This window comes from Nostoc sp. TCL26-01 (genome assembly GCF_013393945.1).
Lineage (GTDB): Bacteria > Cyanobacteriota > Cyanobacteriia > Cyanobacteriales > Nostocaceae > Trichormus.
This window is the reverse complement of sequence record NZ_CP040297.1, coordinates 5,110,147-5,225,489: the sequence shown is the minus strand read 5'-3', so window position 1 is coordinate 5,225,489 and position 115,343 is coordinate 5,110,147. Positions and strand designations below refer to the sequence as shown.

The window sequence follows — 115,343 nt, the reverse complement described above, 5'->3', positions numbered from 1 at the left end:
TCCCTTAGAAATTGACAGAATTTTAGGAGATGAGCGCAACTACGCCGGCGGTAGTTTTGTCAACACCAGTGACTTTGGCAACCTAGCCTATGGTTCACCATTAATGAACATCACCTTTGACCCCACCGTTCCTGGAGAATATGCTAGTTACAGTTTTGATGATACAGGAGCCGTTGCCACAAAAGAATACTTAATCAAAGAAGGCATATTGCAACGAGGTTTAGGCTCTTTAGAAAGTCAAGCCAGAGCAAACGTTCCTGGTGTAGCCTGCGCCCGTGCATCCTCCTGGAATCGCCCCCCAATTGACCGCATGGCTAACTTGAACCTAGAACCTGGAAACGCTACCTTTGATGAGATAATTAGTACCATAGAGCATGGCGTTTATATGGAATCCAATCGTTCTTGGTCAATAGACGATCGCCGCTATAAATTTCAGTTTGGTTGTGAGTATGCCAAATTAATCGAAAACGGCAAACTGACTAAAACCCTCCGCAATCCCAACTATCGCGCCACCACACCCGAATTTTGGCACAGCCTCATCCAAGTCGGTGATAACTCCAACTGGCAAATGTACGGCACACCTTACTGCGGTAAAGGCGAACCAAATCAATCAATTTGGGTAGGACATGGTTCACCAGTTTGTGTATTTGCTAACGTAGAAGTCTTTGGGGGAGGGAGTTAATAGTCAATGGTCAATGGTCAATGGTCAATGGTCAATGGTCAATAGTCAATGGTCAATAGTCATTAGTCATTAGTCAATAGTCAACAGATTTTCTTCTTGTCCCTCACTCCCTCACTCCCTCACTCAGCACTCAGCACTCAGCACTCACCACTCAGCACTCAGCACTCACCACTCAGCACTCAGCACTCACCACTCAGCACTCACCACTTACCACTCACCACTACCTTCTTCAGTGCATTATCTCCATGAAAGAAGAATTATCAGCGTTAGAAATTAGTTTTAATCAACTATTAGAAACTCTGCTCCTCAAAAAGGCAGATGATGAACACTTTACTGTTAAACTCAGCAGTGAAAAGAGCCAATTTACTCGGTTCAATCAAGCCAAAGTTAGACAAACGGGTTTTGTAGCTGATGGTGCGATTGAACTAACACTTATGGCAAATCAGCGTAGCAGTTTTCGTCATCTTCCTTTCACAGGTAATTGGGAGCGAGATTGGCAACTTACATATCAAGCCTTGCAAGAACTACGTGATGAACTACTTGTGTTACCGACTGATCCTTACCTAGTTTTGCCATCAGGAACTAATACTAGTAGAGAAGTAAATACAGGCAAATTATTAGCAGCAGCAGACGTAGTACCAAATATATTAGATCCCGTTAACACATTAGATTTTACAGGTATATACGCTGGGGGTTTAGTCATTAGAGCTTATGGTGATTCTAGTGGACAAAAACACTGGTTTGCTACTGATTCTTTCACCTTAGATTATTCTTTATTTACTAACTCCGGACAAGCTGTTAAAGGTACATTTGCTGGGAGTGATTGGAATACAGCAGCATACACAGGCAAAATTAGCCAAGCTAAACAGCAATTACATATGCTTGCTCATCCACCCAAAAAATTACCCAAGGGAGAATATAAAACTTATTTTGCCCCGGCGGCTGTTGCTGATTTATTGGGGATGCTATCATGGGGTGCTTTGAGTGAAGCAGATTTACAACAAGGTAATAGCGCCCTAGCTACCCTCTCACGACAAGAGAAACAACTTTCTAGCACCTTCAGTTTAAAAGAAAACTTTCAACGGGGTTTAGTACCACGATTTAATGAACTGGGAGAAATTGCTGTACCAGAATTACCAATAATAGAAAAAGGAATTCTAGTTAATACCCTTATTAATTCACGGACTGCCAAAGAATATCAAAAAACTGCAAACGCTGCTAATAGTTCCGAAACTTTACGTGCGCCAGAAATCAACCCAGGAAATTTAGCTGATGAGCAGATTTTATCAAGTTTAGATACAGGCTTATATGTAGCAAATTTACATTACTTAAATTGGAGCGATCGCCCCACGGGTAGAATTACAGGTATGACCCGTTACGCTTGCTTTTGGGTGGAAAATGGCGAAATTATCGCCCCTATCGAAAACCTCCGTTTTGACGAAAGCCTCTACCGCTTCTGGGGAGAAAATCTGATAGATTTGACCACCTTTCAAGAATTTATTCCAGAGGTGGGAACCTACGAAAATCGTCAATTGGGAGGTAGCCTAGTTCCAGGAATGTTAGTCAATAATTTTACCTATACTTTGTAAGCTACAAGAAATTTGCGTCAATAGGTAGGTGTTGTAAAAACAAACCACAATAAAATCGGTGTGTTCCTTGCAGCACAAAGATTTCAGCGCAAAATTAGCAAAAACACATTGACGCAAAACCTGAAAGTCTATCTATGTAAGCATTTCTGCCAAAATCTTATCTTCCCTCTTGACGATACCTAGTTATAGAATGCTAATATGTGTCCACATCGACGCAACCGAACCTTGAAAACTAAATACCGTAAGCCTTTTGCTGCTGGGCGGTTGAAAAACAATAAAATCCCTATCAGGGATTGAAACCAGAAGGTAGTAACCCTAGTTAGTCGGATTGCTAGTTGAAAAACAATAAAATCCCTATCAGGGATTGAAACATCAAAGACTTACTACTCTGCTACTGCAACGCGGTACGTTGAAAAACAATAAAATCCCTATCAGGGATTGAAACGGTTTTCGCTTATATCTTGCTGACTCAGGTAAATGTTGAAAAACAATAAAATCCCTATCAGGGATTGAAACACTCAAGTATTGGCGCGGTGGTTTTGGTGGAGCTAATAAGGTTGAAAAACAATAAAATCCCTATCAGGGATTGAAACAGGGAGAGGGCGAATAAGTAAGTGTAGCCCTTACCGTTGAAAAACAATAAAATCCCTATCAGGGATTGAAACATGACTTTGAAGAATGTAGTCACCAACTAAATGAGCGTTGAAAAACAATAAAATCCCTATCAGGGATTGAAACCAAATCTTTGCCCCGTGCAATCAGGTTTTGCCGCGTTGAAAAACAATAAAATCCCTATCAGGGATTGAAACAAAGCTTTGGCGATCATGAGCTTTATTCCAGGAGGGTTGAAAAACAATAAAATCCCTATCAGGGATTGAAACATCTAAATTAATACCATCCCAACCGCATTGTCCGTGTTGAAAAACAATAAAATCCCTATCAGGGATTGAAACCTTTGTAGTTTCTAGATATCCAAGAATCTGGCAAGTTGAAAAACAATAAAATCCCTATCAGGGATTGAAACAGTACGATAGGTTTGTTGCGGGTGTTGCAGCCACATCGTTGAAAAACAATAAAATCCCTATCAGGGATTGAAACATGCAGTTGATCATGCCGGATTAAGTGCTAAGGGTTGAAAAACAATAAAATCCCTATCAGGGATTGAAACGCCGCAGTTCGCGCTGCGGCATTGCCTTGAGAGTGAGTTGAAAAACAATAAAATCCCTATCAGGGATTGAAACACTAACAAAGCTTTCCAGTAAACTGAGTAAGAAAATCAAATGTTGAAAAACAATAAAATCCCTATCAGGGATTGAAACAACGTAAATAGCAACGCTTAAGGTATTAAAGATTGTCAAAGTTGAAAAACAATAAAATCCCTATCAGGGATTGAAACGGCGAGATTGACGAATACTGCTGTGATATCCTTGCGTTGAAAAACAATAAAATCCCTATCAGGGATTGAAACAAGTGCAGCTAACCTACAAGCAGTATCAAATAAAAGTTGAAAAACAATAAAATCCCTATCAGGGATTGAAACCACTGGTACATTTTTTGGCGAACGCCATTACGCACTGGAGGTTGAAAAACAATAAAATCCCTATCAGGGATTGAAACTACGGGATTACCTGCTCAAACAACAACGCGAATAGTTGAAAAACAATAAAATTCCTTCCTATTTTTTATCAACTCAATTTTACATATTCACCTAAATCATGATCCCGCAAAACTTGTCCCATTTTCTGATACTCCCGACGCATGGCGCGGATCATGTGTGTCATCTCAATCACTCCTCCATCGTCGGCGGCAAAAAAAGCTGCACTCAGGGCAATATTGCGAATATTCGCGCCGGTCAGAGCGAAATTTTGTGCTAGAAAGTCTAAATCTAGTTCAGGATGACAGGGTGTATGCTTAGGAAAGATTTTCTGCCAAATTAGCTGACGATGCTTTTTATCAGGTAAGGGAAACTCAATCATAAATCGCAATCGGCGCTCAAAGGCTTTATCCATATTATCACGTAGATTAGTTGTTAAAATAGCTACTCCATCATATTCTTCCATTTTTTGTAAAAGATAACCTACTTCAATATTGGCATAGCGATCGCGTGCATCCTGTACTTCGGAACGCTTGCCAAATAAAGCATCAGCCTCATCAAATAACAGGATGGCGTGAGAATTGGTAGCGGCGGTAAAAATCAGATTGAGGTTTTTCTCTGTCTCACCGATGTATTTACTGACGATTTGCGACAAATCAATTTTGTAAAGGTCTAGTTGTAATTGCTGGGCAATTACCTCTGCGGCCATGGTTTTACCTGTACCAGCAGAACCAGAAAACAGCACATTTAGCCCTTTTCCTAAAGATAGTTTCTCAGCAAAACCCCATTTTTGATGGACTAAATCTCGATATGCGACTTCTTTGCAAATATCTTGTAGTTGAGTTAGCTGATTGGGAGGAAGTACAATGTCTTCCCAAGTATATTTGGGGGTAATTTTTTGGGCGAGGTTGGCTAAATCGTGTCCAGTTTGAGCGCGGGCTGCACTACATAAGTGAGAAAATGAGGGCAGGGATTGTTGCCAACGGGCGGTATGATAGACAGTGGCGACAGCATCGGCAATTTGGTCTGGAGTTAAAACAAAGCGATCGCTCAACAGATTTAACTCTTGATCTGCTAAGTTGATCTGGGCTTTTGTCAGGTGAGTTTGCCAAATTTTTTGGCGATCGCTAGACTCAGGGATAGTGAAAGGAACTGTAATTAATCCGGTGGTAACTGCGGTTGTGGGTATCCAGTTTTGCACTCCGGAGAGGATGGTAATTCCCCGATTTTGCTCTAGTTCTTGCAGGCAGGCTTGATAGAGAAGTTGATGTTCTGTCAGGTACAGGATATCGAAGTGATCTAAATATAGTAATCTCTGAAAAAACCACGCTTCTCGCCACAATAGTTGGAGTTGTTTGGTAAACTTGGCTTGATCCTCCACCATTAGGGTTAAATCGGCAATTAATAGAGGAACTGCTAAAGTTTTGGCGAGAGTTTGAGCAGTGCGGCGTTTACTTTTGTGATCTGTTCCTTGAAAATAGAGCAGTAGGGGTTGTTGTTGTTGCCAGTCTGCTATTATCAGGGTTTCTAAGGCTGTTTGGACATTTGCCTGGAGGTATAAATTATTGTGAGATATTGGTTCTAGTAGCTGACAACAAGTTGTCAGTCGGGAATCTAACCCTGGTTGATGCAGTAGTAATCTCACGACTTGAGGGTCGAGGATAAGATGATGTGACAGGAGTGTGGACTGTTGGGAAGGTGAGTCAAGGTGGAGTAGATGGTGATAAATTAAGGGGGCGTTGGTCGTGAAATGTTTACGTCGTGATAGCTTTTCGGGAACGTTGGCACAGAGTAAATTTAAGACCAAATCTACTGTCGGTCGTTGATTGCTGATATCATCTTGGAGATAAGCATACAGTTTTTCATACTGACGATCTAATTCTGGGGCTAGGGCGATCGCTAGAATATCTAAGTCAAAGTCAGATAGTCCAAAAGTCTTTTGCAACCATGCTAAGGCGGAATCTGCGCGAATGCTGATGGGTGATGTTATGTTAGTTTTTTGCCACCAGGAAATCCCTAGTTCCTCTTGGCCTGTTTGCAAAGTACCACTAGCCTGTTGCAGTAACGAATCTAATCGCTGTAGCAGAGGTTGCAAACCATTTAAATCGGCACTAATTTCTACTGCTTGGGAAATCAACAAAATCAATCTCCTCTATGGATGCTTTTATTTGTTGTAAATGTGCTAGCATTCGAGCCTCCCCTATCCATTCATCAAAATCAAAACTATGGGATAACTCATCATTATTAAAGCGAGTCATAAATTCTGTTGTCGATAATTGATATTTGATTTCAAATTGCTGAAGATGTTCTTCTGTTTTTTTGATTCCTGCTGTCACACTCTGTAATCTTTCTGACAAAGCACTTTGAATAATTCGTCTGAGGGAATCTGGATCTTTTGCTCTGAGTTTGAGTTCACCCATGATTTTTTCCTTTCTTACTTCGTATTTGCAAATGGGGTAGAGTATGTGCCTGTAGACTTCAGACTGTACCAATATTTTTTAACTTCCTGGAACAAGGCGATCGCCTACACTATCACACCGTTGCCTAAGTTCCTGAAGATCAACATTGTCTGGATCATCAGCTAGAAGTTCTTTGATGATGAGAGAAGCATTGGAAAAGTCGCCCAGTAGATAATAGCATATGGCAATTTTATAGAGAATGTGGGCAGTTTTGCCATAAATCATTACTGACTTCTCAAAGTATAAAATTGCTTCTTGATAAAAAGCTAGGGCAAAGAGCAAGTCACCCAAATCCTCAGCTAAATCATCTGATTCTCCTAATGGATAGTAGGTGTCCCAAATGCGGGGGATGGAGAGGAAAAGATTCCAGCGTTGATTATCGTAGATGGTAGGGAGAATTTCTAACAGCCGGGGTAACATTTGCCGAAAGATGCGCCCATCATAACCACTGAGTCTGATGACTGCCATGATATCACGGTAGGTTAAGGTAGCAAAATGCTGCTCAATCAGTTTCTTCAGACTGAAATAATCATCAGGGCTATAATCTCCGACAAAGCGATCGTAAGCGTTGATGGTTTCACTATAAGTATTTGCATCGGTGAGGAAAAGCAGACACACCAGGTCTAAATTCGCTTGTTGATGGCGGGGAGATAAGGCCAGTCCTGCTTGATGGGTGCAATAGTGGCAGAAGGCATGGTAATTAACTGTGAGTGAAAAACTGCCGTGGGTAGCTAATTGTGGGGCTGGACAGTTTTCTAAATCCCAGAGGCTATGCTCACCTTTATCAGCCGATAATAAAATTAATCCCTGTTGAGAGAGGAGGCGTAATCGTTCTAGACAAAGAATACCGATATGGGGGAAGACAAGATGAGTGTGTTTAAGTTGTTGGCGATAGGTTTCTAAGAGGTTGTTTAAAATGGGCTGGTTGGGATAGATGGGTGGCTCTGCTGCTTGATAATCATATTGGAGTGCTAAATTTTTGATGATCTCGGCAGTATCTGATTCTATGGGATTGGCAACAGTGGCCAGACTGAGCAAACAGTGAGAGATTGTCTGATTTTCCACCCAAAAGAGTTCTTGGGGAATGGTATCAAAAAAGTAGTTGGCAATGACAATTAACGGCTGAGATAGAGATTGTTGGTGTATGGTGATGTTGGCGTTTTGCAGAAACAGTTCACTGCTGTTTTCCACATCAAAGAGCGCAAAATCGAGCCAGCCCTTTCCTAGATAGGGTTGTAGGCGGGGATGGTTTTGCCAAAATGCTAGATTCGTTTCAGTGAAATCACTGATAACATAGCAAAAGGGAGGTAAGGCGATCGCACTATGTTCGTAATATTTTTCCCAATGCTTGAAAAAATGGTAGCAGAGTCGGCCGTGTCCTGCACCAAGTTCTAATAGGTAAACCGTCTCGTGTTGTTGTCCTTTCAAGGATAAATCACGTAAAAAAGCCAGTACCAATTCTGCATAAGTCTTACCCATCACCGGATTACTAGTGATGTAGTGGGGGACTTCACCACTACGCCAAGCATCGATGCCAACTTCTTGAAAATAGTTGCGTTGGAGTTGCCAAATCAGGCTTTGAGAGAAGCGTTTTGGTTGTTCGAGTTGGTGCATGATTGTTGGCGATCGCATCTTCTAGTTTTTCATACCAGTTACTAACTTTGTCCTCATGTTACAAACGCGATTGTGAGATTAATGTTAGTTTATTTTTGCACAAACTCCTTGATCCAATCGCCACACAAGCTATGACCCTCAACTTATATTTACTGCGACATGGAGAAACTACTTTTAGTCAAAGTGGTAATTTCTGTGGTGAAACTGATGCAGAATTGACATCTGAAGGGATGCAGATGGCAGAGAGTTTTGCCAATGTTTATCAAAAATTGCCGTGGGAAGCTGTTTATGTTAGCCCCATGAAACGCACAATTGCTACTGCCAAGCCATTTTGTCATGCTACCAATATGGATATGCAGTTGCGTGACGGACTCAGAGAAGGTAGTTACGGCGCATGGGAAACTCAGAGTAAATCCTTTGTCCAAGAGAATTATGCCCAAAACTATGTAAAATGGTTGACAGAACCCGCTTGGAACGCTCCAATAGGCGGAGAAACTGCGGTAGATATCGCTAACCGTTCTATGCCTGTAATTGCGGAAATTCAAGAAAAACATCCCCAAGGTAATGTTTTAGTAGTTTCCCATAAAGCCACGATTCGGATTATGCTTTGCAGTTTACTGGGAATTGATTTGGGGCGCTATCGCTATCGGGTGAATATTTTGGTGGCATCGGTAAGTATGGTTAAATTTGACGTGAATGGCCCTTTGTTAGAAATATTAGGCGATCGCCATCATATCCCCGATCATCTCCGTTCTCGTCCAGGCACATAATATTTTGCATTTGTGGATACTTTTAAGCGATCGCCTGATAATTATTACGAGCGATCGCTTTATCAGAAAAATTTTCTTAAGTTCTTGACAATAAATAATAATTTCTCACCAGTGGTTACGTCCTTCTTCTTCAGTGCGATCATTTCTTTAATATATTGGATGATCGTTGGCAGATGCCTTTGTTTTATGTATATGATGAGTCCTGGAGTAACTTTTGTTAATTCGTCGTATACTGCACTCTTGTATTTATTAAACAATATTTGCTCGGCTGGGGACATTCCTGTCATGTCCATGCCCATAGCCTCTGTCTCTGTCATAGTATTGAGTGCCATTGGACTTATACTTAAACCTTCTCTAACTCCTCTGAGGGATGCCAAGTAGGTTGTGTGTTCGGGTGCGAGGGATCGATCTAACTTGAACGGTTGTCTCTCTTTTGGTTTCTTACTTTCCGCTTCTGTTTCCTTCCTTTGTTTAGACAATTCTCGTGCCATCTCCACTGTATTTTTATCACCTAGCGATTCACCTAATAGTTCAGTCACGATTTTGACGATGGCTGCTCCCATTGGACGCAATTGGATAATACCTTCTCTACCTGTATCCTGTTCTCCTTGCAATAACAAATCGTTGACTTGCTCTGCTACTTGTAAAAAATCAAGTCCGAATAATACTCCGCCTCCACTCTGTCCCGATTCGTTGACATGGAGATCGCAATAATTGTTGTCTGATGTATAGTCTCCATGAATCAGTCCTTGCTCAATCTTAATGACGCGACTTTCCTTGTTGTGTGGTGGAATCTTCGTCCAATCGGTGTTCTTTAAAGGAATGTCTGACTTTTCGCTATCTTTTTTCTTGGAGGGAACCTCTGACTTTTGGCTCTTGATTCTTGTTTGTGAGGGCAAGTCATATTTTGCTTCATCGGGACTTTCTAGGAATGATTTTTTCAATTCCCTGTCATATTTACCATGTTCGATTTTCTCTACTAACTCTTTATAGTCTGATACTATGATCGTATCGCTAATAGAGTGCAACCTATTAACTGCATCTCTGATATTCTCATCAGTTTCGCTGCGTACCATAGCGGCAATTTCAGTTGCCCAGATATTTGAATCATCTTCGCCAATAATGTAACGCTGGACTGGATTATTTGAGGAATTTTGTTGAACAGGAGATGATATTTCTGTTCTTTGATCTGATATTTCATTTTGTTGTAACTGTTGAGTTTTTGTCCCCATCAAATCTGCTTCTTTCTCTAGTCCCAGATCATCATTAACATTAACAGCATCTGTTAATTGCCTTGTCGATTGCACTCTCCCTTGCTTTTGCTGCACCACGTGCCATGCTTCATGGGGGAGATGTTGTTCTTGTCCAGAGGCGACATGAATTTCTGTTCCTTGGGTGTAGGCATGAGCTTGTAATTGTGTGGGTTTGTGTGAGTTATAATGCACCCTCACATCATCCATTGAGTAGCCAGAAAGGTATTCTATACCTGTTTTTAGGCGATCGGGTAAGCCTGTGTGGTTGGGTTGGGGTGATGAAGGCGATCGCTCTTTTGCTGTATTCTGCAACTTCGTCTGGATGGGGGCAACCTGCCCAGAATTACCCCAAATTTGCTGAGATATCCCCCCAAATTTCGGAATCCAGGAGGTTTGCTTCCCTGCTAAAACCTCTTGCATTGACCTTGTACCGATCGCCCTCTGTAGTTGCTGTTTAGCGTCCTCACTCACATTATTAGGGTCTTGCTGGACTCTCTGGACAACGGCAGACAATGATCCATAACTAGGACTAGGGGATATGTCTTGAGTGATTGGTGTTGACTGTACAGAGGGTGAAACTATGGGCAATTTTTGTTTACGGTACATAAGTCATCTCCGACATTAATTTACTTCTACTTCGTCTTGAGCATTTTCTACTTCTTGATTGGCTTTACTGATTTCTTCTTCTAATATTTGAATCGCGCCGCTAATTCGTAATAAGGTATCTCGCAAATTTGCTTGTTTGGTTTCTAACTCTGCCATGACTTTTTGCCCAGATGCAAATTCAGTTTTGAGTTCAGCCAGACGCTTTGCTAATTGTTCTTTCATGTGCCTTTAACTTTGCTATTCATCGAAATAAATGTACCAGTCCCAGAATATTGGGGGGTAGCATCGGCAATGGGACTGGGTATAGCTGGTTGCTGTGCGGGAACCATCACTTGAAACTTAGCTTTAAATGATGCGCCTTTAAGCAGTACTGGTTTACCACTAGATTTGGTCTTTTTGGCTATTTGATTACTAGCTAAGGATTCAATCGAGAGTATGCCTACACCAGGGATACTATATTGGGGTGTCATGTAGGGACAACCAGGGACGATCACTTTTTTTTCGTCACCATCAAGACAGACTAGTTTCTGGTTAATTTTATCCTTACCTGTACCCATTAAATCCCCTGGACGCACAGTAACAATTGCTTGTCCAAAGGTAGGATTAAACATCGCTTTATCGCCGGTGATAAGAATGAAGTCAGACATATAGAGGAAGTGGGGAGTGGTGAGTGGGGCGTGGGGCGTTTAGCCCGTGCTGAGTGGGGCGTGGGGCGTGGGAAGGGGACAAGGGGACAATAACTAATGACTAATGACTATTGACTATTGACTCTTGACTCTTGACCATAAGTCCTATGGTGAACCAATACATCTTGCTTTGACAGCTACATCAGCACCGCCACCTCCCTGCTTACCGCCGAGATACCAAAAACCATCACTGCCTATATAAGTAAAAACTTGTTCACCACCACCAGCAAATTTACCTTGCACATGGGTAATGAAAGCTACGCATTTGTTACTATGTCCCATTTTGACATCAGCTTTTCCGTTAGTCCATGTATATTCGTCGGAATACCAGATTTTTCCTTGGATTTCTCCACCAGCCGTAATGGTAACTGCCTCTACAAGATTTCTTTCTTTAGTACCTTTTGTTTGAGTTCTAATTCTCAAACCAATGTCTCGATTTGACGAGTCATCCCTAGCTTGCAGATAAGCAAGATTATTTTGTCCATATTCCTTCAGTTGGACATGACCTGATAGGTCTATATTGGTGGTACTGCCAACAGATACACCTACCGATAAAGAGCCTGTTACAGTTAAATTACCAGCAATATATTGGTTTCCTTGCACATTTAATTTATAGTCGTTGAGATTATTTGTACCAATACAAACATTACCATTAGCTTTAATGCGGAAAACTTCATTGCCATCAAGATTACCTCCCGATTGGACATTAATAAATCTTAGGTCATCTTGTGGATCATCTCCCCAAGCAATGATGGCATCTTTTCTATTTTTTCCCTCATCTTTTAAACCAATAAATAAACTATCTGTATCCCAAGAAATCTTCATTCCTTTGGTCATCCACTCCCGATTTCCACCCAAATTTCCTGTCATTGGTGTATCACCAATTGCTAAAATATTTGTGACAGCACTATTACTACATTGTAGATTTCCACTAATAGTTAAATCTCCGGTAATTGTGCCAGTGCTAATCTTACTAGCTGGTAGGTTAGGAATGCGTTCAATGGCTAACTCTCCAGAGGTAATTGTACTAGCTGGTAAGTTAGGAATGCGGGCAACATCTAATTGTCCTGTGGCAATATTTGCTGCATCTATTTTGCCGGAAATTGTGCCATTTACGGTTAAATTACCAGCAAAAGTAGAACTTCCTGTACCTTTAACTGTTAACCCACCATCTGCACCTGTGGTTAACAACATTCTTTCGTTATTGAGTTTATCTCGCCAGGAATGATTGCCATCTGCGGTATAAAATAGGGTGAGGTTATTAATTCCAAGTCCGTATCCAGTCCACAATTGCAATTTCAGATTGTTGGTTACGTCTATATCTGTAAAAGCAATTTGTTGATTGCCATTGAGATTAACTTTACCTTCTTGGATAGTTAAACTACCTTTAAGTAACTGATTACCTTGGACATTTAATTTATATTCACCAGGATTATTTGTGCCAATACCCACGTTACCATTGGCTTTAATTCTCACAAGTTCATTGCCATCAACAGATCCACCAGACTGCACATTAATAAATCGTAAGTCATCTTGTGGATCATCTCCCCAAGCAACTACGGCATCTTTTCTGTTGTTTCCTTCATCTTTTAAGCCCAGAAAAAGATTATCGGAATTCCAGCAAAGCTTGATACCTCGTTTCATCCATTCACGATTGCCACTACTATTTCCTTCAGGTAAAATATCTCCAATTCCCAAGATGCTGGTGTTTTCACCTTTGATGAAAATACTACTGTTGACTTCTAAATTAGCTTCAATTTTTAAACTTCCTGTTAAAATTGCCAGATTGGGATTGGCGTTACCAGCAGAACGCAGGGTCAAGGCTTTACTATTAGAATTAGGTAAGGATAAGCCTGAGTATTCTCGAATGTTGACATCGAGGTTAATAGTATCTCGAATTGCCAGTTTTGCTAGCTTAATGCTATTGACAGGAGTTGTAGCTGCAAATCCGATGATGGGTTTTTCTTGCCAGCGAGTATAGCTATCAGCTATATCTTTTTGTTGTTGGAGTTGTTTGTCTTGGGAATATTGGATATATAGTTCGCCATCAGTCAGATTTTTGAAGTCAGAAAATGTGATGTTAGCTTTTAAGATAATCACATCACCACTACTATTGATGGCTGAACCAGATTTTACTAGAACAGATTTTGTGTTAGTGACAACTTCAACTTCCAAGCCTTCAATGATGCCAGAAATATGCAGACTTTGATGATGATAGCGTTGGCGATCGCTCAAATATTTATGCTGAATTTCAAAGTCATCTTCTAGGAGATATTGTCCAGGAAAATAGTTGGGACGTTCGTTAGCGAAGTTAGTGAAATCGTTAGTTTTTGCCATTTTATATCCTGTATTTTAGTTTAAGGATTGAGTAGTTGTTCCTAAAATTGTGGGAATCGTTTGCCCAAAAATAATTTCTCCTCTTTCATTTTTCTGACAGATTTGTAAAATATTGTAAGCAGGAACGGCTGTGAGATTGAAGGATTGTTCTAATAACTTATGAGTGGATAAACGCTGATTGATGTTTAAAGTGGCTTGCAAGGTGACTTTTCCCGCAATATCTGTATCATGCAAACTTTTAATTGTTAATGCTAACATATCTATATTTTGTAGAAATTGTTGGTAATAGAATGTCCGCTTAATTGTAATTTGATTATTGGCTATGATAGTTTCTGGAATTAGTAAATCATAGTCTGAGAAGTTATCTTGTAGACGAACTGTAATTTTATTTAGCACATCTGATGTGATGGGATTTGGTTGCGTTATTTCCACGATCGCTTCTAGGTCTATTTTTTCTATAAGGGCGATCAACTGAGGCGTTAGTTCTTGAATTTGAGGTGGTGTAAACAATTTAAAATTATCGGGTTTAGTCCACATAGATTCTGTTATCTTCATGCCTCGTGGTGGGGATTTTTGAAAAATCGTATTGCCAGCAATTATCTCTTTTTTCTGATTTTCTCGGCAGATAGTCAGGACTGGGGCTAAATTTATAGGTTGTTCTAATAGAGTATTTATATATAATTTATCATTTATGTAAAAATGAAAATCTATCGCTAAATTTCCCTGAAACTGTTTATCTGTACGATTGGATAAGGTGACATTAAAACCTGCTAAGTTGTCTTGGAGATGCTGATAAGTTAAATTTTGTTTGACGGAGAAAGATTGGTTATTACTCGTGATTTCTGGTGGAGATGATCCAAGAGATTTTGAGTTGCCTTGGATTTGCACAAGTAACTGTTTAGCTAATTGCGTAATTTGAGTACTATTGAAATTGTTGGGGGTAATAGTGACAGCGATCGCAAATTTTTGTTCTTGGGGTGGGGCAAATAATTTGTAAGTATAAATGATGTGCGATCGCTTAGTTAGCTGCATGGTAGGCACAAGAATTTTCAGCGCATAGAATGTTTGTGCTGGTTTTTCTTGATCGATAATTGCCTTAGCTATTTTCGCCTGTCGCCAATACTTATCAGGATCACGATCTTTGAGAGTTAGTTGCACTTGAAAATAATGAGGGAAGTCATCAAATTGATCGAAGACTTCCACTTTTTCACCAAAGCCAGAATTTTGTAAATAAATACTCAAAATCTCGATTAATCCTGCTTTTGTTCCGCGCAAATTGTATAATCGGACAATTTGTTGAATAAAGGCTTTTTTCACCTCTACTTGCCAATCATCCCTTAAACTCAAGGATACCCACCTTGCTAACCAAGGTAAGAATTCCTCTGGAGTGGCTTGGGGATTGAAGTAAAGATGAACATTATTGATAACTTCTTCTAAGCCAGTTATGTTTTGGGTATTAGCTGTAATGATTTTCTCTTGACTAGGCGTTTCACTTAAGCCACTGAGAATTTGTTCAAAAGCCAATAAAAACTGCCCAAAAAATTCATCTTTTTGGAGAATGGCTGGCAAATATTGTTGATAGGTGCTAACTGAGTCAGATGGTTTTGCGTTCATTGCCAACCTCTACTAATATTGTAAACTTGCTATCTTGGAGATTGATTTTCACTAATTGATGTTCTGCTAAATCAATTACCGATTGAGAATGATTATACTGATCGATAATTTGCAGATTTTCCACATAATCTACACCAGGAATATCATCTAGTAATTTATATAATTCAGAAATATAAACACTCCGACCAAAAAGCCACAATAAGGGTGCAAAAAATATCTCAACTTCTGTTTTTACTTGTTTTTTGACTGCCTCTGGTTGTGCGCCATCCTGAAGCACTAATTCTGCTAGTATAGTGATAGCAACATAATCAGGTTCTACAATATGCAGACGAGTAGTTAAAAGTTTGCGAGCATCCAGAAAGTTCAACAATGCTGCATATTTATCTACCGTATTTACTTGATTATCTTCAGGAATCACCACTAAACTTATATGTCCTGGGGCAAAACTTTCCGCAGTAGATTCTAAGTTACGTTGTCCCAAACATTTAACCCTAGCAATTTTTACATCACCCACATCTGCTGATTGATTCCAATCAATTAGTACCAATTTTTCAAAATCTTCTGGAGTAACAGCACGATAAATTTTACGTAACTCTATTAAAGTTTTTTGAATCTCTAATTGTAAAGCTTTCTGTCGTTCCTGGGGAGAAACATTAGTTGGTAAACTCCAATCTTTTCCTTGCAGTAAACTCAGAAAACTGGCATAATTCTCATCAGGAATTTGATTAACTTGATAGAGAACCATCTCTGTTAACCATGCGAACAATTCAATGAGAATAATTCCTGTATCTGTAGGATTATGGTCAGTCCACTCTGGATATTCTAGAGGAATTTGAGAAATGGCTGCTTCTACTAAATTAGCGTAAGTGCGATCGTCGAGGTTAGGTAGGGGTAGAGTCATGATTGGGGAATGGGGAACGGGGATTGGGGAATGGAGAATAGGCAATAGGCAATAGGCAATAGGTGATGGGTGATAGTTTTTATTTATTTAAATTTTTTAAAAGAGAAATAATCATTTTAGTTTCTTCTTGAAGGTGTTGCAGAATGATTTCTATATCTTTTATAGTACATATTCCTACTCTGGAGGATAGAAGAAGATGAGTTTGTAATTCATTGATTGAGCCTTGACTGATATTTAAAAATCTGGCATAGTCACCAGATGATCTTCTACCATAGCCTTCGGCAATATTGGCGGGAATAGATGCTGATGATCTTCTGATTTGTTCAGTCATTCCAAAAACTTCATCTCTAGGAAAATGTTTAGTTAAGAGATAACACTTTTCTGCAATTTCCATACCTTTTTGCCAAATTATTAAATCTTTAAAATCCCGAATCTCAGCCATTTATAACTCCTTTTTCATATTCACCAAAATATTACCCATTACCCATTACCTATTACCTTCTTCCCTATTGCCTATTGCCTATTACCTATTGCCTATTGCCTATTGCCTTCTTTCCTATTGCCTATTGCCTATTGCCTATTGCCTTCTTCCCTGTTACCTTCCTCCCCGCCAATTTAACAACATGATTACCAGAGAAAATTAATGAATCAGCACTCAATAATGAGTTAGTTTGTGTTCCTGGTAACTGCACTTCTAAGGAATTGACATGATCTACTCCAGGGATGGATTGGATAATGGCGTAAAAATCGGATTTTTGGGGATAGCGTCCAAATTGCCATCCTTCTCCTTTGCCGCCGGTTAAGGGATGAAGAAAGGCTTCTAAGGTTTGTGTGACGGTGTGACGCACCATGTCTGCATCTTCTAGAGATATGGGAGTGATAGTTGCGTTAACGGTGACTTCTTGCCATGTGGGAGTTGTCACCACTAAATCCAGTGTGGCTGTACAACGGACGAGGATATAGGTTTCGACTTGCGCTAATAAGGCTAAACTGGGGGTAGGTTGGCGATCGCTACTATCAGGTAAGATAATCAGTTTAATTTGCCCAGCACGGCGGTTAATTTCCCGCATCATTTTTTCAAAGTTGGCAGCTTCGGTAGCATTGATTGTCTGAAGTTTTTCGCGTAGGTTATCTGCAAATGACACATTGGCTTTGCTGGGATCAATCCACAGTTTTTCATTCAAAGGGCTAAAATCAGCCGTCAGCAAGTCTGGTGTGACTACTTTGACTCTTGCCACATCTGTAGAAGCGGCGTAAGCTAAATCTGCAATGTCTTCATGGGTGACAGCGCGATTGCGGTGACGGAGTTGTTTGGGGACTCGTTGTTTGAGACGATCTAAAGTCTCCTGTGGTGTACCCCCGGCTGCGGCTTCTAGGTTGATAACTCGATCAATGTAGGGAATGGTGGTTTTCAGTTGGCTAATGGTTTGTGCGGTGACGTTGCCGGCTTTACCACCGCCAGTCTGATAGAAAGCGAGGCGAATATTATTCCGTCCTCTGGGGGGGATCATTCCCGCTTGGCCATTGCCAAAACGAATTTCGCCAGTTTGATGATCTAAAATGTAATGGCGATCGCTGCCACTAGAACCATAGAAATCTGCGACTTCTTGCCAAAGTACCCAAACTTCCTCAATTTCTCCTAAGTTATCTCGAATGATTTTCAGGCGATGGGATGCTATTTGGGTAGGGATTTGTCCTTCTTCGACTTCTAATTGTTGTCCCAGTAAAATGGGGGTATTATTAGCAGTAAAAACTTGCTCTGCTTCGTAATTACTTGAACCTAAAACTTCTGCTTGCAGACTAATTGCTTGAAATGCCCAAGTGGTATTAGTTAATAAGCGACGTAGACGAGGTTTTACCCGAAAATTACCAGCTAACCAACGCACACGCAACCAATATAATTGTTGACCGAAAGCTGCTGTTTGACTAAAATCGGCAGGAGCGATAAATTGAATTAAACCTCGTTGTGAAAATGCTTGAGTTTCATCTTCTACCCCTAGCGATCGCCAACCCCAAGGACTAGAATATTCCCATACTAAATGTGGTTGTGTAGGATGAATTATTGGGTGAAGTTCTGGATAGTTTTGTTGTAGGGGTGGGTTGATGCTAACTTGATTGTTATTAATAGAAATAATGGTGTAGTTATGAAGTTGTTCGGGGGCCTGAATTTCTAGGCGATCGCCTATTTGCCAACCAGTTATATCAGCAAGTTGTAGGGTTTTATCTCCGGTATTTGCTGTTGCTGTCAAGATTGTTTGTGTGGTTATATCAGTTGATAATTCATGGGGTAAGGGAGATTCTACCTGTGCATAAATAGTTACTGGTTTATTATCAAAAGATTGGTCAAAACCTAGATAGAGGGTTGGTTCTTGGTCTGTTGTTGGGGTGAAGGGTGAGAAAGATTTTGGATTTACACTATCTGGATAAGTATAGGTAAAGTCATTTTCTGCAAAATAAATCGCTTTTTCTGTTAAGGTAAATTCGTAGCTTAACTTTAATGACTGAATCAGGGGTGGATCATAAATTGGTGCAATGGTTTCAGTGATAATATCTCTACGAAATATTTTTGTGCCACTAGCCTTAGCATTTTGACTTAATGCTGTCTTCAGGGTGATTGTACTGCTGGCTACTTTTTCAATCTCATATTCTTCTCGTTTTTCAGTAGTATTATTTTCGAGCCATACTAATCTAATCACATCATTGCTACTAAAAAAATCGGCAGCATTCCCGACAATATTAATTGCTTTTTCGGCAGGACTATTGCTGACTGCGGCGACTTCATTATAAATAGCGTATTTTCTCTCTTTACTGGGTTGTCCATAATAACCTTGAGTAATTCGCCCACGTAACCAATAACGAGTTTCTCTATTCACAGTGGTAGGCGCAGGCATATTTGTTTGATTGAGAAATTCTAACTTCGCCTGAATGATATCTCCTTCTTTCAACTGAATCGCTGAGGATTTTTCTTGCCATCTGATTTGCTGGTTACTCGCAGATATTTCTTGCCAGCCTGCACCATTATCCATTTCCCAGCGAATGTTTAAATTAGTTGTATTGACAGGTTTATGGCTTAATTTGATGTCAATAGTGATAACTGTATTGGGCTGAATGAAGGTATCGTGTAATGCAATATAAAATGTATCATTAATCTCTGGTTGTACGCCAAAGGGATAAAAATCTTTTGTCAGGTCTAAAGGAGTAGTATTAAATAAGCAAACTTCGGGTATTAAGTTATTTTTTTTAATATTGATACTAGCTTGAATATTGGTAATTTCAGGTATACTTGCCGTGATGTTAGTTAAATTAGCTTGCAACCATTTCTCAGTTTTACCTTGAATTTCACAGGGAGTAGGAATAGGTAAATTTGTAAATATAAATTGATTTTTGTCAGATTTAGGACTAGGGATAATCTGCCATTGATTACCATCCCAATAAGACCAATTTAGGGGTAAAATTGAGAACTGATTGTTATTAGTAGTATTAATAATCAGGTTAAACGCTCTTAACTCTGGTAAAGTAAAAATGTCAGGACAAGTGATGTAAAGAGAATGGGAGATAGGGCGATCGCCAACAAAAGTCAAAAAGGCTGTATCCTTGTGTCCTATTGCTGCTAAGGTGTGATCACTATACTTATCTTGACTCGGTTCGCGCAGGTATACTGCTTGTAATTGTGTGGTTGTAACGACTAATTCTCGATCAGTTGCAAATAGGATTTCTGCATCTAAACTCTCTGTTGATGGTGCTGATATTTGAGTATGGGCGGGAACTAACCCATCTGTGGGACTTCCTTGGGCTAAATAGAAGGTTAGAGGGACTTTAGCTGGTTGGGGTGGTGCGAGTTCTCCCCCAATTAAATCAAGGAATGCCAGGAAATTTTTCTCTGTAACTTGATTGAGGCGATCGCTCACTGATTTTACCATCTTACCAAAGATGCGAATTAATGCCCTACCCGCATCAGGTTGATTTCCCGGTGCAGGTTTCCAGTCAGTAAATTGCTGTACTAAACTCTCAGTTTGTTGCACAATTTCTTCATAGGTGCGCTGATCAATTTTGGGAGGTAAAATAGCCATAATCGATTACTGTAAATAAAAAGGGTAAACCAAATTAAAAATATTATTCGTCGTCCGAATTTGATAATTTATTTGAATTAAAATCACATTTGGTTGCTGAGGATCGGCAATTGTATCTACATCTAAAACATCAATCCTGGGTTCCCATTCAATTAAAGCATCTTGCACATCACTGACAATTTGTCCCACCGTTCCTAAACTATTAGGGGCAAATACTTTTTCATGAATATCACAGCCAAAATCAGGACGCATTACCCTTTCCCCTTTCGCCGTACTGAGAATCATCCAAATCGACTGACGCACACTTTCTTCATAACGTGCTACTGCAATTTGCCCATTTTTCTTAAGTCGGATAGGTAAACTCCATCCCACACCTAAAAAATCAATTTCCATTACATCACCTCTAATGAATCATCATTTATTTTCACTCCAGATGCACATTTAATTTCTAAACCAGATTGTGCTGCCAATTCATATTTAGACTTCGCTTTAATTGTACAATTTGCTCCTGCTTCTAGTTGATAATTTTGTTGAGTTTTTATTTGCAAATTTTTACATTCAATCGAGATATCATCATCACTACTCTTTAAAACAATTTTCCCCTTTGTTTCTATAGTTAAATCTTTTTCTACTTGGATACTCATTTGATTCTCTGGGGAATTAATCACAATTTGATTTTTTCCAGTCTTGTCTTTAATAATAATTTTTTCCTTGCCATCAGTATCATCTAAAACAATCATGTGACCACTACGAGATTTAATCACTCGTTGATTATTCTTACCATCTGCATTAGTAATTGGTGGTTTATCTTTCCCATTCCATAAAGCACCAAGAATGTAAGGAAAATTGATATCCCCTTGTTCAAAAGCCACCAAAACCTCATCATCAACTTCTGGTAAAAAATAAATCCCTCGGTCATTTCCTGCCATTGGCGTTAAAACCCTAGCCCAGTAACTTTCTTCCTCACCAGATAGCCAAGGAAACTTGACTTTAATTCTGCCTAATTTCTCTGGATCTTGGTTATTAGTCACAATCCCAATACTCACTCCATAAAAATGATCATTTTGCTGATTGGATATTAAAAAATCTAGCCCGTTCATGTAGCATTTCTCCTAACAGTAAACGAAGTTTGATAACCCTGTTCTCGTGAATAATAATGTTCCGTAGTCATGATATAATATAGACCACTAAACCTTTTACCTAGTCCCAAAACTTCTATGACTTGCCCAGCGCGAATATGGGGATTACCTTGACAACTACCTTCACCAGTAATGTAGGCGATCGCTATTTCTTGAAACTGTCCTAACGCCATGCGATCGGCTTCTGCTTGACTTGATATAGGTTGATTGACTATTGTTTGATTAGCATTACCAAATGCTTTTTTGACAGCCTTTGTTCCAGAAACTTTACCTCCCATTGTCCCACCTTCTTTTCCTATCCCTGCTTTTCCTAATACTTCTTTTTTTTGTTGAGGACTCCAACCTTTCACTGTCAATTCTTGCACCTGACTCAAAGTACTTAAACGGGGTAAAAATTCTTGTATATTTTCGCTATAAGTGAGAGTTAAAACTTTATCTTGAGTATTTGCATGAGGACGAAAATAGAGGGTTTTTCCCTCCACTGCCACTTCATAACCAATGCGTTTAGCTCTCTGATTTAAAAACTCCCAATCTGTTTGATTATGCTGTAAAATATAGTCTAATTTCACCTGACTATCAGTCACTTTTGCTGTTAGTCCTCTAGTGCGAGCAATTTGACTAGCAATCTCACTATCCTTAACTTTGAGAAATGATTTTGTCTGAGTTCCTCGCAACAACCGATGACGTAAATCATGCCCCCGCACCACTAAAACAGGTGTTGTCTCTTGAGTATATTCTGGTTCTAATCCCGTAATTTCCCCCACCATAATAGTTTTTAGTTCTTGTTCATATCCCATCTGAATTTCGACTTCATTCCCAATATCAAATACTTTGTCATCTACCCATGTCATTTCTTGTTTTACTAAGTCCCAAGTAACTAATCGCAACTCAAACATCCCCGGAACGGCTACATCTTCGGAGACTAAAACCGATATTAAATCAGCTTCTATCTCTACATTTAAAAGTTGATTCTGCACCAAAACTTTCAGATAGGGATTTAACAAGGCAACACCATTTGTCATGATTTACCCCCTAGTCGTAAAGGTGGAATTGTCAACACAGTTCCTGGATTTAAAATGCGGGGATTATTTAAGTGATTCTCTGCTGCAATGACACGCCACAAAGCAGGATCACCATATTCTTCAGTGGCAATACTACTTAAAGTTTCTCCTCTTTTGACAATTCTGACAGGATCATCAATTGGATTAGCAATTTTTGCTTTTTTTATCGGTTCCTTCCACTCTTTAAATCTACAGCTTAAAGTAGCTCGTACAGGTGTACCATCTTCAAGAAAATGAGTTAGTTTTTTAGTGACGCTTTCTAAAAAACCATCAGGTAATAAAAGGCTATCTTTACCCGATATAGTTCCCCAAATCAGTTGACAACGCGGAGGACGTTTGGGATTTTTACCGATACGCGGTTGAGTCAAACTAAAAATTTTGCGCGTATATTTCTGGACATTCTCTGGAGGAAATCCCATCAAGGTAGTGTCAAAGAACAAATCCAGGTTGAGTTGAGTTAGTGCTTGAGATGTAACAGGGCCATACTTTTCCATCGACCACCCTGTTTTGATAATTTCTATTTGATTAGGGTTAAAAAGAACTTTAAATTTATCGGCAAAGTCTCCTGGGTTATTTTTTTCGGCTTTGATAGTTAATTTTTCTAATGTCATCGACTTTTACCTCTACGTTCACTTTCAATAACTAAACGCCGCATCAGTTTGCGTTCAACTTGACTAGCTATAGCGTTAATATCAATAGAAGATGAATTGGCAATTGGTGAAACTGCAGTTTCTCTTGGAGAAAAAGTTTGAGTGGGTGATGATAAATTTGTATTTGAGATGGAGTTAGGTTTTGATAGGTTTAGTTGTTGATTCTGATTACTTTTAGCTATAGGTAAAGGCAAAGGTTGAGGTTTTGAGGATTGGTTATTTATGGAATTTATAGAAATAAGAGGTAGGGGAGAGATATCTTGTTTGTGGTTAGTTAAATTAACTTGAGAAGTTGGAGGTTGTGCGGTGACTATGGGAAGTCGTTGGGAAATTTGAGAAATTAAGTTTTCATGTTTGATAGAGATTAAATAGTCGGTTGTATTTGTTGTATCTGTTTTCTCATCTTTATTTGACACGGATATAGGTTTAATAAACTGATGATTTTTGACCTCGTTCTGTTCGCTTTTGAGAGAGAGAGGTTTAACAAAATCATGTTTATTTAATTGTGTTTGTTGTTGATCAGATAAATCATTGATCAGTGGGAGAGATGGCTGTGCTGGGGAATAATTTTGGAGTTTGGCTTGAATAATTGGTAATCTCTGATCAGATGGTGGCGATTTTTCAGTTATAGGTTTTATTGTGACAATCGCTGGAAATTGATGATTGGGATTGAGTTGTGATTTAGTTGTTAATAATATTTCTTCTGGTTTTGGCTGTTTACTAATAGGTTGCGGCAAAACTATCGGCAATTCTGATGAGAATATATAAGGTGTATATCTAATTGGTTGAGAAGGGTAGTTGAGAGTTAATTCTGATTTAGTAGGTGGAGATATTGGTAATGTTGTTTCTGTTAACGCCATTTCTTCTGATTTTGGCGATTGTTCAGTAATTGGTGATGAGAATATGGAGGGTGTATCTCTAATTGGTTGAGAAGGGTGATTGAGAGTTAATTCTGATTTAGTAGGGGGAAATATTGGTAATTCTTCAGTAATAGGTGCTGATGTAACTACAGGAATTGCTGATGAAGAGATAGAAGTTTGATTAATCGGTGTTGTTACATCTGTAAAATCAGAACTGGATAAATCGGGAGTATTATTAACTGATTGAATTGGTAAAGATGATGAAGAATCTAATTTTCTTTGAATTATATTCGCTGTCGTTTGGACTGGGGAGACAGTAGACGCTGGCTGTGCATAAACAATCGGCAGCAACTCCGATGATAGAGTATTAGTATTACCCCAACGCTGCATTTGTTGATTTAGCAATGGTAACCGATTTAAAAAGCGATCGCATCGATTAATTATCCGCCGACTCATCCCCATTTGCATCATTCCCGGTTGACGTAAGGGACGAGTTAAACGATGTACCAATTCTTCATTAATTGCATCTCGCCAATCAGATAAATTTGCCATAATACCCATTCCCTATAACTTACAAATTCCCTGATGTACTAGTTCAATTCTTTCCACCGCAATTTCATCGCTATTAGCGTTCAACCGTGGCCCTTCCCATTTCACAGGATATGCTTGTTTAAATGTCCACCACATCACCGGAATTTGCTGACTATTCAGTAAGAGAATCGTCCCATTTAACTGTTGAATTAGTCCTTGACTAGTTGCTTGATACCAGATATAAAACAAATCAATATTGACCAATCCTCGACTCAAAACTAAATTGGGGTAGGTGGTATGTTTAGGAAATTTATGAATATAATCATTTAGCCCTCCCTCCTGATAAGATTCCAACTCAATTTCACTACTTAAACCACTAACTTCACTAAAACCACCAACCACAACTCCGCCAATTTCTACAGCAAAGTTATAAACCATGTAAGGGTCATGTCCTACTAAGCTGGCCGTAGAACCTGCGGCTAAAGCTGCATTTAAAGCAATAAATTTGAGATTCATTTTTTCCTATAGAACTCCTATTTAATTTTGGTTAGCGTAGCCTGCGCTGACGCATACAAGATTCAGTATATATTCATAACCCTATTGCCTATTGCCTATTGCCTAACTACACAAATCAGTTTAGTAATCAAAGCAGATTCCTATATTCAATCACTAAGTCGCTGATTAATTTGTGCTACTTGTGTTACCCACTGCTGACGTTCTTGGTGTTCCATTGTCATAATCTGTTCGTAAGACCAATGAAAATGATAAGCAAGGTAAGCTACCTCCTCCAGCAGTCGTTCTGTGGGGTAGCAAACTACTCCCCCACAGGAATAGTTTCCACTTCAAACTCTCCCTCACAATGAGGACAAGCTACCCGCAAACGACTATGACCATTTTGGTTAATCCTTTGATAAAAATCTTGCAAATAGACTAAATCTCCTGAAAATAAACCCTCAATTACTTTGGTATTAATTTGGTCTAATGTTCCTAGTTTGACTATGGTTCTTGCTAAGAGAATAATCACCAAATAACCAGGATTTTTCTGCACTCTCGGATCTCGCAGAGGCGCAATTTCATCATAAGCAGTTGCCAAACGCATCACGCCTTCATAATGAGTATTACCCTCTGCGTCGAGATATCCTTGAGGTAAGATAAAAGGAAATTCAGTTTGTTGCATGATTTTGCTATTAGTCATTGGTCAATAGTCAATGGTCAATGGTCAATGGTCAATAGTCCGATTCTTCACTCCCTCACTCCCTTACTCAGCACTCTTTGCTACAACTTCCTAACCAATAGTGATCCCTTCATGAACTAGTTCCAGAGTTTCTATTGCCACCTCATCTGAGGTAGCATTAAAGCTTGGGGCATTCCAAGTGGTTGGCCAGCTATTTTCTAGATTCCAGCGAATTTTTTCTTCTCCTTTGTCATCAGCTAAAATAATCGACACGTTGCGTCTATCTGCTTCGCCATTTTGTAGTTTCTTGTGCCATTCCCACAGTTCTTTATTATCAGTAATTCCTCTTTTGAGGGTAATATTGCCATAACTATTGAGTCCGGGAATTTGACGTTGATTTAATCCTTTATCTGTCCCTTCTCGATAAGTTCCTGCTTTGCGAGTCGCCGTCAACCCGCTACATTCACGAAAGCCGGCATGAACAATACCATCCCATTCCACCCAGAAATTATAACCACTATAAGGGTCGTGGGGATTAGAAATTGTCGGCATAAAAGCACCTCCTCTAATTAATTTGAATTAACAATACGTAGTCTCATGATTTTGGTGGGCATTGCCCACCCTACAAACACCCTCTAAAAATCAACACATACCTACCTCCTATTGCCTATTGCCTATTGCCTATTCCCTTCATTTCAATGTAATTCCGCTACTACTTTGAACAACTAAAAGTTGAATAAATTCCCCTGGAATGGTGGGAGCTAAACCAACTTCTGCTACTACCTGTCCCCTTTCTCGATTTTCTGGGGGGTTGGTTTGGGCATTACATTTGACATAAAATGCCTCGTCAGGTGTAGTACCTTGCAACGCACCTTCTCGCCACAAAGATTCACAATAAACGCTTAATTCTCTTTGCAGTCGCACCCATAAGGGAAAAGCATTGGGTTCAAATACTGTGTCGGCTAGGTTACGATTTACCCAGCGTCCAAAGGTGAGAAATAAGCGCCGTACATTGATATATTGCCATTCGGTAATGGGACTGAGGGTACGCACTCCCCACACACGCATTCCTCTTCCGGGGAAACTGCGGATACAATTAATTCCCCCGGCGGTTTGGGGATTTAGCTGTGCTTGTTCTGTAAAAGTGAGAGAAAAACTGAGATTTAGTACCCCATCCAGAGGGATATTGGCAGGTGCGCTATGTACGCCAATTGTGCGATCGCTACTGGCATAAATACCAGCAATATGACCACAGGGAGGAATATAATCATCACGGGATTCTACTTGCAGCCAAGGTGCATATAATGCGCCGTTGTGACTAGCCAGTTCTCGACGTTGCTGGTTGAGTTTTTCCACATCAGCAATATTCCAAGCATCAAGAATCGCAAAGCGATCGCCTTTCTGCTCACAATGTTTTAAAATAGCTTGCTGCATCTCGATAATTTGCGCCTCTGCACCCAGCATGATGTCAGGGACACAAACCAAATCGACATTTTCTAAAACTTCGCTAGCCTCTAAACCTTGTTGTAAAGATGCCAGAGTATTGTCAGATAAGGCTATAACATAACAAAGACGACCTCCATTTGCAAAAAACCCTGCGATAGCATCCGCTAAATATCCCTCAGCTTGACCAAAATACTGTTGAAAATGCGATACCAAGGACAGTTTTTTTGGTTCCTCACCTTCCTCTGGCGATAATGTCAAGCCCAAGAAAACCGGCACACCCGTCAGTAACTCAGGTTCTGGAGTAGGAACGACATAGTTAAGAGATATACCTGGTATTTTTGGCTCTAAATTAGACATTTGAGTGTAATTGTCGGAGAGTAGTGAGGGAGTGCTGAGTGAGAGAGTGCTGAGTGAGAGAGTGAGAGAGTGCTAAGTGGTGAAGAATCGGACTAATGACTAATGACTATTGCCTATTGCCTATTGCCTATTCCCTATTGCCTAATAACTAACTTCCCGTCCCACTCCATTGACTCAGGCGGAAGATGACAAACTCTGCCGGCTTCACTACAGCTAGTCCGATTTCGGTGACAACTTGACCTAAATCCCGAATTTCTGGAGGATTAGTTTCAGCATCACATTTCACATAAAAAGCTTCTTGGGGTGTTGTCCCGAACAATGCACCTTTGCGCCACTCGACTACTAAAAAAGCACTGATATTGCGGCGGATTTTTGCCCAAAGTTCGGGGGTATTGGGTTCAAACACCGTCCATTGAGTACCTTTATCAATGGAATCTCGTAAATAGCTAAAGTGTCGGCGGATATTGACGTATTTGAACTCCATATTGGCATCTCCACCCAAAGTCCGCGCACCCCAAACGCGAATATTCCCGTTTAACTTGCGAATAACATTAATACCATCGGGATTGAGTCCATCTTGTTTGGCTTTGCTGAGATGATATTTTAAATCTAAAGCTCCCAAAATAGTTTCATTAGCTGGGGCTTTATGTACTCCTCTTTGACTATCAACTCGTGCATACACTCCCGCAATATGACCACTGGGCGGCACATAAATATTCTTATTACTAGCAGGGTCAAAAACTTGAATCCAGGGGAAATACAAAGCTGCATAGGTCGAGTTGAAGGGTTTGAGAGTACTGACAACTCCAGTGCTACTGAGATCGATGGTATCTAGACTATCGAGAATGGCAATGCGATCGCCTAGTTTTTCGGCATGGTCTTTGATATCATCTCTCAAGGCTAAATTTCCTGGTGCGGCCACGATGGTAATTTCATCAATAGCCTCCAACGCCTCTAACACACCAGCAACCTCACTTTCTGCCGATATCCAAGTCACATAACAACGAGTTCCCCCATTGCGGAAAAAGCCGTAAACCGCGTGTGCTAAGGTATTTTGTCCTTGAGTATCACCTGTCGGCGGTAAAAAATCACCAAAGAATTTCTTAAATTCGCTAAAGTTGGTGATGAGTTTGATTTCCCCGGCTTGGGCAATGTCAGAATCATCACCAGTTGTGGATGCCGATGTTTGAACTTGATAATATCCGGTAATTTTTTCGCCTGAAGGAATTGCTTCTTTAAATTTGATAGTTACAGATTTATCTGCATCATTATTAGTAATAGGATTTGTCTCATCTAAACTAACAAGATTACCCCCAACAAAAAAGCCATAAGTCCCGGCGGTAGTAACTAATGGATAATTACCTGACAATAATTGATAATTTTTTTGATTGCCACCTTTACCTTCGCCAATCTCCACTGGACTTGTAGAGATACCAACAGACTTTGTTGATGACCAAGCATTAGCTTTAATCGTACCAATAAAAGCGGCAATACTAGTTCCTACTCCCACAATTGGGGCAGAACCGGTAGCTATTTCTTCAACATAAACACCTGGAGAAAAATAAGTTGGCATGGTATTAGCTCCTGAATATAACTGAAAAATAAGAACTTACGCACTCAACCAAATAAACCCTTGGATGGTCAATAGTCAATAGTCAATAGTCAATAGTCAATGGTCATTATTTCTTCATTTTGAATTTTGTAGCTTGCTTCTCTTAGAGGACGTTGGAAAAGTCTGTTTCTTTGTCATGTTGAATGCAGCGTAGCGGAATGAAACATCTCGGTATGTGCCACAAAACCTAGATTCTTCCTGACGCTCCGCTCCAGTCAGAATGACATTTTTATACCTACTGAAACTTTTCCAACACCCTCTTAGGGTATTTTGAATTTTGAGCGTTGCTGATCGAGGGATGATTTAGCAAGTTATAAAATTTCCCCCCTACTTGCCTTTCATCCCCTGTTCTGCAACGCCGAATTTTGCATTGGTATAAGTGTAGGTAAAAATACAATATCTACCTGCGTTGTCGGAATTCGACCATCAACAGCAGCAGATACTTGCACTTCTTGCCTAACTTCGGCGTATTGCGTAGAACTGTTAGGTAACGATGCTGCTAGTAGATATTCTCCTGGGGGTAAATTAGTAAAGTAAAAATAACCATCGTAAGCAGTAATTTTGCGGTCAGGTCGCTCAGACATTTTTGCCCATTGCCCACCGTATTGCAGTGCTTTTAGGGATAAAATATTTTGGTATTTTTCTGGCACCTCCACAATTGCAACTATTACACCAGCAATGTGTTTGTTCGTTTCTCCTTGCAAAACTCGACCAGCGATCGCTATTTGTTGGTTTACTATAGATAGTTCCAGCATCGCTACACCTCACACTAAGAGTTTGGTTGATAAACCCCCACCAGTCGCACTTCTTCCCCTGCTTCATCCACAGGAACGGAGATAGTGACAGTACAATGCAATACCACCTTGGGTCTAGTTCCTTCCTTCCCTCCCATTGCTTGCCAAAATTCCCCAAAACTTTGTAAGTTACTAGGGCGTAAACTAATTAGTCTCAGAGGCAGTTCTTGCCCCGGCAAGTTATCTGCAATCCAAGTTTCCGGCAGTTTCCTGTGTCGCAACAATACTTTCATCACAGCCCCCAAAAGTTGATGTTCTGTCTGCACATCTTCTTCATTTTGTGGCCAAGCCGTAATCAGATATGAACAATTTACCCTAGCTGGAGGACGGTTTCTCGTGGCTCTACCGTTAGTCTGACGTTCCACTGACCAAGCACTGCTGCGTAACTCTAGATTCTCCTGCACATCATAAAGAAATAGATTAATCGCTGGTTTTTGTTTAATTGCTCCTTGATATGGTGTTTGAAAACTGATAAAAACTTCAGTGTCTACTGAGGGAACATCAGGTGGAAGTTCTCGCTTCAATAGCAACTCTAAAGTCGTGTCTAGACCATCTAACATAATCTCAACAATGTCTGTTTTATGACACTGTACATTTGGCAAGCGTATGCAAGAACATAACTGTTAGTTCAAAATAATACACCCAGTTATTAGCTTAATAGATAATCCATACATTAAATATTGTCAATCATTTTTGTAACTATTAGTAATAATTGCAACATTCAAAATCAAGTTTTTTTGGACTGTTGACCCTTACGGGTGAGATAGTTGCTTTCCAGGAACGCACTATCTCACTATTGACAAAAAAGCCAGAAAATTTGGTGACACTGCGTAAGTCCTAGAATGACTCCTGATGCTCTTGAAGTAAACCAAGGCTTGTGTAAAAATTGGGGTCTTTCGCATCACTGGCTAAAATTGAGGAATTGGGATATGGCGCGTCTAGCACTGCTGAGTGTATCTAACAAAACTGGTTTAATTGATCTGGCTCGGAGGTTGGTGGAAGAATTTGACTTTGATTTAATCAGCAGTGGAGGAACGGCTCAAGCCCTCAAGGATGCGGGTTTACCTGTGACTAAGGTTGCAGATTACACGGGTTCGCCAGAGATTTTAGGGGGACGGGTGAAAACTTTACATCCGCGTATTCATGGCGGTATTTTGGCGCGGCGGGATGTGGCTAGTGATGTAGCAGATTTGGAACATAACCAAATTCGCCCGATTGATTTGGTGGTGGTGAATCTTTATCCGTTTGCGGAAACTATTGCTAAACCAGGGGTGACTTTAGCAGAAGCGGTGGAACAAATTGATATCGGTGGCCCGGCGATGTTACGAGCAGCATCGAAAAACTTTGCTCATTTGACAGTATTATGTGACCCAGAACAGTATGGTGAATATTTACAGGAATTACGGCAAAATAACGGAGAAGTTTCCTTAGAATTTCGTCAGCAGGCAGCTTTAAAGGGATTTTCACACACAGCGAGTTATGATCAAGCGATCGCCTCTTACCTCGCTGATACACAACAATACACCCTGATCGGTACACAATTACAATCTCTGCGTTACGGTGAGAATCCTCATCAAAGCGCTGCTTGGTATCAAACTGGGACAACTCCTACGGGATGGGCAGCAGCCACAAAACTCCAAGGAAAAGAACTGAGTTACAATAATTTAGTTGATTTAGAAGCAGCGCGGCGAATTATTACTGAATTTACTGATACACCAGCCGCAACGATTATTAAACATACAAATCCCTGCGGTACAGCATTGGGAAATACGCTAGTGGAAGCTTACCAAAAAGCTTTTAATGCTGATTCTACTTCAGCTTTTGGTGGTATTGTCGCTTTTAACCGTTCTATTGATGTGGCAACAGCTAACGAATTAACTAAGACATTTTTAGAATGTGTAGTTGCCCCTGATTGTGATGCCGAAGCGGAAACAATTTTAGCAGCAAAATCTAAGGTGCGAGTCTTGACTTTAGCAGATTTGTTAAGCGGTGGTTCGCAAACTTTAGTCAAGGAAATTGCCGGTGGTTTTTTAGTGCAAGCTGCGGATGATATAGTAAGTGACACAAGTAAGTGGCAAGTAGCTAGCGATCGCCAACCTACACCTGATGAGTTAGCAGAACTGTTATTTGCTTGGAAAGTCTGCAAACACGTTAAGTCTAACGCTATTGTTGTTACTAGCGATCGTACTACTCTAGGTGTCGGTGCAGGGCAAATGAACCGCGTCGGTTCAGTCAAAATCGCCCTTGAACAAGCAGGAGACAAAGCTAAAGGTGCAATCCTCGCCAGCGATGGCTTCTTCCCCTTCGATGATTCTATCAGAACCGCCGCCGCCGCCGGTATCAGTGCCATTGTTCAACCAGGCGGCAGCCTACGCGATCAAGATTCTATCAAAGCTGCTAATGAATTAGGTCTGGTGATGGTTTTGACAGGTGTACGTCACTTTTTACATTAAGAACTAGGGGTGTAAACAGTGAACAGTGAATGTTTATTAACTGGTAACTGATAACTGATAACACTACTCCTCACTCTATGGTGCAGTTTATGAAGTGTCACTTATCACAATTATATTTCTACAGGGTTAGTGTTATTCTCTATTTGTGTGAGGAGCAAGTTGAGAATAAAGAGCGCTAGGAGTGGAAACACGGCAACACGTCCTAGCGCTTTTTAATTAGGGTTTGCTGAAAAAGTATGAAAAAGCAATTTTAAGGGTTGATCCCATTTCACTTTAATCATGATACACATACATTATGTAGAGACGTTGCAATGCAACGTCTCTACTTTGCAATGCAACGTCTCTACTTTGCAATGCAACGTCTCTACTGTTCACATTTAAAGGAAATTGGTATGACCAGTTATTCAAACAATACCAAATATAAGTTTTGATTGACTGTATTCAAACAATTTATAATCCAGAATTATATTAAACTGTAAAACCCAAATTCTACCGCTTTACCAGCTTTCCCTCAGACAATAGGACGAATATGCGGTTGGGCTAAACTGATAATGCTCTTCCTACCTCTCGATAGGTTCTTGGTTTTTTATCCAATTGACCCTTTATCTATTCATAAAGCAAGTCTATAATTTTTTCTGTCTGTTTTCTTCCTTGATTTAGTAGCTCTAAATCTGTCGGATAGCTGATATCACGCAGCGCATAAGTTGCATCTAATATTAATTTTTCTCGATTTCTTAGAGGTTGTTTGAAAAGTAGTTGGCTGTGATTTTCCCTATCTGTCAAGTGTTCGGGAAAAAAAGACGATAAGATTCGCTGTCTAGCAGAATTCTCAAACCCAGCCACATCAGAACAAAGGGGAAAATCTTACTAGCATAACGGCTGAGTATCAAAGCGATACCAGGTAGACGAGTCAGATTATAGGACATAAACAGCCAGCAAAAAACAATGCAATAGCAAACTGGTACGATCACAGTGAGATTTTGGATTGAGCTAGCAGCAAACAGGGGGATATAGATACCAAGATTGTTACCGCCGTTGGCAATTGTGACTGAGGAGACGCGATAGGTTTGCGGATCGCGGATTACTTCCCAGAGCGATCGCTTTCTAGAATCAAATCCGCGAAATTTAGAGTTTCTTTTCAGATTGGCTGACTTATCTTCATCTGAGTCATCCTTATTCAGATTGAGCAAATTTCTCAAGCCAATGAGTATCGGCAGAATCCCCAGTAAACCAGTCCAAGTAGATGGAATTACTAGACCCAGCAAGAAACCAAGTAAACTTACTGTGATTAATGCTGTGAACCCCAGAATCTCACCGACTACAACATGTTGAGGACGAAAAGTCCGATTGACCTCACTGAAGAAGGCCGTTAGATAGATATTGTCATCAAATGTTGTTGCCACAGCCGCAGCTAGCCCAATCTTAATTGTTGCAATTAACCAATCCATCACCATTCCTCAATCAACACCTACTTGATGACCCAAACTAGCGATCGCTCAACGTTTGCAGAAAAACTACATAATATCGATATGATAATGAGAGTATCGCATATTGGGTGTAATGAGTGAGCAAATTTGGTAGTTTATATATCAGCGTCAGCAAAGGAGTCATGATGATTAGCCGTTTGATTGACCTGCTACCTCAACGCATAGGTCAACATATCTTACGGTCGCTCAGATCAGCCACTTGGAGATCGGCTACCTACAGGTTGACAATTCGATTTGCCATCGGACTTGTCTTGACTTTGGTCTTGCCTGTATTTTTTGACAGTTACGCTGTTGCTGCTTCTGAATCTAGTAATCGGTTCCAACTCTCCAAAAGCTCCATAGTCCAGTTACTAGAAACTGTCGGACTATTTATGGCGGGGATAATTTTCTGTGTAGTTTTGGATCGCTGGTTTTATCGGCGTTCTGATCGATCCAACAACACACCCTTAAGAGAGGAAGCGCGGCGGCTCAAACAACTCAAAATTGGATATCCAGAGGGGATGACAAATCTGGAAGTTCTCCGGACTCAAGGCTTGCTGGAAACACGTTTGCGACCTTATGGACTGACTATCATCTGGACAAGCTTTTTATCAGCTTCTTCTCTGATCGAAGCACTCAGTAATGGCACAATTGACTTTTGCGGCGGCGGCGGTACTGCTAGCATCTTCTCGCAAGCCGCAGATCATGTATTTGTGCGGGTAGCTAAGGAAAAATATACAGCTGCCAAAGGTCAAGCGATTCTGGTACCAGAAGATTCACCAATTCAGACGCTTGCTGACCTGAAGGGTAAAAAGATCGCTTTTGACAAAGGCGCTAGCGCACATTATATACTTGTACGAGCGTTGGCAAAAGTCGGCTTAGATTTTAATGACATCGAGCCAGTTTATCTGACACAACCAGAGGCGCTACCCCGGTTCCGCCGAGGTGAAATCGATGCTTGGGTGGTTTGGGTTCCCTACACAGCAACTCAAGCCCGCAGCGCTTATCCAGGGCGATCGATTACAGACCTAGAGAGTATATTTGGCGATCAAGCCTCCGTGGAAGTTCCCACCTATTACTACGCCATTCCAGAACTGGTACGCGACTACCCCGACATACTCAAGGTGATTTTAGAAGAGGTAAACGAAGCTGGAACTTGGGCTAAGAGACAGGAATTAGAAGCTGTTCAAAGATTGACAGAACACCATGAAATTGATCCATCTATTCTAGAAATTTTACAAAAACACAGTGGCGAACGCGCCATCATTCCGATTGACGACCAATCTCTCGATGCTCTACAGCATCAAGCAAATATATTTAGAGATTTAAATCTAATTCCTGAACGGGTGAATGTGAAAGATGGAACCTATAGCTTGCAAACCAAGCAAAACTGGACTTATTAAAATATTAGTCAATAGTCAATAGTCAATAGTCAATAGTCAATAGGCAATAGGCAATAGGCAATAGGCAATAGGCAAGAGTCATTATTTCTTCATTTTGAATTTTGAATTTTGAATTTTGAATTGATTTTGCACTCAGCACCCCTCACTCACTACTCATTACAAGATTAGCGATGACTTTAGCCAATTCTGATGGTTCTACTGGCTTTGTGAGATGATATTGAAAGCCGGATGAGATAATTCTTTGAGAGTCGGCTTCACCGGCAAAAGCAGTTAAAGCGATCGCTGGAAGTTTTTTAGTTGTGGATGTTTCCATAGTTCTTAATCGCTGAATCAGCATATAACCATCGACTTCTGGCATACCGATATCGCTGAGGAGTAAATCTGGTTGGGTTTGGGTGATGGCTTTGAGTGCTTCAGTCGCTGAGGATACTGCTTTAACTTCTACTCCCTGCTGTTCTAAAATGAATGTGAGTAATTCCAAGGTATCAGCATCGTCATCAACGACTACTAGTCGCAAGCCTTGCAAGTTGGGTTCAATGTCTGGTGTGAAATCATCTTCTGATCCTGGGGTAACAGTAATTAGAGGTATTTGGACAGTAAAGGTTGCACCTAAATCTTCTCCCTCACTGCTGACTTGCACAGAACCACCGTGCAGTTCTACCAAGTGACGCACAATAGCTAAACCTAATCCTAATCCCCCAAATTTTCTGGTTGTGGTTTCATCGGCTTGGCGAAAGCGTTCAAATACATAGGGGAGAAAGTCTTGACTAATCCCTTTGCCGTTATCGCTAACTTGAATTTGTGCTAGAGAACCAACTTTTTTGAGGCTGACTTTTATCTGTCCTGCTTCTGGAGTAAATTTTACAGCATTGGAGAGGAGATTCCAGACTACTTGTTGTAAGCGGTTGGGATCACCTTTGACTTTTCCTACATGAGGTGTATATTCAGTGTGAATTTGGATTGATTTAGCTTCGGCTGTTAGACGGACGGTTTCTAGTGCAGCTTCGATAGTGTTTGCTAAGTCGAGGGTACAAGCATTCAAACTCAACTTACCGCGCAAAATCCGGGAAACATCGAGTAAATCATCGATTAACCGTGCTTGTAGTTGGGCATTACGCTCAATTACTTCCAGTGCTTGATTGATTTTATTAGTATCTAATTTGCGACTTTTGAGGAGTTTTGCCCAGCCTAAAATGGGGTTGAGTGGCGATCGCAATTCATGAGAGACTATGGCTAGAAAGTCATCTTTCATGCGGATGGCTCTTTCTAGTTCTATCCTAGCTGTACGCTCCCGTTCTAGTGCTTGCGCTCTTTCTTCTATGGCTAATTTCTGTTCATGAATATCAGTGCAGGAACCAAACCACTTAATAATTGACCCATCTTGATTACGTAAGGGAAATGCTCTGCCTAATTGCCAACGATACTCACCATCGCTAGCTCGACGGAAACGATACTCAATCTCATAATCGTTTCCTGTCTCTAGGCAATCTTGCCACACGACTATTGTCCGTTCCACATCATCAGGATGGAGGATGTTTTGCCATCCTTCCCCTTGAGTTTGTTCTAGACTGGTTCCTGTATAGTCATACCAGCGCTGATTAAAATATTCATGGTAGCCATCCGGTCGTGTAATCCAAAACATTTGTGGCATAGTATCTGCCAGGGAGCGAAACTTTAATTCACTCTCTTGGAGGGCAGCTTCTGCTTGTTTGCGTTCACTAATGTCTACATTGACAACTACGGCGTTGATCATTGTACCGTGTTCGTCGTCAATAGGTATGGCAGAATTCAGAATAGTTTTCCGCTTGCCATCAAAAGTTTCAATGTTAATCTCTTCATCGAGAATAGCTTCACCGCTAGCTAAAGTCCGTGCTAGTGTCCATTCGTCAGCAGCGATCGCTTTACCCGTATCTGCCCACCATCCTCTATACTGATGGTATTGACTGGTATGATTAAGCAAGGGTGCATCTTGACCCCAAATTGCTTTCATCGCCGGATTCATTTCTAAAAGTTTTCCTTGCGAATCGGCAATCAATATTCCTACCGGTAAAGTATCTAAAATCGTCTGCAGGCGCAAACGCTCACTATCAGAATTGTTTTCCGATTGCTTGCGTTCTGTGATATCTGTGAGAATAGCGATCGCTCCAGAAACCTCTCCTTGCTGATTCCAAATGGGACTAATAGAGACAATTACCCACCATAGTGAACCGTCTCGACAGTATAAATGACACTCTTGACTTTGCTCATGCTCTTGTGCTATCCATTGCCAAAAATCTTGTTGATTCTCCAGTTCAATTAAGTCAAAAAGCGATCGCTGGAGTATTTCCTCCACACTGTAGCCTAACTTATCCGCTATTCGATGGTTGACATATTCCGTCTGTCCTAAAGTGTCAAATATCCAGATACCTTCATTGACTGTTTCTAAGAGGCAACGATAATTGATTTTTAGCTTTGCTAATTTGGCTATAGATACTTGACTGGTCGTCCTTAAATGTGCATTGGAGAAACTCACCAGTCCCCCTACCAAGCTAAACATTACTGGATGTATCAAGTCTGTCCAGTTGCTCAAAGCAATCGAATACACAGGTGATGTAAAAAAGTAGTCTTTAACCACAATAGCTAACACTATCGCCAGTAAACCTGGTACTATTCCCCCATACCAACTACTCACAACCACTGATGCCAAAAATAGTAGTGATACCTCTACTTTGAGTTTGAAGAATATTTCTAGAGCTAATCCTACTAAAAGCGCCAGCAATACCGACACCAGAGATATACTGCAACTTTGCCAATAGGAGCGCTGAGTTTCTAACATACTAGATTTAATCGTTGCCACTAAGTCGTGTGTCTTGCTCCAAATCTTCTGTCACATCATCATCTTTAAGATACTGGTAATATCTGTTAACAACTACATGGTAAATATATTTATTACATATGACTAATTATTTACCAGACAAACCATATCCTCAGTAATTATGCGAACATGACATCACGGTTAGCAACATCTTGGAGACAAGCTGTTTGCATTGTAGCTTGAGTGGTTTATCTTGATCAGAACTTATCCATAAAGGTTTTCTGGGGAAACTGAGTATAAAGTATGAAAATTTAGAGATTTTACTTACTTACACTCTCACACCCTGATAATCCAAGACCTTTTGCCAACATTATTAATGTCCTATGCTGCTAATATTAAGTTTGCGTGAAGCGTTTAATCAGATACTTGCTATTTAAATCCACTAGTGATAAATTACTATTGTGTGTGAGGAGCAAGTTAAAAGTAAAAAGCGTCTGAGGTGGAAACACGGCAACACTCTCAGGCGCTTTTTAATTAGTCCGAAAAACATAGCATAATTTGGGCAATTAAAAAAGTGTCATAGGACAGAGTTACTTATTTAAAAATCAATGGTATTTTTTACTTGTGTGTGAGGAGCAAGTTAAAAATAAAAAGCGTCTGAGGTGGAAACACGGCAACACTCTCGGACGTTTTTTATTTTGATATACAGCTTCAATAAGTCGCAAGTGAGGTGTTGTAATAGGCATTGAAAAAGAACCACAACACCTGCATTTCTCACCAAACTGTAGGGGCGGGTTCACGAGATATTCGTGAATGATTGAAGCATATTTGTAAACCCGCCCCTACAACTTCTGGACTTCGGTTTGATAAATTTTGTCAGAAATTCGGGTAGAGTGCGATATCTAACTTTTGATAAAAGTCCACTCTAGTACTTTGATTGGTGCTGCTTGTAGCGCTTGAGTGAGTTCCGCATTGCTTTGAAACTTTAGCTGATGTAAATCACAAGCCTCTACATTGACGGTAAACTGATCATTTTCAAAAGGCCAGGGTTGGACACTCAACAACTGATCACCACGCTCCATAATGTCATAACGTTGATCATCAGGCCCTTTGCTAATTTCTAAAAATCTTTCATCAGCAGGTAACTCACGCTGACATAAAATCAAAGATAAGCGATACCTACGGTAAGCTTCGCTAACACACCACTGCATAAAAGCATAAGCTGCATCTACCTCATCTTTATCTATACCCAGTTCCTCACGAAAACGCTGCTGATTTTGCAATTGTTCATCTAAAAATGCGTCAAAATCTGGAGACTGTCCCCTTCTTGACTCATTTAAACGACTAATGTGCATGGAAATCAATAGAGCTACCCAACGCCCCCGATAACGAGCATTTTTGGCTAAATCAGCTAGTTTCTGAAAGGAGGTGTCTGGAATCATGGTTTGGGGAGCCATTGTAAAATCCATTGGCGCACCCCCCTCAGTTAAGTTATCTTCTTCCCATTCTTTCTCTAAGTCATCATGATGGGAAATTGCTGCTATAGTTTCATATATTCTGGCAGGATAGTCCTTACGTCGCCATTGTCCTGCCAATTGAGCAGCCAATAAAGCATGGGAACGGTGATAAATGATTTCCCATCCATTTGGTGTAGCATTAACAATCACAAATTAATCTCCTCGGTTTTAAATTGTGATTTTTATAATTCACTAAATTTGTATAAATAGTTATTTAAATAATAGGTAATAGGTGAAAAATATTTATTTCCTATTACCCATTACCCATTACCCACTCCCTAATTACTAAGAATGCTGTTCCACTGGATTAGCAATGTATTTAAATGTTGGCTCAGAATTCCAGGGGCCTCGTTCATCATGACCATTGCCATTTGATGATAAGTTGTAATAAAGAGCTACAGTTTCATCAGGTTGAACATTACCAAAGAAGGGGTCTGTCAGTTTACCAAGAGAATCTAAAGCCTTCATAAACATCTGAGTGTGAGAAATTTCTCGTGTCAGCAGATGCACTAAAGTGTCTTTTGTTCCTTGATCAGGTGATAGCTTGATTAACTCTTCGTAAGTCTGACGCGCTCCGGCTTCAGCTGCAATATTAGCTCTCAAATCTCGAACTACATCCCCACCTTCGTTGAGATAATTTGCAGTCCAAGCATTACCTTGGCTATCCAGAAAATGTGGACCTATGCCTCTGACAGCAAAGAGGGTACTTTTGTAAGCCTCTGTTTGATCTACATTTTTTGTATGGGCTTCGATGAGTTTACCAACCATTTCTAAATGCCCAAATTCCTCAATTGCAATATCTTGCAACATATCGCGGATGCCAGCATTTTCCACATGAAATGATTGTACCCAGTATTGTAAAGCTGCTGATAATTCACCAGTAGCACCGCCAAACTGCTCTAGAAGTAACTGAGCAAAACGAGGGTTTGCTTCACCAATATTTACCACATGAATTGGCTCTTTTTTGTGAAAAAACATGAATTGCCTCTTCGAGTATTTTCAACAAATGGAAGACTAACCAAACATTCGCTTGCTAGCCACAGATTTTATGAAATAAAGTAGGCAAAATTATCGAACATAATTCAGGGATCAGAAGTCAGAATGAATTATGTACGAATGACGCTTAATTTTGCCTCTTTTGCTGTTAAACTAGACGCTTCTGCTTCTGCTGAGTAGTCCCCATAGATAGATAGCAATGATTGCTCCAATGATGGCGATTAAAAGTCCAGGAATACTTAAGCTAGTGGCAGTTAGTTGCAAGGTTCCCGTTGCAAACAGACTGTATAAGCTACCACCGATAAATGCGCCAATGATACCTAAAACGATTGTGGAGAGAATACCACCACCTTGGTAACCAGGATAAATCGCTTTAGCGATCGCACCAGCTAATAAACCTAATACTACCCAAGCAATAATATTCATAACGTCCTCAAGAATTTCAATTACATCTGTATTTAGATTACTAAGTACGATGGATAATTGTTTCTTCCGAATGAAATAAATACAAAATCCAAAAGATAGATATGAAAATTATATTCTTAAAGTTTGAAATTACCATTTCTCAATGTTTTTTAAAAATATCGAGTTTTTATTAGTTAAGTATTTGATTTTTATCCCACGATAAACATAAAAATTTGCATATAGAGACGTTGCAATGCAACGTCTCTACTGTTTCACATTTAAAGGAAATTGGTATTAGATAGTGCGTGAGAAATGTTTGTCTTGATTCTGATGATAGATATCAAAGACAACAGCAATATTTCTGACTAATAACCTACCAATTTCTGTTACCTGGATATATTTGCTAGATAAGCTCACCAATCCATCAACTTCTAATGGTTTTAAAGCTTCTAATTCTTCGGCAAAATATTCATCAAAATCGATATAATACTTCTCGGCAATTTCTTGCTTAGACAATTGAAAGTTAGACATGATACACATAATCACATCTCGCCTGAGAATATCATCTGCCGTTAGTTTGATACCTTTACTGACTGGTAAGATATCATGGGAAATTGCTTGGTAATAATCTTGCAGGTGCTTATGATTTTGTACATAGGCATCATTGAGCATACTGATAGATGTAGCACCAAACCCTAAGAGTTCTGTACCCGCGTGGGTAGTGTAGCCTTGGAAGTTACGTTGGAGGGTGTGGTTACGTTGAGCGATCGCTAGTTCATCGTCAGGTTTAGCAAAATGATCCATCCCAATGAACAAATACTCGCTATTTGTCAGTTCCTCAATAGTCATCTTTAATATTTCCAACTTTTCCTGGGGTTGAGGTAAAGCCTCTACAGGAATATTTTTTTGTGCTGGTTTCATCCAAGGTACATAAGCAAAGTTAAAAACTACAATGCGATCGGGATCTAGTGCAACTGTCTTTTTCACTGTCTCCCGAAATGTCTGTAAAGTTTGATGAGGTAAACCGTAAATTAAATCCACATTCACACTATCAAACTGAGCTGCTTTAATCCAACTCATCACATCAAATAGTAGTTCTTCTGATTGAATACGGTTAACAGCTACCTGTACTTGGCTATTAAAATCCTGTATGCCAAAACTAATGCGATTAAAGCCAATTTCCCTCAGAAAGAAAATGTAGTTTTTATCAACGTAACGCGGATTAATCTCAATAGAGATTTCTGCTTGCGAATCAATATTAAAGTATTGAGTAATATTTTTCCACAAAAACTCAACTTGATCACAGTCGAGGTAATTGGGTGTACCACCACCCCAATGAACTTGTAAAACTCGTCTGTTGGTATCAATCAAGTTAGCAGTATGCTTAATTTCTTGCACCAACTTTTCTAAGTATGGTTTAGCAATATTCTTGTTATTAGAAATTACTGTATTACAGCCACAAAAATAACAAGCACTCTGACAAAAAGGAATATGGAAATACAAAGAAAGCGGTGATTGGCGTTGATTGGAGAGAGCGATCGCTTTTTGAAAATCAGTTGCAGTAAATTCTTCAGTTAACTGTGTAGCGGGTGGATAACTGGTATATCTAGGTGCAGGCGTGTCATATTTTTTGATCATATCCAGATCAAATTTGACACCAGGTAAGACAAAAACCATCAAAACCTCCAAGGTAATCAGACCTTTGAAATAGGGAGTGTGGGAGTTTAGTAGTGCTGAGTAAAGAGTGCTGTTAGCGGTAGCGGGGCGATGAGCAGCGTGCTGAGTAAAGAGTGAGGGAGTGAGGGAGTGAGAGAGTAACAATTGCTATTGACCAATGACTATTGACCAATGACTATTGACTAATGACTCTTGAGTATCTAGCTGGTTTTTAGTGTAGAGATTAACGCTAGAGTATGATGTGTTGACTGAACTAAAAGTAGCCAGAAGGGAGTGGGAAAGAAACTTTTTCTTAGTCTCTAGGCTCTCATAAACTAGCGGCTTCAGTGCTACCAGGATTACGGCTGCTAGTTAGGCTACTAAATACTACCTGACCGAGGGCTTTAATTAAATTCCCTTCTAAGTCTGTAGCCATTTGCATATTGAATTGGAAAGCCTTATTTGCTTCGATAACGATTCTATCTGCTGTGGCATCATCGATGGGTAATGAGTCTAATGCTTGACGATACTTGTCTTTGAATGCTTTTTTGTCGGGAATTTGCTCGAAGTTATAGAAAGATGTACCTTCATAGCCGGATAATCTCAAAGTTGATTGAGCGATTTTTTGTAACATCTGACCCCCGGAAAGATCGCCCATGTAGCGAGTGTAGGTATGACCAATTAACAAAACGGGTTCAGTAGCACAGAGTTGGCGAATGTGGCTAATGTAAGCCTGAGCGCTCTTGGAAGGGGCAATCAGGTTACGCCATTCATTACCATAGTAGAATACCATGTCTTTTTCTAAGGAGGCTTGGCGATCCAATTCTGGAAAGTAAACTGCACTGATAACTGGATGGTTGATATCGCTTTTAATTGCTGCTTCCAGTTCACTGTAGACAAAATACAAGTTGCTCAAAAACTTGCCAAAGCATTCTTTATCTACAACCCCCTTCAAAAAACATTTCATAAATCCTACGTTTTCTGCGGCTGTATGAGCTTTTTGAGTGCCAGAGCGCAGTTTGACGGCTAGATTGCTGCTCATTTGTGCTTCCTTGATGTTTTAGTGGCGATGAGGAGATAGGGAGAGGGGGAATAACTAACTCTGACTTGCAAATTCCCATACCCTCCAAAATCATTTAACTATTAATACTTATATAACTACATAGCTATTAATATTTTTTTATATTTCGCTTAATTTCACGTCATAATCCCAGTGACTGTGGGCTAAATATTTAATTTTGCAGCGTTGTATAAGTGTGAGATGAATCGGCGGTTGAAACCATTGATACTTCGTTTCAAATAGAGCTAAATCGTCTCATGGGATTTTTTCTCTGGTTAACGTGATTAAATAGAGTCCTAACAGCGTATGGTGGGGGACTTAAACCAGTTATCAGTTAACGCTGATTCAATTATCTTGACTGATAACTGTTCACTGTTAAAGTGGGGGACTTAAACCCAATTATCTTGACTGATGACTGTTTACTGATAACTGTTCACTGTTAAAAGACCTCTCCCCGAAACGGAGAGAGGCTTAGAAACCTGATTATTTCTGAATAAGTTGTAGATTTTGAGCAGCCTTCCTTTGTAGAGAAGGGGTTGGGGTGAGGTTTCGTCGAATCACCTAAACTTGCTTTTGCTGATTTTCCAAGTGATTTTGGATACGTGCAACTACATTATAGTCATCTGCACCGGCCGGAGTTCTTGATTCTACGATACCTTCTGTTGCTCCACCGATCGCTTTCCAGGCGGCTAAACCACCTTTGAGTTGTGATACATGCTCAAAGCCAGCCGAACGGAGTAAGTTTGCAGCTTCGGAACTTTGTTCTTCATTTGCACCGTAAACATAAATATCACGGCTTTTTTCTAAAGAAGATGCAGCTCGTTCTACCAATTGATCAATGGGCATTGGCATCGCACCCATAATATGACCATCATTATAGGTAGAGCGATCGCGTACATCCAATATTGTCAAAGCGGGTTCACCCCATTCTAAACGAGACTTGAGTGTGTGAGCATCAGATTGTGGTCTAATTGGTGGCTGTTGAGGAATAATACCACTCAGCAAATTGTTATCCATAACCTAACCTTGAATCGCTAATTGCATTAGTTGCAATTTAACGAAATATTTAAAAACAATTCTCTGACTGTGGTATGAATATCTCAAACTCTTTCTTTTGACAGACTAGAATAAATTGTAATTTTCAGGGTGTAATTTTGGCGATCGCTAAAAATAACCCATCTTCAATTTTTTGTTTTAATACATCATTTGCACTATATTTCAGAGCATTAATGAGTAATTTATTATCCTGAAAATATTGTTGTAATAGCTGGATTTGCTCATGACTAAATTGCCAATCATGACCAATATTCCGATATTGAATTAGAGTAGTTCTTAACTTTTGCTGCCAATCTTTGCCTTGCTCACACCACCAGTGACGAAATTTTGTGAGATTACTTTCTGTACTAGGTAACTTTTTTTGGAGTTTTCTTAGTTCTTGCTGCAATTGTGCATTTCCCGCTAAATCAATAGCTTCTTCAAGATTAATGTTGAGAGCGCGGGCATGATTAAAAGCATAATCATCATTTAGAGTATGTTCAACAGTAAAATATAAGTCATTAGCACAGTTTAAAATACTGCTCAACAATTCATCCAGGCTCAATTCAGGATTAAATGCTAGATTACCCATATAATCCCATTCTCGTCCGTAGTGAGGCGTATAGGCAAAAGCGTAAGTACAAACTAAATAAAAAGCTCTCACATCCGCAGATTTTTGTATATCAGGAATTGAACTGGTTTTTTGATGTAACCAAATTAAATAATTTTGGATTTTGTCATCATCAACTACCAGGGAATCAATTCTATTTTTCATTAGCTGTAATATTTCATCAGTATTGGCGAACATACTTACAGTTAGTAAAACTGCATTTTGCCAACGAGCCTTACTCATGTGATTAACTAATAATTGTTTCCCCTCATCTAGAAAATTTTCTACAATATATTTTGCGGTCAGATATTCTTGAAATGCTAAATGAGAGAAAGAGTAAATTCCCCGCGATCGCTCAATTAATAAACCATCTTGTGCTTCAATTCCTTGCATAATTGCGGCACTATTTTGCTGCAATTGTACTGTTTGTTGATCAGTATTTGGTAACCTAGATAAATATTCAGATACCAATTGCTGTATTTTATCCTGTTCAAAGAAGTAATTTTCTTGAGTAAATGTGCTGACTGCTAGATAAGCCAGTAACTTTTTCTTCTTAATTAGCGTCAAGTTAGAGTAAAAATTATCTCTTTTAATCCCTCTAATTTCATCCCATCTAGCTAATAAAATATTTAAGGCTTGATCGCATAAATTAGCTGGTTTCACAGGGAATTTTGCTTTAACTTGAAATACCAAGCACAGCAGATGCAGCAAGATGGGTGTAGCAGCAAATTCTCTGATCAGGTGATTTTCTCGTAAGTTCAATTGTTGAATAAACTGATTAGCAATTATCTCGCCTGCATCCATTGAATGATGAGCGATCGCCACAAACCATTTTTTCACAAAAAATTCTACTTGTTGGTCGTTAAAATCGGCAATTTCAACTTCAGTAAATCCCTGAAATCTATATTTTTGAGCAGCAATACGACAACTAATCACAAATTGATTTTTATAATAAAGCTGAGTAAATTTGCGAATTTCTCGAATAACTGTTTCGGCATGATCTAATGGCACTTCATCGAGTCCATCAAGTAAAACTAGGGCTTTACCGCTAGTCAAGATTCTGATAGTTGATTCTTCATCGATCCCACTACAAAGAAACTCTTGACTAATGTATTGCCAGAGATTTAATTCCGTATCACTTTGCACATCTTCCGCAAATTCTTTGAGGCGGATAAAAATTGGTACGTGTTGTGGCTGCAACATACCTTGATTGCATTCCATCGCCAGATATTGTAAAAACGTCGTCTTCCCTGATCCAGCTTTTCCTAGTACCATTAACTTGGAGTACCGCGATACCGCTTCTAACCCTAATAACCCTTTTTGATGCTGGCTTTGTCCAAATCCACGAAAGCCAAACTTAGAATCTAACTCCTGACACAGATCAGCAATTTCTTGCCATCGCTGATTGGTGATTTCCTCTAACATACTGACAGGAGTGTAAACTTCGGCTAAAGGAATTGCCTGAGCAATATCTAACATTTTGATAGTACTGCACTGGTCTTGAATTTTATCTTGGCGTTTTTGGCGTACTTGTGGTACTAATACATCAATTTCAACAGCAGTAGACTGTGAGTTAGTCTCTGATATCGTGTCTTCAGGTAAACTTGCTACTTTTTGCCAAGATAATCCTAACTGTTGGCAAATTTGGACAAAACAACTACGAGATACTGGTTCACCAGCAAAAAACTTGGAAACTGGCTGACGTGTTATGCCAATAGTTGCTGCTAGTTTTTGCTGACTTAAGGTTTTGTCTGTTAATGCTGTTTTTGCAGCTCTAATACCTTCTGATGAAGCTCTGAGTCCTTGACTTGTCATTCTCTCAGCTAATAATATATTTTTTTATACTGGTATGTTGTAGCTGCACTTAGACACACTCTGGACTTATACTCGTATCTTCCCGTAGGCAGTTTTTCCTGCGGTTAGATACGAGTATGATGTAATACAAATGTTATGACTGGAATTGTTATTTGGCTTTGTTTTGCAGCCAAATGAGACTTTTCGGAGAAGTTTTTACAGACTGGGGAACACACTTAAAAATCAACTTCTCTTTACCGTGAAGATTTACAATTATAGCACCACTCTATAAAAACATACCAAGGTTATACGAAAGTTATACATTAGGTATGCAGCATGAGAGCTGAACTTTTCACAAATTTAATGGAAAATTAGGTGTAGCTAGGTACTACGGCAGTGTAGAGTCATTAGCTATGGTTAGTCTGTGTACTCACAGAACAGTGGACAGGATAAGCACCCTGACGAGAAGCACATACAGCACAGACACCTTAGCAGTGATCCCCTATTCAAAGCTATGTAAAAGCCGCAAATGCCAGGCAAACAATAGGCTAGAACAATATAAAAAAATATGGTGATGCTTTCTGCGATCAACCCCAAGATTCTTGTTGTAGATGATGATTTTGGAGTGCGTAATCTTATATATCGCTTTTTAAGCCGCAAATATCAAATAGAGTCTGCGGCAGATGGGAAAACTGCTTTGTCTTTGTTTGAGCAGTTTAACCCGGCTTTAGTCATTTTGGATTGGAATCTACCAGATACGAGTGGATATCAATTATGCCAAGAAATGCAGAGTCGCAACGATGTTTTAGTGATGATTCTCACTGGACGAACCGAGGAAGCTGACAAAATCAAGATCCTGGCAGCTGGTGCTGATGACTTTATTACTAAGCCTTTCAGCCTAGCAGAAATTGAAGTTCGCGTCCAAGCTCTTTTAAGACGCATACGCTCAATTAAACCATCTCCTTCCCAACGGTTAATTTTTAAGCAATTAGCAATTAATCCGGAAGGAAGAGACGTAACTCTCAACGATAAACCCTTAAATCTCACAGCGTTGGAATTTAATATTCTGCATTTTTTAGCCAGTCATCCAGGTCAAGCTTGGAGTCGTCCACAGTTAATTCAAAAAATCTGGGGTTGCGACTATGTGGGAGATGGACGAGTAGTTGATGTACACATCGGTCAGTTACGCAAGAAATTAGAAGAAGATACCAGCGTACCTGAGTTTATCAAGACTGTACGCGGCTACGGTTATAAGTTTGAAATCCCGGAATGAATCAATTCAAAATTCAAAATACCCAATTTTGAATTTTGAATTTTGAATTTTGAATTGGTATGAGTCCTATCCTAAACTTTCCCAAATCGCCGTTCTCTTTGCTGATAGGCACATAAAGCGCGGTGAAATTCGGTGCGGTCAAAGTCTGGCCAGAGAGTGTCAGTGATGTAAATTTCACCATAAGCCATTTGCCAGAGAAGGAAATTGGAGAGGCGCATTTCTCCGCTTGTGCGGATTAATAAATCTGGGTCAGTGATTCCGGCGGTGTATAAGTGCCGTTCAAAGATTTCCTCATCAATTTCATTTGGCTGGAGGAGGCCTTGCTGGACTTTTTGGGCGATCGCCTGACAAGCTTGTAAAATCTCTTGTCGTCCACCATAATTAGTAGCGACAGAAAAGCGAATACCGCGATTGTGTTGAGTTTCTGCCATCGAACGGGAAATTTCTGCTTGTAGCGATCGCGGTAAATCAGCTAAATTCCCGACAAACTGAATTTGCACATTCTCCTCGACCATTTCCCGCAATTCTTGGCGCAGAACTCGCTGGAATAAAGTCATCAAAAAGTCTACTTCTTCTTGTGGTCTTTTCCAGTTTTCTGTGGAAAAAGCATAAGCCGTCAGGGCTTGAATTCCCCAGTCTTTACAGCACCTCAGCAAATCCTTCAGGGCATCTACTCCCCGTTTATGACCCATAATTCGGGGTAAACCTTGGCGTTTAGCCCATCGACCATTGCCATCCATGATTACCGCAACGTGTTTGGGTAGTAGTTCTCGTTTCAAGTCGGGGGGTAATTGTTGCAGTTCAGTTTGTTGTGTTGTCATTTTTTGTCTCGAGAAGCGGCCGATGGTAAACCGAGTAACCGTGAAACCAATGCTAATCCCTTATCACCAATTTGACGACCCAAACTTAACAAACCAGGAGCAACGGCTTCCCGATCGACAGTTGGGGATAATCGAGTCTCTAAGGACTCTTTGAGCTTTCTGATCGTTAGTGGTCTATTTAGGGTTCCCCTTTCCGCTAGAGAAATAGAACCCGTTTCTTCAGATACAACGACACAGATGCAGTTTTCGACTCGCTCAGTAATTCCCATCGCGGCCCGGTGGCGTGTTCCCAACTGGCGCGAGGCTGTGCGTCCCGAAAGCGGTAAAATTATACCCGAAGATACAATCCTCGAACCACGAATCAAGGTTGCTCCATCGTGCAAGAGAGTCTTTGGTTGAAAAATTGTCTGGATCAGTTCCTTAGAAACATCCGCATTTAGCTTCACCCCAGGCACAGAAAAATCTCTTTCGTCAATGGGGCCTGTTGTTTCTAAAATCAGCAAAGCTCCTATTCGGTTTTTTGAGAGTTCTTTAACCGCTTCGACAATTTCATCAATTACACTATCAGACTTAGGAATTGTCAGACTAGCGGGTTGAAATAATTGCTTAAATTCCCCGCGTCCTAATTGTTCCAAAAAACGCCGAAATTCTGACTGGAGGGCAACTGCCATTGCCACCGCACAGCCAATCACCAATTTTTCTAAAACAAAATTTAACAGGGGTAAACCAAATCTGTAACTGATGGCTGAGGCTAGCATCAAGACAATAAATCCTCTCACCATCCACAATGTCCGGCGCTCACTAATAATTACTAGTATCATATACGTCAGCGCCAAGACAAATAAAATATCCAGAGTCCCCAGCAGCAAGGACTGTGACCATCCCAGGTTTACCAGCCATTGCTTCCATAAATCTCTCATGACATCTGGATTACTCTTTAATACTTTTGGTCATTAGTCATCAGTCATTAGTCCTTGGTACTTGGCTAATGACTAATGACCAAGGACTAATGACTAATTCTTCAATCTTTCTGGTAAACAATCTTGTCGAATCAAGTCTTGATAAGTTTCGCGTTGCAAAATTAAGTTTGCTTCGCCATTCGCCACTACAACTGCTGCCGGTCGGGGTAGACGGTTATAGTTGGATGCCATACTGTAATTGTACGCACCAGTTGCCATAACTACGAGGATATCCCCTGGTTCAGTTTTGGGTAGTTGAGCATTTTTTATCAGAATATCCCCTGATTCGCAATGTTTACCAGCGATGGTAACTGTTTCTGTAAGGGGTGCAGATAGCTTGTTGGCAATCACTGCTCGATAAACTGATTGGTAGGTAATGGGACGGGGGTTATCAGACATACCACCATCAATGGAAACGTAGGTACGGATTTCCGGTATTGTTTTCGATGAACCAACAGTGTAAGCGGTAACGCAAGCCGTGGCAATGAGCGATCGCCCCGGTTCACTCAATAATTTTGGTAAAGGCAGATTCTCGGCGGCACAAGCAGTTTGTACCACTTCACAAATTGCTTTCACCCACTCATCAATACTTGGTGGATCATCTGATTCTACATATTTAATCCCCAAGCCACCACCAACGTTTAATTCGGTGATATCTAACCCATATTTTTTTGCATCTCGCAACCACTCCACCATCACAGCCGCTAAATCCCGGTGGGGTTGGCGCTCAAAAATTTGCGAACCAATGTGGGCGTGTAATCCCACACAGGTTAAGTTTGGTTGTTGGCTAACAAACTCAAAAACCTCACCCAAATCGTTAGGATCAAAGCCAAATTTGCTATCTAAATGTCCGGTGCGAATATATTCATGGGTATGGCATTCAATTCCTGGTGTCAATCGCAACATCACCCGCGTCCCATGTAGAGACGTTGCATGCAACGTCTCTACAACACCCGTATGCAACGTCTCTACGAGGGTATGTAATTCGTGCCAATTATCCACCACAATGGTGACACCGGATTCAATCGCCAAAACCAATTCATCGCGGGATTTATTATTGCCGTGGAGGTAAATCTTATCGGGATTCACACCCGCAGTTAGCGCCGTGTAGAGTTCGCCACCGGAAACCACATCAATTCCTAAACCTTCAGCCGCAGCGATCGCTAAAACAGCTAGACAATTCCAAGCCTTAGAAGCATACAATACCTGAGATGCCCCTGGATAATATCTCTGAAAACCATCTCGATATTGTTGGCAAGCTGTTCGCAGGGTTTCTTCATCTAAAATATATAAAGGTGAACCAAACTGCTGCACTAGATTTGTGACATCACACCCACCGATTTCCAGGTTGTCATCACTGTTAACTTTAGCCGTTAACGGTAACAGTTCCTGGTTGGGCGAAATATTTGTGCTTGTGTTGCGCCTTGGAGGTAAATACTGAGTCCCAGCATTTTGAACCCCGGCAGGGTGAGTCGATACCATAACTATATAATTTTTCCTTGTTCAAATTACGGGCGTGAATTAATTCTCCCGATCCCAGTTTACAAAGGGTTTGTAATCTTATTCAAATAAAAGTGATCTCATCAAAGTTAAACCTAAAATCATTAACTGCTCAGGATTTAAATGCCATCGTAGAACTAGATCAAGCTTGTTTTGGTGGACTTTGGACTTGTGAAGGCTATCAACGAGAGATAGATAGCCCCAACAGTGATTTACTTGGTCTAGTTTCTCCCACTTCCAGCACTAAAATACTGGGCATGGGATGTTTTTGGTCAATTTTAGAGGAAGCCCACATCACAATTGTGGCTGTCCATCCTCAATATCAACGTCAAGGTTTGGGACAGGCTATATTATATTTCCTTTTGCGAACAGCTGGCGATCGCGGCATGGAGCGAGCAACCCTCGAAGTCCGCGCCTCCAACTTACAAGCCATATCTTTATATCAAAAATTCGGCTTCCAAACAGCCGGTCGGCGGCGACGCTACTACCAAGATAACGGCGAAGATGCCCTAATCCTCTGGCTCCCCGACCTGCAATACCCCCAATTTCCAGCAAAATTAGACCACTGGCACAACATAGTCGTGGATAATCTTCAAAAATATTCTTGGGATTTAGTCAATAGTCATTAGTCAATAGTCATTAGTCAATGGTCAATGGTCAATAGTCATTAGTTCCCAGTTCCCAGTTCCCAGTTCCCAGTCCCCAGGTCTTTTTTTGAATTTTGTTAGCGCAGCGTAAAGCCTTCTCTTTCAGAGACGCTAACGCGAACGGCATAGCTTCTCTACGAGACGCTACGCGAACGCTTAGAGCGAGTCCGCGATAGCGCAGCGTTAGCGACGCAGGAGCGTCGCGTCATTTTGAATTTTGAATTGATTACACACCCAGTCTCAATTGTCGAGATGGAAAACAACTAACTTAACGAGGAAATGTCTATTTTTGTGAAACTTTAATCATCAGAATATTTAATAGCAGCAACTAAAATATTTTGAATAAAATATTACCTCTGGCAAGGTATTGATTCTTGTGACGTACTTGTGCTAATAATTGGTATTTGTGATCGTTTAATAAAATCCCCAACTTAAGAGTTGGTCTGTATTTAGTCAAGCCCAAAAATGCTGATAAAGTCAAACTCCTCAGTACAGTCAGCAGGGCAAAAGCAATAAAGGAATAATAACCAAGCCATCAACTTGTGTGATAGCTCTTGGATGCTGATTATCTTTCGATACAGGCATCCAAACTCTTAGCCTGTGCTAAAATCAGCGTACCGGCACGACGCAGGTGATGGGAAAAATGCCATGTTTGAACGCTTCACAGAAAAAGCCATTAAGGTAATCATGCTGGCCCAAGAAGAGGCCCGCCGTTTAGGTCACAACTTCGTTGGAACCGAGCAAATCCTCCTGGGTTTGATTGGGGAAGGTACGGGAGTTGCGGCCAAGGTGCTGAAATCGATGGGTGTCAATCTCAAAGACGCTCGCATTGAAGTAGAAAAAATCATAGGCCGGGGTTCAGGCTTTGTGGCCGTGGAAATTCCGTTTACGCCACGGGCAAAGCGGGTTCTGGAACTATCCCTAGAAGAAGCGCGCCAATTAGGGCATAACTACATTGGCACCGAGCATCTGCTGTTGGGCCTGATCCGGGAAGGGGAAGGTGTTGCAGCCAGGGTGCTAGAAAATCTTGGGGTGGATCTATCGAAAGTCAGAACCCAAGTCATCCGGATGTTGGGAGAAACCGCCGAGGTTTCTGCGACCGGGCAATCGGGACGCACCAAAACACCTACTCTGGATGAATTTGGCTCGAACCTAACCCAAATGGCTACGGATAACAAACTCGATCCAGTGGTGGGACGCGCCAAGGAAATCGAGCGTGTGATTCAGATTTTGGGTCGCCGGACAAAAAATAACCCAGTATTAATTGGTGAACCTGGGGTTGGTAAAACCGCGATCGCCGAAGGTTTAGCATCACGCATCGCTAATAAAGATGTCCCCGACATCCTTGAAGATAAGCGGGTGGTGACACTAGATATCGGTTTATTGGTCGCTGGAACCAAATACCGGGGTGAATTTGAAGAACGCCTGAAGAAAATCATGGATGAGATTCGCCAGGCGGGTAATGTAATTCTCGTAATAGACGAAGTACACACCCTCATTGGTGCAGGTGCAGCAGAAGGGGCAATTGATGCGGCAAATATCCTCAAGCCAGCGTTGGCCAGAGGGGAACTGCAATGTATCGGTGCAACCACCCTGGATGAGTACCGCAAGCACATCGAACGGGATGCAGCATTAGAACGCCGCTTCCAACCAGTGATGGTCGGTGAACCCTCCGTCGATGAAACAATAGAAATTTTATATGGTTTGCGCGATCGCTACGAGCAACACCACAAGCTGAAAATCTCCGATGAAGCTTTAGTTGCGGCGGCGAAATTATCAGATCGTTATATTAGCGATCGCTATCTGCCAGACAAAGCCATCGACTTGGTTGACGAAGCTGGTTCGCGCGTGCGGTTGATCAACTCCCAACTGCCCCCCGCAGCGAAAGAGTTAGATAAAGAACTGCGCCAAATCTTAAAAGAAAAAGATGATGCAGTCCGTTCCCAAGACTTTGATAGAGCTGGGGAACTGCGCGATCGGGAAATGGAAATCAAAGCCGAAATCCGGGCGATCGCTCAAAGCAAAACCAATGCTTCCGGGACAGAAGGCGAAGAACCTGTAGTCACTGAAGAAGACATTGCTCATATCGTCGCTTCCTGGACGGGTGTCCCTGTTAACAAGCTCACCGAATCCGAATCCGAGAAGCTGTTGCACATGGAAGACACCTTGCACCAGCGCTTAATCGGTCAAGAAGATGCGGTGAAAGCAGTGTCACGAGCCATTCGTCGCGCTCGTGTCGGTTTGAAAAATCCCAACCGACCCATTGCTAGCTTTGTCTTCTCCGGTCCAACTGGTGTTGGTAAAACCGAGTTGGCTAAATCCTTGGCTTCCTACTTCTTCGGCTCAGAAGAAGCGATGATCCGCCTGGATATGTCCGAATACATGGAACGCCACACCGTCAGTAAGTTGATTGGTTCCCCTCCTGGTTATGTTGGTTATAACGAAGGTGGACAATTAACCGAAGCTGTACGCCGTCGTCCTTACACCGTGGTGCTGTTCGACGAAATCGAAAAAGCTCACCCCGATGTCTTCAATATGCTGCTGCAAATTTTAGAAGACGGTCGGTTAACCGATGCTAAAGGACGCACCGTAGACTTCAAAAATACCTTGCTGATTTTGACATCCAATATCGGTTCCAAGGTAATTGAAAAAGGCGCTTCGAGTATTGGCTTTGAATTTACTGAAGATGCAGGCGAATCACAGTACAACCGGATCAAGACTTTGGTAAACGAAGAACTCAAGCAGTACTTCCGTCCAGAGTTTCTCAACCGTTTGGATGAGATTATCGTCTTCCGTCAGCTGAACAAAGAAGAGGTGACACAAATCGCCGAAATCATGCTCAGAGAAGTATTTGGTCGCTTGACAGAAAAAGGTATTACTCTAGAAGTTAGCGATCGCTTCAAAGACCGCCTCATCCAAGAAGGCTACAGTCCCAGCTACGGCGCAAGACCATTACGCCGAGCAATTATGCGCCTCTTGGAAGATAGCCTAGCAGAAGAAATTCTCTCCGGTCGCATCAAAGATGGCGATACAGCCCTAGTTGATGTCGATGAAAACGGCAATGTCCAAGTCAGTTCTCAACAGCGCCGGGAATTATTACCCCAAGGTGTTGAGTCATAGTTAAATTTGGGATTTGATTCTCAAGTAATAATTAGCAAGCGGTAGAGAAATTTATTCTCTACCGCTTCTCTTTTTTTGATTCTAGTGATATCAGTAACTATGACTCATGTAAATCTGCTGCTTTTGGCTGCTTTAAACTATTTTGAGTTAGATATTTTGCTCTATCCTTTAGAATTTCTACTAATCCATAAATTTCATCTAGACTCGAAATGGATTTTTTAGCTTCTTTGCCATCCACATCAATAATGCCGATATATTTTTTATTGGATTTAAACCATAGTCTGCAAACAGTTTTAGATACCTTATGATCAAGATTAATACCAAAATAATTTTTTGTACCTCTAAATTGAAGTTGGCTAATATCAATAACTTCTCGTAAAATAGCCTTCACAATTAAAAAGCCTTGCATTTCTTCCTCTGTTATCGGAATTTCATTCTCAGATAAGGAAGAATCTGTTTCTGTGTCTACTTCTGTGTCTTGAGTAGAAGTAGATTGTGCGCCTGAAGTTATAGTGTCAGGAAGATCAATAGCTGATTTTAATCTATCTGTGATTCGGTCATTAATAAATTCCTTAAGGGAACGCTTTGTAATCTCTGTAAATTTATCTGTGACTGATACAGTTAATCTACCTGTATATACTTGGCTGGCGAAGAATTTAACAAATTCCGGTGATGGTTCAATAAGCTGTTCTGCCATAAGGCGTTTAATCTCTTTTGTATAAAGAAGATTTTTGGCAAAATCTGCCATCTGCTCAGGATTAAACGCTATTTTAGAAAACCGTTTAAGCTCATTCACCATAGATTCATTAAAATCCATCATGTTGAACTCGAAGAATGGTTTCTCATCCATAACATTAGTTTTCTCTGTATCAGTGTAAAACCTATAGAGAATACCATTAGTTAAGATACCAAACTTCGCTTCTGTAGCGTGGAAATATCTGTGTAATTGTGAGCTATGTTTTGGATGTTCAAGACTCGCACTACACCATTTGCATTCAATAAGAATGATAGGAATACCATTCATATTAATTGCATAATCTACTTTTTCTCCTTTTAAACCAGGTACATCAGCCGTAAATTCAGGGCATACTTCTGTGGGATTAAACACGTTATACCCTAGTGCGTTAATGAAAGGCATTACAAAAGCGTTCTTGGTAGCTTCTTCCGTCAAGACTTGCTCTTTTAGTTTTGGAATTTGCTGAGAGACAGCTTTTATTTGATCAATAAAATCCATATTTTGTAATAGATGAGACTAGTTGATATGTGATTGCAAGTAACCTATTTTTAATGGCTACATAAATAAGTAACTGTACATTCTAAATTACATCGTCACCGTAATTTTATCTCTATGCCACCGAATTGTTACGGTTCTTAAGCGGGTGTTATTTTTAGAAAAACATAGTAAAATTACTTACAAATGTAAAAGTTATTATTATTAGCTTTTAACAAACAATCTTAAACTTCCTAATTTAAGCCGTCAAGAAGTAGAAGCCATGCTGAATTTAGACTTGATCCGAGACACTAAAGTTTATCAAGAAGCGTTTGAAGAAGGAGAACTACAGGCTAAGTTAAAAATAGTACCTGTTTTGCTAGAGTTAGGATTAAGTATCCAGCAAATAGCCGAAAGATTAAAACTAGATACAGAAGTAGTCAGAGAAGCAGCCAGAAGTTAGGTTTATCTAGATGAGAAATAACTGGGAATTTACAGAAGTATGGATAGATCCTATGTTGTCTCCTCCATATGTTCTTTTATTAATGTGCGATAGTCAGCAAAACTGTCAAATTTATGATCCAGCACAGGGTTATAAAGTTGTATTTTCTAGCAATAATTATGAAACAGCTAAGTTATGGTTACTAGAAGATGAGTATGAACCAGTTGAAGGTAAGCTATTGGCTAATGAATTATGCTAAATGGAGCGATACGTTATGCAGCACGAGAGGCGATACCTACGGTAAGCGACGCTAACGCACAGCATACTCTCGTAAGCCTTTATACTGTCAATTGAACAATCTATAATAAATATACCAACCACAGGGTAAATGAAACCCACAAACGAACAAACTCAAACACTCTATCGAATTTGTTATCAACTTACTAAAATATATAAAAGTATAGAACTGGTGAGACTAGACGAACGTACAGGTAATTTATACGTACTTGGTGGAGAAAATCTAGAGTTTGAGATTGAACCGAGTGGAGAATATAAATAATTGGAGAATAGAGCATGACTTTAGCAAAGTATCAAGATATGAATCTCGATGAACTACGTCGTTATGTTCTCACGCATAGAGAAGATACTGAAGCCTTTTATACCTATATAGATCGCTCAAAATCTGAAGGGCGTATGGTTAGTATAAACCCAGATGATGAGAATTGGGAAGAAAAAGTCATAGAAGCAATCAGGTATAGTAATAACTCTATTCGTTGGTACTGTGATAATACAGAAAAATATAAAAGACAATCTCAGATAATTACTGCATGGTGGAACGATATAGACAATAAATTTGTGACTAAGTATCATACTGAGAGCATAAAACATACTGGAATAGCTAGATGGAAACCAGACAAGCTTAATCGACCAGTAAAATTTATAATTAGCGAACCAAGTTTAGAAGTTGGTCAATTTACTACACTAATAAAATATAGGGATGAAAATAAGACTCTAAATCAAATAGAAGCAGTAGCGATTGACTTAGATATTGAGAAACAAAACTTATTTGTGTGGACAAAAACATCAACTGAGGTAATTATTTTCTCATTAGAGACAACGTAGCAAATAGAAGCCATAGGTCAGTTTGAGTTTTTGAATAGCGCAAGATGTAGATTTTCTTGAAGTCATGGTTACTAGAAGATGAGTATGAGCCAATTGAGGGTAGATTATTGGCTACGGAATTATTTTAACTGGAAGATAAGTCATGCCTTAAGGGAAGCAATACTTACTGTAAGCTACGCTAACACAAAATATCCTCTCATAAGCTACGATCAACACAAGCCAGTAATTATCATCAATTTATGGAAACATCAAAATTTACTACTCAGAAAGAGAACACACAAATTGAAAGGGTAGACATAACCATAAAATCCCACAAAATCAACCGAAGTGAGTTTATGAAGTTGCCATTAGAAGAACGGCGACGCATACTAGCAGAACAAGCAGAGCAAATGTTACTACATTACCAACAAGATAAAGAGTGGCAAGAATTAGAGACAGGAGATTTGCTTGACTACTAGCTCTCCTACCCCTAAACGAGGTGATATTTGGCTTGCTAATTTTGACCCAACACTGGGAGTAGAAATCAAAAAAATCAGACCTGCTGTGGTGGTAAGTTCTGATAGTGTTGGTAAATTACCAATTAAATTAATTGCACCAATTACAGATTGGAAAGAATACTACTCTGATAATATTTGGCATATCAAACTTGAACCAGATACCACTAATAATTTAACAAAAACTTCTGCTGTAGATGTTTTGCAATTGCGCGGTATGGATGTGCAAAGACTAATCCGTAAAATTGGTGTATGTTCACCTGAATTGATGGAAGATATTGCTGCTTCTATTGCTGCGGTAGTGGACTATTTCTGATAAATTTAACAGAATATAGTTTTAATAAAGGAGCAAGACTGTGCAAACGATACTTTTAAGTCGTGAAGAAGTTGGTAAACGTGCTAAAAAACTCTATGAAGACGGCATTCGTCAGCAGGTGGAAACTGATGACAACATCGGTAAAATGGTAATTATTGATATAGAAACTGGTGAATATGCAGTTGATGAATTAGGCATAGAATCAGCGCGTGCCTTACGCAAAAAGAACCCCTTTGCACGACTTTATGGGATCTGTATAGGCTATAAAGTAGCTGCTTCATTCAATGGGTATATGGAGCGCGATACTAAGTGATTTCTGGTATTTTTAAGGGTAAATATGCAACTGTTAACGTTGTATTTCGTCTACCATATCAACCTGATTTTTCGATTGAATTTGTTATTGACACAGGGTTTACTGATTACCTGTGTCTACCACCAGAAGCAATTGCGTTAATAGGGTTGCCATTTTTATATGATATGCCTGCAAATTTAGCCGATAATAGTTGGATAGATATACCGTTACATCAAGCTTTGATTCTCTGGAATGGTGAAGAAAAAGAAGTCCGAGTCTTGGCGACAGGAAGACGACCTTTATTAGGAACTGCTTTATTGAGAGGTTATGAACTAGTTATCCAATTCACAGAAGGCGGTTTAGTAACAATTAATGAATTATAGTTAAATACCAACTTTTACCAACAACTAAAAATTAACAGACTATAATGTTAACCTTGCCGCACACTTAACTGGTAGCGTAAGAAAGCGTCAGTGAAGATTAAAACAGCATGGGTGGCAAATTAATTGTCTTTGAAGGGGTGGAAGGTTGCGGTAAAACTAGCCAAATGCAGCTTTGTGCAGAGTGGTTGCAGAGTTTGGGCATTGCTGTGATTCTTACCCGTGAACCAGGGGGAACGGAGTTAGGTTTGGATTTGCGGCGGTTGTTGCTGGAAAAAGCAGAGAATAAGCCAATTGCCGAGGTGACAGAATTATTATTATACGCTGCCGATCGCTCACAACACGTTGCCCAAGAACTTAAACCAAACTTGGCAAAAGGGAAATATATTTTATGCGATCGCTATACTGATTCTACCATTGCCTATCAAGGTTATGGTCGGGGTTTGGATATGGATTTAATCACTCAGTTAAATAGTATTGCTACTGGTGAGTTAACAAGTGACATTACCATCTGGTTGGATGTTGATGTGGAGGTGGGGTTAGCTCGCAAACGTGGGGAAGCGGTAGGATTAGATCGGATAGAACAAGAGACAATTGCTTTCCACCGTCGTGTCCAACAAGGCTACGCAGACTTAGCTGCATCTTCTCCTACACGTATTTTTCGGGTTGATGGCAGTTTGAGTAAAGAAGTTGTCCACCATACTATTCAAGCAATTTTACGCGCACATCTGAAGGAGTTACCCTAAATGTAATGAATAACCCGTTCGCACCACTGATAGGACAACAGCAAGCTATCGAGTTACTAACTCAGGCTGTGAGACAAAATCGAGTCGCCCCAGCCTATATGTTTGTAGGAACAGATGGTGTAGGACGGAGTTTAGCCGCACGGTGTTTTGTGGAGTTGTTGTTTGCTAGTGTTGTCGAACCTGAACTCGTACCATCTCTACAACATCGGCTACAACAAGGGAACCACCCTGATTTGTTGTGGGTACAGCCGACTTATCAATACCAAGGACAAAGACTCACCGCCGCAGAAGCAGCCGAAAAAAAACTCAAGCGCAAAGCACCACCGTTAATTCGCTTAGAACAAATTCGAGAAATTACCGAGTTTCTCAGTCGTCCTCCCCTGGAAGCACCGAGAAATTTGGTCATACTAGAGGAAGCGCAAACAATGGCTGAACCAGCAGCCAATGCTTTACTAAAAACTCTAGAAGAACCAGGACAAGCTACTATCATCTTAATTGCACCTTCTCCTGAGTCTGTATTGCCGACCTTGGTGTCACGCTGTCAAAAGATTCCCTTTTATCCCTTAGATACACAGTCTTTAACTCAGGTACTTCAGCAAACAGGCAATCAAGCAATTTTCCAGTATCCCACCATTTTGAGCATAGCAGCTGGCAGTCCAGGGAATGCGATCGCCTCCTACGAACAATTACAACTCATTCCCTCAGAGTTACTCGAAAATCTCACCACAGTGCCTAAATCTTATCGCCATGGTTTAGAATTAGCCAAAAGTATCGACAAAGATTTAGATACAGAAGCGCAACTCTGGTTAGTTGATTATTTACAACAGTCATATTGGCAAAGCTTGCATCAACCAGAAATAATTAACCAACTAGAATCAACTCGCAAATACCTATTTGCCTATGCCCAACCGCGTCTTGTTTGGGAGTGTACATTATTGTTTTTATATCAAACAATGAATCGAGAAAATTAAATTTTTTTCACAACATCAATAGCTTGTTTGCTTTGTTTAATAGGTATGGAAATAATAAATTCCGTCCCTCGTCCCACTTCAGAATGACACTCAATCTTCCCTTGATGCTTTTCCACCACAATTTGATAACTAATAGACAATCCCAACCCAGTACCTTTGCCAACAGGCTTAGTCGTGAAAAATGGGTCAAAAAGACGCTTTCTGGTTTCCTCAATCATCCCAGGGCCATTATCAGCAATACAAATCAGTACTTGTTGTTCCTGAGAGAGTCGAGTACTAATATGAATTTGTGGTTTATTCCCTAGTTCAAGATGATTAATCATTAACTGTTGACCCTTACGGGTTAGATAGTTGCTTTCCGACGCGAGGCGACAGGAAGGCACTATCTCACCATTGACTATTGACTCTTCCAAAACATCAATAGCATTAGCCAGAATATTCATAAATACCTGATTAATTTGTCCTGCATAGCATTCTATCAACGGTAATTCACCGTATTCTTTAACAACTTGAATTTCCGGACAATTAGATTTAGCTTTGAGGCGATTTTGCAAAATCATTAGTGTACTGTCAATACCTTCATGAATATCTACTTCTTTGACTTCCGCTTCATCCAGACGAGAGAAATTTCGTAATGACAAAACAATGTCTCGAATCCGATTAGTACCCACATTCATAGAAGATAACAACTTGGGTAAATCTTCCATAATAAATTCAATTTCTAAGTCTGCGATCGCTGTTTGTATTTGAGAGTTTGGATCAGGATAATTTTGCTGATAACATTGCAACAGTTGTAGTAAGTTTTCTGTATATTCAGTAGCCGGAATCAAATTACCGTAGATAAAGTTAACTGGATTATTAATTTCATGAGCAATCCCGGCGACTAGTTGACCTAGACTAGACATTTTTTCACTATGAATCAATTGAGTTTGAGTTTTTTTTAACTCTGTCAAAGTTTGTTCTAATTTCTCTTTTTCTTGAGTCAAAGCAACAGTACGCTGCTGGACGCGAAGTTCTAACTCTTGATTCGTCTGTTCTAAATGATATAGTACTTTCTGTAAAGATAATTCTGTTTGTTTGCGATCGCTAATATCTATCAAAAAGCCTAAAAATCGAGTAACATTATCTTCTGTTTTTATCTTCTGTATAGTAGAAGAGGCTAGCAAAATATTCACAATATCTTTTAACCAAATCCAGCTACCATCAGCACTCAAAAATCGATACTCAATCACATAATGATTCTTCTCTGGTATGCTATTTTCTTGATGAGCAATTACTTGCGGTAAATCTTCTGGATGGATGTGTGCATACCAAAAATTTGGTTCATACCACTGTGCCAAATCATAACCAAACAACTCAGTAGCTTGTGGCCCTACATAAGTAAATTGACGAGTGACACCTTCAGCTTCCCAAGGGACTAATTTGACATTTTCTACTAAGCGTTTGAGCCTTTGACGAGTTTGTTCTAAATCTTGTTCTGTTAACTTCCGTAAGGTAATGTCAGTAGACATGACAGCATACTTACTAGTTATTCCTTCTGCATCATGTATTGGCTGTCCATCTACTAATAACCAACACACTCTTTCGTCATGTGTTTGATAAGAAAGTTCAAACTTAAAGCTTTCGCCTTTAAGCAATTGTTCACGAATATAAGCTTGTTGGACATTCAATTGAGAGTGAGAACCCAAGACAGCAAAAAATTTCTGTCCCATTAGGGAATTTGCTGCTAACCCAGTGCGTTCTACAAAGGCTTGATTAACCCACTCAATACGTCCCAATCTATCTGTTAAAGCCATCAACAAATCTTTACGCTCTGCTAGGGCAGTAAACATAGTTAAAGGCAAACTAGATGAGTTAACTAACATACCCATAACTCCTACTAAGAGTATTAAAGGGCATCACGTCTTCCTGCTATATATGCTAAGAGTAACTTACTAATATCATCTCGAATTCGTCGGAATATTTGCAGTTTTTCGGCTTCGGTTCCTGTTGCTTCTGCGGGGTCAGGAAAGCTGAAGTGATGACGTTTTACAGCCGCAGGTAAGGAAGGACAACTTTGGTCAGCATGATCGCAGACTGTAATTACAGTATCGATTTTTTTGTCTAAAAATAAGTTAAGATGCTTACAAGTATTTTTAGAAATATCTATACCGATTTCTTCCATCACTCTCACTGCTAAAGGATGAACTTTGGCGGCTGGATTCATCCCTGCACTTTGTACTGTCAATAAATCATCAGCTAATTCTTTTAAAAACCCTTCTGCCATCTGACTCCGGCAAGAATTACCTGTACAAAGTATCAAAAGCAGTGGTTTTTCCATACTTAAATTTTATATAAGAAAGTAACAATTCTTAAAATTATAACTAGTTAAAAATCCCATAGCTTCAGGGAAAACACACAAGATCCTCTCTTGTCTTTTCATTAACCTTTTCTTAACTTTAAATAAGTAGTCGCACAAAATTAAATTCATTTGTGAAGAGAGGGAACAGGTTACAGGTTACAGGAAGACGATATGTGTAATTAATTTTGTTTAAGAGAACCGTAGATAGCGTAACCCAACATAAATAAGATGGTAATGTTGGGTTGCGTTTCACTCCACCCAACCTACATAAATAAATCTTTTAAAAAAAACTCTAGGTTTCGACATAGATGAGGTTTAGAGGACGTTTGAAAAGTCTGTTTCTTTGTCATGTTGAATGCAGCGTAGCGGAATGAAACATCTCGGTATGTGCCACAAAACCTAGATTCTTCCTGACGCTCCGCTCCAGTCAGAATGACATTTTTATACCTACTGAAACTTTTCCAACACCCTCTTAGGAAGAATATTTTAATTTTTGGCTACTCGACTAACGACGTAAACTGCGAGGATCAAGTGCATCTCTTAAACCATCACCTAGTAAGTTAAAAGCCAAGACTGTGAGGATAATTAGCACGGCTGGCGGCCAAATTAACCAAGGTTGCAGTACTATGATAGAAGCATTACTTGCTAGAGACAACATATTACCCCAGGATGGGTCTGGTTGTTGAATGCCCAAACCGATGAGACTAAGTATTGCTTCTGAACCGATAAAGCTAGGAACTGCCAAGGTAGCAGAGATAATGATATATGTGGCAGTCTGGGGCAAAACGTGACGAACAATAATATAGATGGGATTACCACCCATAGCCCTAGCTGCTTGGACAAATTCTCGTTCTTTAATTGAGAGTACTTGTCCGCGAATTACCCTAGCTAAACCAGCCCAGCTAATGACAGAGGTAATCAAGACAATGAGTAAAAAGCGTTCACTGCTACTCAAACCAGCAGGTAAAACAGCGCCTAATGTGACTAAAAGATAAATGCTGGGGAAGGTCATCAGTACCTCTGCCACACGCATAATGATGCTATCAGTCCAACCGCCGAAATAGCCAGAAATCCCACCTATGAGCAAACCGAGGGGAAAGGTAATTATTACTCCGATAATACCGATAAACATACTGATGCGTCCACCATGTAGCAGACGACTGAACTGGTCACGGCCTTGTTCATCAGTACCGAGAATATTTAATTTAGCTCCGTTATCTGCGCCGAATAAATGCCAGTTTAAGGGAATACCTGGGATGATTGTAGTTTCTTCCCACTTGGGTGGTAGTGGTAGAGTCAGCTGCAACAGTCGATATTCTGGCCCCGCAACAAATAAACGCACGGGCGAAGGCTTTTTTAAGTCTACGATGAGTTGGCGATCGCCTGTTTCTAAATTAGTGTCACCTTGAGTTGTGGGATAAATATGAGGGCCGATAAACTGACCTGATGTTTGGGAAACCCAATAAATTTTAGTTGGTGGTAGCAGCGAACCATTTGGTTGTGAGGCGTAAGGGTCATAGGGAGCGATGAAATCAGCTGCAATCACCGCTACATAAAAAATTAACAGTAAAATTGCCCCAAATCGCGCCAAAGGATTTTTCTGAAGTCTTTGCCACCAATTCATAATTTTGAGTCAAATGTCAAGGGTCAATAGTTAATAGTCAAGGGTCAATAGTTAATAGTCAAGGGTCAATAGTTAAGGTTTATAACTTTTTCCTTTTGACTATGGACTGTTGACTATTGACTAAGCATGGAGTTGCTCAACTAAGTAGAGATGTTCTTCTTGAGTTTTTTCATGTTCTACCAAAAACACATTTGAATAGAGATTAGCTAAAATTTGTTTGCCTTGCTGAGTTAAAGATAAATAACGTAGTCCATCTTTAATATAAGGATGAACGCCATTCCAGTAAAATTTGGCATAGTTCTTGCGTAAATCGGCTGGTGTGTCGTAGCCTAAAACTTTATTGATACCGGTTTCTTCAAATTCATAGAACAAAGATGTAATTTTTTTCAAGTAACGCGGGTCACTCAATTGGCCGATTAAATCAGCAGCCCGGACTAAACCAGCAAAACTCGTCGTATCTTGATGATCCTCGGCTGTGGGTACAGGAAAACGAGTCCATTCAATGTTACTTTTAATTACCTCAGCGTCTATTAGTTTATGACCCCCAAAACGTTCATCAATGAATAGTTTAGCTCTGTCAACGTGATAAGGGGTCAAACTGGCATCAGAAGCCCCAGGAGTTAGAGAAATCATTCTGCCATTTTTCCCGGTGGCATATAAACAAGCGCTTTCTTGGTCTTGTCGGCAGACTCCTTTCACATAACCGATATCATGACACACCAAAGAAATCACAAAATGTAACCAATCTTCACTAGAGACACCACCTTCACGGATGTGCTTACCACGTAAAATTTCTTGTCCGACGAGGGTAACTAAGATTGAGTGTTCAACATTGTGATAGAGGGCATCACTGTTGGCAATGTTTTCTAAAGCCATGCTACCAGCCCAAGCAATGATGTCTTGATAATCATGTTTTAAGCAGCCATATGTGCGGCTGTAGCCTTCGCGTATTTGTTTGACAAAAGCATCAATTAAAATTTCAGTGGCGTTGAACATATCAGTTGCTCGATTTGGATAGAAATTCTGGATTGGTTATGGTCAAAACACATCATCAGGGTCAACCGATGAGGATAGGAGACTATTCAGATTTATCCTTTTGTAACTCAGGTATCAGTGAGAGTGCTAGCTGGTTTGAGAATTTGTGTGCAAAATAGCCTAAATACGACACTTGTCGTATTTCGTCAGTATCTATATGCCATAAATATTTACAATGTGACAGTGATCTGATGTCCGCAAGCGGTGTGACTCAAGTGTGCAAGTCATGAGCTGATGGCGGTGTGGATACTAGCGATCGCCATGAAAAAGTGATATGATACATCAAATATTTAGTATATGCGGGTGTAATTCAGTGGTAGAATGTCACCTTCCCAAGGTGAACGTCGTGGGTTCGAGTCCCATCACCCGCTTTTAAAACTTGTACATTAACTAATTATTTGTCACTGTTGACAGATTAACGACAGGATCTATACCTAACGGCATCTGTGAGTAGAAGCCTCTTTTGCTAACTTAGAAATATAAGAATTTATCGCGCATTTAGCAAGTATTGTGCGTACGGAGATGACATGGCTCATTTAGATATACGTCGCCGTGAAAATACCAACGGTGATTTTTATGTAGATACTACTTGTATAGATTGTGATACGTGTCGTTGGATGGCATCACAAATATTTTCTCGTATCAATCAACAGTCAGCAGTATATCATCAGCCACAAAATGAAGTGGAAAGATTAGCGGCACTCCAAGCACTTTTAGCTTGCCCTACTAATTCTATTGGCACAGTTGAGAAGCCATATGATATCAAAGTTGCTCAACAAAGTTTTCCAATTTTAGTCGATGAAAATGTCTATCACTGTGGTTATCATTCAGAAAAATCTTACGGTGCAGCTAGTTATTTGATTCAAATTGAGGAAGGTAACATCTTAGTAGATTCTCCCCAATTTTTGGCACCATTAGTCAAGCGTATAGAAGAAATGGGTGGAATTCGTTATATGTATTTAACTCACAGAGATGATGTAGCAGACCATCAAAAATTTGCTGAACATTTCCAGTGTCAGCGTATTCTCCACACCGAAGAAATTACTGCGGATACTAGAAATGTAGAAATACAGCTAACTGCAAAAGAAGCATTTGCTTTGACTCCAGAGTTGCTAATTATTCCTGTTCCTGGTCATACCAAAGGACATACAGTTTTACTATATAAAAACAAATTTCTTTTCACTGGCGACCATCTTGCTTGGTCAGAAAGTTTGCATCAGTTAGTGGCATTTCACGATGTCTGTTGGTATTCTTGGGAAGAACAGACAAAATCAATGCGTCATTTAGCTAGTTACTCGTTTGAATGGGTACTGCCAGGTCATGGGCGGAGATTTCATGCTGATGCTGATACCATGCGTCAACAGATGAACAAGTGTATTACATTTATGGCTGGCAGTTAGGTCGAGGGGGAGTATTATCTGCCCCTCTCATTGAGAACTGGACGTACCCGTTTCCGTGTATCTGGCTCCCGACAATCTTAAGTATCCCTTTTGTTCATGTGGATATTGTCAGGTATATTGGCTCAAATAATCCAGAAGCCGCGAGAAGTTAGGTACAAACTACTGGAAAATGCAAAACAGTTGAGCCAGTTTCCCTTCAGAGGTCAGAAAGTACCTGAATTTGATGATTCTAATATCCGTCAGCTTCTTCTTAAACCCTACTGTGTTATGGTCAGTCTACAAATCTGTTATTAACCTTGCTTTTCTCAGCATAAACGTCAGAATAGTTTCTTGTTGAGAAATAATATCAGTGGTAACTTCCATACCAGCTTGAATAGGATAGGATTGATTACCCTTAATCAGATTAAGCCTATCAGGCTGGATTGTTACCTCATAGTAAGGTGCAGATTGAATATTGCTATTATTTTGAGGAATAATCGCGTCGCTAGTCATGCTTCTGACAGCACCGTTAAGTGTGCCATAATCCGGGTAAGGATAGGCAGAAAGCCGCATAATTACTTTTCCCTGTGTACATTGTGTTACTTGTACTTCTTGGCATAGCCGAACCTTGCTAATATCAGCAGCAGCAATACGAGCTTTCACTAGCAACGGGGCTTTATTGGGTGCAATTTGCGCGATCGCATCCCCAACACGCACCACCTGTCCAGAATTTCTTAATTCCAGCTTCAGGATAGTACCTGTCTCGGAACTACGAATTATAGTTTTTTGCAGTTCTGTAGAAACTTGTTGTAATTCCATTTGATCCGCGCTAATTTGATTTTGAATTTCTACTCGACGGCGAATGAGTTCTTGGAGTTCTTGATTTAAATTAGCAAGAGTAGATTCACCTTTAGCTTTTTCTTGAGCAATGCGCTCAGTAGCGATCGCCACATTAGCATCAACGGGATTTAGTTCGGCGTTGAAGCCTTCTAGTCTAGCAACAGCAGCTTTAAAATTTTGTTCTTTTTCCTTAATTTGCAGAGTAGAGATTGCACCCGTCTTTCCCAACTGCTGATATCGTAATAGTTCTTCTTTAGCTAAGTCTAAGACTGCTTTTGCTTCTTGTACTTGTGTCTGACTTGTAATTAGTCTATCTTGATAATCTCGTTTGTTACGAACTAAGTCAGCTTGTGCGGATGCGATCGCTCGGTGCATTAAATTCGACTCAGCCGTAATTTGAGTTTGTAGTACATTAAGTTGAGCAGTAATTTGCCCAATCTGTAACTGATTGTGCTGGATATTACCTGCTATTTGCCTTTTTTTGGTTGATAATTGGGAGTTATCGATAGTAGCGATCGCATCTCCTTCATTTACTTGTTGATTTTCTCTCACCAGAATCTTTTTTATAGTTCCTTCCTCAGCAGCTTGCACTAACCTTATATCCCCAGAAGGACGGATTGTCGCAGGTGCTTTCACAGTGACATCGTACTCGGTAATTGCCGCAAGAGCGATCGCAGCACCCACAGTCCCCACTAGTAATAACCCCCCCAAAGTTGTCCAAAGACTAATCTGAGGCAGAAATTGATCGCTGCGAATTGGACGGAGTAAGTCTGGATGAGGGTCAGTGTACATAAAATAGTGTCACCTAGCGAATGGCTAACAAAAAACCTGGAGAGGTAATTTAAAACACACTCCAGGCTGATATTACGTATCTTAAAATACATTACACAGAGTTATAGTATTTTCAACCCTGTAGTTCTGAATTTTGCCTTTGTGGCAACAATTTATAAGTATTGAGAAGGGCCACCACAGACCTTAGACATTTCCTTCTCATTTAAAGGCACAACTGGTAAAGATCCTAAGCTAGGATTTTTAGTGTCTTTTTTAGCTGGCTTTTTGATCAACATTAAGTAATCCTTGGTTTTTTTGTGGATTATTTTGAGCTTTTAACGCTGTCAATTAAGACTTATAATCGACAACAGTTTATGGTCCAACTCGGAACCAGGCTCCACCAGAAACGTTAGACATTTCTTTTTCATTCAGGGACACAACTGGTAAAGATCCTAAGTTAGGCTTTTTATCGTTTTTTTTAGCTTCTTTTTTGTTCAACATAAGTAATCCTTGGATTTTGGTTAAGGGTGATTTTGAGCTTTTAACGCTGTGATTTATGACTTATAGCTAACTTTACGATTTGAACTCAAATCCAGTAAGCTTTGCTATAAATAACACTGCGTTACTTAACTTTATAGCTGACAAGAAAGTTAAGTGTCAGTTCGTTGAAGAAGACTTTATTAAAACTTTTAAATTACGTGTTTATACGCTAGTACCAAGTTGAGAAATACACGGTTATGATTTAGGCGATGTAGTCTACCAGTTAATTCTGTAAAATGGTCAGATTTGCCAAATATCCATGTGTTTTACAACTTGCCGAATCCGACTGTGGGGCAGCATCCTTAGCTACTGTTGCCAAATTCTACGGTCTTACCCTAGCAATTAGTCACATCCGCGAAGTCGTCGGTACTGGGCAACAGGGAACTACTTTATTAGGGTTGAGGAGAGGAGCCGAAGCACTGGGTTTCAACGCCCAAGGAGTGAAAGCTACACCAGAAATTTTAGACCAATTCGATACTATGCCTTTGCCTGCAGTTATTCACTGGTTGGGCTATCACTGGGTAGTGCTATATGGCAAGCAAGGCAATAAGTATGTCATCGCTGACCCAGCAATTGGTGTGCGTTATTTATCTCGTGAAGAACTAACCAAAGGCTGGCAAAACTACATCATGTTGTTGTTAGAGGCAGACCAGGCAAGGCTTGCAGAACAACAAGACGATCAAGTTCACGGTGTAGCACATTTTTTGCGCCGTATTTTACCTTATAGGCTAATTCTGGCGGAAGCATTGTTGCTTAACTTTGTTGTTGGTCTAATTGCCCTGACTTCTCCCTTCTTCATGCAAATCTTGACTGATGATGTGCTAGTTAGGCAAGATACTCGGCTCCTCAATGCTGTAGTAATTGCTGTTGTGGTGATGAGTCTCATCAGTAGCAGTCTCAGACTCGTGCAGTCTAGCTTAATAGCACACTTTGCTCAACGGTTGGAGTTAGGTTTAGTTTTAGAATTTGTGCGCCAAATCTTAGTACTGCCACTAACTTATTATGAAACCCATCGAAGTGGTGAAATTATCAGCCGACTGCATGATATTCAACGCATTAGAAATGTGATTTCCCAACTATTTGTTAGTTTACCTAGTGAATTTTTTATTGCTTTATCCTCTCTAGGATTACTACTGTTTTATAGTTGGAAATTAATGCTAATTGTTACTTTTCTTATTGCTTTAATGATGGTATCAACTATTGTGATTTTCCCAATTTTGCGGCAAAAAACTAAACAAATATTAGCTCAAGAAGGTGAAAATCAAGCAATTTTAGTTGAAACCTTTAAAGGGGCAATTACTCTCAAAACTACTACAGCAGCGCCACAACTTTGGGAAGAATTTCAAATGCGTTCTAGTAGTGTAGCAAACTTAACATTTCGTGCTATCCAATTAGCAATTACCAACCAAACCTTCTCTGATATTACTTCGGTTCTGGGTAGCGTTGGCATAATTTGGTTTGGTAGCCAATTAGTGTTTGCTAAAGAACTTAGCATTGGTCAATTAGTAGCTGCTTATAGTTTGACTCAAAATGTGATTCGCTTAATGACTGATTTAGTAGTAATTATTAATCAACTTATTTGGATAAAATCAGCTGCTGAACGTTTAAATGAAGTAATTGATGCTCATCCAGAAATAGAGCAAGAAGATTTTCAAAAACCCTTTGTTAGGATAGCTGCTAATGCTGATATAGTTTGTTCCGAAATCAATTTTAACTATCCTGGTCAAATTGTCTTATTAGAAAACTTTTCCTTAACTATTCCAGGTGGTCAGGTAGTTGCTTTAATTGGTGAATCTGGCTGTGGTAAAAGTACGGTATCCAAACTCATAGCTGGACTTTATAACTTAGAGTCTGGTAATATTCGTTTTGGTATTTATAATCGACAAGATATTTGTGTTGATTGCCTGCGCCAGCAAGTGATTTTAATTCCGCAAGAACCTCACTTTTGGAGTCGTTCAATTATTGCTAACTTTCGCTTAGGTGCGCCCCACATAACTTTTGAAGAAATTGTCACAGCTTGTCAGCTAACAAAAGCAGATGAATTTATTAGTAAACTACCAGACAAATATCAAACTGTTTTGGGGGAATTTGGCGCAAGTATCTCAGGAGGACAGAGGCAAAGATTGGCAATAGCAAGAGCAATTGTTACTGATCCACCAATCCTAATTTTAGATGAATCAACAGCTAATCTCGATCCTGTAAGTGAGACTTATGTTTTGGATAAACTGTTATTTTATCGCCAAAGCAAGACCACCATTTTAATTAGTCACCGTCCCAGAGTTATCAATCGCGCTGATTGGATTGTACTATTAGAACAGGGTAAAGTGAAAATGCAAGGTACTCCAGAACAATTGCGATCGCAATCAGGCGCTCATTTAGATTTTTTAACTCCTTAGCATCTGGATATACCCAAAGAGACTATTGCCTTACAAACAACCCAACTCTACAACTGCTGAATGATCTTGTAGGCTCATACTACATCTTTGTCATCACTGATATACACGTAAATGGCATCAACAAATTGGTGAAATTGAAACATCAGTAGGAGTAGAAGGTATTTCTGCTACCTCTGATACCAATTCACTAAAAATCTGATACAGATCCAAACACGGAAACCCTTGTAGAACAAGGCTTTCTTATATCTATGATTTGAAACTGTCTCCACTGTACTCTGCCTGTTGCTGGATCAATTTTGCCACTAACCCTGTCCAGCCTGTTTGATGACTTGCTCCGATGCCTGCTCCGTTATCACCCTGAAAGTATTCATAGAATAAAATCAGGTCATGCCAATCTGAATTAGTTTGAAAAGTTTCCGTTCCTCCATAGATCGATCGCCGTCCAGTTTCATCGGTTAAAAATGTCCGAATCAATCGCCCTGACAGTTCATTCGCCACCTGCTTTAGTGTCATCATTTGACCCGATCCAGTCGGACATTCCACTTGAAAATCATCGCCTAGATAATGGTGGTACTTCTGCAAGGACTCGATTATGAGGTAATTCATGGGAAACCACACGGGTCCGCGCCAATTGGAATTGCCACCAAAAATACCAGTTGTAGATTCCGCAGGTTCGTAATCGACTCGATATTCGTTGCCGTTAACATTTATAACGTAGGGGTTGTTCGCGTGGAATTTGGAGAGCGCGCGAATACCATAAGATCCCAGAAATTCATTTTCATCTAACATCCTGTACAGAATGCGCCGTAACTGATTCTGCCCAGCGATCGCCAGCAGAGTTCTGGCTTTTACACCTTCTGTTTCTAAACAAACAACATTTTGGGTCAAATCTGGACGATTTTGCCTGAACCATTCAACCCGTCGTTTGAAGTTGGGAAATCTTTCCAGTGTTTCCAGTTCTGAAGCGGTAACAGCAAATAATGGAGCTAGTCCCACCATCGATCGCACCTTCATCAAGAAGTGACGACCATCAGGTAGATGCAAGGCATCATAATAAAACCCGTCTACCTCATCCCAAAGGGCTAACTCGGCTTCACCGACTCCATCAATAGCATCGGCAATATAGAGAAAGTGTTCAAAAAACTTGCTAGCAATGTCTTCATAAGTTGAATCCTCTTGAGCTAGCTCTAGCGCGATCGTTAACATATTCAGGCAATACATTCCCATCCAACTAGTGCCATCTGCCTGATTGATATATCCCCCATTGGGTAGCGATACATTGCGATCAAATACTCCAATATTATCTAATCCTAAAAATCCTCCTTGAAAAACATTTTTACCCTCAATATCTTTGCGATTCACCCACCAAGTAAAATTGAGCAGTAGTTTTTGAAATACTTGCTCTAGAAAAGCGCGATCGCTACGACCATAAATTTTTCCTTCAATTTGATAGACTCGCAATGCAGCCCAGGCATGAACGGGAGGATTAACATCACCAAATGCCCATTCATAAGCCGGAATTTGTCCGTTTGGGTGCATATACCACTCTCGCATCAAAAGACTCAACTGGCGTTTGGCAAACTCTGGATCTAGCATAGTCAGAGGAATACAGTGAAAAGCTAAATCCCATGCCGCAAACCAAGGATATTCCCATTTGTCGGGCATTGAGAGAACATCATCGTTATAAAGGTGCGTCCAATCATGATTTCTACCTCGTTTGCGCTCTGCTGGCGGTGTGGGAGTTGCAGGATCGCCATTGAGCCAATCATGTACTACATAATGATAGAATTGCTTATTCCACAACATTCCAGCAAATGCCTGTCGTTGAACATTTCGCATATCTTCAGACAATGAAAAAGGACAAATGCGGTGATAGAATTCATCTGCCTCAAGTTTGCGATCGCCAAAGGTTGTCTCAAATTCCTCGCCAAAGTTGAGAGAAGATTGCGAGTCTTTCAATCTCAGCCGTACCGTTTGCATTTCACCAGGAGCGATGACTAGCTGATAATGAGCCGAGCATTTTGTTCCAGTTTGGTTGGGATTAATCGCTGCTTTACGGTTTTGAATTAGATAATCATTAATGCCATCTTTAACGTAGGGTGAGGGGTTAGTAACTCCAAATAATCGTTCGGAATTTGTCTCATTATTTGTAAACAATAAATTAGGAATCCCCTCACAGTACAACCATCGCGTTCCCAGCGTTGCATGAAACGCTTCAATGACACTGAAATCAGATGTTGTTTGACTGACCTTTAGCCAGGGGGTTTCCTGTCCAACTTTCCAAGCCCAAATGTTGCGAAACCAGAGTGTCGGTAGCAGATGTAGCGTTTTAGTTTCCGATCCCCGATTGATAACTTCGATCTGAATCAAAATATCTTCCGGGGATGCTTTGGCATACTCAACGAATACATCAAAGTAACGATCTTCGTTAAATATGCCTGTATCCAGTAGTTCAAATTCAGGCTCTTGTCTGCTTCTGCGGCGATTTTCTGCCACTAATTGAGTGTAAGGAAAAGCCTGATGGGGGTATTTGTAAAGATACTTCATATAGGAATGAGTGGGAGTATTGTCTAGATAGAAGTAATACTCTTTGACATCCTCCCCGTGATTGCCCTCATTACCCGTTAAGCCAAACATCCGCTCTTTGAGGATGGAATCTTCTCCATTCCACAGCGCGATCGCAAAACATAACTGCTGATGAGTATCAGAGATCCCGGCAATACCGTCTTCTCCCCAACGATAGACACGCGATCGAGCATGGTCGTGAGGAAAATACTCCCAAGCTTCTCCAGTAGCGCTATAGTCTTCTCTGACCGTTCCCCACTGTCTTTCGCTCAGGTATGGGCCCCAACGTTTCCAGTAAGCGCATCGTTCGCGATCATCTGCCAGCCTTGTTTCTTCTTGCGTCATGGGAAATTCTACTGTTCATGATAATTCCGAATCAAGCCACCATCGACAAAGAAAGTCGATCCAGTGATGTAATCACCAGCCGAGGACGCGAGAAATGCGACCATTGGTGCAATATCTTCTGGTTTACCTAGCCGTTCCAGAGGAATATTTTGTTTGAGGGAATTCAACTTCACAGGATCGTTGAGAAGTTTGGTATTAATCGGGGTTGCGATCGCTCCTGGAGCAATATTGTTAATCGTAATTCCCATCGAGCCTAATTCTACTGCTAGATTTCGCATCATCATCTTCACACCGCCTTTGCTGGCACAGTAAGAGGTAAAGTGAGGAAACGCCATTTCTTCGTGGACGGAACTGATGTTAATAATCTTTCCCGTTCGTTTCGTCTCAATTAGATGCTTTACAAAGGCTTGGGTGGTGAAAAATGTTCCCTTGAGATTGATGTTGAGTACCTGATCGTAATCTGCTTCAGTAATGTTCCAAAAGTCGGCATTTTTGCCATCAATTCCCGCATTATTGACTAGAATATCCAGCTTACCAAAATGCTGAACGCCCTCAAATACAAGCTTGCGAACATTGCTGACTAAGCTTAAATCAGCTTGGACAATGTGCCCCTTACGTCCTGCGGCTTCTACCTTTGCCAACGTTTCTTTCGCACCGTCTGGGTGGGAACGGTAATCAATGACAATATCGGCTCCTTCCTGTGCCAGATGAATAGCAATGGCTTGCCCAATTCCCTGACTGCTACCTGTGACTAAAGCCACTTTTCCTTGTAAGTTGATCATGTCTTCATTTGTTCGGGTCGTTTGCTGTCATGCAAAGCTGCGATCGCGGTTGATTTAGAAATCCTTGTAGAGACGTTGCAGTGCAACGTCTCTACATTTATTTTCACCAGATGTCTAATGGATTACATGATTTAGTTAGGAGATAACGAACTTGCTGCCGCTTGATCGACCATCCATACCACTTTGCCTTGAGTCGGACGAATGATTTGTGCGGGCAAGCGATCGGGCTGATACTGACCTTCTAAAACCGTCTTTAGCATTGTTGCTTTTTCAGATCCAGTGACGAAAAAGATGACGCAGGCAGCATTGTTCAACACTGGTGGTGTAAGAGTAATGCGATAGCTATTTAACTCTTCTATCCAAGATGCAACGACTAAACGAGTCTGTTCCCGAACCGCATCAGTGCCAGGAAAAAGAGACGCAGTATGTCCGTTAGACCCCATGCCCAACAATACTAAATCGAAGCGAGGAAATTGATGTTCGCCCAACTCAAAGAACTGTTTCAAGTTTTGCTCGTACTCGGCGGCGGCTACTTTGGCATCTGGATTTTCAGCTTTAATGCGATGCACGTTCTCCTGGGGAATGGGAACTTGAAATAGCAGCCTTTCCTGAGTCATCCGAAAGTTACTACTGGGATCGCTTGGCGGAACGTGACGTTCATCTCCCCAAAATAGATGAACTTGATTCCAGAGAATTCGACTGCGCCAGGGTTGAGTTGCTAGCAATGCGTAAAGACTTTTGGGAGTTGAACCGCCAGAGAGAGCGATCGTAAATCGTCCTCGTGCTTGAATCGCTTGATCGGCTTGTCGAACAAACTCGGCGGCGGCAGTTTGGGTAAGAGTTTCAGGATTAGCAAAAACTTGAATCTCAGGTTTCAGTTGCGATCGCATTACTTCTTGCATGATTATTTCCTCTACTTCAAAACCGGAATTTGCACTGGGGATGGATGCGTACTGTAACTATCAATGACTGTGTTGAGGAATTTTATTGCATCCGACTTAGAACGTTGAAAGGAATTACGTCCGATAATCGAGCCAAATCCGCCACCCGCTTGAATAGCGCGAACTTCATCGAAAAAGACATCATCCGTGTCAATCGGTCCACCGGAAAAAATGACAATCCGCCGTCCGTTAAAAGCACATTGCACCACATGATGTACTCGTTCAGTTAAGGTTGCGATCGGGATTTGCTCTTTTTCATATACCTTACGGGCTGCATCCTGTTCGATATGCTCGGTTGGCAGTTTGACCTTAATGATGTGAGCGCCCAATTGAGCCGCAATTTGAGCCGCATAACCAATTACATCGATCGCCGTCTCACCTGCTTTACTCAATCCCGATCCGCGTGCATAAGACCAAATTATTACAACTAATCCATGACGCTTTGCTTCTTCAGCATAAGCACGAATTTGTTGATACATTTCAAACCGATGAGCCGAACCTGGATAAATGGTGAAACCAATCCCAACACAGCCCAACCTCAGTGCATCCTCAACGCAGCCTGTAAGTGCTTGGGTAGGATCTGGGTCGTCTTGCAGGACATCGCTATCGTTGGCTTTAAGAATCAGGGGAATCTCGCCTGCAAATTCTCGCGCTCCCGCTTCCAAAAATCCTAACGGTGCAGCGTAGGCATTACATCCAGCTGCGATCGCCAACTCGAAGTGATAGCGAGGATCGTAAGCCGGTGGATTAGGTGCAAAACTACGAGCCGGACCATGCTCAAAGCCTTGATCGACGGGTAGAATCACTAATTTCCCAGTTCCAGCTAGTTTGCCATGATTTAGCAACCGACTTAGATTAGTCAGCGTCCCAGGATTATCGCTGCCATACCAACTCAGAATTTCTTTCACTCGTTGAGTCATTGTGTTTCTCCTAAAAACATTACTTGGTAAAACTTTGTCCTCTTTTCCTTTCACCACATATCTTGCTAACAGCTTCCGCAAAACCAATGCACCTGATGATGACGAATGTGTTGCAGAAGTAAGCTAGAACAATAAAGGCAGACTCTTTCATTGATTGCAGTGCTAGACCGTCGATTGAAGAGGGTTCTTGGGGATGTCTGCGGTATTGCTGACCAAAATGAATTGTTCAACCGCATTGGCAAATCCTTCCTCTTCGTAAGATGTCGTGACGTACTGAGCTTGCTGTTGCACCTCTGCACTGGCATTGCCCATCGCAATGCTCAATCCACTTCGCTCAAACATCGGTACATCGTTAGGCATATCTCCGATCGTGGCAATCTCCTGTCTGGGAATTAAGAGCAGTTGCGAAAGTCGATCGACAACAGCCCCTTTGTTGGCGCGGGGATGGGTTACGTCTAAATAGTAGGGCTGCGATCGCGCCGCAGATACCTGTTCCCCACCTCCTGAACTGGCTCCTTTCTGACAGTGAACGTGGGGACTAAATGCTTGGCGAACATCGGTTTCGCACTTGGCAACAGCATCTAGGTTGTCACTAACACCAACAATTTTGACAACGTTATCGAGTAGATCGTCATAACTAGAAACAACGGTTGGAGAAAACTTAACCGTCCATTCTTCGCGATCAACGTGAGAACCATGCCGTTCGTGTACGAACCAATCCTTGCCGCGATAAATCCAAACATCGAGATGATGAGCGGCGATCGTTTGGATGACTTCTCGAACGATGGCAGTTGGTAAGACATTTTCTTCGATTGTGGAAAAGTCGGGATTGACGAACAAACCGCCATTAAATGCTGCGATCGGCTCTGTCAGCTTCAGTGCCTCCACGATCGTTTTCATCCCTAATGGCGGACGACCACTAGTAATGGCGAAACGAATGCCCGCATCATGAAGTTTTTGGACTGCTGCACGAGCGCGATCGGTGAGAATTTTCTCTTTAGTAACCAGCGTTCCATCTACGTCTGCTAGCAGCAGAGAAATTTTAGGAGATTTGGGAGGAGTTGTTGAGTTCACGATTATGTTAGTGGTGTTTTAATACTGTTCGGATAAGCATCTTTATCAGCTCGGCTGATTAATTTTCCTGTCTAAGAAAATCCAACAGTATAGGATTAAGCTGATCGGCATGAGTCCAGTTAATAGCATGGGGACCATTAGGTATTACCTCTAGCCGACTGTTCTTAATCAACTTTGGCAGTCTAGCTCCAGTAGAAGAAAATGGGAGAATGCGATCGGCATCTCCTTGAACGATTAGGGTTGATACGTCGATGCGTGGGAGATCGGCGCGGAAATCTGTGAGCCAGCTGGGAACGCAATCGAGCGTCGCCTTGGCGGAAGCTGCTGCTGCAACTTGCCAACTGAGCCGAATAGCATCCTCGGTAATGCGCTCGCCACCCAGGACATCCACATTATAAAAGTCCGAGAAGAATGTCGATAAGTACGAGGGACGATCAGCAACAATTGCCGCCTTAATCTGATCAAAAACGCTCTGATCAACTCCTTCAGGATTATCGTCGGTTTTTAGCAGAAAGGGAGGTACTGGAGCTAGCAACACCGCCTTACTAACACGCTCTGAGCCGTATTTGCTCAGATAGCGAGTGACTTCACCGGTTCCCATTGAAAAGCCAACTAGCGCGACATCGCGCAGATCGAGTTGGATGATTAGTTTGTTGAGATCTGCCGCAAAGGTGTCATAATCGTAACCAATTGAGGGCTGACTAGAATCGCCGAAACCCCGACGGTCATAAGTGATGACTCGATAACCCGCAGCTAACAAATCTGCAACTTGCTTTTCCCAGGAATGACCGCTTAGAGGAAAACCGTGAATCAGCACAACAGGTTTCCCCGATCCTAAGTCTTCATAGTAAATATCGATGTTTGCAGAGTTTTCTTTACCGACAGTAATGTATGGCATTAAAAGTCTCCTGTTTGTATGAACTGTTATTTATCTGTCACCAAATCCTTGCCCATAGCTCATCAACAAGCCACTTACAACCATCTCTTTGTAAAAGCTCGTCGGCTTCTTGAGGTTCCCAACTTCCTGCCGTATAATTGGGAAACTCTTTTGCTGGTAATGCGCCCCAAACTGAAAGCTAATGTCTAAGGTGCTTGAGAGGTATTTGACGAGCTTTGCCCAATAGCTAACAATTCTTTGAGTGCCTGTACCGTTTTTTGTCCCAATTCCCATTGGCTGGTTGCACCATTGCTAAAGATCAATTTCATCTGAAGCGTTTGGGGCGGAAGTTGAGCGATCGCGCTGGCAAATGGAGCAATGTTAAATCGGCTGCTTCCCGCACTACACGTTACAGACGGAAACGTAGCAGTATCAGCCCAGAAAGGATCATCAATGCCATCCCAAAAAGCATCGTTGCCCCAATACGTCTCGGCATCCCAAAAGCCTAATCCCGGAATTGTGGTGGAACTTTGAACAACTTTTTGATAGCTGGAGGTTTTTTTTATTGGTTGATTGATTGTGACCAAGGGTTGATTTTTGTTAAGCAGCACAATTCTAGTTAAGGAAGCATCAGAGCCAAGTATAGATTTGTCAGGTACACAATACCGTACTCCTAGCAAAAGGCTATTCTTGGTCGGATTTTTGCTCCAAAGAGTTGATACACCAAGAGCAGGTTCACTCCCTTTATAGTCATGATCTCTCACCGCATAGATTGAACCAGTGTGGAATACCTTGCTATAAGGAGCATTTTTGATGGAAGTTGCTGTGGTAATCGTGTCTTCGGCTCGCGTTAGTTGGCAAGTTGCGATCGTAATGCAAATGGTTAGAAAACTAATGTTGATAATGCTCCATGTATGTTTACTCAACATTGTGCTTCTCCGTTGAACCGCTAATTGATTTCTGATTTTTATTCATCACCGAAACAGTGCTGAGTACCCAGTTATGAGTGCTGAGTAAAAAAGTAATAATCGCACTCAGCACTCCTGAATTGATCGCCATTGCCGACCATCGCGCCAGAGCAGTTCGTCAGCATCTTTCGGTCCCCACGTTCCTGCCGTATAATTGGGAAACTCTCTTGCTGGTAATGCGCCCCAAACATCCAAAATGGGAGTAACCACACTCCAACCGAGTTCCACGTTGTCCGATCGCTGGAAGAGTGTAGCATCACCGATCGCGCAATCATAGAGTAAGGTTTCATAGCCTGTACTGGGAGTTGTGCCAAAATAGTCAGCGTAGCAAAAATCCATATTCACAGCCCCCATTCGCACGGTTGGGCCGGGAATTTTTGCCCCAAACTGAAAGCTAATGCCTTCATCGGGTTGAATGCGGAGAATGAGAACATTAGGTGTCAGGCGATCAATCGACGTGTCTTGAAACAACAGCGAAGGAACTTGCTTGAATTGCACCGCAATCTCAGTCACTCGCTTGGGTAAACGTTTACCCGTTCGCAGATAAAATGGCACACCTGCCCATCGCCAGTTATCAATGGTTAACTTTAAGGCGGCGTATGTTTCGGTATTAGAGTTTGAAGCTACACGCGGTTCTGAGCGATAGCCATTCAGAGATACTCCGTTAACGATTCCTTCTCCGTACTGACCACGTACTGTATGCGTTAGCACGGTTTCATCTGTTAAGGGTTGCACTGCTTTCAATAACTTGGACTTTTCATCGCGTACTGAGTTGGCATCAAACGATACAGGAGGTTCCATCGCAATCATGGTCAACAGTTGAAACAGGTGATTCTGCACCATATCGCGCACTGCACCCATTCCTTCATAAAAATTGCCTCTGCTCTCAACTCCCACCGTTTCTGCCACAGTAATCTGCACATGATCGATATTGTTACGATTCCAAATTGGCTCAAACAGTCCATTCCCAAAGCGAAACACCATAATATTCTGGACTGTTTCTTTACCCAAATAATGATCGATGCGATAAATTTGGTTTTCCTTTAATACGCTACCGATCTGTTTATTTAGAGTGCGAGCAGAATCTAGATCGCGTCCGAATGGTTTCTCGATAATGACGCGCCGCCACTGTTTGTCCTTTTCTGCTGCTAGTCCTGACGAACCAAGCTGCGTGATGATGTCGCAAAAGAAGTTAGAGGCAGTTGCCAGATAGAATAGGTAATTCCCTTGCGTGCCACAGGCAGAATCTACTTGAGTCAATAAATCCTGCAACTGCTGGTAGGTTTTAGCATCCTGAAACTCGCCAGAAAGATAGTAAAGTCGCTGCTCGAACTGTTGCCAGAGGCGATCGTCAACCTCAACTGTGGCAAATTCGTGAATATCTTGACTGAGCTTGCTACGAAAATCATCTTGACTCATTGGAGTGTGAGCGACACCAACGATCGCAAATTCTTTTGGTAGCAAATTGCTTCGTGCTAAATTATAAAGCGCAGGCATCAATAAACGCTTGGTCAAATCTCCAGCAGCACCAAAGATCACGATCGCAAAAGGTTCAGCAGGACGAATCGAGGTTTTCGTCTGAGATTGAAATGTAGGTGCGATCGTCATGATGATATCTCCGCGTGTTCTTCCTCGTGTCCGCCAAACTGATAGCGCATCGCCGAAAGTAACTTACTCGAAAATTCGTCTTCCCCTCTGGAACTAAACCGTTGATAGAGAGCAGCACTCAGCACGGGTGCTGGTGTGCCTTCATCGATCGCAGCGATAATCGTCCAGCGTCCTTCTCCAGAATCAGACACTCGACCTGCAAAAGTAGCGAGTTGAGGATCTTTAAGTAGGGCGATCGCAGTTAAATCCAGCAGCCAGGAAGCAACGACACTACCTCGCCGCCAAACCTCAGCAATATCCGGCAAATTGAAGTCATATTGGTAACGTTCTGGATCGCGGAGCGGAGTTGATTCGGCACTAGCAGCGCGTTGTTGTTTACCCACATTGGCATGATGCAGGATATTCAACCCTTCTGCATAAGCTGCCATGACACCGTATTCGATGCCATTATGTACCATCTTGACAAAGTGTCCCGCGCCATTAGATCCACAGTGCAAATAACCTTGTTCGGCAGTACTACCTACTTTTTCTCGTCCTGGTGTGCGATCAATCTTCCCGACTCCTGGTGCTAATGTTTGAAAAATCGGATCGAGATGTTTTACGGCAGTTTCCGAGCCGCCAATCATCATGCAGTAGCCTCGTTCTAGCCCCCAGACTCCGCCACTGGTTCCGACATCGATATAGTTAATTTCATTTTTTTCTAGTGCTTTTGCCCGCCGAATGTCGTCAATGTAGTAAGAGTTACCACCATCAATTAAGATATCCCCCGAATCCAGTTTGGTAGCCAACTCCGTTACCATATCTTCGGTCGGATCTCCAGCAGGAACCATTAGCCAAATGGCACGGGGACGATCGAGTTTCTGTACAAAATCGTCCAGGCTAGAGGCGGCGATCGCTCCTTCTGAAGCCAGATGTTTCACTTTTTCCGGTGTGCGGTTGAACACCACACATTCATGATTGTTTCGCAGCAGTCGTCGGACGATATTTGCGCCCATGCGCCCTAAACCAATAACACCAAGTTGCATTGTTTTTTTCCTCAATTTCTAAATTGGAAAATTTTTCTCTCTTCTTATTGTCTCTATCCTTTTAAGCGGAGTCACAAAGATTACTCCTGCCAAGATAAAAGTCAAAACTCCCGCGATCGCTAGAGTTAAAATTTTTGCCTTTCTGAATTGGTTGTTAGACTATAACAGGCAGACTTTACCCTATATTTCCTTCCTCACCTCTTCTTTTATGTCAAATCATCCTGCCTCAGAAATCGAGTTGCTCCGCGCCGCCTACGCGGCCTTCAATGCACGCGACATCGATTCCGTCCTCGCCCTCATGACTGCCGACGTGGTTTGGCCGCGTGCATTCAAAGGCGGTTTTGTCCGTGGACCGGAGGAAGTCCGTGCCTACTGGACGGAGCAATGGAGCGAAATTGATGGGCGCGTGGAGCCGATATCCTTTCACCCGGAGGGTGGCGGGCGCATCTTGGTCGAGGTGCATCAGGTCGTGCGGGACTTAGCGGGGGCTGTCCTGGCCGATGAACACGTCGGTCATCGCTTCATCCTAGAGTGCGGCTTAATCCAAAGTATGGAGGTCTGTCCACTCCCCTCATCTGGACACCCAGCCTAACTATGCACTCCAGCGAACAGGTTCTACGCTGTCGATGCGATTCAAGGTGATTGGGTGTTCGACAACGTAAAAGTGCCGCCAAGGTTTGTTTGATTAGTTATCATGATGTTTTTCTCTCCAAGTTTTTTAGGTTTTGTTGCCAAAAAATTGCTTTTTTGTGGAAATAAACACTCAATTCCAGTCAGATTTTGCCTAAATGCTTTGTTGAATGAGAGTTTGCAGCATGGTTAGACCTGATCGCACATCTTTACCGAGATGAATTCGCAAGGCACGGCGATCGCGATCAGCTAAAACCTTAAAGTCTCCCCGTGCTTGAGCCGCTTTCACCACGCCAAAGGTATATTTCTGTTGGGGAACAGGAATATCTGTAGCATCATCGCAGGTGATTTGCAGAAATACGCCGCTATTGGGGCCACCTTTGTATGCTTGCCCTGTGGAATGCAAGAAACGAGGGCCAAAGCCGAGACAGGTGGTAATTTTCTTAGCATCCCGAATTTGCGATCGAATGGCTTGCAGTTGCGCTTGATGCTCGTCATTGCGCTCGATATAGGCAAGCAGTGCCAAATAATCACCTGCCTGTAGTCGGTTCAAATGGGCGCGTAAATAATTGACTAGAGAAGGAGATTTGCCGACAGCCTTTGTCAGTGCCGTTGCATTTTTCGGATCGGTGAATAATTGAATGCCATCTGCTGTAAAGATTGGGCTTTCTGGTGGTAGTTTTCCAGTTTTCTCATATTCAGCCGTTAACTGGCGGGTAACAATCTTGCTGGCTTCTACATCCGGTTGGTTAAAGGCATTGATGCCAATAATGGAACCTGCTACAGCAGTCGCAATTTCCCATCGGAAAAACTCTTGACCGATTTGGTAGGGATCGGCGATCGCAATCCGCACCACAGGTTGTCCTGCTTGCTCTAATGCTGTTACAGCAGCGTCTTGAGCAGCATCAAAAGCAGAGTCTAAGCGAATGTAAGCAAAGATGCGATCGCTGCCATAAACATCTGGAGTTCCCAACTGTTCTAGATCGACCGGAATCAATCCTTTGCCATCTTTACCTGTAGATTCTGCTAACAGTTGCTCTAGCCATGCGCCTAAATCTGCAATTGCTGGAGAGGCAATTAGTGTGACTTTGTCTCGTCCTTGCTTGGCCAGAACACCCAGAATATTACCCAACACAACACCAGGATTTTCTTTTGCCGGAACCGATGATGCACAGGAATGTACCATCACTTCAGCCGTATCCAAAAACTTTGCTACATCTACTCCGATTGCTGCCGCAGGAACTATGCCAAAATTCGAGAGGGCAGAATAACGACCGCCGATACTTGGCAAACCAAAGAAGATATGGCGAAAATCATCGTTTTCGGCAATCTGCTGCATTTTGGAACCGGGATCGGTAATGGCAATGAAGCGATTACCTGCGGATTCTGCACCCAAGATTTGCTGTAGGTGATCGAAGAAGTATTGTTTGAAGATATTTGGCTCTAAAGTGCCGCCAGACTTGCTCGATACGATAAACAATGTTCGAGTGAGGTCGATTTTGCTTTCGATCGCTTTAATCTGAGCCGGATCGGTGGAATCTAGTACCAGCAGTTCGGGAAAGCCCGGTGCGTTACCGAAAGTTAGTTTCATTACCTCTGGACAGAGGGAAGATCCCCCCATTCCTAAAAGTAAGACGTGAGTGAATTCTAAGTCTTTCACTTCTTGCGCGAGTTGCTTGAGGCGATCAATATGCGCCAGTTGATCTTCAGTAATACCGAGCCAACCCAACCATTTGTTTTCATCGTTGTCTGTCCAAAGAGTTGCATCATGCGCCCACAAGCGACGAAGTTTACCGTTGTTCTGCCAATCGTCTAGAGACGCTTGCACAGCAGTATTCAACGCATCAGGTAATTTGTAGGTCAGGCGATCGAGCTTTTCACCCAGAATAGCTGTCCGCTTCTTCTCAACCGCACTCAATAATTGGTCAAAAGCATCAGTGAAAAGTTGTATCCCTTCTGTCAATAATTGGTCTGTAGTTTGCTGCAAGGAGATTCCTGCTTGCTGTAGGTTTGATAATGTTGATTGAGCATCATCAATACCTTCAGTCAAACTAGACTTCGGATGTCCATGATCGCGAAAAGCAGCAAGTGTGGCTGGCGGAATTGTATTAACAGTGTCTGCACCAATCAATTCTTCAACATACAGCACGTCGCTATATTCAGGGTTCTTCGTTCCCGTACTTGCCCATAGCAACCGTTGAGTTTGTGCGCCTTGATTCGCTAATTTCTGCCATCGACTCGATTGATAAATATCCTGATAACTCTTGTAAGCAAGTTTGGCGTTGGCGATCGCAACTTTACCTAATAAGCCTTTGAGTAAATTACGTTGAGCTTCATCTGTAGCAGTTTTGAGTCGATCTGTAATCTGGTTATCAACAGCAGTATCAATCCGACTGACAAAGAAGCTGGCGACACTGGCAATGCGGCTGATATCTCCCCCTTTTGCTGCTAGTGACTCTAATCCAGTCATATAGGCATTGACAACTTGTTCGTAAACGTCTTGAGCAAACAGCAACGTCACATTAATATTAATGCCTTCACTAATTAGTTGTTGAATAGCAGGAATTCCCGTTGGTGTCGCAGGCACTTTAATCATCAAGTTAGGGCGATCGACTTCCTGCCAGAGGCGGCGTGCTTCTTTTATAGTTTGCTGTGCGTCATTCGCTAAGTAGGGAGATACTTCCAGACTGATGTAGCCGTCGCGTTTGTTGGTTTGCTCGTAAATCGGCTTTAAATGGTCTGCGGTTGCTTGAATATCTGCGATCGCAAATGTTTCGTATAGCGACATAACATCACGATCCTGACTTTGTTCGAGCGTGGTTAAAGTTGTATCGTAATCAGTACTGCCAGCGATCGCTTTCTCAAAAATAGAAGGATTTGAGGTGACACCCCGCACACCATCATCAATTAACTGTTGCAGTTCGCCACTAGTAATTAAACTGCGACGAATATAGTCCAACCAGACAGACTGTCCGTAGGATTGTAACGCTTGCAAAGGATTCTTTGTCTGTGATGCTTTTACAGTAACCATCAGTTCATTCCTTGTTAAATTAACCAAATTAAAAGTTTGTTTTGTACTAGCGCCGCTTTGAATCGCCTTCAGGCTTTTGGTAAGTGTTCATTCTCCAAATCCTTTCTAAGCTTTCAATTCGTTGGCAACGACGAGCATCTGCCTGTTGCTTGCGTTGCTTCTCATATCTGCGTCTGAGATAAATGCTAAGACAAATGCAACTCATCAATAGAAGGATTAAGAAAATCCCTCCATCACGCATCTGGTTCTCTGACTGCACTGAAGTCCTTTGACTCCATTGCTGGGCTGTTAGGTTGACAAGTTGATGGAATGCAATACTAGTGAATACGGGGAAGTCCATAGAATTAGACCACTTGTTGAAGATATAGCAACGGTCAAGGGAGTTAGGATCTTGCTGATTGCTCAAAACCTGGAAATAACCGGGTTTTTACTCAGCACCAGCTAAACGCCGCGCTACCGCTAACAGGACTCAGCACTTTGCTATAGATTGAGTATTAGTCTGTTATAGGACTTACGCAGTGTCACTAAATTTTCTGGCTTTTTGTCAATAGTCAATAGTCAAAATCAAGTTTTTTTGGACTATTGACTGTTGACTATTGACCACCCTCATTTATGGTTTATTGGTTGAGTGCGTAAGTCCTATGTTAGTTGAGCTTTTGCGGCTGCAATAATTTTGTCAGGGGTAAAACCGAACTTCTGTTGCAGTTCTTTGAGTGGTGCTGAAGCACCAAACGTATGCATAACAATCCGTCCTCCTCTCGAACCTACATATTCACCCCAGCCAAACGTCGATGCCTGCTCTACACAGACACGGGCAGTAATTGAGGGCGGAATCACACTGTCACGATATTCCTGACTTTGCTGCTCAAATAGCTCCCATGACGGCATACTCACCACCCGCGCTTTAATTCCTTCTGTTTTGAGTTGTTCATACGCTTCAATGCAGAGTGAAACCTCACTTCCAGTTGCCAGCAGCAGTACGTCGGGTTGACCACTTTCTGCGTCTGCCAAAATATAAGCCCCTTTCGCTAAACCTGATGCGGCAGCATACCGAGTGCGATTAAGCGTTGGTAATGCCTGTCGAGACAGCACCAGTACAGCAGGTTGATGCTGCAACTGGATAATCGTTCGCCAAGCTTCTGCAACTTCGTTAGCATCCGCAGGTCGTAGGGTAATCAGTCCTGGAATCGCTCGTAACGACGCTAACTGTTCGACGGGTTGATGAGTCGGGCCATCTTCACCCACTCCGATAGAATCATGGGTGAAGATGTAAATTACGGGAATTTCCATCAGCGCACTGAGTCGAATAGATGGACGGCAGTAGTCGCTAAAGATGAAGAATCCAGAACCATAAGGACGGACTTTGCTAAGGGAGAGTCCGTTGAGAATCGCCGCCATTGCGTGTTCGCGGATGCCAAAGTGAAAGTTACGTCCAGAGCGATCGCCTTCGCTAAAATCTCCCGCACCATCAAAGGTGAGCCGTGTTTTGGTTGAGGGAGTCAGATCGGCAGAGCCACCAATCAGCCAAGGAATTTGTGGGGCGATCGCATTCAGCACTTTTGCAGATACATCGCGTCCGGCTAGCCCTTTGGCATCTGCAGCAAAAGTAGGAAGATTACTATCCCAATTGTCAGGCAACTGACGATGCAACATCTTGTAGAGTTGGTCTGCCAGTTCTGGATACTTGGCATTGTACTCATCAAAGGTTTGCATCCACTCCTGACGCAGGCTATGTCCTCTTTGCCCCAAGTTTTTCTGAAAGTGTTCTGGAACGCCATTAGGTACTAAAAACTTAGCATCTTCTGGCCAGCCATAGTTGCGTTTCGTTAAGCGGATTTCATCTTCCCCTAACGGTTCGCCGTGAGCAGCGCTGGTATCGTGTTTGTGCGGTGCGCCATACCCAATATGGCTATCGACAATAATCAGTGTGGGGCGATCGCGTGTCTGCTCAAAGGTTTGAAACGCTCGCTCTAACATATCCAAATTATTGGCATCACTGACTCGAACTATGTTCCAACCATAGGCTAAAAAGCGAGTGCCTACGTCATCACTAAAGGTGAGATCGGTATGCCCTTCAATCGTGATGTGGTTATTGTCATAAATCCAGCAGAGGTTAGCCAGCTTGAGATGCCCTGCAATGGAGGCAGCTTCGTGGGAAATACCTTCCATCATGCAGCCATCGCCACACAGAGCATAGACGTTGTAGTTAAATAACTCGAAGCTAGGACGATTGAAGTGTTGTGCCTTCCACTGTCCGGCGATCGCCATACCAACACTAGTGGCTACGCCCTGTCCTAAAGGCCCTGTAGTGGTTTCAACTCCAGAAGTCCAGCGATATTCAGGATGCCCAGGACATTTGCTGTCAAGTTGACGGAAGCGCTTAATATCATCGAGCGTGACGGAGGGTTCACCCAATTGTTCGTATTTAGCATTGACTGCTTTAACACCAGTTAAGTGCAATAACGAATACAGCAGCATGGAGGCATGACCGTTTGATAAAACGAAGCGATCGCGGTTTGCCCAGATGGGATCGTTGGGATCGAACCGTAAAAATCGTTGCCATAAACAGTAAACAACGGGAGCCAGTGCCATCGGAGTGCCTGGATGTCCAGAGTTTGCCTGTTGCACGGCATCCATTGATAAAGTCCGAATCGTGTTAATGCAAAGCTCATCGAGTTGTGTTTGGTTCGCAATTTGAGTTGGAGCAATCACTACTTTTTCTCCTGATAGTCGTAAGCTGCAATTAATAAACGACGGATCGGAATGATTCTTAAACTATATTCTTCAATTCATTTGAGTTTGACTAGGTAAGATAGTCTAGTTAACAAGAAGTTATGTGTGAATTCTAAGTACAAGACAAAAATTGTAATGAGTGAAGAAACTCTTCATGCTTTAAGTCTAAATCGGTAAAAATAGAACGCAAGCGATCGCGCGCCATAACGAAAAATACTTTTAGCAAGCCGACCGTGGGCGTTGCTGAATTGAGACATGAAGTAATATCAAAAAAATTATTGAGGTAAATTGATGAATAGGTTTCTCCCAATCTTGGGGGTTAAGGAGGCGATTGTCGCTGTAGATAAGTTTGAAGCGCCTACACAACTTTCAGGAGCCTCCAACTTCAATCACTTCTCCCGGAGTAATCGCATTCAACACATCACGAGTCTCCAGTATCAGCGGAAGTAAATCAGAAAGCTTGTTGCTGGGTGCTACAAGAACGACAACTGCTACCCTAGCTTGTTGTAAATTTTGCTGATAGCGCAAATTTTGATCGGTGGTCAGCAGAACCGTGAATCCTTCCTGACTCATCAGGCGGAGTAACTCCCCATTCTTTTTTCCTGACCATCCCATCTCAACCACGGTGCGTATTTCGTAATCAGCAAGCTCACGCTTTAGAGGTCGTGGCGCACACTCATCAAGCAGGATTCGCATAGGCGGTCAGCATTTCCTTTGCTAATTCAAGGGCTGCGATCGCCTGTTCACGGCTGACACTAGGGAAATGGTCTAGAAAAACCTCTAATGAATCACCCGCTTCAAGATAATCAAGCAGATTTTTCATAGGCACACGTGTTCCCACAAAAACAGGAGTACCTCCCAAAATATCGGGGTCGCTATGAACGATACGGGATGTTAATGCCATAACAAATACAGCTACCAGCTTTCAGCATAATTGTATCCTAAAGTCATTGAGTCGTTTCCCAAAAATTTCAGAGATACAATCGTTTGTCTCTACTCAAATCTAGAATAGCGATCGATTAAAAACTAAACTTTGATTGCTTATTAAAAAAATCTTCTTTAGATTTACTTTATAAACAGTCTCTAAAGCTGACAATCTATCCGATTTAAGCAGGTTGTATTTGCGGCAGCACAATACCTACCAAATGTAGAGTAATAAAAACAAGATAATCCAGATAAGATCGACAAAGTGCCAGAACAAGGAGACTGCACTCACACCCTGGTGTCCGGCATCGTAATTACCAGGAACTAGGGAGCGTTTATACATATACAGCAGCAAAACCACGCCAGTGAAAACGTGCATTCCGTGAAATCCAGTTAGCAGATAGAAAGTTGCACCTGCTAACCCAGCATCAAGACCAAAGGGCATATTGCGCCATTCGAGTACCTGCCCAATTAGAAAGATTACACCCAATGCAGCAGTCAGTAACCACAGACGACGAAATTTAATTAGTTGATGGCGATCGAGTGCGCGTTCTGCAAAATAAATTACACCACTACTAGCAACCAAAATAACTGTGTTTATAGCTGCTCTGGGTATATCTAGTCCAGAAACACCAGGGGGAAACCAAGTTGGATTTTTCCAACGGAGTAGGGCATAAGTTACAAAAAAGCTGACAAAAATAATGCTTTCCGAGAGAAGAAATACGGGAAAGCCGAAAGCAAGGTTATCTCTTTTAGGCGTAGAATTGAGCTTATTTGGAGGCGAATTTCTTGAATCGATCGGGCTTTCCATCACTGACTCCTGACGTGAAATGATAATGTACATTTAAATGGACGCGATGTGCGACTTATTTTTAAAACTCCTCTCCAAACCTCTCCCCGAAGCGGAGAGAGGCTTTGAATCTTACTCCCCTTCCCTCGTAGGGAAGGGGCTGGGGGTTAGGTTTGAGATAAAGTTGCACACCGCGTTAGATAGATGAAGAATCAGCAGCCAATCGATGAGATTCTCCGTAACCGTAGGGTTCTGAAGTCACTATCGGGATCTCTTCAAAGTTTTCGATCGGTGGCGGTGAGGAGGTTGTCCACTCTAATCCAGTCGCATTCCAAGGATTATTAAGTGCTTTGCGTCCTCGTAACCAAGAACTGACGATATTAGCAATAAAGGGTAAGGTAGACATACCCAAGAGAAAAGCTCCCAAGCTAGCAACTACATTCCATCCGGTGTACTGCGGGTCGTAGGAGGAGATACGGCGCACCATTCCCTGTAAGCCTAGTGGGTGCATCGGAAAGAAGTTGAGATTTGCGCCAATAAAGGTCAACCAGAAGTGTAACTTGCCCCATCCTTCGGAATACATACGTCCGGTGATCTTGGGAAACCAGAAGTAAATTCCGGCGTAAAGTGCCATCGTTACCGTGTTGAAGACTACATAGTGAAAGTGTCCGACGATAAAGTAAGTATTGTTGACGTGAATATCAAAGGGTACTGAAGCCAGCATCACTCCACTAATGCCTGCAAACAAAAACATTGCTACACCACCTAAAGCAAACAGCATTGGGGTCTGGAAATGCAGCTTGCCCCGCCAAATAGTTGCAGTCCAAGCAAACACTTTGATTCCCGTTGGCACTGCTACCAGCATCGATGTTGCCATAAACAAGATTCGCATCCAGTTGGGAGTAGCACTGGCAAACATATGATGTACCCAGACAAGCGTACTAATGACACTAATAAGTAGGGAGGAAATGGCGACGGTTTTATAACCAAAAAGTGGTTTGCGGGCAAAGGCAGGAATGACTTCTGAGAAGACACCAAAAGCAGGCAATGCCATGACATACACGGCGGGATGAGAGTAAAACCAAAACAAGTGCTGGTAGATTACCGGATCGCCCTGCTTGAAGGGACTGAAAAAGTCTGTACCAAAGGAGAGATCGAAGAGTAGCATAATGGCTGCACCCGTGAGGGCTGGCAAGCAAAACAATTGCAGCAATTGGGCGCTGAATGTCGTCCAGACGTAAACTGGCATCCGCAAGAATGTCATTCCTGGCGATCGCATTCGGAAAATGGTTGTGACTAAATTTACACCGCCCATAATCGACGATATTCCAGAGATTGTTACTGCTAGCAACCAGAGGAACTCTCCGTTAATCAAATGACCGGACGGATTTTGGATGCTCACTGGCGGATAAGACCACCAACCTGCCTGAGCTGTGCCACTGGGTAAGAAGAAGCTGAACAACAGCAAGATTCCTACAACTGGAATTAACCAAAAGGCGATCGCATTCAGCACCGGAAATGCTGTCTCTTTCGCACCAATCATCAGAGGAATCAGATAGTTCGCCAATCCCACATTTGCCGGAAAGATCCACAGAAAGATCATAATCGTACCGTGCATCGTGAACAGTCCGTTGTAAAGGGAGCGATCGACGACATCTAATTGCGGGGTTAGTAGTTCGGCACGAACAATCATGGCGAACAAACCGCCAAAGAGGAAGAAGATAAATGCTGTAACTAAATACTGAACGCCAATTACCTTATGGTCAGTACTAAAGCTAAAATAGCGTTTCCAGTTTGTCGGTTCGGGTTCGCTAGCACTTTTAATAAAAATATTTGTCATTTATTCCTTTTTGAGATGATTATTTATTGACAACGGGTGGTTGAGCAGGTGAAACGGTGTGCCACTTGCTTCGCAGGGGTGTTTTGGGTGGTTGACTATGCTCAGATTTGGCGAGATTTACTGCTGGAACAGGCGGACGGGTGGCTGCTTCGGCTAACCACTGGTTGTAAGTTTCAGGAGAATCAACATAAACATCGGCTGTCATTAGGGCAAAATAAGTGCCGCTAAATTGAGAGTCATGCAGTTGATACTTACCAATGCGATTGGGGGTAAATCTCAATGGGATTGTTTGGTTAGGGATAATGTCTTGCTTAATGCGGAAGTTGGGTACATAGAAGCCATGCACTACATCTTTAGACTGCAACATCAGGTGAACTCGCTGGTTGACTGGAAGATGTAACTCGGTGCTGGTGACATTTTGGCTGGGATAGCGGAACGACCATGACCATTGTTTTACAACTACCTCAATCTGTTCGGCAGGCTGCATATCGCTACTGCCCATCTCTGCATAAGCGGGAGCTTCCATGATGTGTAGATGAACCAGTGGCAAGGAGCCAAGAATGCTCATGCGCTGGTAAATGTTGTAACTGTAGCTAGCAATCCAGATTACTAGCAAAATTGGAATCACTGTCCAAGTAATCTCCAGTTTCAAATTGCCGCGAATGGCTGGTGCATCACTCGGATCGTTCTTGGTGGCTCGGTAAAACAGAATGGAATAGAGCAGCATTCCCATGACACCCAGAAAAACAATTGTTCCGAGTGTGACTAGGAAGCTAAACAAATGACCGACGAGATCAGCTTCTGTTGTTGCCGCTACAGGTAGCCAATTATAAGCTTGTTGTCCTAGTGCGTGGCTGGCAAGAACGATCGCTCCGACAAAAATAGCTAATAGCGCAATGTTAAAATTTCGCATAATAATTACATTTAGGGTTGGAGAACTTGATTGGGATTTTTACCTTGGCGAATCAAACCAGCAGCCGTACCATGCACGCCAAATTCGTCCCCTAATTGCGCCCCCAACGTCCCGTGAACAAACATAAAACCGAGAATGAAAACCCCTGCTAGCAAATAGCTCCACTGTACTTGTCGCGGCTCGTGCTTGCGCCAGTTAAAGCGTTGGTAGCCTCGCCAAATCGTCATTGCTACAATCAGGGTCAGCAATAGCACTCCGCCAACGCCATGTAACAACATGGTAGTACCCGCACCCAATCCCCAAGCACTTTTCTGATCTGTGGGGGGATCTGCCAGCAGGATCTCAAAAAAGCCTGCTGCCACAGTAAAAAACGAAATCGCAGATGCTGCTACAATGTTGTACCAAGACACATCAAAAAAGTTAGACCGACTGACTGGTATAGAGAAAAACTTGAGAATTGGTCGTTCTAAGGGAAATAACGTACCAGCGAAATCGAAGGCGATCGCAATGATAAATAAACCTAACGTCAGATGTACAAAATTAGGATGGAGTGGAAATCGGTAGGGTAGTCCGTTAGCCCCCAATTCAATTCCCAATTGCTTTAACTGGTCAATTAATTGTGGATTCATTTCAGGAGTCCTTGTTTTGCGGCTTCGACTACAGGCACGGTATGAAGTCCATAGACCCAATTTACTAAATTACCGAGGTAAATCTGCAAACAGACGAGACAGATCAAAAACGTCGCTGCACCCAGGTAATACACAGGTATCTTTAACGGATTGCGAACCCGAATGATGCCGCGCCATGCAGTAATAGCAACAAGGATTGCCGCAATTGACCAGCCATTTACAGTGTGCCAATCTAAGGCAGGTTGAGCAGCCGCATAGGGTTGTGCCAGTCCCGCTTCAAATTCACCAAAAATCACCGCAACAAAAACAGCAACGGACGCAACAACTAAATTCCACCAACTTACCTCAAACATCCGATGGTTGCGGCTGAGATATCCAGCCAGGTCACAGAAGTAGGCGAAAAACACCATCGCAATCACAAAGTGGACAACGATCGGATGAATTGTATCCGAATAAGGAAGGTTCTGGTCATTCAACGGCGGCAGAGGCATCACGTTCTCCTATGGAGTAGATTGTGTAGGTGGATTCGTCTGCGGTTGCCTGTCTTGTTCAGAGGGTGGCGTTCTTAATCCAAAACAGGCGGCAATCAAAAAGGCGATCGGAGCCAGAATCGCCAATGCTTTTACTAGCGATCGCTCTCGTTGCTCGGTCGGAGATAGAGGCTGTTTAGCGGTGGTTGCCGATTCCGACTTGGGTCGGTGGTAATGATGAAATATTTCTTCTTTGAGCCATTCAGTAGTCGCCTTAAAGTCATGTAGAGGGGTGGGCAGCATTTCCAAATAAGTTGCATTGCGGATGAGATCGCCAGGTTTACCAGTAACCTTGACTTTGTCAAATAAATTAGCCACACCATAGCCCAAACCCAATTTCATGAGAGTGCCGCGCAGATTTACATGGACTGGGCTGGGCGATTTTCCCTCGGCAAGTGCAATCAGATTGTGAGCAATGTTTGCACCTTGTTGATACGCCACCTGTGCTAAAGCAGGTTGTTGCTGTTGCTGCACGTTTGCGCAGTCGCCTGCGGCAAATACTTCTGGAAAATCCAACAGTTGCAGGGTTGGGGTTACTAATGGTAAACCATGCTTATCTAAATGGGCTGTGGGAATCTGAGACTTAAGGTTTTGGATGAGTGGGTTCACAGCAGTACCCGCCGTCCAGATGGTAGTATGGGTCAATAGAGTTTTGGTTTCAGTACCGTCGGCAGGCTGATAGTCCAGGCGATCGCCGCGAACCGCTTTCACTCCTACGCCTAAGATCGTTTCAATAGGTACTGTGCGAGTTTTGAAAGCGTGAAGAGCTACATCCTTTAGACCCGCGTTAACATCCCCTGAGAGAATGGTCTTACCATGATTAATTAAAACAATGCGAATCTCATGAATATTGCCGCCCAGTTGGGCATACCAGTAAGGCAGCAAATCTGCTAGCGTTGCCGCCATTTCTACGCCCGTTGGGCCTGCCCCCACGACGGCAAATGTCAGGAGCGATCGCCTTTGCTGTTCGTCGCTCGTCTGGCTAGCACACTGCAAACAATCTCGTAACTGTCGTTCTAAGGCGATCGCATTCTCTCGCGTCCGAAATGCAAAGGCATTTTCTTGTGCGCCTTCCGTTCCTAGATAGCCCTGAATGCTACCAACTGTTAAGACAAGGTGGTTGTAAGTGTAGTCTAAGCCAGAGGCTAAATTGAGGCGTTTGTTTGATAGGTCAATCTCCGTCACCTTATCTTGCACAAAGTCGATATTACTGCCTTGCAGCAATTCTTTATAAGTCGGACAAACAGTATCTTCTGACAATTCACCCGTCAGTAGTTCATACAGCATCGGTTTGAAGACAAACCGTTCCTGCGGGTCAATGAGAATGATCGAGCGCAGATCATGCTGATGACGCAGATGTAAAGCTGTGAAAAGACCCGTAAAACCTGCTCCGACAATAATTGTAGGGCGATTAGAGGAATTCATTTTCGGAAAGGGAAGATAAAGGACAACAAACAATCTAATGAATGGGTTAACAATATAACCCCCTTGTCGCGTTCAATCGAAAAATTTGCATCTCTCTCTGGTTCTAGCAAATTGTTTGAATATCGATCAAAGATACAACGGCATCATATTTCTGACGATGCAAGTTTGTATAGTTAAGCAGGAACTTATACTGCATTCAAATCCAATTTTAGATTTGGATTATTCATACCTTAATTCAACAGATTGATGGTCAAGAAATCCTGTTAAGTACTCCACAAGTAATGGGCAAACAACCAATTACAATTCCCACAGATAGCAACATTATGTAAATAATGGAGTATTTAAACAGCGATCGCGCCAACTCCAAATTTGCGGGAGACTGTCTTAACAACCAGGCTTTACGCACAAAAATACTACCCAAGATGATGGCAACAACAGGATAGAGCCAATTTGTTGCTTGGAGCGGATAAGCAAGCAGTAAAGTGACTGGAATCAGAATTAAGGTGTAGACAAAAATTTGTCTAGTTGTAGTTTCATTTCCCGCCACCACAGGCAGCATGGGAACGCCCACTTTAGCATAGTCATCTCGCAGCATCATTGCCAATGCCCAGAAATGAGGAGGTGTCCAGAGAAACACAATCGCAAACAAGCACCACGCTGCCCAACTCAAATCGCCTGTTACTGCTGCCCACCCAACTAGAGGCGGAATAGCCCCTGCTGCTCCACCAATGACGATGTTCTGAGAGTGATGCCGTTTTAGCCAATGGGTGTACACCAGCACGTAAACGAGAATCCCGACCATTGCTAAACTAGCACTTAACAGGTTAGCGAAAACACTTAGAAGCGTAAACGAAATAAATGCCAGCGCGATCGCAAATATTAAGGCCTGATAGGGCTGGATTCGACCCGACGGTAGCGGACGATGGCGGGTGCGTTCCATAACAAAATCGATATCACGATCGTAGAGACAGTTGATTGTATTTGCTGCTCCTGCGGCACAAGCACCACTGACTAATGCGATCGACAGCAGCCAGAGATCGATATGTCCTTTTGCTCCCATTGCCATACCAGCAGTTGTCGTGATGAGTAACAATAAGATGATGCGAGGCTTTGTGAGTTGAACATAGCTTTCGATCGCTTGCCAAGCGATTTGATGATCGGGAATTGTGAAATCAACAGTTGTCGTTTTGTACATCAGATTTACTCTACTGCTAAATGAAAGTGAGGCAAGAAATAATTCAAATGTAGTCTGATGAAATAAAAGCGCAAATCAATATCAACATGGAGGTAGAAAAGCGCAGCATCCTTATTTCAAGCTCCCGGATTTATCTGTGGGGATTGATAATTTTGAATTTTGCGGAAAGTTGCGTGGGCGGGTTTCCCGACTTGAGCAAACTTTCCAAGACGAATTTTGCGGAAAGTTGCGTGGGCGGGTTTCCCGACTTGAGCAAACTTTCCAAGACGAATTTTGAATTGTTTTTACCCTTCTTGCGAACAAGCTTGACTCAAGATTGATCGCCCATTCTTAAACACCTCTAATGCTCCCTGCTGTTGGTGATCTCCTCGACCGCCAACAATTTGGTATGTGTAATTGCTATGCTTAAACTTATAGACTTTAGCGGCTCCTGTATTCTCCATCACTCCTTTGCCCAAACTCAAATTTCCTAGAGGACCTGTAGCACGATAAAGTAATTCGCCCGAACTATACCGTCTCCAAATATTCACAGTGTAGTCGCCTTGGCACGTCAAATTGAGTATTAGCCCAGCAGTGGAATCAGCCGAGGCTGATAAGGAAAGAGACCCTAAAACACAAGTTGTCAAACCCAGCATTAGCGTAAATTGCTTGAGTAATGATTTCATCTTTTTCTCCTTTAACAGTATTTCAACAAATTACTAATTCGTAATTCGTAATTAAAAGGGAACGGAACACCGCGCTAATTTTTTTAAATTAGCGGTCTTGAATTAGTTAGGTGTAGCGCTCAACTAATTCAATTACGAATTATTTCAAATTACCCTGTGGTCAAAAGACCATGAATAAGAATCACCAGTACAATTAACGTGATGATGATATAAAGGCGATCGCGCTGTTGCCAAAATGCGAATAATGAAAACGCAACTCGTGCAACTGGAGTGAGAATCAACAGTAGAATGCCAAACTGGATGATGCCCCGTCCTCGTAGTGCTAGGACATCATGAAGAACACCAGGTACTTGGCGCAGGTCAGCCGGTTCTCCGCGAAAGATGTGACCTTGAGGAGTATCATGACCGTGATGAATCAGATAGAAAATACCGCCTACGATCGCGATCGCGGCTGCCAAAGTGACTCCTACTTGTAAAAGCACACTGATTGTAATTTCCACCTGCTTGTCTGTCCATCTGCGCGTACTTGCCATGTCAAATTCCCCCAGTGATGCCGTTGTAAATCATCTGAATCCCGATCACCACTAGAGCAATGCTAAAAATAATCCGCAGCGCAGGAACTTTTGCTCGAACTAACACTTTAGCTCCGCACCATGCGCCCACTAATACACCCAGCAGTACAGGCAGACACAAACCCGGATCGATGTATCCTCGACTGAAGTAAATTCCAGCACTAGCAGCAGCCGTCACGCCAATCATGAAATTGCTGGTGGTAGTAGATACCTTGAACGGCAACTGCATTACCCGATCCATTGCCAGCACTTTCAGCGCTCCAGAGCCAACGCCGAGCAAGCCAGAAAGTGTTCCGGCGATTAGCATCACGGCAAATCCACCGGGAATATGCTGAACGTGATAGGATCTTTCACCTGACGGCGTTGGGTAGCTACCGTCCATCTTTAAGCGGGTTGCTAGAGGATCAATTGGTAGATCGACAGCTTGTAAATGATGGGGTTGATTGCTGAGATAGGTGGATACTAACAATATCACTCCAAAGATGATGGCGATCGCTCTGGTCGGAATCTTTGCGGCAATTAATGCCCCTGTGACGGCTCCAAAGGTTGTGGCAACTTCTAGAAACATCCCCACTCGGATATTGCTATATCCTTCCCGAACGTAGGCGATCGCTGCTCCAGACGAGGTAGCAATTACAGACACTAAAGCAGCGCCAATCGCATATCGAATGTCTACACCAAGCCCCAGCGTCAAGAACGGTACAACCACAACGGCTCCTCCCAACCCAGTCAAAGCACCCAGTAAGCCCGCTAGGATAGAAGCAATGCCAATAATTGCGGTGAATTCTAGATTGTTCATAGACTTAATTGCTAGGGAACAGAAAACAGGGAACAGATTTGTTTGGATCTCATTTAGGATTGCTATATTAGTTTGCAATCTTAATTAAGTAATGACCAGTCAAGATTGATTAGTTATGCTGCAATTTAAAGCACTACTCACCAGTTTTGTAGAGGCACTACAGTTAGAGGCGATCGCGCTTGGGAAACCCTGCTGGTAATGACCTGACAAAATAGGTTTTTGATGGATCATCGCGATCCAATTTCTTGATGTAAGATGCGCTGAGGAAGGCACGATAGTCAGTCTCGTGAGCCAGATAGACTTTCATAAATGCGGTACTCAGCGCCTGAACAAGAATGCGTTCTAACACAAGATCAGGTTCAGAGAAAATAGAGAAACGATTAAAAGAGGGTAACGCGACCGTACTCACACCCGCAATCAAATCAGTATGCGTTCCTTTGTCACCCACACCTAAATACTTTTCTGGGGTCGTCAACCAGTTAAATGCCTGGATTTGTTCCGAAAAAACAGGAGTCACAATATCTGCCGCACCAGCACCAATGGCGACAGGAATCTCGATGCGGCTCAAACCAGTTTGTCCCAGAATACTGCCAGTAACCGGATTCAGAGCGAACACCGCTTTGACTCGACGATCGCGTAAATCCAGATTGCTGATGGTTTGTTGGATCTGGGCATAATCAGGAGCATCTTTTCCCAGCGCTAATGCCCGACACTGCAACAACAAAGAAATATCGAACAAATCCGATTCTGGTTGACAATCTTTGCGTAACTGAGCAATGTTAATTTGTGCGCCCGCTAAAACTAAGGCGGTGTACCCTCCAAACGATTGGCCAATCACACCTACGTCTTGAACGTTGATTTTTCCCTGTAGCCACGGATCGGAGGTTGAACGCTGTTCTAATTGATTCAGCACAAACGTTACGTCTAAGGGGCGGTCAATCAGTTCTCTGTCGGGAAAGACTTGTTGGGTTTTCCCGGCCAGGAGTGCTTGCATGTGAACAGAATCACTCCCAGGATGCTGCGGCACTACAACCGCAAATCCGTAGGATGCTAAGGTTTCTGCTAAGTAAGCGAAGCTAGTGCGATCGCCACCAAGACCGTGGGAAATGACGACTACGGGTGCTGATGTTTGATTTTGAGGTAAATAAAGATCGGTTTGAATTACTCGATTTCCATTCCCACTCATCAGAAATCTCCGGCTCTCATCGACAAACGCGATCGTTCGTTTCTGCCAGGAAAACGCACCTGTCTTGTTGAATAAGCTGGGTACTTTTGAGCTATTTACGCGAGGTTCAGCCGATGCTTCTGTGATAGACTCCTGCTCAATCACAGCAAGCGATCGCTGTGTTTCCTTTTCTAGAGTTGAAAGTTTATTCCTCAAGGCAAAAATCCTGTTGGAGTTAATCCAAATACTCTGGGAAGGGAAGTAGCGCATCGTATTCAGGAGCGTTAATCCCTCTGGATCAGTCGCCGCTAAAATCAATGCTGCCCGAATGGCATAAAACCCGTTTTGTCTAGCACCAGTTTGAATGGTTTCTCCCGCAGACTCTAGCATCGTTTCTCCGATGTCTGAATAGAGAAACTGAGCAACGGCTACGGGGCTTAATTTTTCTTGTTTTGTCAAAACTTGGCGCAGTTGAGCAATCTGTTCTGGTTTGAGGCGTTTGGTAAAGAAGGCGAGTTGTTGACTTATTTTACCGTCTTGAGCAAAGGTTTTTAGCTCAGACACCGAAACCGAGAATTCTAACAGACCGTAAGAAAAGTTGACCTGTTCTGCACCGAGAGCTGGCAATATGCCCATGCCCAGCAGCCCGATCGTTGTACCAATCCAGGTGGGAATTTTAAGTTTCATTGTATTGGATAGTTTGAGAGGAGGATTAAAAACTCGATGATTCTACACAACGGGCATTCAGGCAGAAAACAGGTTTTCCATCGGAGTATTTTTATAAACGGTATCTATTAGTGTTCAGTCTTCATCCAATAATCACCAGTCAAGATTGAACAGTTATGCCGCAATTTACAGCTATTTTCAGGTAAATAGACCACGCGGTGAGGGCACGGCACTGCCCATTGGTGTCAACTTAACGTAAAATCGATGTCCCGCAAGGAACTGAAGTTCCTTGCTAATAGCAAAAGTCATCTGAAGATGACTACATATGCCCAAAATCTTCAGTCTACTTGAGTAGACTTGTGCTATTAGCCTTGGAATTAATTCCAAGGTGGGTGCTTCGGCCTAGCGTCAAGCTATTTTTAGCTTAAGTTGACATCAATGGGTACTGCCGTGCCCCTACAATATATGTGGTTCAATTAGCTGCAAATCGCTGTAAGATATTGTTCACCCTACTGGGCGTAGGTTGGCAAAGTCTGGCTGATTCGGTTCAGATTACTGGCGATCGCTTTCATCGTCATAAAGGTGGAACTGAACGCGATTAATTGTTCGAGGGGATAGCTGCGACTTTCAACTCGTTGCCTCAAAAGTTGCTGTTCAATTGACTCAATTTCCTGAACTAAGGACGATCCCTGAGAGAATTGCGGCAGCATTGGAGCCGTAACCATTGCCGATAGTTGATTAAACCCATCAACCGTTGCTTTAGCGATCGCCTGGAGTTCTGATAAATACTGTTGTCGAATCGCATTGGGTATCGGTTGTTGCAATTCATCTGCCAATGTTTCAAGTTGGGCAAAAAGCATTTGTTCGTAACCCAGCAAGAAATTCCACAGATGTTTATGCTTGGTTGCCAAGCCACCCGAACCTTGCTCAAGACCCGCAACCTTTAAACCCATTGGATGTTGAGCGATCGTCTTTGCCAGGGTTGCTTTCAATTGAGTGATTTCTGGGGATGGGGTTGCACCCTGAAGATAAGTTGTTAACAGAGATTGATAGAGCTTTCCAAGTTGCTTAAAGGTTTGAGCAAAACTCTTTTCTAATTCATTGGCAGCAGAGCCACCCATGAATACGGTTGTAATCAATAAAGCAATCAACACACCGCAGGGAATGGCAATTACCACTGCTGCCAGTCCCTGATAAAAGAAAGGGAAAATGTCTTTTCCGAGCCAATCGGCTGCAATAATCGCACCCACACGAGCAAGTGAGGTAAATCCCAATAAGGTACAGCAGACATAAATAAAAAAGAAAACCACACAGCAGGTGATGGGATTATAGCCAAAGGAAATACCCAGGAGATATATCAAAAAGAGGCTGATCCAGAAACAAGTGACCGCAGCCAGACTGAGCGCGATCGCCCTTCCCCGTGTCGGTTGAACAAGGATTGTAACTAGGGCAACAATAATCACTTCAGCAGCTGTCTCATAGGCAGAAGGATAGGGGAAATCGATATGGTGAACAATACCGATTACCATACCGATCGCCATGCCCATACCCACAATTTCGATCGCCCGCTTCATAGATATAGATGTGCGCTTCGGGAAGGTCAAGAGTCGCCTTCGCTGATGGGTTGCTGCAACATTCATTTTATAGAGCAGTCGATTTTGCAGCGATCGCAACTCCTGGGTAAATTGGGTCAAAAGCTGGAGCAATTGAAAGAATCGCAACGTTTCTGAGATGTTGTATGCGCCAATTTCTCCAGTGGAGCGCAGATGATTAAGCTTATCTTTGATAATGGCTAAGTCTTGCTCTAGTTCAGAAAGATCAGGATGAAAAGAATGGGATGTATTGGCGATTGTGCTTAACTGATCACAGCTTTTTTCCAGATGTTGAGCAAACTGATTTAATTCAACCCTAAACTGACGGGCTAACGTTTGCTCATTGCGATCGGCAAGAGCTAGCATATCTGCCAATTGCCGAGAAAGCTGGCTTTGACTGGTTAAAATTGCACTCCAATTCTCCTCAGTTAGTGTCTGACTCTGAAATTCAGAAGCAGCTTTTGTCAAAGTTGTCAAGCTGGCTTGTGTGGTTTTTGTCAGGCGATCGAGTAGCGAGGCTGGCGGCGCGAAGGCGGAAAGAACAGGAGTATGATTATTTTCGGTATTCTCCAACTGGGGAGACATGGCATACTGATTCACGATTAAGTGAAACAAACGAGGTACACCCTGCAAAAATTGTTTCAAGTTTCTGGTTAACTCAGTGCGAGTATCCTGTCGCCAAAACAGCAGTGTTATGGCAATTCCCACCGCAACGCCAATCCAGTTATCAATCAGACGTGATTTTAGATACAGCCATATATCTTGCTGATCTGATGTCCCAACTGCTCTCATGGCAATCAGCGTTCCCAGCAATGTTGCTTGAGAATAGGCTGCTTGCCAGCGATAGGTTTCACAAATGAAGGCAGATAGGATGTAAGTAATCGGCGGAATGATAAATAAGCCTGAGCCATAGATACCAAATGAACTCAACAACATAGCAGCAATGAATCCGCCCAAGGCACTGCCGCCAACCCGCCCCAGACCCGCGATGATTGCGCCTCCTGCGGCGGGTTCAATCAGGACAGAAACATAACCGAAAATAGGATAAACATAGTTATCTAATACATCTGCCCGATGCCAGAAAAAGCTACCCAACAGGGCGGCACCCAGGGAAAATTTCAATCCCTGTTTGATGATCGTTGAGTACTGAGTATCCAAGGAATTCGCTTCTCCTTTAAGGAATGCGGATTTATTAATGTCGAGAATTTTGCCCTCATCCCCTAACCCCTTCTCCCAGCTTAGGAGAAGGGGAACCGGACTTCTTGCTCCCCTCTCCCAGCTTGGGAGAGGGGCTGGGGGTGAGGGCGAGTCACTTTTGCAATCACAGATATTATTTAATTCACGATCCTAAACTTCATTCGGAAATGTGGCCCATCGTTTTCGAGGCTGTAGGACGATCTTTTATTTACTCGTTGATTGCACGTTCAATGGAGTAGAGAAGTAGCGCAAAAAATGCGACCAACCAAAACCAGAGTTGAGGCGGTTCACTAAAGATCATCAAAATAAATACGATCGCAGCTGCAATGACCCACCACTTCAGCCACCAAACCCACCATTTTGACCGTCTTTTAGAATTTTGCATAGCATGAGGCTCCAATTACAAATTAGTTTCAGTAGTTCTGAGTGCAATTAGTTTTACTTTCTACTCAGCACTCAGCACTCAACACTGTAACAGTCAATACACTCCCGTAATCCAACGAAAAGCGGGAGTTAAGTAACTCAACAGCGATCGCTCCTCAATCACAGCTTTGACATCGGCGGTTGTCCCGTCGGTAATCACTCTGGGCGCTCCCTTGCCTTCAGTCCACTTAAAGCCACTGGTTGTATTCGGGTCAGTTTGGAGTTCTAGGATCACTTTCGTCACGCTGGCGTTGATTGGTTGAGGCTTATCGCGATCGTCCTTATCGCGTCCCAATAACAGCTTCTCTGCCAGATCCTGACTGCCGACCAGATTGGATAATTCGGATGCGGTGACTGGCTGTTGAGCCACTTCAATGACCTTTGCAACGATGCCACCATAGCGTTCGCGCTCGTATAAATCAGGAATGACTTCGACTGCCATTCCTGGTGCTAACTGCTTGGCATCACCCACTTTGAACAGTGCCACCACATTGACTTTGGCATTGGGGTTATCGACTGATAGCTTGCCGATGCGACCACTCGGAGGCACTACTTCACCTGAATTGACCGAAATTTCCTCAACTTTACCGTTATAGAGACTGACGACCTGGCTATTGGCACGAATTCTAGTTTTTAAGGTGTTGATATCGCGTTGTTGGTCAGCGATCGCATTATATCGAGTCACATCACTGACGGTATCTTGTAGGTCGATGCCGCGCTTCTCGGTAGTCAGTGCCTCGTTTGCTGCCATCAGGGTTTGTATCTGTGCGCGCAAGCTCTCATCTTCACCCTTCAGGCGATCGAGGGCTACTTGCGTCTGATTCACAGAATTGGCAACTTCTTGCTGACTGGATTGAAAGAAATAGGGTTGGAATCCAATCCGAGGCACAGCGCCCTCTTTTGCCAAAGCATTGTAAGCAGACAGTCTCTCATCGGTAGATGCTTTAAATCTACGCAGGTACTTGAGGTGATCGAGGTATGCTTCTCGCTGGCTCTGATTGCTCGCCAATTGCACCCGCAGCGATTCAATCTGACCCAAATTTGCCTGACGCTTCTGTGCTACAGCACTTGAATTGAGTTGACTACGATTCTTTTGTACAGAACCAATTTGGTAGTTTTGTGCCTTGAGGTCTGCAAGGCGATCGCGCTTGTCTTGCAATTCTGTTTCCAGTTCAGGAAACTCCATCGTTGCTAATACTTGCCCTTTTTTAACAGAATCACCCGGTCGAATATTCAACGCCAATACCCGACCCCCTTCACGCGGTTGAATCGCAACGCTGGAGCGAGGAATCAAAATACCAGCACGTCCCTCAGCCCGATTGGGAATCTTCCCCAACACTCCCCAAAGAACAAAGGCGATGAACAGTACTCCAAGCGGAAGTAATCGCAGCCAAATTTCCCCGCTTTTTTCATCTTGAACTTCCGACTCAGAGCGATCGGGTTTAATTGCGGGTTTATTCTTGTCCAAAACTCCCGTTGATGATTCTGGGTGCTGTCCACCCTGTTGAACAGGCATCTGTACGTTGCTTGATGTGTCAGGTGATTCCATTGTTAGCCCCAAGGAAAACGGAGAGATTTATTAAGTGCAAGTTTATCTGCATCATTCATTTATCTTTGGATTAAAAATGCTTTTAACTGCTCCATTTGTTGATTTTGCTTTTGTACCAGCTTAATAAGTTCGGCAATTTCCTCTTCTTTTAGAAGCATGATTTTATCGTGTAAAAGTTCAATTTCCAATTCGGCTTTCATATTAATTTCATAGTCGTGTTTAGCTTCTTTTCGGTCAATCGCAGCTTGCCGATTTTGGCTCATCATAATAATGGGAGCGGCATAAGCAGCTTGAAACGAAAGCATTAAATTCAGCAGGATAAACGGATAAGGGTCCCAGTGTCTATCCACGGCAACAACATTCAAAATCACCCAAACTGCCAGAAAGCAGCTTTGAACAATGATGAAACGCCAAGAACCCATAACAGTCGCAACCTGATCAGCAATGCGCTCTCCGAAAGTCAAACGCAGCTTAGGTGGATTTTGAGCAGGATTTTGCTCCCGCAACTTCAGCAACAGTTGATATTCGATTGGAGTGACTTGACTGTATATAGGTTGTTTAGAGTTCATAGCATTTCCACAATTTTTACCTAAAATCCTTAAAAATCAAGTTGTGAAAGCATTTTAGCGATTTTTATTAAGACTGAAAATGCAACTGAAATTACTGTTACCGCCGGAATTATGACCGTCGCTTTGCTCCAATTCAAAACTATCAATTTAAAATTAATGAAATAATTTTTCAATTTTAAAATTTTGAACTATTTAAATTTTAAATATCTCCAACGCGATCGCCAGAACGGTATTTATTCTTGTTCAGGTGCTGATAGTTAGCTTCCACGCATTTTCCTATTTTTACCAGGTAAGATTGATATTTTTAACACTCAGTTTAACATTCTGTGAACAAACACTATATGCGCTCCCTAATCCAAACTCCGATCGCCTTGATTCGTTAGTTCACCTTGACCATCAGTGCGATCGCCAATCGGAACAGAAACATTTTTCTCCCATACGGCTTGTTGGGGTGTGCCAATCTGAATGCCATGCTCTTCAAAAGCAACGCGGACGCGCAGGCGAAATTCACGACCAACAACCCACTGTTGCAGGGGTTGGGTTTTAATCCAGACTCGAATCATCATCCCAGTGTGCGCGAGGTTATCGACTCCTAAAACCTCTGGCAATCCCACTAGGTGATCGCGCCACTTGGTTTCGCCGTACATCTGTTGAGCAATCTTTTGGAGTAATGCCAATGCCATCTTGATGTCTGTTTCATAAGCCACCTCAATCGTAAAATCTACCCGCGACCAAATTCGGGTCAAATTTTCTACCTGGGCGATCGCACTATTGGGAATAGTAATCAAACGCCCCTCATCATTTCGCAATTGAGTTACCCGCAAATTCATATTCTCAACAAAACCCCCTGTCTTGTTACCAGATGTATTGACAATTACCACTACATCCCCAATCCCATATTGGTCTTCCCATAAAATTAGACAGCCATTGACCAAATCCTTGACTAAGTTTTGGAAGCCCAAAGAAAGTGCAAAAGCGACAATCGCACCGCCAGCTAGTACCGAACCAATTGAGACTCCGAGACTTTGCAACATCCAACCAACAGCGATCGCCCAAATAACGAATGTTTTCAGTCCTTTAACCGCGCTGATAGTTGTGGAGATGCGTAAAGACTTGCGCTGCGCGTCGGCAATTGTAAAAAATTGAAAATTGAAAAAATGATAGTCTTGCCAATTTTTGGCAAAGCGAGCGAGCAATTCATTACTCATTCGATTTGCCAATCCTACAAGCAGCCAGAGCAGCAAAAACTGTAAGGGTGCAGATAACAGTTGCAAGGCTAGCTGTTTTGTCCAGGGAAATAAGCTTAAAATTGCGGTAATTCCACCACTCCAGAGGATAAATTGACCCCAGATCAGCAGCCATTTCAAGAAAGCAACCAAACTGCGCCGTCGCTCCAAAGTAAATTGTCTTTGCAGCAAGTGGCGAAACTCCAACAAATATGGAGTATGAGGGACATTGGCTGTAGCGGTGTCTGCTGCGGCTTTTGACTGGGCCACGACCGCAGCCTGTCTTGTTGCCAGAATGCGATCGCGCACCATCAGCAGTTTATACAACATCCAAAGTAGCAGACTGGCTCCAATCGTGGCTGTAGCCCTGATAAATGCGTTCTGAATTTGCTGCTTGATCGCTCTAGGTAAACGCTCGTTCAGTTCCTCTAACAAGTGTTGGTAAAGTCCAGACTGCAACTGTTGTGCTAGTCGATCTACACTCAGCCCGTAGTAGTTAGCATCTAACTGGGTGACAGTTAATAGTTGCAGAGGTACGGAATGATAGGCATCTTTAGCTAGAACGATAGTATCGCCATCAAGCTTGGAGGCAAACACTTGCAGCGTTTGGGGATCGAAGTTCGTGTAGAAACCTTTTCGGCGATCGCCTTGCACTATCGAACCAATCGGGAGCGCAAAATTCTCAATTGGAGCGAAGGTAATCATGCGGTCGAGGTTAGCTTCAATCTCTTCAACTCTGACTTCAACCGGAATCTGCTTGCCAGGATTGTTACGGTTCCAGACAGTCGGGGCAACGACTTGAAATAAATTTTCTCCATCCAACTTCACTGTCGCTATTTCAATTGCGCCTAGCCGTTGGACTCCTGAAGGCGGTTGGTTGACATTTTGCACTACAGGATTTACCGGAGAAACCTGCGCCCAAACTGGGGATGTCCAGCCCAGCGCCAGAGTCAAGCTGAATAAAAAAGTGATCGCCAACCTCATACTTGGGCGATCAAAATGCCGCCAGCCAGAGAACATCATAAGTGACCGCTCTTGACAACACAACCAGATAGTTTGTTCGCGGTTGAGCGATCGCAAATTATCCTGTTGTTAGAAAACGTGAATGAGAATCGCTAACACGCTCGACGTGACGATCGCATACATGAGATTTCCATCCACTGCTCTGTGTGAGGATCTCATACCAATTCAAAATTCAAAATTCAAAATTAAGAAAGCCTTGTTCTACAAGGGTTTCCGTGTTTGGATCTGTATCAGATTTTTAGTGAATTGGTATCAGCGAGAGAAATGGTTGAATTGCTGCTGTCGATTTAAATGGCAACAGATTCTTTGGCTTCATCACCTGCGTTTTGCCAAATCTGCTGCGCTCGCTCAATTTCCTCATCCGTACCGGAAACAATCACTGCAAACTTACCTGCTTTGATTTGTATCTCGTACTTGAGGGCTTTTTCCTTGGGAATGCCTAGCCCTATGAGAGCGCCCGCCAGCCCCCCAGCAACGGCAGCGCCCACACCACCGACGATCGAGCCTTCGATCCAACCTGCCAGCACTCCTGCAACGTGTCCGGCGACAATCACAGGACCAACTCCAGGAATAAAAAGTAATCCGACACCTGTGAGAATGCCGAATAGTCCACCAAAAAAAGTACCCCAGTAACCTGCTTCTCCGGCTCCAGCTTTGGCAGTATCTTTCCAGGTCAGAAATCCGCTTACGTGTTCGGTGGTTTGATAGTCTTGACCAATAATCGAAATCTTGTGCATATCGAAGCCCGATTTTTGCAGTGTCAACACCGCAGCTTCTGCCTCATGATGGGTGGGAAAGATATTCACAACTTCGTGCTTGTCTGACATGATTTTGTCTCCTGAATATGAGTAATTGAGTTTGATTCAAAAGATAGAGCGTGCAACATCAAACTTCAGTAGAAACTATAGCGGTTCTCGTTTGTATGCAATACGCTCTGACCTCTCTCCAAACCTCTCTCCTACAAGGAGAGAGGCTTTGAATCTTGTTCCCCTTCCCTTGTAGGGAAGGGGTTGGGGGTTAGGTCTGTATTGGACTCGATTGAGAAGCGCTATATTTCGTTCGCTCTAGCGACAAATGCCTGAATAAGTCTGTCCTGCATGAGTCAGCTTAATAACTGAGTAGTCTTTTTCCAACTGGAAGGTAATAGGAGTGCCAGTCTTGGTCTTACCTCTGAATGTGTCCTTACTTGTGAGAGTTGTTTGCGCCAGTGCTACTGGTTCTAATTCGGGAGCAGACACAGTCACAGCCTCAATGCCAGTTACCGTTAAATTTTGCTTGTCCTTGTCGAGAACTACCAAATCGTCTTCATCAACCTCAACCTGCTTTTCTAGCATGGTGACTGACACTGGTTGTTTCTTGCTAAAAGTGGCATCATCGATCACAGAAGTGTAAAAGTAAACATTTCTGTCCTGCCCCTTTTTTCCTCTGGCAACGCACATAATGCCATCACTGAGGCTGGGAGAGGCAGCTAATAAGGGTGGTAAGCAGATAGATAGTAGAGCTGTTGTAGAAGTAGCAAGAACAGATGCTTTTAAAAGTGTTCTCTGCAAAGAATTTGGTATGGTAAACATATTTTTCTCCTGGGAGATTCGTAGGATAGTGACAGAAAAAGGCATAAAGAAATTAACGAAGGGTGCATGATGAGCGTGCAAGACAGTTAACCCGGATTTCTCACGAAATTTATCAAACCGAAGTCCAGAGGCTGTAGGGGCGGGTTAACGAGATATTCGTGAATGATTGAAGCTTCCTTTGTGAACCCGCCCCTACCGTTTTGTGAGAAATGCAGGTTAAGACGCTTGCAGTATTGCCGTCAGGACTTGATCAGACTGAAATTGTCTGACAGGGTTATCGGTGTGAGCATGAAAAATGCCACTGACAGAATTGTTAGGAGAATATTCTCTACTTGCAGCTATCTCATCTAATAAATTAGAGATGCGTCTCAAATCCTGCTTCAGTCGTTGGCAGAATTCAACGAGTTCTGCGGATGATAAATTCACATCAATAGAAGCGATTGAGTTTAGGCATTGTTCAGGGCTGACCGCTTGGCTGGTGCGATTGAATTCTGGTTTTATGCAGTCGTTAAAATCTAGATGTAAGTTAAACGCTTCAAAGAAGATTTTCAACGTCCGTTTGTCAACTTTAACTTGACAACTAAGGATACGACTGACTGTACGGACATCGAGATGCGATCGCTCGCTCAGTTCTTCATAGGTGTAGCGGTTGCCAAATCGATCATGGATAACAGGAGTAAGTTTTTGCCATCCCTCTGGCGATAGAATTACACCTCGGTTACGAGCGCGTTTACGCCAAACGGCAGAGTTAGAGCGATCGGAATCAGAGAAGGAGGAATTATACATTTTTTCGCTCTCCGTATTTTAAAAATGTTTCCACTCAAAAGATGCTCAATTGTGTTGCTTGAGCGGTCAATGTATTTACTAAAAATTTCCGGCTTTGATAATTGCTGCTAACAGCATCTCAAGCTTCCAAGCATCGATATAAGGGACTCGATGAATAAATAAGGCGAGAGTCTGTGTAAGAGTGCTACGCAATCCACTTTCAATGTTTTAGTTGATGCGATCGCCATAGACTCGTTGCGATCGATATCGCTCAGATGTCTCCATTGGAGAATCGCCAGTTGCTTGGGCAGAAATCTTGTGACTCTTTCTAAACCTTGACGAAAAAAGCATTCACTGTACGGGCAGCACCGTGAAATCTCTTACTTGTCAATCCTTATACAAATTAATATACGGAGTCAGCTTAAATTTGTCATCAATTCAGAGTCTATATTTTAAGTGACAAAAAGATCGCCGATTAACGATCTGAAGTTCTAACATTAAATTGCACTTAAGTTCAAAATTTATTCCAACTTAAGTTGTAATCATGAGACTAACTTTTGAAGATTACTTGAAAGATGCTTTATTTGTGGCGAAAGTTTAACCAAATAGCATGATTCGCTCGATTTGCCCTATTATTCTAGTTTTTATAGTCTGGCCAGCCATATAATGAGTGACAGATGGCTTATGACACTCATCGAAAAAAAAATTATATGATTGCCATACCTGGAATTGCCATTCAAAACAAAATATATGAGAGTTCGGCATCTCTTGTATATCGGGGCATCAGAGTGCAAGACAAGAGATCGCTTGTTGTGAAAATGCTCAAGCTTGATTATCCCTCTGCTCAAGAATTAATCCGTTACAAACAGGAATATGAAATTACTCGCTCCCTCAACTTAGAAGGAGTTGTCAAGGCATACAGCCAGCAAGATTATCAACGCACGCTCCTCATTCTCTTAGAAGATTTTGGCGGCGAGTCTCTGGCACAATGGATGCACAAATGCCCAGACTTCTGCCCCATGCCTTTGTCCGCGTTTCTCTTTCTGGCGATCAACCTCACCGATATTCTGGGTAGAATCCATGCAGCCCATGTGATTCATCGGGATATCAACCCAGGAAACATCGTTCTCAATCGGGATACTGGCGTTATCAAAATCATTGACTTCGGAATTGCCACCCGCTTTAATCGCACCAATCCGACATTCAAAAGCCCCCATGTGTTAGAAGGCACTCTTGCCTACTTGTCGCCAGAGCAAACAGGACGGATGAATCGCTGGCTCGACTATCGCACCGATTTTTATTCGCTTGGTGTTACCTTCTACGAACTGCTCACCGGACACCTACCGTTTCCGACAACAGACATCCTTGAGCTAGTTCACTGTCACATTGCCAAACAGCCCATTCCGCCTCACGAACTGAATGCAACCATCCCCAAAGCCATTTCAGATATCATTTTGAAACTAATGGCTAAAAATGCCGAGGATCGCTATCAAAGTGCTTGGGGCATTAAAGCGGATTTAGAAAGTTGCGATCGCCAATTAGCAAAATTTGGTCAAATCGATGGCATCCAGTTAGGTCTTCAAGACATTTCCCATCGATTTCAAATTCCCCAAAAACTGTATGGACGGGATCAAGAAATTGCCATGTTATTGGCAGCGTTCGTTCCCGTAGCGTGTCCAGAAAATAACCGCATCGCTGCTTTACAAAATAACGCACAAACAAAATTCCAAGTCGAAATGATGTTGGTGACTGGCTATGCTGGAGTTGGCAAATCAGCGTTAGTACAGGAACTTTATAAACCAATCACGGCCAAGCGCGGCTATTTTATCTGGGGGAAATTCGATCAATTGGGTCGTAATGTTCCCTACAGCGCCATGGTCGATGCTTTGCGAAAGTTAGTACAGCAACTGTTGGGGGAACCAGACGAGCAGTTGCAACAGTGGCGATCGCGCCTTCTAACTGCTTTAGGAAGCAACGGACAGCTGATTGTTGATGTCATTCCCGAAATAGAACTGATTATTGGCAAGCAACCGCCCGTACCCCAAGTTGGAGCCACAGAAGCTCAAAATCGCTTCAATCGCATCTTTGGGCAGTTCGTGCGGGTGTTTTGTGACAAAGAACATCCTCTGGTAATCTTCTTAGACGATCTACAGTGGATCGACTCAGCCACGCTAAATTTAATCGAACTGCTGCTGCTGGACGAGCAAGCCCAATCGCTATTTTTGATTGGAGCCTACCGAAATAATGAAGTCAATTCAACGCATCCATTGGTACTAACACTCTCAAGATTGCGACAACAAGGAGTAGTGCTTGGGGAGATTGTCCTGACACCTTTAACGCTGGAGCCATTGAGTCAATTGATCGCCGAAACGCTGCTTCAGGATGCCAAAACTGTGCGTGACTTAGCCCAGTTAGTATTGCAGAAAACCGAGGGCAATCCTTTTTTTGTCAACGAGTTCTTGAAAACCCTCAACAGTGAAGAACTTGTGACCTTTAATGTTGATCATCGGTGCTGGCAGTGGGATATTGCCCAAATTGAATCGAAAGGCATTACCGATAATGTTGTAGAATTAACTATCGGTAAATTGAGACAACTGCCAAAACCCACTCAGAATGCCTTGTGTTTAGCAGCTTGTGTCGGATCTGAATTTGATTTGAATACACTGGCGATTATTTGTCAGCGATCGCCCACTGACATTTTTACCGAACTAACTACAGCTATTGAAACAGGATTAGTTCTTCCCACCTCAGAGTTAGACGAAAATCTTTTGGTTCAACATTACAAATTTTTGCATGACCGAGTACAGCAGGCTGCATATACGTTGATTGATGAATCACAAAAACCTGTCGTTCACCTAGAAATCGGTCGCAATTTATTACAAATGGCTGCAAGCGAACCAGCAACAAACCTGGCTGCAAGTGAGACGTTAGCAAATCAGATATTTAAAATTGTCGATCATCTCAACCTGGGCGCTATGCTTGTGACCGAGCAACCCCAGCGAGATGAAATTGCCCGACTGAATTTGATCGCCGGTCAGAAAGCTAGAACAGCAACAGCTTATGAAGCTGCGGTCAAATATTTCCATATTGGGCGATCGCTCCTTTCTTTGGATAGTTGGCAAACGAACTATGACTTAAGCCTGACTTTATCCGAATCAGCAGTAGAAGCGACGTATCTGTGTGGCAACTTTATGGCGATGGAACATTTGGCTTGTGTAGTACATAATCATGCCAAAACAGTTCTCGATGAAGTTAAAATTTACGATGTCAAAATTCAAGCAGCTGCGTCACAGGGCAATCTTAAACAAGCGATTCAGATTGGGCTAATGGTACTTGCTCGCTTGGGTGTGGAATTAACCGCAGCACCGAGTCAATTAGATATTCAAACACAGCTAGAGAAGACTGCTTCACAATTAGCCGATCAGGAAATTGCAGACTTAATTAATCTGAAGGTAATGAGCCAACCTGAACCACTAGCTGCGATGTATATTTTATCTAGCATTACCTCTTTGACATTTATCGCTGCTCCTAATCTGTTCCCTCTGATTTCATTATCAGAAGTGAATTTATCGATCGCATTTGGCAATACCACTTGGTCTGCGCATGGTT

The 115,343-nt window shown here is 42.1% G+C and carries 98 protein-coding genes, 1 tRNA gene, 2 pseudogenes and 1 CRISPR repeat array (2 of these 102 only partly in view); of the genes and pseudogenes, 24 read left to right on the top strand and 77 right to left on the bottom strand.

The window, feature by feature from the left end:
• Together FD725_RS22535 and FD725_RS22530 are read left to right on the top strand one after the other, a co-directional pair.
• A protein-coding gene (locus FD725_RS22535; protein WP_179050213.1) for a TldD/PmbA family protein crosses the window boundary here: on the top strand, positions 1-682 show its final stretch. The gene continues 758 nt to the left of window position 1, outside the view; only the last 682 of its 1,440 coding nucleotides appear in the window; its start codon lies off the left edge, out of view; it ends in the stop codon at positions 680-682.
• Positions 683-927: 245 nt separating this feature from the next.
• Positions 928-2,271 carry a TldD/PmbA family protein gene (locus tag FD725_RS22530; protein WP_179050212.1) on the top strand — a complete coding sequence of 448 codons (1,344 nt, stop codon included), beginning with the start codon at positions 928-930 and terminating at the stop codon, positions 2,269-2,271.
• A gap of 263 nt (positions 2,272-2,534) precedes the next feature.
• Positions 2,535-3,959: direct repeats of the CRISPR family, unit length 37 nt; unit sequence GTTGAAAAACAATAAAATCCCTATCAGGGATTGAAAC.
• 285 nt (positions 3,960-4,244) lie between these two features.
• Here FD725_RS22530 and FD725_RS32665 read toward each other — a convergent pair.
• Positions 4,245-4,610 (bottom strand): annotated as a pseudogene (locus FD725_RS32665) (ATP-binding protein); the annotation flags it as partial.
• Positions 4,611-4,825: 215 nt separating this feature from the next.
• Between FD725_RS32665 and FD725_RS32660 the strand changes: the two are divergent.
• The gene (locus tag FD725_RS32660; RefSeq protein ID WP_256871710.1) at positions 4,826-4,948 is read left to right on the top strand and encodes a hypothetical protein; all 123 of its coding nucleotides are present in this window, start codon (positions 4,826-4,828) and stop codon (positions 4,946-4,948) included.
• A 529-nt stretch (positions 4,949-5,477) separates the two neighbouring features.
• On the opposite strand, the pseudogene FD725_RS33175 reads toward FD725_RS32660, so the two are convergent.
• From FD725_RS33175 to FD725_RS22515, 3 genes and pseudogenes are all read right to left on the bottom strand, one after another.
• Positions 5,478-5,810: pseudogene (locus FD725_RS33175) on the bottom strand (ATP-binding protein); the annotation flags it as partial.
• 166 nt (positions 5,811-5,976) lie between these two features.
• Complete coding sequence (locus FD725_RS22520; protein WP_179050211.1) at positions 5,977-6,285, bottom strand: hypothetical protein; 309 nt, start codon at positions 6,283-6,285, stop codon at positions 5,977-5,979.
• Positions 6,286-6,363: 78 nt separating this feature from the next.
• A complete protein-coding gene (locus FD725_RS22515; RefSeq protein WP_179050210.1) occupies positions 6,364-7,956 on the bottom strand; it encodes a tetratricopeptide repeat protein in 1,593 nt (530 codons plus the stop codon).
• A 113-nt stretch (positions 7,957-8,069) separates the two neighbouring features.
• Between FD725_RS22515 and FD725_RS22510 the strand changes: the two genes are divergently transcribed.
• The gene (locus FD725_RS22510) at positions 8,070-8,708 is read left to right on the top strand and encodes a histidine phosphatase family protein (protein ID WP_179050209.1); all 639 of its coding nucleotides are present in this window, start codon (positions 8,070-8,072) and stop codon (positions 8,706-8,708) included.
• Between the two features lie 62 nt (positions 8,709-8,770).
• On the opposite strand, the gene FD725_RS22505 is transcribed toward FD725_RS22510, so the two are convergent.
• The 21 genes from FD725_RS22505 to FD725_RS22410 all read right to left on the bottom strand — a co-directional run bounded on the left by FD725_RS22505 (position 8,771) and on the right by FD725_RS22410 (position 30,359).
• Positions 8,771-10,567 (bottom strand): DUF4157 domain-containing protein, encoded by a 1,797-nt coding sequence (locus tag FD725_RS22505; RefSeq protein WP_218653132.1) that lies wholly within the window; start codon positions 10,565-10,567, stop codon positions 8,771-8,773.
• A gap of 15 nt (positions 10,568-10,582) precedes the next feature.
• Positions 10,583-10,789, bottom strand: coding sequence for a hypothetical protein (locus FD725_RS22500; protein WP_179050208.1), 207 nt, complete (start codon positions 10,787-10,789; stop codon positions 10,583-10,585).
• The gene (locus FD725_RS22495) at positions 10,786-11,214 is read right to left on the bottom strand and encodes a hypothetical protein (RefSeq protein ID WP_179050207.1); all 429 of its coding nucleotides are present in this window, start codon (positions 11,212-11,214) and stop codon (positions 10,786-10,788) included. The genes FD725_RS22500 and FD725_RS22495 overlap by 4 nt, the downstream gene beginning before the upstream one ends.
• 144 nt (positions 11,215-11,358) lie before the next feature.
• The gene (locus tag FD725_RS22490) at positions 11,359-13,590 is read right to left on the bottom strand and encodes a hypothetical protein (protein WP_179050206.1); all 2,232 of its coding nucleotides are present in this window, start codon (positions 13,588-13,590) and stop codon (positions 11,359-11,361) included.
• 15 nt (positions 13,591-13,605) lie between these two features.
• On the bottom strand, positions 13,606-15,204 hold the full coding sequence (locus tag FD725_RS22485) for a phage tail protein I (protein ID WP_179050205.1): 1,599 nt from the start codon (positions 15,202-15,204) through the stop codon (positions 13,606-13,608).
• Entirely contained in the window at positions 15,185-16,105 is a 921-nt protein-coding gene (locus tag FD725_RS22480) for a baseplate J/gp47 family protein (RefSeq protein WP_179050204.1), read from the bottom strand. The genes FD725_RS22485 and FD725_RS22480 overlap by 20 nt, the downstream gene beginning before the upstream one ends.
• 79 nt (positions 16,106-16,184) lie before the next feature.
• Positions 16,185-16,547: a four helix bundle protein gene (locus tag FD725_RS22475; protein WP_179050203.1), complete on the bottom strand. Its 363-nt coding sequence runs from the start codon at positions 16,545-16,547 to the stop codon at positions 16,185-16,187.
• A 121-nt stretch (positions 16,548-16,668) separates the two neighbouring features.
• The gene (locus FD725_RS22470; RefSeq protein WP_179050202.1) at positions 16,669-20,175 is read right to left on the bottom strand and encodes a baseplate J/gp47 family protein; all 3,507 of its coding nucleotides are present in this window, start codon (positions 20,173-20,175) and stop codon (positions 16,669-16,671) included.
• A gap of 6 nt (positions 20,176-20,181) precedes the next feature.
• Positions 20,182-20,568: a GPW/gp25 family protein gene (locus FD725_RS22465; protein WP_179050201.1), complete on the bottom strand. Its 387-nt coding sequence runs from the start codon at positions 20,566-20,568 to the stop codon at positions 20,182-20,184.
• Complete coding sequence (locus tag FD725_RS22460; RefSeq protein WP_179050200.1) at positions 20,568-21,275, bottom strand: phage baseplate assembly protein V; 708 nt, start codon at positions 21,273-21,275, stop codon at positions 20,568-20,570. The genes FD725_RS22465 and FD725_RS22460 overlap by 1 nt, the downstream gene beginning before the upstream one ends.
• Entirely contained in the window at positions 21,272-22,336 is a 1,065-nt protein-coding gene (locus FD725_RS22455) for a phage late control D family protein (protein WP_179050199.1), read from the bottom strand. The genes FD725_RS22460 and FD725_RS22455 overlap by 4 nt, the downstream gene beginning before the upstream one ends.
• Positions 22,333-22,986: a LysM peptidoglycan-binding domain-containing protein gene (locus FD725_RS22450; RefSeq protein WP_179050198.1), complete on the bottom strand. Its 654-nt coding sequence runs from the start codon at positions 22,984-22,986 to the stop codon at positions 22,333-22,335. The genes FD725_RS22455 and FD725_RS22450 overlap by 4 nt, the downstream gene beginning before the upstream one ends.
• A complete protein-coding gene (locus FD725_RS22445) occupies positions 22,983-24,437 on the bottom strand; it encodes a hypothetical protein (RefSeq protein WP_179050197.1) in 1,455 nt (484 codons plus the stop codon). Before FD725_RS22445 ends, FD725_RS22450 begins: the two co-directional genes overlap by 4 nt.
• Before the next feature lie 12 nt (positions 24,438-24,449).
• Complete coding sequence (locus FD725_RS22440; protein ID WP_179050196.1) at positions 24,450-24,932, bottom strand: phage tail protein; 483 nt, start codon at positions 24,930-24,932, stop codon at positions 24,450-24,452.
• A gap of 146 nt (positions 24,933-25,078) precedes the next feature.
• Positions 25,079-25,207, bottom strand: coding sequence for a DUF6760 family protein (locus FD725_RS33170; RefSeq protein ID WP_372726743.1), 129 nt, complete (start codon positions 25,205-25,207; stop codon positions 25,079-25,081).
• Between the two features lie 23 nt (positions 25,208-25,230).
• On the bottom strand, positions 25,231-25,593 hold the full coding sequence (locus FD725_RS22435) for a phage tail assembly protein (RefSeq protein ID WP_179051648.1): 363 nt from the start codon (positions 25,591-25,593) through the stop codon (positions 25,231-25,233).
• A gap of 108 nt (positions 25,594-25,701) precedes the next feature.
• Positions 25,702-26,142, bottom strand: coding sequence for a phage tail protein (locus FD725_RS22430; protein WP_179050195.1), 441 nt, complete (start codon positions 26,140-26,142; stop codon positions 25,702-25,704).
• 138 nt (positions 26,143-26,280) lie between these two features.
• On the bottom strand, positions 26,281-27,393 hold the full coding sequence (locus tag FD725_RS22425; protein WP_179050194.1) for a phage tail sheath subtilisin-like domain-containing protein: 1,113 nt from the start codon (positions 27,391-27,393) through the stop codon (positions 26,281-26,283).
• Between the two features lie 148 nt (positions 27,394-27,541).
• Positions 27,542-28,966, bottom strand: coding sequence for a phage tail sheath subtilisin-like domain-containing protein (locus FD725_RS22420; protein ID WP_179050193.1), 1,425 nt, complete (start codon positions 28,964-28,966; stop codon positions 27,542-27,544).
• Positions 28,967-29,343: 377 nt separating this feature from the next.
• Positions 29,344-29,760, bottom strand: a complete 417-nt coding sequence (locus FD725_RS22415) for a carboxypeptidase-like regulatory domain-containing protein (RefSeq protein ID WP_179050192.1) — start codon at positions 29,758-29,760, stop codon at positions 29,344-29,346.
• A 14-nt stretch (positions 29,761-29,774) separates the two neighbouring features.
• The gene (locus tag FD725_RS22410; RefSeq protein WP_179050191.1) at positions 29,775-30,359 is read right to left on the bottom strand and encodes a DUF4255 domain-containing protein; all 585 of its coding nucleotides are present in this window, start codon (positions 30,357-30,359) and stop codon (positions 29,775-29,777) included.
• Between the two features lie 369 nt (positions 30,360-30,728).
• Between FD725_RS22410 and purH the strand changes: the two genes are divergently transcribed.
• Complete coding sequence (gene purH, locus FD725_RS22405; protein WP_179050190.1) at positions 30,729-32,252, top strand: bifunctional phosphoribosylaminoimidazolecarboxamide formyltransferase/IMP cyclohydrolase; 1,524 nt, start codon at positions 30,729-30,731, stop codon at positions 32,250-32,252.
• 779 nt (positions 32,253-33,031) lie between these two features.
• Here the strand turns inward: purH and FD725_RS22400 are convergent.
• Entirely contained in the window at positions 33,032-33,700 is a 669-nt protein-coding gene (locus FD725_RS22400; protein ID WP_179050189.1) for a cadmium resistance transporter, read from the bottom strand.
• Between the two features lie 116 nt (positions 33,701-33,816).
• Here FD725_RS22400 and FD725_RS22395 point away from each other — a divergent pair, with 116 nt between their 5' ends.
• A complete protein-coding gene (locus tag FD725_RS22395; RefSeq protein WP_256871709.1) occupies positions 33,817-35,121 on the top strand; it encodes an aliphatic sulfonate ABC transporter substrate-binding protein in 1,305 nt (434 codons plus the stop codon).
• 142 nt (positions 35,122-35,263) lie between these two features.
• Here the strand turns inward: FD725_RS22395 and FD725_RS22390 are convergent, their stop codons facing one another.
• The 8 genes from FD725_RS22390 to FD725_RS22355 form a co-directional block, all read right to left on the bottom strand.
• Positions 35,264-37,936 (bottom strand): PAS domain S-box protein, encoded by a 2,673-nt coding sequence (locus FD725_RS22390; RefSeq protein ID WP_179050188.1) that lies wholly within the window; start codon positions 37,934-37,936, stop codon positions 35,264-35,266.
• Positions 37,937-38,817: 881 nt separating this feature from the next.
• On the bottom strand, positions 38,818-39,582 hold the full coding sequence (locus FD725_RS22385) for a DUF3891 family protein (protein WP_179050187.1): 765 nt from the start codon (positions 39,580-39,582) through the stop codon (positions 38,818-38,820).
• Between the two features lie 135 nt (positions 39,583-39,717).
• Positions 39,718-40,410, bottom strand: a complete 693-nt coding sequence (locus FD725_RS22380; RefSeq protein WP_179050186.1) for a manganese catalase family protein — start codon at positions 40,408-40,410, stop codon at positions 39,718-39,720.
• 171 nt (positions 40,411-40,581) lie between these two features.
• The gene (locus FD725_RS22375; protein ID WP_179050185.1) at positions 40,582-40,854 is read right to left on the bottom strand and encodes a GlsB/YeaQ/YmgE family stress response membrane protein; all 273 of its coding nucleotides are present in this window, start codon (positions 40,852-40,854) and stop codon (positions 40,582-40,584) included.
• 273 nt (positions 40,855-41,127) lie between these two features.
• Entirely contained in the window at positions 41,128-42,510 is a 1,383-nt protein-coding gene (gene hemN, locus FD725_RS22370; protein WP_179051646.1) for an oxygen-independent coproporphyrinogen III oxidase, read from the bottom strand.
• 307 nt (positions 42,511-42,817) lie between these two features.
• Positions 42,818-43,531, bottom strand: a complete 714-nt coding sequence (locus FD725_RS22365; RefSeq protein ID WP_179050184.1) for a heme oxygenase (biliverdin-producing) — start codon at positions 43,529-43,531, stop codon at positions 42,818-42,820.
• A gap of 579 nt (positions 43,532-44,110) precedes the next feature.
• Positions 44,111-44,566 carry a rhodanese-like domain-containing protein gene (locus FD725_RS22360; RefSeq protein WP_179050183.1) on the bottom strand — a complete coding sequence of 152 codons (456 nt, stop codon included), beginning with the start codon at positions 44,564-44,566 and terminating at the stop codon, positions 44,111-44,113.
• A gap of 124 nt (positions 44,567-44,690) precedes the next feature.
• The gene (locus FD725_RS22355; RefSeq protein WP_179050182.1) at positions 44,691-47,009 is read right to left on the bottom strand and encodes an NACHT domain-containing NTPase; all 2,319 of its coding nucleotides are present in this window, start codon (positions 47,007-47,009) and stop codon (positions 44,691-44,693) included.
• 547 nt (positions 47,010-47,556) lie between these two features.
• On the opposite strand from FD725_RS22355, the gene FD725_RS22350 reads away from it, so the two are divergent.
• Entirely contained in the window at positions 47,557-48,261 is a 705-nt protein-coding gene (locus FD725_RS22350; RefSeq protein WP_179050181.1) for a response regulator transcription factor, read from the top strand.
• A gap of 71 nt (positions 48,262-48,332) precedes the next feature.
• Here the strand turns inward: FD725_RS22350 and FD725_RS22345 are convergent, their stop codons facing one another.
• The 3 genes from FD725_RS22345 to lysA form a co-directional block, all read right to left on the bottom strand.
• Positions 48,333-49,082, bottom strand: coding sequence for an isoprenyl transferase (locus tag FD725_RS22345; RefSeq protein ID WP_179050180.1), 750 nt, complete (start codon positions 49,080-49,082; stop codon positions 48,333-48,335).
• The gene (gene cdaA / locus FD725_RS22340) at positions 49,079-50,002 is read right to left on the bottom strand and encodes a diadenylate cyclase CdaA (protein WP_179050179.1); all 924 of its coding nucleotides are present in this window, start codon (positions 50,000-50,002) and stop codon (positions 49,079-49,081) included. The genes FD725_RS22345 and cdaA overlap by 4 nt, the downstream gene beginning before the upstream one ends.
• 93 nt (positions 50,003-50,095) lie before the next feature.
• A complete protein-coding gene (gene lysA / locus FD725_RS22335; protein WP_179050178.1) occupies positions 50,096-51,523 on the bottom strand; it encodes a diaminopimelate decarboxylase in 1,428 nt (475 codons plus the stop codon).
• 92 nt (positions 51,524-51,615) lie between these two features.
• Between lysA and rimI the strand changes: the two genes are divergently transcribed.
• Positions 51,616-52,170: a ribosomal protein S18-alanine N-acetyltransferase gene (gene rimI / locus FD725_RS22330; protein ID WP_179050177.1), complete on the top strand. Its 555-nt coding sequence runs from the start codon at positions 51,616-51,618 to the stop codon at positions 52,168-52,170.
• 666 nt (positions 52,171-52,836) lie between these two features.
• Positions 52,837-55,308 carry an ATP-dependent Clp protease ATP-binding subunit gene (locus FD725_RS22325; protein ID WP_179050176.1) on the top strand — a complete coding sequence of 824 codons (2,472 nt, stop codon included), beginning with the start codon at positions 52,837-52,839 and terminating at the stop codon, positions 55,306-55,308.
• 97 nt (positions 55,309-55,405) lie between these two features.
• Here FD725_RS22325 and FD725_RS22320 read toward each other — a convergent pair whose 3' ends face one another.
• Positions 55,406-56,542, bottom strand: coding sequence for a type I restriction endonuclease (locus FD725_RS22320; protein WP_179050175.1), 1,137 nt, complete (start codon positions 56,540-56,542; stop codon positions 55,406-55,408).
• Positions 56,543-56,801: 259 nt separating this feature from the next.
• Here FD725_RS22320 and FD725_RS22315 point away from each other — a divergent pair, with 259 nt between their 5' ends.
• The 10 genes from FD725_RS22315 to holB all read left to right on the top strand — a co-directional run bounded on the left by FD725_RS22315 (position 56,802) and on the right by holB (position 61,281).
• A complete protein-coding gene (locus FD725_RS22315) occupies positions 56,802-56,981 on the top strand; it encodes an Rpn family recombination-promoting nuclease/putative transposase (RefSeq protein WP_179050174.1) in 180 nt (59 codons plus the stop codon).
• 10 nt (positions 56,982-56,991) lie between these two features.
• Positions 56,992-57,219 carry a hypothetical protein gene (locus FD725_RS22310; RefSeq protein WP_179050173.1) on the top strand — a complete coding sequence of 76 codons (228 nt, stop codon included), beginning with the start codon at positions 56,992-56,994 and terminating at the stop codon, positions 57,217-57,219.
• A 129-nt stretch (positions 57,220-57,348) separates the two neighbouring features.
• The gene (locus FD725_RS22305) at positions 57,349-57,519 is read left to right on the top strand and encodes a hypothetical protein (protein ID WP_179050172.1); all 171 of its coding nucleotides are present in this window, start codon (positions 57,349-57,351) and stop codon (positions 57,517-57,519) included.
• Between the two features lie 14 nt (positions 57,520-57,533).
• A complete protein-coding gene (locus FD725_RS33010; protein WP_306296884.1) occupies positions 57,534-58,082 on the top strand; it encodes a hypothetical protein in 549 nt (182 codons plus the stop codon).
• Positions 58,083-58,417: 335 nt separating this feature from the next.
• Positions 58,418-58,540 (top strand): hypothetical protein, encoded by a 123-nt coding sequence (locus tag FD725_RS32655; protein ID WP_256871708.1) that lies wholly within the window; start codon positions 58,418-58,420, stop codon positions 58,538-58,540.
• Positions 58,530-58,892 carry a type II toxin-antitoxin system PemK/MazF family toxin gene (locus FD725_RS22290; RefSeq protein WP_179050170.1) on the top strand — a complete coding sequence of 121 codons (363 nt, stop codon included), beginning with the start codon at positions 58,530-58,532 and terminating at the stop codon, positions 58,890-58,892. Before FD725_RS32655 ends, FD725_RS22290 begins: the two co-directional genes overlap by 11 nt.
• A 40-nt stretch (positions 58,893-58,932) precedes the next feature.
• Complete coding sequence (locus FD725_RS22285) at positions 58,933-59,205, top strand: hypothetical protein (protein ID WP_179050169.1); 273 nt, start codon at positions 58,933-58,935, stop codon at positions 59,203-59,205.
• Entirely contained in the window at positions 59,202-59,567 is a 366-nt protein-coding gene (locus tag FD725_RS22280; protein ID WP_179050168.1) for a clan AA aspartic protease, read from the top strand. Before FD725_RS22285 ends, FD725_RS22280 begins: the two co-directional genes overlap by 4 nt.
• Before the next feature lie 107 nt (positions 59,568-59,674).
• Complete coding sequence (tmk, locus tag FD725_RS22275) at positions 59,675-60,310, top strand: dTMP kinase (RefSeq protein ID WP_179050167.1); 636 nt, start codon at positions 59,675-59,677, stop codon at positions 60,308-60,310.
• 5 nt (positions 60,311-60,315) lie between these two features.
• On the top strand, positions 60,316-61,281 hold the full coding sequence (gene holB, locus FD725_RS22270) for a DNA polymerase III subunit delta' (RefSeq protein WP_179050166.1): 966 nt from the start codon (positions 60,316-60,318) through the stop codon (positions 61,279-61,281).
• On the opposite strand, the gene FD725_RS22265 is transcribed toward holB, so the two are convergent.
• The 4 genes from FD725_RS22265 to FD725_RS22250 all read right to left on the bottom strand — a co-directional run bounded on the left by FD725_RS22265 (position 61,278) and on the right by FD725_RS22250 (position 66,242).
• A complete protein-coding gene (locus FD725_RS22265) occupies positions 61,278-63,146 on the bottom strand; it encodes a PAS domain S-box protein (RefSeq protein ID WP_179050165.1) in 1,869 nt (622 codons plus the stop codon). The genes holB and FD725_RS22265 overlap by 4 nt on opposite strands.
• A gap of 23 nt (positions 63,147-63,169) precedes the next feature.
• Positions 63,170-63,601, bottom strand: a complete 432-nt coding sequence (locus tag FD725_RS22260; protein WP_179050164.1) for an arsenate reductase ArsC — start codon at positions 63,599-63,601, stop codon at positions 63,170-63,172.
• A 526-nt stretch (positions 63,602-64,127) separates the two neighbouring features.
• Complete coding sequence (locus FD725_RS22255) at positions 64,128-65,246, bottom strand: ABC transporter permease (RefSeq protein WP_179050163.1); 1,119 nt, start codon at positions 65,244-65,246, stop codon at positions 64,128-64,130.
• Between the two features lie 120 nt (positions 65,247-65,366).
• The gene (locus FD725_RS22250; protein ID WP_179050162.1) at positions 65,367-66,242 is read right to left on the bottom strand and encodes an Npun_R2479 family HD domain-containing metalloprotein; all 876 of its coding nucleotides are present in this window, start codon (positions 66,240-66,242) and stop codon (positions 65,367-65,369) included.
• 338 nt (positions 66,243-66,580) lie between these two features.
• Between FD725_RS22250 and FD725_RS22245 the strand changes: the two genes are divergently transcribed.
• Both FD725_RS22245 and FD725_RS22240 read left to right on the top strand, forming a co-directional pair.
• Positions 66,581-66,652 (top strand) — tRNA-Gly (locus tag FD725_RS22245).
• Positions 66,653-66,808: 156 nt separating this feature from the next.
• Entirely contained in the window at positions 66,809-67,681 is an 873-nt protein-coding gene (locus FD725_RS22240; RefSeq protein ID WP_179050161.1) for an MBL fold metallo-hydrolase, read from the top strand.
• A gap of 276 nt (positions 67,682-67,957) precedes the next feature.
• Here the strand turns inward: FD725_RS22240 and FD725_RS22235 are convergent, their stop codons facing one another.
• Positions 67,958-69,292 (bottom strand): biotin/lipoyl-binding protein, encoded by a 1,335-nt coding sequence (locus FD725_RS22235; RefSeq protein ID WP_179050160.1) that lies wholly within the window; start codon positions 69,290-69,292, stop codon positions 67,958-67,960.
• A gap of 351 nt (positions 69,293-69,643) precedes the next feature.
• Entirely contained in the window at positions 69,644-69,772 is a 129-nt protein-coding gene (locus tag FD725_RS22230; RefSeq protein WP_179050159.1) for a bacteriocin, read from the bottom strand.
• A gap of 275 nt (positions 69,773-70,047) precedes the next feature.
• Between FD725_RS22230 and FD725_RS22225 the strand changes: the two genes are divergently transcribed.
• A complete protein-coding gene (locus FD725_RS22225; protein WP_179050158.1) occupies positions 70,048-72,207 on the top strand; it encodes a peptidase domain-containing ABC transporter in 2,160 nt (719 codons plus the stop codon).
• A 246-nt stretch (positions 72,208-72,453) separates the two neighbouring features.
• Here the strand turns inward: FD725_RS22225 and FD725_RS22220 are convergent, their stop codons facing one another.
• From FD725_RS22220 to gnd, 9 genes are all read right to left on the bottom strand, one after another.
• Complete coding sequence (locus tag FD725_RS22220; RefSeq protein ID WP_179050157.1) at positions 72,454-75,117, bottom strand: glucosidase; 2,664 nt, start codon at positions 75,115-75,117, stop codon at positions 72,454-72,456.
• An 8-nt stretch (positions 75,118-75,125) separates the two neighbouring features.
• On the bottom strand, positions 75,126-75,896 hold the full coding sequence (locus FD725_RS22215) for a glucose 1-dehydrogenase (RefSeq protein ID WP_179051645.1): 771 nt from the start codon (positions 75,894-75,896) through the stop codon (positions 75,126-75,128).
• Between the two features lie 134 nt (positions 75,897-76,030).
• Entirely contained in the window at positions 76,031-76,801 is a 771-nt protein-coding gene (pgl, locus tag FD725_RS22210; protein ID WP_179050156.1) for a 6-phosphogluconolactonase, read from the bottom strand.
• Positions 76,802-76,812: 11 nt separating this feature from the next.
• Complete coding sequence (locus FD725_RS22205; RefSeq protein ID WP_179050155.1) at positions 76,813-77,760, bottom strand: class I fructose-bisphosphate aldolase; 948 nt, start codon at positions 77,758-77,760, stop codon at positions 76,813-76,815.
• Between the two features lie 162 nt (positions 77,761-77,922).
• Positions 77,923-78,834 carry a Cof-type HAD-IIB family hydrolase gene (locus tag FD725_RS22200; protein WP_179050154.1) on the bottom strand — a complete coding sequence of 304 codons (912 nt, stop codon included), beginning with the start codon at positions 78,832-78,834 and terminating at the stop codon, positions 77,923-77,925.
• 58 nt (positions 78,835-78,892) lie between these two features.
• Positions 78,893-79,732: an alpha/beta fold hydrolase gene (locus FD725_RS22195; RefSeq protein ID WP_179050153.1), complete on the bottom strand. Its 840-nt coding sequence runs from the start codon at positions 79,730-79,732 to the stop codon at positions 78,893-78,895.
• A 185-nt stretch (positions 79,733-79,917) separates the two neighbouring features.
• On the bottom strand, positions 79,918-80,640 hold the full coding sequence (locus FD725_RS22190) for a hypothetical protein (RefSeq protein WP_179050152.1): 723 nt from the start codon (positions 80,638-80,640) through the stop codon (positions 79,918-79,920).
• Positions 80,641-80,745: 105 nt separating this feature from the next.
• Positions 80,746-82,287: a glucose-6-phosphate dehydrogenase gene (gene zwf, locus FD725_RS22185; protein ID WP_179050151.1), complete on the bottom strand. Its 1,542-nt coding sequence runs from the start codon at positions 82,285-82,287 to the stop codon at positions 80,746-80,748.
• A complete protein-coding gene (gene gnd, locus FD725_RS22180; RefSeq protein ID WP_179050150.1) occupies positions 82,284-83,312 on the bottom strand; it encodes a phosphogluconate dehydrogenase (NAD(+)-dependent, decarboxylating) in 1,029 nt (342 codons plus the stop codon). The genes zwf and gnd overlap by 4 nt, the downstream gene beginning before the upstream one ends.
• A gap of 151 nt (positions 83,313-83,463) precedes the next feature.
• Here gnd and FD725_RS22175 point away from each other — a divergent pair, with 151 nt between their 5' ends.
• Positions 83,464-83,904 (top strand): nuclear transport factor 2 family protein, encoded by a 441-nt coding sequence (locus FD725_RS22175; RefSeq protein WP_256871706.1) that lies wholly within the window; start codon positions 83,464-83,466, stop codon positions 83,902-83,904.
• Between the two features lie 192 nt (positions 83,905-84,096).
• Here FD725_RS22175 and FD725_RS22170 read toward each other — a convergent pair whose 3' ends face one another.
• From FD725_RS22170 to FD725_RS32650, 24 genes are all read right to left on the bottom strand, one after another.
• Positions 84,097-86,973, bottom strand: a complete 2,877-nt coding sequence (locus tag FD725_RS22170) for a bifunctional transaldolase/phosoglucose isomerase (RefSeq protein ID WP_179050148.1) — start codon at positions 86,971-86,973, stop codon at positions 84,097-84,099.
• 46 nt (positions 86,974-87,019) lie between these two features.
• On the bottom strand, positions 87,020-87,313 hold the full coding sequence (locus tag FD725_RS22165) for a hypothetical protein (protein ID WP_179050147.1): 294 nt from the start codon (positions 87,311-87,313) through the stop codon (positions 87,020-87,022).
• Positions 87,314-87,612: 299 nt separating this feature from the next.
• Positions 87,613-89,610, bottom strand: a complete 1,998-nt coding sequence (gene tkt / locus FD725_RS22160) for a transketolase (RefSeq protein ID WP_179051644.1) — start codon at positions 89,608-89,610, stop codon at positions 87,613-87,615.
• A 465-nt stretch (positions 89,611-90,075) separates the two neighbouring features.
• Complete coding sequence (locus FD725_RS22155) at positions 90,076-90,402, bottom strand: DUF5615 family PIN-like protein (protein ID WP_179050146.1); 327 nt, start codon at positions 90,400-90,402, stop codon at positions 90,076-90,078.
• Complete coding sequence (locus tag FD725_RS22150) at positions 90,386-90,610, bottom strand: DUF433 domain-containing protein (RefSeq protein ID WP_179050145.1); 225 nt, start codon at positions 90,608-90,610, stop codon at positions 90,386-90,388. Before FD725_RS22150 ends, FD725_RS22155 begins: the two co-directional genes overlap by 17 nt.
• 234 nt (positions 90,611-90,844) lie before the next feature.
• Positions 90,845-91,441, bottom strand: a complete 597-nt coding sequence (locus FD725_RS22145) for a heme-copper oxidase subunit III (RefSeq protein WP_179050144.1) — start codon at positions 91,439-91,441, stop codon at positions 90,845-90,847.
• A gap of 175 nt (positions 91,442-91,616) precedes the next feature.
• The gene (locus FD725_RS22140) at positions 91,617-93,260 is read right to left on the bottom strand and encodes a cbb3-type cytochrome c oxidase subunit I (RefSeq protein WP_179050143.1); all 1,644 of its coding nucleotides are present in this window, start codon (positions 93,258-93,260) and stop codon (positions 91,617-91,619) included.
• Between the two features lie 19 nt (positions 93,261-93,279).
• On the bottom strand, positions 93,280-94,173 hold the full coding sequence (locus FD725_RS22135) for a cytochrome c oxidase subunit II (RefSeq protein WP_179050142.1): 894 nt from the start codon (positions 94,171-94,173) through the stop codon (positions 93,280-93,282).
• 11 nt (positions 94,174-94,184) lie between these two features.
• Entirely contained in the window at positions 94,185-94,802 is a 618-nt protein-coding gene (locus tag FD725_RS22130; RefSeq protein ID WP_179050141.1) for a DUF2231 domain-containing protein, read from the bottom strand.
• Positions 94,799-95,293, bottom strand: a complete 495-nt coding sequence (locus tag FD725_RS22125; protein ID WP_179050140.1) for a DUF2231 domain-containing protein — start codon at positions 95,291-95,293, stop codon at positions 94,799-94,801. The genes FD725_RS22130 and FD725_RS22125 overlap by 4 nt, the downstream gene beginning before the upstream one ends.
• 9 nt (positions 95,294-95,302) lie before the next feature.
• Entirely contained in the window at positions 95,303-96,757 is a 1,455-nt protein-coding gene (locus FD725_RS22120; protein ID WP_179050139.1) for an NAD(P)/FAD-dependent oxidoreductase, read from the bottom strand.
• 250 nt (positions 96,758-97,007) lie between these two features.
• A complete protein-coding gene (locus FD725_RS22115) occupies positions 97,008-97,952 on the bottom strand; it encodes a heme o synthase (RefSeq protein ID WP_179050138.1) in 945 nt (314 codons plus the stop codon).
• A gap of 284 nt (positions 97,953-98,236) precedes the next feature.
• Positions 98,237-98,617 (bottom strand): hypothetical protein, encoded by a 381-nt coding sequence (locus tag FD725_RS22110; RefSeq protein ID WP_179050137.1) that lies wholly within the window; start codon positions 98,615-98,617, stop codon positions 98,237-98,239.
• Positions 98,618-98,766: 149 nt separating this feature from the next.
• Positions 98,767-99,150, bottom strand: coding sequence for a DUF1634 domain-containing protein (locus tag FD725_RS22105; protein WP_179050136.1), 384 nt, complete (start codon positions 99,148-99,150; stop codon positions 98,767-98,769).
• 1 nt (position 99,151) lies between these two features.
• Entirely contained in the window at positions 99,152-99,988 is an 837-nt protein-coding gene (locus FD725_RS22100) for a sulfite exporter TauE/SafE family protein (RefSeq protein ID WP_179050135.1), read from the bottom strand.
• Between the two features lie 163 nt (positions 99,989-100,151).
• Positions 100,152-101,840, bottom strand: a complete 1,689-nt coding sequence (locus FD725_RS22095; protein WP_179050134.1) for an alpha/beta hydrolase — start codon at positions 101,838-101,840, stop codon at positions 100,152-100,154.
• 488 nt (positions 101,841-102,328) lie between these two features.
• Positions 102,329-104,569 carry a hypothetical protein gene (locus FD725_RS22090; protein WP_218653131.1) on the bottom strand — a complete coding sequence of 747 codons (2,241 nt, stop codon included), beginning with the start codon at positions 104,567-104,569 and terminating at the stop codon, positions 102,329-102,331.
• 517 nt (positions 104,570-105,086) lie between these two features.
• A complete protein-coding gene (locus tag FD725_RS22085; RefSeq protein ID WP_218653130.1) occupies positions 105,087-106,547 on the bottom strand; it encodes an NHLP bacteriocin system secretion protein in 1,461 nt (486 codons plus the stop codon).
• Between the two features lie 92 nt (positions 106,548-106,639).
• Positions 106,640-107,149 (bottom strand): DUF1003 domain-containing protein, encoded by a 510-nt coding sequence (locus FD725_RS22080; RefSeq protein ID WP_179050132.1) that lies wholly within the window; start codon positions 107,147-107,149, stop codon positions 106,640-106,642.
• A 350-nt stretch (positions 107,150-107,499) separates the two neighbouring features.
• Positions 107,500-109,398, bottom strand: coding sequence for a mechanosensitive ion channel family protein (locus tag FD725_RS22075; RefSeq protein ID WP_179050131.1), 1,899 nt, complete (start codon positions 109,396-109,398; stop codon positions 107,500-107,502).
• 287 nt (positions 109,399-109,685) lie between these two features.
• Complete coding sequence (locus FD725_RS22070; RefSeq protein ID WP_179050130.1) at positions 109,686-110,225, bottom strand: general stress protein; 540 nt, start codon at positions 110,223-110,225, stop codon at positions 109,686-109,688.
• A 237-nt stretch (positions 110,226-110,462) separates the two neighbouring features.
• Positions 110,463-110,969: a hypothetical protein gene (locus tag FD725_RS22065; protein WP_179050129.1), complete on the bottom strand. Its 507-nt coding sequence runs from the start codon at positions 110,967-110,969 to the stop codon at positions 110,463-110,465.
• Positions 110,970-111,185: 216 nt separating this feature from the next.
• Entirely contained in the window at positions 111,186-111,755 is a 570-nt protein-coding gene (locus FD725_RS22060) for a helix-turn-helix transcriptional regulator (RefSeq protein WP_179050128.1), read from the bottom strand.
• Between the two features lie 207 nt (positions 111,756-111,962).
• Positions 111,963-112,085 (bottom strand): hypothetical protein, encoded by a 123-nt coding sequence (locus FD725_RS32650; RefSeq protein WP_256871704.1) that lies wholly within the window; start codon positions 112,083-112,085, stop codon positions 111,963-111,965.
• Positions 112,086-112,444: 359 nt separating this feature from the next.
• On the opposite strand from FD725_RS32650, the gene FD725_RS22055 reads away from it, so the two are divergent.
• A protein-coding gene (locus FD725_RS22055; protein WP_179051642.1) for an AAA family ATPase crosses the window boundary here: on the top strand, positions 112,445-115,343 show its start. The gene runs 3,056 nt beyond the window's last position; the window shows 2,899 of its 5,955 coding nt (coding positions 1-2,899); the start codon lies at positions 112,445-112,447; its stop codon lies beyond the right edge, outside the window.

Bases quoted from the DNA above. Each gene is read 5' to 3' on its own strand.
- FD725_RS22530 (WP_179050212.1), top strand. From the start codon at position 928: ATGAAAGAAGAATTATCAGCGTTAGAAATTAGTTTTAATCAACTATTA.
- FD725_RS32660 (WP_256871710.1), top strand. From the start codon at position 4,826: ATGAGGGCAGGGATTGTTGCCAACGGGCGGTATGATAGACAGTGGCGA.
- FD725_RS22520 (WP_179050211.1), bottom strand. From the start codon at position 6,285: ATGGGTGAACTCAAACTCAGAGCAAAAGATCCAGATTCCCTCAGACGA.
- FD725_RS22515 (WP_179050210.1), bottom strand. From the start codon at position 7,956: ATGCGATCGCCAACAATCATGCACCAACTCGAACAACCAAAACGCTTC.
- FD725_RS22510 (WP_179050209.1), top strand. From the start codon at position 8,070: ATGACCCTCAACTTATATTTACTGCGACATGGAGAAACTACTTTTAGT.
- FD725_RS22505 (WP_218653132.1), bottom strand. From the start codon at position 10,567: ATGTACCGTAAACAAAAATTGCCCATAGTTTCACCCTCTGTACAGTCA.
- FD725_RS22500 (WP_179050208.1), bottom strand. From the start codon at position 10,789: ATGAAAGAACAATTAGCAAAGCGTCTGGCTGAACTCAAAACTGAATTT.
- FD725_RS22495 (WP_179050207.1), bottom strand. From the start codon at position 11,214: ATGTCTGACTTCATTCTTATCACCGGCGATAAAGCGATGTTTAATCCT.
- FD725_RS22490 (WP_179050206.1), bottom strand. From the start codon at position 13,590: ATGGCAAAAACTAACGATTTCACTAACTTCGCTAACGAACGTCCCAAC.
- FD725_RS22485 (WP_179050205.1), bottom strand. From the start codon at position 15,204: ATGAACGCAAAACCATCTGACTCAGTTAGCACCTATCAACAATATTTG.
- FD725_RS22480 (WP_179050204.1), bottom strand. From the start codon at position 16,105: ATGACTCTACCCCTACCTAACCTCGACGATCGCACTTACGCTAATTTA.
- FD725_RS22475 (WP_179050203.1), bottom strand. From the start codon at position 16,547: ATGGCTGAGATTCGGGATTTTAAAGATTTAATAATTTGGCAAAAAGGT.
- FD725_RS22470 (WP_179050202.1), bottom strand. From the start codon at position 20,175: ATGGCTATTTTACCTCCCAAAATTGATCAGCGCACCTATGAAGAAATT.
- FD725_RS22465 (WP_179050201.1), bottom strand. From the start codon at position 20,568: ATGGAAATTGATTTTTTAGGTGTGGGATGGAGTTTACCTATCCGACTT.
- FD725_RS22460 (WP_179050200.1), bottom strand. From the start codon at position 21,275: ATGAACGGGCTAGATTTTTTAATATCCAATCAGCAAAATGATCATTTT.
- FD725_RS22455 (WP_179050199.1), bottom strand. From the start codon at position 22,336: ATGACAAATGGTGTTGCCTTGTTAAATCCCTATCTGAAAGTTTTGGTG.
- FD725_RS22450 (WP_179050198.1), bottom strand. From the start codon at position 22,986: ATGACATTAGAAAAATTAACTATCAAAGCCGAAAAAAATAACCCAGGA.
- FD725_RS22445 (WP_179050197.1), bottom strand. From the start codon at position 24,437: ATGGCAAATTTATCTGATTGGCGAGATGCAATTAATGAAGAATTGGTA.
- FD725_RS22440 (WP_179050196.1), bottom strand. From the start codon at position 24,932: ATGAATCTCAAATTTATTGCTTTAAATGCAGCTTTAGCCGCAGGTTCT.
- FD725_RS22435 (WP_179051648.1), bottom strand. From the start codon at position 25,593: ATGCAACAAACTGAATTTCCTTTTATCTTACCTCAAGGATATCTCGAC.
- FD725_RS22430 (WP_179050195.1), bottom strand. From the start codon at position 26,142: ATGCCGACAATTTCTAATCCCCACGACCCTTATAGTGGTTATAATTTC.
- FD725_RS22425 (WP_179050194.1), bottom strand. From the start codon at position 27,393: ATGTCTAATTTAGAGCCAAAAATACCAGGTATATCTCTTAACTATGTC.
- FD725_RS22420 (WP_179050193.1), bottom strand. From the start codon at position 28,966: ATGCCAACTTATTTTTCTCCAGGTGTTTATGTTGAAGAAATAGCTACC.
- FD725_RS22415 (WP_179050192.1), bottom strand. From the start codon at position 29,760: ATGCTGGAACTATCTATAGTAAACCAACAAATAGCGATCGCTGGTCGA.
- FD725_RS22410 (WP_179050191.1), bottom strand. From the start codon at position 30,359: ATGTTAGATGGTCTAGACACGACTTTAGAGTTGCTATTGAAGCGAGAA.
- purH (WP_179050190.1), top strand. From the start codon at position 30,729: ATGGCGCGTCTAGCACTGCTGAGTGTATCTAACAAAACTGGTTTAATT.
- FD725_RS22400 (WP_179050189.1), bottom strand. From the start codon at position 33,700: ATGGATTGGTTAATTGCAACAATTAAGATTGGGCTAGCTGCGGCTGTG.
- FD725_RS22390 (WP_179050188.1), bottom strand. From the start codon at position 37,936: ATGTTAGAAACTCAGCGCTCCTATTGGCAAAGTTGCAGTATATCTCTG.
- FD725_RS22380 (WP_179050186.1), bottom strand. From the start codon at position 40,410: ATGTTTTTTCACAAAAAAGAGCCAATTCATGTGGTAAATATTGGTGAA.
- FD725_RS22375 (WP_179050185.1), bottom strand. From the start codon at position 40,854: ATGAATATTATTGCTTGGGTAGTATTAGGTTTATTAGCTGGTGCGATC.
- hemN (WP_179051646.1), bottom strand. From the start codon at position 42,510: ATGGTTTTTGTCTTACCTGGTGTCAAATTTGATCTGGATATGATCAAA.
- FD725_RS22365 (WP_179050184.1), bottom strand. From the start codon at position 43,531: ATGAGCAGCAATCTAGCCGTCAAACTGCGCTCTGGCACTCAAAAAGCT.
- FD725_RS22360 (WP_179050183.1), bottom strand. From the start codon at position 44,566: ATGGATAACAATTTGCTGAGTGGTATTATTCCTCAACAGCCACCAATT.
- FD725_RS22355 (WP_179050182.1), bottom strand. From the start codon at position 47,009: ATGACAAGTCAAGGACTCAGAGCTTCATCAGAAGGTATTAGAGCTGCA.
- FD725_RS22350 (WP_179050181.1), top strand. From the start codon at position 47,557: ATGGTGATGCTTTCTGCGATCAACCCCAAGATTCTTGTTGTAGATGAT.
- FD725_RS22345 (WP_179050180.1), bottom strand. From the start codon at position 49,082: ATGACAACACAACAAACTGAACTGCAACAATTACCCCCCGACTTGAAA.
- cdaA (WP_179050179.1), bottom strand. From the start codon at position 50,002: ATGAGAGATTTATGGAAGCAATGGCTGGTAAACCTGGGATGGTCACAG.
- lysA (WP_179050178.1), bottom strand. From the start codon at position 51,523: ATGGTATCGACTCACCCTGCCGGGGTTCAAAATGCTGGGACTCAGTAT.
- FD725_RS22325 (WP_179050176.1), top strand. From the start codon at position 52,837: ATGTTTGAACGCTTCACAGAAAAAGCCATTAAGGTAATCATGCTGGCC.
- FD725_RS22320 (WP_179050175.1), bottom strand. From the start codon at position 56,542: ATGGATTTTATTGATCAAATAAAAGCTGTCTCTCAGCAAATTCCAAAA.
- FD725_RS22315 (WP_179050174.1), top strand. From the start codon at position 56,802: ATGCTGAATTTAGACTTGATCCGAGACACTAAAGTTTATCAAGAAGCG.
- FD725_RS22310 (WP_179050173.1), top strand. From the start codon at position 56,992: ATGAGAAATAACTGGGAATTTACAGAAGTATGGATAGATCCTATGTTG.
- FD725_RS22305 (WP_179050172.1), top strand. From the start codon at position 57,349: ATGAAACCCACAAACGAACAAACTCAAACACTCTATCGAATTTGTTAT.
- FD725_RS33010 (WP_306296884.1), top strand. From the start codon at position 57,534: ATGACTTTAGCAAAGTATCAAGATATGAATCTCGATGAACTACGTCGT.
- FD725_RS32655 (WP_256871708.1), top strand. From the start codon at position 58,418: ATGAAGTTGCCATTAGAAGAACGGCGACGCATACTAGCAGAACAAGCA.
- tmk (WP_179050167.1), top strand. From the start codon at position 59,675: ATGGGTGGCAAATTAATTGTCTTTGAAGGGGTGGAAGGTTGCGGTAAA.
- holB (WP_179050166.1), top strand. From the start codon at position 60,316: ATGAATAACCCGTTCGCACCACTGATAGGACAACAGCAAGCTATCGAG.
- FD725_RS22265 (WP_179050165.1), bottom strand. From the start codon at position 63,146: ATGTTAGTTAACTCATCTAGTTTGCCTTTAACTATGTTTACTGCCCTA.
- FD725_RS22260 (WP_179050164.1), bottom strand. From the start codon at position 63,601: ATGGAAAAACCACTGCTTTTGATACTTTGTACAGGTAATTCTTGCCGG.
- FD725_RS22255 (WP_179050163.1), bottom strand. From the start codon at position 65,246: ATGAATTGGTGGCAAAGACTTCAGAAAAATCCTTTGGCGCGATTTGGG.
- FD725_RS22250 (WP_179050162.1), bottom strand. From the start codon at position 66,242: ATGTTCAACGCCACTGAAATTTTAATTGATGCTTTTGTCAAACAAATA.
- FD725_RS22240 (WP_179050161.1), top strand. From the start codon at position 66,809: ATGGCTCATTTAGATATACGTCGCCGTGAAAATACCAACGGTGATTTT.
- FD725_RS22235 (WP_179050160.1), bottom strand. From the start codon at position 69,292: ATGTACACTGACCCTCATCCAGACTTACTCCGTCCAATTCGCAGCGAT.
- FD725_RS22230 (WP_179050159.1), bottom strand. From the start codon at position 69,772: ATGTTGAACAAAAAAGAAGCTAAAAAAAACGATAAAAAGCCTAACTTA.
- FD725_RS22225 (WP_179050158.1), top strand. From the start codon at position 70,048: ATGGTCAGATTTGCCAAATATCCATGTGTTTTACAACTTGCCGAATCC.
- FD725_RS22220 (WP_179050157.1), bottom strand. From the start codon at position 75,117: ATGACGCAAGAAGAAACAAGGCTGGCAGATGATCGCGAACGATGCGCT.
- pgl (WP_179050156.1), bottom strand. From the start codon at position 76,801: ATGCAAGAAGTAATGCGATCGCAACTGAAACCTGAGATTCAAGTTTTT.
- FD725_RS22205 (WP_179050155.1), bottom strand. From the start codon at position 77,760: ATGACTCAACGAGTGAAAGAAATTCTGAGTTGGTATGGCAGCGATAAT.
- FD725_RS22195 (WP_179050153.1), bottom strand. From the start codon at position 79,732: ATGCCATACATTACTGTCGGTAAAGAAAACTCTGCAAACATCGATATT.
- FD725_RS22190 (WP_179050152.1), bottom strand. From the start codon at position 80,640: ATGTTGAGTAAACATACATGGAGCATTATCAACATTAGTTTTCTAACC.
- zwf (WP_179050151.1), bottom strand. From the start codon at position 82,287: ATGACGATCGCACCTACATTTCAATCTCAGACGAAAACCTCGATTCGT.
- gnd (WP_179050150.1), bottom strand. From the start codon at position 83,312: ATGCAACTTGGTGTTATTGGTTTAGGGCGCATGGGCGCAAATATCGTC.
- FD725_RS22170 (WP_179050148.1), bottom strand. From the start codon at position 86,973: ATGGTTACTGTAAAAGCATCACAGACAAAGAATCCTTTGCAAGCGTTA.
- FD725_RS22165 (WP_179050147.1), bottom strand. From the start codon at position 87,313: ATGGACTTCCCCGTATTCACTAGTATTGCATTCCATCAACTTGTCAAC.
- tkt (WP_179051644.1), bottom strand. From the start codon at position 89,610: ATGGATGCCGTGCAACAGGCAAACTCTGGACATCCAGGCACTCCGATG.
- FD725_RS22155 (WP_179050146.1), bottom strand. From the start codon at position 90,402: ATGCGAATCCTGCTTGATGAGTGTGCGCCACGACCTCTAAAGCGTGAG.
- FD725_RS22150 (WP_179050145.1), bottom strand. From the start codon at position 90,610: ATGGCATTAACATCCCGTATCGTTCATAGCGACCCCGATATTTTGGGA.
- FD725_RS22145 (WP_179050144.1), bottom strand. From the start codon at position 91,441: ATGGAAAGCCCGATCGATTCAAGAAATTCGCCTCCAAATAAGCTCAAT.
- FD725_RS22140 (WP_179050143.1), bottom strand. From the start codon at position 93,260: ATGACAAATATTTTTATTAAAAGTGCTAGCGAACCCGAACCGACAAAC.
- FD725_RS22135 (WP_179050142.1), bottom strand. From the start codon at position 94,173: ATGCGAAATTTTAACATTGCGCTATTAGCTATTTTTGTCGGAGCGATC.
- FD725_RS22130 (WP_179050141.1), bottom strand. From the start codon at position 94,802: ATGAATCCACAATTAATTGACCAGTTAAAGCAATTGGGAATTGAATTG.
- FD725_RS22125 (WP_179050140.1), bottom strand. From the start codon at position 95,293: ATGCCTCTGCCGCCGTTGAATGACCAGAACCTTCCTTATTCGGATACA.
- FD725_RS22120 (WP_179050139.1), bottom strand. From the start codon at position 96,757: ATGAATTCCTCTAATCGCCCTACAATTATTGTCGGAGCAGGTTTTACG.
- FD725_RS22115 (WP_179050138.1), bottom strand. From the start codon at position 97,952: ATGTACAAAACGACAACTGTTGATTTCACAATTCCCGATCATCAAATC.
- FD725_RS22110 (WP_179050137.1), bottom strand. From the start codon at position 98,617: ATGAAATCATTACTCAAGCAATTTACGCTAATGCTGGGTTTGACAACT.
- FD725_RS22105 (WP_179050136.1), bottom strand. From the start codon at position 99,150: ATGGCAAGTACGCGCAGATGGACAGACAAGCAGGTGGAAATTACAATC.
- FD725_RS22100 (WP_179050135.1), bottom strand. From the start codon at position 99,988: ATGAACAATCTAGAATTCACCGCAATTATTGGCATTGCTTCTATCCTA.
- FD725_RS22095 (WP_179050134.1), bottom strand. From the start codon at position 101,840: ATGAAACTTAAAATTCCCACCTGGATTGGTACAACGATCGGGCTGCTG.
- FD725_RS22085 (WP_218653130.1), bottom strand. From the start codon at position 106,547: ATGCCTGTTCAACAGGGTGGACAGCACCCAGAATCATCAACGGGAGTT.
- FD725_RS22080 (WP_179050132.1), bottom strand. From the start codon at position 107,149: ATGAACTCTAAACAACCTATATACAGTCAAGTCACTCCAATCGAATAT.
- FD725_RS22075 (WP_179050131.1), bottom strand. From the start codon at position 109,398: ATGATGTTCTCTGGCTGGCGGCATTTTGATCGCCCAAGTATGAGGTTG.
- FD725_RS22070 (WP_179050130.1), bottom strand. From the start codon at position 110,225: ATGTCAGACAAGCACGAAGTTGTGAATATCTTTCCCACCCATCATGAG.
- FD725_RS22065 (WP_179050129.1), bottom strand. From the start codon at position 110,969: ATGTTTACCATACCAAATTCTTTGCAGAGAACACTTTTAAAAGCATCT.
- FD725_RS22060 (WP_179050128.1), bottom strand. From the start codon at position 111,755: ATGTATAATTCCTCCTTCTCTGATTCCGATCGCTCTAACTCTGCCGTT.
- FD725_RS32650 (WP_256871704.1), bottom strand. From the start codon at position 112,085: ATGCTTTTTTCGTCAAGGTTTAGAAAGAGTCACAAGATTTCTGCCCAA.